Source organism: Streptomyces sp. WAC00040, from assembly GCF_056835925.1.
The window spans coordinates 171,372-286,714 of the sequence record NZ_JAKQZE010000006.1; the positions used below are offsets into that span (position 1 = coordinate 171,372).

At 71.3% G+C, this 115,343-nt stretch carries 101 protein-coding genes and 1 riboswitch (2 of these 102 cut by a window edge); of the genes, 35 read left to right on the plus strand and 66 right to left on the minus strand.

Translation table 11 applies throughout. The annotated features are described in order from the left end of the window. The 12 genes from MDN94_RS38205 to hisD form a co-directional block, all read right to left on the minus strand. On the minus strand, positions 1–702 hold the beginning of the coding sequence (locus MDN94_RS38205) for a sodium/solute symporter (protein ID WP_482730362.1). Its footprint begins 948 nt before the window's first position; 702 of the gene's 1,650 nt are visible here — the first part of the coding sequence; the start codon lies at positions 700–702; the stop codon falls past the left edge of the window. A gap of 105 nt (positions 703–807) precedes the next feature. Then, positions 808–2,148: a PucR family transcriptional regulator gene (locus tag MDN94_RS38210; protein WP_482730363.1), complete on the minus strand. Its 1,341-nt coding sequence runs from the start codon at positions 2,146–2,148 to the stop codon at positions 808–810. Positions 2,149–2,306: 158 nt separating this feature from the next. Continuing rightward, on the minus strand, positions 2,307–5,159 hold the full coding sequence (locus tag MDN94_RS38215) for a helix-turn-helix transcriptional regulator (protein WP_482730364.1): 2,853 nt from the start codon (positions 5,157–5,159) through the stop codon (positions 2,307–2,309). Positions 5,160–5,366: 207 nt separating this feature from the next. Continuing rightward, positions 5,367–6,266 (minus strand): bis(hydroxyethyl) terephthalate hydrolase, encoded by a 900-nt coding sequence (gene bdeA, locus MDN94_RS38220; protein ID WP_482730365.1) that lies wholly within the window; start codon positions 6,264–6,266, stop codon positions 5,367–5,369. A gap of 248 nt (positions 6,267–6,514) precedes the next feature. Continuing rightward, complete coding sequence (gene hisF, locus MDN94_RS38225) at positions 6,515–7,270, minus strand: imidazole glycerol phosphate synthase subunit HisF (protein WP_482730366.1); 756 nt, start codon at positions 7,268–7,270, stop codon at positions 6,515–6,517. Next, a complete protein-coding gene (locus MDN94_RS38230) occupies positions 7,267–7,701 on the minus strand; it encodes a RidA family protein (protein ID WP_441264329.1) in 435 nt (144 codons plus the stop codon). The genes hisF and MDN94_RS38230 overlap by 4 nt, the downstream gene beginning before the upstream one ends. Further along, positions 7,698–8,423, minus strand: coding sequence for a bifunctional 1-(5-phosphoribosyl)-5-((5-phosphoribosylamino)methylideneamino)imidazole-4-carboxamide isomerase/phosphoribosylanthranilate isomerase PriA (priA, locus tag MDN94_RS38235; protein ID WP_482730367.1), 726 nt, complete (start codon positions 8,421–8,423; stop codon positions 7,698–7,700). Before priA ends, MDN94_RS38230 begins: the two co-directional genes overlap by 4 nt. After that, complete coding sequence (gene hisH, locus MDN94_RS38240; RefSeq protein ID WP_482730368.1) at positions 8,423–9,073, minus strand: imidazole glycerol phosphate synthase subunit HisH; 651 nt, start codon at positions 9,071–9,073, stop codon at positions 8,423–8,425. Before hisH ends, priA begins: the two co-directional genes overlap by 1 nt. Continuing rightward, entirely contained in the window at positions 9,070–9,237 is a 168-nt protein-coding gene (locus MDN94_RS38245) for a hypothetical protein (RefSeq protein ID WP_167306871.1), read from the minus strand. The genes hisH and MDN94_RS38245 overlap by 4 nt, the downstream gene beginning before the upstream one ends. Next, complete coding sequence (hisB, locus tag MDN94_RS38250) at positions 9,234–9,830, minus strand: imidazoleglycerol-phosphate dehydratase HisB (protein ID WP_482730369.1); 597 nt, start codon at positions 9,828–9,830, stop codon at positions 9,234–9,236. Before hisB ends, MDN94_RS38245 begins: the two co-directional genes overlap by 4 nt. Continuing rightward, positions 9,830–10,966, minus strand: coding sequence for a histidinol-phosphate transaminase (locus MDN94_RS38255; RefSeq protein WP_482730370.1), 1,137 nt, complete (start codon positions 10,964–10,966; stop codon positions 9,830–9,832). Before MDN94_RS38255 ends, hisB begins: the two co-directional genes overlap by 1 nt. Next, complete coding sequence (gene hisD / locus MDN94_RS38260) at positions 10,963–12,285, minus strand: histidinol dehydrogenase (RefSeq protein WP_482730371.1); 1,323 nt, start codon at positions 12,283–12,285, stop codon at positions 10,963–10,965. Before hisD ends, MDN94_RS38255 begins: the two co-directional genes overlap by 4 nt. 148 nt (positions 12,286–12,433) lie before the next feature. Here hisD and MDN94_RS38265 point away from each other — a divergent pair, with 148 nt between their 5' ends. From MDN94_RS38265 to ybaK, 4 genes are all read left to right on the plus strand, one after another. Further along, positions 12,434–14,035 (plus strand): oxidoreductase, encoded by a 1,602-nt coding sequence (locus MDN94_RS38265; protein WP_482730372.1) that lies wholly within the window; start codon positions 12,434–12,436, stop codon positions 14,033–14,035. Positions 14,036–14,138: 103 nt separating this feature from the next. Then, on the plus strand, positions 14,139–15,167 hold the full coding sequence (locus tag MDN94_RS38270; protein ID WP_482730373.1) for a hypothetical protein: 1,029 nt from the start codon (positions 14,139–14,141) through the stop codon (positions 15,165–15,167). Positions 15,168–15,210: 43 nt separating this feature from the next. Continuing rightward, positions 15,211–15,951, plus strand: a complete 741-nt coding sequence (locus MDN94_RS38275; RefSeq protein WP_482730374.1) for an LON peptidase substrate-binding domain-containing protein — start codon at positions 15,211–15,213, stop codon at positions 15,949–15,951. A 16-nt stretch (positions 15,952–15,967) separates the two neighbouring features. Further along, positions 15,968–16,477, plus strand: coding sequence for a Cys-tRNA(Pro) deacylase (ybaK, locus tag MDN94_RS38280; RefSeq protein ID WP_482730375.1), 510 nt, complete (start codon positions 15,968–15,970; stop codon positions 16,475–16,477). A gap of 226 nt (positions 16,478–16,703) precedes the next feature. Here the strand turns inward: ybaK and MDN94_RS38285 are convergent, their stop codons facing one another. Genes MDN94_RS38285 through MDN94_RS38300 form a run of 4 tightly spaced genes read right to left on the minus strand, consistent with a single transcriptional unit; the run spans position 16,704 to position 20,527 of the window. Beyond that, positions 16,704–17,381, minus strand: coding sequence for an ABC transporter permease (locus MDN94_RS38285; protein ID WP_482730376.1), 678 nt, complete (start codon positions 17,379–17,381; stop codon positions 16,704–16,706). 34 nt (positions 17,382–17,415) lie between these two features. Then, a complete protein-coding gene (locus tag MDN94_RS38290; RefSeq protein ID WP_482730491.1) occupies positions 17,416–18,231 on the minus strand; it encodes an ABC transporter permease in 816 nt (271 codons plus the stop codon). 5 nt (positions 18,232–18,236) lie between these two features. After that, on the minus strand, positions 18,237–19,202 hold the full coding sequence (locus MDN94_RS38295; protein ID WP_364600119.1) for an ABC transporter ATP-binding protein: 966 nt from the start codon (positions 19,200–19,202) through the stop codon (positions 18,237–18,239). Positions 19,203–19,231: 29 nt separating this feature from the next. Continuing rightward, positions 19,232–20,527: an NYN domain-containing protein gene (locus MDN94_RS38300; protein WP_482730492.1), complete on the minus strand. Its 1,296-nt coding sequence runs from the start codon at positions 20,525–20,527 to the stop codon at positions 19,232–19,234. Between the two features lie 236 nt (positions 20,528–20,763). Here MDN94_RS38300 and MDN94_RS38305 point away from each other — a divergent pair, with 236 nt between their 5' ends. Continuing rightward, positions 20,764–20,937, plus strand: a complete 174-nt coding sequence (locus tag MDN94_RS38305) for a hypothetical protein (RefSeq protein ID WP_482730377.1) — start codon at positions 20,764–20,766, stop codon at positions 20,935–20,937. An 81-nt stretch (positions 20,938–21,018) separates the two neighbouring features. On the opposite strand, the gene dnaE is transcribed toward MDN94_RS38305, so the two are convergent. Further along, complete coding sequence (dnaE, locus tag MDN94_RS38310) at positions 21,019–24,558, minus strand: DNA polymerase III subunit alpha (protein ID WP_482730378.1); 3,540 nt, start codon at positions 24,556–24,558, stop codon at positions 21,019–21,021. 234 nt (positions 24,559–24,792) lie between these two features. On the opposite strand from dnaE, the gene MDN94_RS38315 reads away from it, so the two are divergent. The 5 genes from MDN94_RS38315 (at position 24,793) to MDN94_RS38335 (ending at position 30,813) form a co-directional block, all read left to right on the plus strand. After that, complete coding sequence (locus MDN94_RS38315; protein WP_482730379.1) at positions 24,793–26,118, plus strand: DUF2252 domain-containing protein; 1,326 nt, start codon at positions 24,793–24,795, stop codon at positions 26,116–26,118. A gap of 79 nt (positions 26,119–26,197) precedes the next feature. Next, positions 26,198–26,887 carry a hypothetical protein gene (locus tag MDN94_RS38320; protein ID WP_482730493.1) on the plus strand — a complete coding sequence of 230 codons (690 nt, stop codon included), beginning with the start codon at positions 26,198–26,200 and terminating at the stop codon, positions 26,885–26,887. A 53-nt stretch (positions 26,888–26,940) separates the two neighbouring features. Continuing rightward, positions 26,941–27,756, plus strand: a complete 816-nt coding sequence (locus tag MDN94_RS38325; protein WP_482730380.1) for a DsbA family protein — start codon at positions 26,941–26,943, stop codon at positions 27,754–27,756. 126 nt (positions 27,757–27,882) lie between these two features. Then, positions 27,883–29,529, plus strand: coding sequence for an alkaline phosphatase D family protein (locus MDN94_RS38330; RefSeq protein WP_482730381.1), 1,647 nt, complete (start codon positions 27,883–27,885; stop codon positions 29,527–29,529). A gap of 285 nt (positions 29,530–29,814) precedes the next feature. Continuing rightward, positions 29,815–30,813: a zinc metalloprotease gene (locus MDN94_RS38335; protein ID WP_482730382.1), complete on the plus strand. Its 999-nt coding sequence runs from the start codon at positions 29,815–29,817 to the stop codon at positions 30,811–30,813. Between the two features lie 104 nt (positions 30,814–30,917). On the opposite strand, the gene MDN94_RS38340 is transcribed toward MDN94_RS38335, so the two are convergent. After that, the gene (locus tag MDN94_RS38340) at positions 30,918–31,487 is read right to left on the minus strand and encodes a dienelactone hydrolase family protein (RefSeq protein ID WP_482730383.1); all 570 of its coding nucleotides are present in this window, start codon (positions 31,485–31,487) and stop codon (positions 30,918–30,920) included. Positions 31,488–31,533: 46 nt separating this feature from the next. Between MDN94_RS38340 and MDN94_RS38345 the strand changes: the two genes are divergently transcribed. After that, positions 31,534–32,688, plus strand: a complete 1,155-nt coding sequence (locus tag MDN94_RS38345; protein WP_482730384.1) for a mechanosensitive ion channel family protein — start codon at positions 31,534–31,536, stop codon at positions 32,686–32,688. Positions 32,689–32,766: 78 nt separating this feature from the next. On the opposite strand, the gene MDN94_RS38350 is transcribed toward MDN94_RS38345, so the two are convergent. Genes MDN94_RS38350 through MDN94_RS38365 form a run of 4 tightly spaced genes read right to left on the minus strand, consistent with a single transcriptional unit; the run spans position 32,767 to position 36,385 of the window. Beyond that, positions 32,767–33,240 (minus strand): GNAT family N-acetyltransferase, encoded by a 474-nt coding sequence (locus MDN94_RS38350; protein WP_482730385.1) that lies wholly within the window; start codon positions 33,238–33,240, stop codon positions 32,767–32,769. Next, on the minus strand, positions 33,237–34,178 hold the full coding sequence (locus MDN94_RS38355) for an RluA family pseudouridine synthase (RefSeq protein WP_482730386.1): 942 nt from the start codon (positions 34,176–34,178) through the stop codon (positions 33,237–33,239). The genes MDN94_RS38350 and MDN94_RS38355 overlap by 4 nt, the downstream gene beginning before the upstream one ends. A 17-nt stretch (positions 34,179–34,195) precedes the next feature. Continuing rightward, positions 34,196–34,756, minus strand: a complete 561-nt coding sequence (gene lspA / locus MDN94_RS38360) for a signal peptidase II (RefSeq protein ID WP_482730387.1) — start codon at positions 34,754–34,756, stop codon at positions 34,196–34,198. 60 nt (positions 34,757–34,816) lie between these two features. Next, positions 34,817–36,385, minus strand: a complete 1,569-nt coding sequence (locus MDN94_RS38365; protein WP_482730388.1) for a TraR/DksA family transcriptional regulator — start codon at positions 36,383–36,385, stop codon at positions 34,817–34,819. Between the two features lie 562 nt (positions 36,386–36,947). On the opposite strand from MDN94_RS38365, the gene ileS reads away from it, so the two are divergent. Continuing rightward, positions 36,948–40,088, plus strand: a complete 3,141-nt coding sequence (gene ileS, locus MDN94_RS38370) for an isoleucine--tRNA ligase (protein WP_482730389.1) — start codon at positions 36,948–36,950, stop codon at positions 40,086–40,088. Positions 40,089–41,075: 987 nt separating this feature from the next. Here the strand turns inward: ileS and MDN94_RS38375 are convergent. From MDN94_RS38375 to rsmH, 16 genes are all read right to left on the minus strand, one after another. After that, entirely contained in the window at positions 41,076–42,173 is a 1,098-nt protein-coding gene (locus MDN94_RS38375; protein ID WP_482730390.1) for a DivIVA domain-containing protein, read from the minus strand. Positions 42,174–42,222: 49 nt separating this feature from the next. Further along, positions 42,223–42,519, minus strand: a complete 297-nt coding sequence (locus tag MDN94_RS38380) for a YggT family protein (protein WP_005318710.1) — start codon at positions 42,517–42,519, stop codon at positions 42,223–42,225. 70 nt (positions 42,520–42,589) lie between these two features. After that, positions 42,590–43,195 carry a cell division protein SepF gene (locus MDN94_RS38385; RefSeq protein ID WP_482730391.1) on the minus strand — a complete coding sequence of 202 codons (606 nt, stop codon included), beginning with the start codon at positions 43,193–43,195 and terminating at the stop codon, positions 42,590–42,592. A 124-nt stretch (positions 43,196–43,319) separates the two neighbouring features. Next, positions 43,320–44,039: a YggS family pyridoxal phosphate-dependent enzyme gene (locus tag MDN94_RS38390; RefSeq protein WP_482730392.1), complete on the minus strand. Its 720-nt coding sequence runs from the start codon at positions 44,037–44,039 to the stop codon at positions 43,320–43,322. Beyond that, positions 44,036–44,785 carry a peptidoglycan editing factor PgeF gene (gene pgeF, locus MDN94_RS38395; RefSeq protein ID WP_482730393.1) on the minus strand — a complete coding sequence of 250 codons (750 nt, stop codon included), beginning with the start codon at positions 44,783–44,785 and terminating at the stop codon, positions 44,036–44,038. The genes MDN94_RS38390 and pgeF overlap by 4 nt, the downstream gene beginning before the upstream one ends. Next, positions 44,782–45,990 carry a cell division protein FtsZ gene (ftsZ, locus tag MDN94_RS38400; protein WP_482730394.1) on the minus strand — a complete coding sequence of 403 codons (1,209 nt, stop codon included), beginning with the start codon at positions 45,988–45,990 and terminating at the stop codon, positions 44,782–44,784. The genes pgeF and ftsZ overlap by 4 nt, the downstream gene beginning before the upstream one ends. Before the next feature lie 284 nt (positions 45,991–46,274). Continuing rightward, complete coding sequence (locus tag MDN94_RS38405; protein ID WP_482730395.1) at positions 46,275–47,090, minus strand: cell division protein FtsQ/DivIB; 816 nt, start codon at positions 47,088–47,090, stop codon at positions 46,275–46,277. A 13-nt stretch (positions 47,091–47,103) separates the two neighbouring features. Next, positions 47,104–48,198: an undecaprenyldiphospho-muramoylpentapeptide beta-N-acetylglucosaminyltransferase gene (gene murG / locus MDN94_RS38410; RefSeq protein ID WP_189475473.1), complete on the minus strand. Its 1,095-nt coding sequence runs from the start codon at positions 48,196–48,198 to the stop codon at positions 47,104–47,106. A 6-nt stretch (positions 48,199–48,204) separates the two neighbouring features. Further along, a complete protein-coding gene (ftsW, locus tag MDN94_RS38415; RefSeq protein ID WP_482730494.1) occupies positions 48,205–49,533 on the minus strand; it encodes a putative lipid II flippase FtsW in 1,329 nt (442 codons plus the stop codon). Between the two features lie 509 nt (positions 49,534–50,042). After that, on the minus strand, positions 50,043–51,470 hold the full coding sequence (gene murD / locus MDN94_RS38420) for a UDP-N-acetylmuramoyl-L-alanine--D-glutamate ligase (RefSeq protein ID WP_482730396.1): 1,428 nt from the start codon (positions 51,468–51,470) through the stop codon (positions 50,043–50,045). Further along, positions 51,452–52,522 carry a phospho-N-acetylmuramoyl-pentapeptide-transferase gene (mraY, locus tag MDN94_RS38425; protein WP_159692889.1) on the minus strand — a complete coding sequence of 357 codons (1,071 nt, stop codon included), beginning with the start codon at positions 52,520–52,522 and terminating at the stop codon, positions 51,452–51,454. Before mraY ends, murD begins: the two co-directional genes overlap by 19 nt. Then, positions 52,519–53,931 (minus strand): UDP-N-acetylmuramoyl-tripeptide--D-alanyl-D-alanine ligase, encoded by a 1,413-nt coding sequence (locus MDN94_RS38430; protein WP_482730397.1) that lies wholly within the window; start codon positions 53,929–53,931, stop codon positions 52,519–52,521. Before MDN94_RS38430 ends, mraY begins: the two co-directional genes overlap by 4 nt. Before the next feature lie 4 nt (positions 53,932–53,935). After that, positions 53,936–55,615 (minus strand): UDP-N-acetylmuramoyl-L-alanyl-D-glutamate--2,6-diaminopimelate ligase, encoded by a 1,680-nt coding sequence (locus tag MDN94_RS38435; RefSeq protein ID WP_482730398.1) that lies wholly within the window; start codon positions 55,613–55,615, stop codon positions 53,936–53,938. Between the two features lie 13 nt (positions 55,616–55,628). After that, positions 55,629–57,608, minus strand: coding sequence for a peptidoglycan D,D-transpeptidase FtsI family protein (locus tag MDN94_RS38440; RefSeq protein ID WP_482730399.1), 1,980 nt, complete (start codon positions 57,606–57,608; stop codon positions 55,629–55,631). 4 nt (positions 57,609–57,612) lie between these two features. Continuing rightward, entirely contained in the window at positions 57,613–58,194 is a 582-nt protein-coding gene (gene ftsL / locus MDN94_RS38445; RefSeq protein ID WP_482730400.1) for a cell division protein FtsL, read from the minus strand. A 55-nt stretch (positions 58,195–58,249) separates the two neighbouring features. Next, entirely contained in the window at positions 58,250–59,206 is a 957-nt protein-coding gene (gene rsmH / locus MDN94_RS38450) for a 16S rRNA (cytosine(1402)-N(4))-methyltransferase RsmH (protein WP_482730401.1), read from the minus strand. 272 nt (positions 59,207–59,478) lie between these two features. Between rsmH and MDN94_RS38455 the strand changes: the two genes are divergently transcribed. From MDN94_RS38455 to MDN94_RS38470, 4 genes are all read left to right on the plus strand, one after another. After that, positions 59,479–60,024, plus strand: a complete 546-nt coding sequence (locus tag MDN94_RS38455) for a beta-class carbonic anhydrase (protein WP_482730402.1) — start codon at positions 59,479–59,481, stop codon at positions 60,022–60,024. A 200-nt stretch (positions 60,025–60,224) separates the two neighbouring features. After that, a complete protein-coding gene (locus MDN94_RS38460; protein WP_482730403.1) occupies positions 60,225–61,271 on the plus strand; it encodes an AAA family ATPase in 1,047 nt (348 codons plus the stop codon). Further along, on the plus strand, positions 61,271–62,629 hold the full coding sequence (locus MDN94_RS38465) for a DUF58 domain-containing protein (protein ID WP_482730404.1): 1,359 nt from the start codon (positions 61,271–61,273) through the stop codon (positions 62,627–62,629). The genes MDN94_RS38460 and MDN94_RS38465 overlap by 1 nt, the downstream gene beginning before the upstream one ends. Further along, positions 62,626–65,166 (plus strand): transglutaminase TgpA family protein, encoded by a 2,541-nt coding sequence (locus MDN94_RS38470; protein WP_482730405.1) that lies wholly within the window; start codon positions 62,626–62,628, stop codon positions 65,164–65,166. The genes MDN94_RS38465 and MDN94_RS38470 overlap by 4 nt, the downstream gene beginning before the upstream one ends. 398 nt (positions 65,167–65,564) lie before the next feature. Here MDN94_RS38470 and MDN94_RS38475 read toward each other — a convergent pair whose 3' ends face one another. The 3 genes from MDN94_RS38475 to MDN94_RS38485 form a co-directional block, all read right to left on the minus strand. Then, positions 65,565–65,960: a DUF3040 domain-containing protein gene (locus MDN94_RS38475; RefSeq protein WP_482730406.1), complete on the minus strand. Its 396-nt coding sequence runs from the start codon at positions 65,958–65,960 to the stop codon at positions 65,565–65,567. Positions 65,961–66,207: 247 nt separating this feature from the next. Further along, on the minus strand, positions 66,208–66,924 hold the full coding sequence (locus tag MDN94_RS38480; protein WP_441264461.1) for a class I SAM-dependent methyltransferase: 717 nt from the start codon (positions 66,922–66,924) through the stop codon (positions 66,208–66,210). Between the two features lie 582 nt (positions 66,925–67,506). After that, complete coding sequence (locus MDN94_RS38485; RefSeq protein ID WP_482730407.1) at positions 67,507–68,079, minus strand: SAV_6107 family HEPN domain-containing protein; 573 nt, start codon at positions 68,077–68,079, stop codon at positions 67,507–67,509. A gap of 185 nt (positions 68,080–68,264) precedes the next feature. On the opposite strand from MDN94_RS38485, the gene MDN94_RS38490 reads away from it, so the two are divergent. From MDN94_RS38490 to MDN94_RS38510, 5 genes are all read left to right on the plus strand, one after another. Continuing rightward, a complete protein-coding gene (locus tag MDN94_RS38490) occupies positions 68,265–69,209 on the plus strand; it encodes an ATP-binding cassette domain-containing protein (RefSeq protein WP_482730495.1) in 945 nt (314 codons plus the stop codon). Next, the gene (locus tag MDN94_RS38495; protein ID WP_482730408.1) at positions 69,181–71,268 is read left to right on the plus strand and encodes a YhgE/Pip family protein; all 2,088 of its coding nucleotides are present in this window, start codon (positions 69,181–69,183) and stop codon (positions 71,266–71,268) included. Before MDN94_RS38490 ends, MDN94_RS38495 begins: the two co-directional genes overlap by 29 nt. A 29-nt stretch (positions 71,269–71,297) precedes the next feature. Beyond that, positions 71,298–71,909, plus strand: coding sequence for a TetR/AcrR family transcriptional regulator (locus MDN94_RS38500; protein WP_159692869.1), 612 nt, complete (start codon positions 71,298–71,300; stop codon positions 71,907–71,909). Between the two features lie 443 nt (positions 71,910–72,352). After that, entirely contained in the window at positions 72,353–72,973 is a 621-nt protein-coding gene (locus MDN94_RS38505; protein WP_482730409.1) for a DUF4126 domain-containing protein, read from the plus strand. 69 nt (positions 72,974–73,042) lie between these two features. Further along, positions 73,043–74,539 carry a phytoene desaturase family protein gene (locus MDN94_RS38510; protein WP_482730410.1) on the plus strand — a complete coding sequence of 499 codons (1,497 nt, stop codon included), beginning with the start codon at positions 73,043–73,045 and terminating at the stop codon, positions 74,537–74,539. Between the two features lie 26 nt (positions 74,540–74,565). Here MDN94_RS38510 and MDN94_RS38515 read toward each other — a convergent pair whose 3' ends face one another. The 6 genes from MDN94_RS38515 to MDN94_RS38540 all read right to left on the minus strand — a co-directional run bounded on the left by MDN94_RS38515 (position 74,566) and on the right by MDN94_RS38540 (position 79,309). Next, positions 74,566–75,435 (minus strand): hypothetical protein, encoded by an 870-nt coding sequence (locus MDN94_RS38515; protein ID WP_482730411.1) that lies wholly within the window; start codon positions 75,433–75,435, stop codon positions 74,566–74,568. A 51-nt stretch (positions 75,436–75,486) separates the two neighbouring features. Then, positions 75,487–76,404, minus strand: a complete 918-nt coding sequence (metF, locus tag MDN94_RS38520) for a methylenetetrahydrofolate reductase [NAD(P)H] (RefSeq protein ID WP_482730412.1) — start codon at positions 76,402–76,404, stop codon at positions 75,487–75,489. 110 nt (positions 76,405–76,514) lie between these two features. Further along, a complete protein-coding gene (gene thiE / locus MDN94_RS38525) occupies positions 76,515–77,165 on the minus strand; it encodes a thiamine phosphate synthase (protein ID WP_482730413.1) in 651 nt (216 codons plus the stop codon). A gap of 84 nt (positions 77,166–77,249) precedes the next feature. After that, a complete protein-coding gene (locus MDN94_RS38530; RefSeq protein ID WP_053557401.1) occupies positions 77,250–77,615 on the minus strand; it encodes an Rv2175c family DNA-binding protein in 366 nt (121 codons plus the stop codon). A gap of 44 nt (positions 77,616–77,659) precedes the next feature. After that, positions 77,660–78,841 (minus strand): NAD(P)/FAD-dependent oxidoreductase, encoded by a 1,182-nt coding sequence (locus MDN94_RS38535; protein WP_482730496.1) that lies wholly within the window; start codon positions 78,839–78,841, stop codon positions 77,660–77,662. Between the two features lie 126 nt (positions 78,842–78,967). Further along, positions 78,968–79,309 (minus strand): avidin-fold protein, encoded by a 342-nt coding sequence (locus MDN94_RS38540; protein WP_482730414.1) that lies wholly within the window; start codon positions 79,307–79,309, stop codon positions 78,968–78,970. Positions 79,310–79,360: 51 nt separating this feature from the next. Further along, a riboswitch (TPP riboswitch) is annotated at positions 79,361–79,473 on the plus strand. On the opposite strand from MDN94_RS38540, the gene thiO reads away from it, so the two are divergent. The 6 genes from thiO (at position 79,471) to MDN94_RS38570 (ending at position 85,492) form a co-directional block, all read left to right on the plus strand. Beyond that, complete coding sequence (gene thiO / locus MDN94_RS38545) at positions 79,471–80,634, plus strand: glycine oxidase ThiO (protein WP_482730415.1); 1,164 nt, start codon at positions 79,471–79,473, stop codon at positions 80,632–80,634. It overlaps the preceding riboswitch by 3 nt. Positions 80,635–80,642: 8 nt before the next feature. Further along, positions 80,643–80,945, plus strand: coding sequence for a sulfur carrier protein ThiS (gene thiS, locus MDN94_RS38550; protein ID WP_482730497.1), 303 nt, complete (start codon positions 80,643–80,645; stop codon positions 80,943–80,945). A 6-nt stretch (positions 80,946–80,951) separates the two neighbouring features. Next, positions 80,952–81,746: a thiazole synthase gene (locus MDN94_RS38555; RefSeq protein WP_482730416.1), complete on the plus strand. Its 795-nt coding sequence runs from the start codon at positions 80,952–80,954 to the stop codon at positions 81,744–81,746. 327 nt (positions 81,747–82,073) lie between these two features. Next, a complete protein-coding gene (pknB, locus tag MDN94_RS38560; protein WP_482730417.1) occupies positions 82,074–84,023 on the plus strand; it encodes a Stk1 family PASTA domain-containing Ser/Thr kinase in 1,950 nt (649 codons plus the stop codon). 5 nt (positions 84,024–84,028) lie between these two features. Further along, positions 84,029–84,877: a deoxyribonuclease IV gene (locus MDN94_RS38565; protein ID WP_482730418.1), complete on the plus strand. Its 849-nt coding sequence runs from the start codon at positions 84,029–84,031 to the stop codon at positions 84,875–84,877. A 78-nt stretch (positions 84,878–84,955) separates the two neighbouring features. Then, complete coding sequence (locus tag MDN94_RS38570) at positions 84,956–85,492, plus strand: DUF4396 domain-containing protein (RefSeq protein ID WP_482730419.1); 537 nt, start codon at positions 84,956–84,958, stop codon at positions 85,490–85,492. Positions 85,493–85,524: 32 nt separating this feature from the next. On the opposite strand, the gene MDN94_RS38575 is transcribed toward MDN94_RS38570, so the two are convergent. Beyond that, positions 85,525–86,157 carry a sulfite oxidase-like oxidoreductase gene (locus tag MDN94_RS38575; protein ID WP_482730420.1) on the minus strand — a complete coding sequence of 211 codons (633 nt, stop codon included), beginning with the start codon at positions 86,155–86,157 and terminating at the stop codon, positions 85,525–85,527. Between the two features lie 154 nt (positions 86,158–86,311). Here MDN94_RS38575 and bfr point away from each other — a divergent pair, with 154 nt between their 5' ends. Then, positions 86,312–86,791: a bacterioferritin gene (gene bfr / locus MDN94_RS38580; protein ID WP_482730421.1), complete on the plus strand. Its 480-nt coding sequence runs from the start codon at positions 86,312–86,314 to the stop codon at positions 86,789–86,791. A 36-nt stretch (positions 86,792–86,827) separates the two neighbouring features. On the opposite strand, the gene MDN94_RS38585 is transcribed toward bfr, so the two are convergent. Both MDN94_RS38585 and MDN94_RS38590 read right to left on the minus strand, forming a co-directional pair. Beyond that, on the minus strand, positions 86,828–87,094 hold the full coding sequence (locus MDN94_RS38585) for a (2Fe-2S)-binding protein (protein WP_482730422.1): 267 nt from the start codon (positions 87,092–87,094) through the stop codon (positions 86,828–86,830). A 145-nt stretch (positions 87,095–87,239) separates the two neighbouring features. Then, positions 87,240–88,586 (minus strand): class II 3-deoxy-7-phosphoheptulonate synthase, encoded by a 1,347-nt coding sequence (locus MDN94_RS38590; RefSeq protein ID WP_078535526.1) that lies wholly within the window; start codon positions 88,584–88,586, stop codon positions 87,240–87,242. A gap of 166 nt (positions 88,587–88,752) precedes the next feature. On the opposite strand from MDN94_RS38590, the gene MDN94_RS38595 reads away from it, so the two are divergent. The 3 genes from MDN94_RS38595 (at position 88,753) to MDN94_RS38605 (ending at position 93,657) form a co-directional block, all read left to right on the plus strand. After that, entirely contained in the window at positions 88,753–91,539 is a 2,787-nt protein-coding gene (locus MDN94_RS38595; RefSeq protein ID WP_482730423.1) for an N-acetylmuramoyl-L-alanine amidase, read from the plus strand. Between the two features lie 95 nt (positions 91,540–91,634). Continuing rightward, complete coding sequence (locus MDN94_RS38600) at positions 91,635–91,697, plus strand: trp operon leader peptide (protein WP_159695253.1); 63 nt, start codon at positions 91,635–91,637, stop codon at positions 91,695–91,697. A 94-nt stretch (positions 91,698–91,791) separates the two neighbouring features. Beyond that, positions 91,792–93,657 (plus strand): anthranilate synthase family protein, encoded by a 1,866-nt coding sequence (locus MDN94_RS38605; RefSeq protein WP_482730424.1) that lies wholly within the window; start codon positions 91,792–91,794, stop codon positions 93,655–93,657. A 12-nt stretch (positions 93,658–93,669) separates the two neighbouring features. Here the strand turns inward: MDN94_RS38605 and MDN94_RS38610 are convergent, their stop codons facing one another. The 5 genes from MDN94_RS38610 to MDN94_RS38630 all read right to left on the minus strand — a co-directional run bounded on the left by MDN94_RS38610 (position 93,670) and on the right by MDN94_RS38630 (position 98,600). Further along, on the minus strand, positions 93,670–94,677 hold the full coding sequence (locus MDN94_RS38610; RefSeq protein ID WP_482730425.1) for a 2-hydroxyacid dehydrogenase: 1,008 nt from the start codon (positions 94,675–94,677) through the stop codon (positions 93,670–93,672). Positions 94,678–94,754: 77 nt separating this feature from the next. Continuing rightward, positions 94,755–95,783 (minus strand): 6-phosphofructokinase, encoded by a 1,029-nt coding sequence (locus MDN94_RS38615; protein ID WP_482730426.1) that lies wholly within the window; start codon positions 95,781–95,783, stop codon positions 94,755–94,757. Between the two features lie 159 nt (positions 95,784–95,942). Beyond that, entirely contained in the window at positions 95,943–96,617 is a 675-nt protein-coding gene (locus MDN94_RS38620; RefSeq protein WP_482730427.1) for a response regulator, read from the minus strand. Continuing rightward, positions 96,614–97,822: a MacS family sensor histidine kinase gene (gene macS, locus MDN94_RS38625; RefSeq protein WP_482730428.1), complete on the minus strand. Its 1,209-nt coding sequence runs from the start codon at positions 97,820–97,822 to the stop codon at positions 96,614–96,616. The genes MDN94_RS38620 and macS overlap by 4 nt, the downstream gene beginning before the upstream one ends. A gap of 31 nt (positions 97,823–97,853) precedes the next feature. Further along, positions 97,854–98,600: a lysophospholipid acyltransferase family protein gene (locus MDN94_RS38630; protein WP_482730498.1), complete on the minus strand. Its 747-nt coding sequence runs from the start codon at positions 98,598–98,600 to the stop codon at positions 97,854–97,856. Between the two features lie 203 nt (positions 98,601–98,803). On the opposite strand from MDN94_RS38630, the gene MDN94_RS38635 reads away from it, so the two are divergent. Beyond that, the gene (locus tag MDN94_RS38635; RefSeq protein ID WP_482730429.1) at positions 98,804–99,610 is read left to right on the plus strand and encodes an alpha/beta hydrolase; all 807 of its coding nucleotides are present in this window, start codon (positions 98,804–98,806) and stop codon (positions 99,608–99,610) included. Next, on the plus strand, positions 99,495–100,157 hold the full coding sequence (locus MDN94_RS38640) for a hypothetical protein (protein ID WP_482730430.1): 663 nt from the start codon (positions 99,495–99,497) through the stop codon (positions 100,155–100,157). Before MDN94_RS38635 ends, MDN94_RS38640 begins: the two co-directional genes overlap by 116 nt. Before the next feature lie 310 nt (positions 100,158–100,467). Here the strand turns inward: MDN94_RS38640 and MDN94_RS38645 are convergent, their stop codons facing one another. From MDN94_RS38645 to MDN94_RS38670, 6 genes are all read right to left on the minus strand, one after another. After that, a complete protein-coding gene (locus MDN94_RS38645) occupies positions 100,468–101,211 on the minus strand; it encodes an endonuclease/exonuclease/phosphatase family protein (RefSeq protein ID WP_482730431.1) in 744 nt (247 codons plus the stop codon). Between the two features lie 107 nt (positions 101,212–101,318). After that, positions 101,319–102,260, minus strand: a complete 942-nt coding sequence (locus MDN94_RS38650) for an ROK family glucokinase (RefSeq protein ID WP_441264265.1) — start codon at positions 102,258–102,260, stop codon at positions 101,319–101,321. Positions 102,261–102,325: 65 nt separating this feature from the next. Beyond that, on the minus strand, positions 102,326–102,769 hold the full coding sequence (locus tag MDN94_RS38655) for a DUF5304 domain-containing protein (protein ID WP_482730432.1): 444 nt from the start codon (positions 102,767–102,769) through the stop codon (positions 102,326–102,328). A gap of 68 nt (positions 102,770–102,837) precedes the next feature. After that, complete coding sequence (locus MDN94_RS38660) at positions 102,838–104,097, minus strand: ArsA family ATPase (protein WP_482730433.1); 1,260 nt, start codon at positions 104,095–104,097, stop codon at positions 102,838–102,840. Continuing rightward, the gene (locus tag MDN94_RS38665; RefSeq protein ID WP_482730434.1) at positions 104,097–104,546 is read right to left on the minus strand and encodes an SRPBCC family protein; all 450 of its coding nucleotides are present in this window, start codon (positions 104,544–104,546) and stop codon (positions 104,097–104,099) included. Before MDN94_RS38665 ends, MDN94_RS38660 begins: the two co-directional genes overlap by 1 nt. Before the next feature lie 91 nt (positions 104,547–104,637). Beyond that, positions 104,638–105,405 (minus strand): metallophosphoesterase family protein, encoded by a 768-nt coding sequence (locus MDN94_RS38670; RefSeq protein WP_482730499.1) that lies wholly within the window; start codon positions 105,403–105,405, stop codon positions 104,638–104,640. Between the two features lie 292 nt (positions 105,406–105,697). Here MDN94_RS38670 and MDN94_RS38675 point away from each other — a divergent pair, with 292 nt between their 5' ends. Next, positions 105,698–107,494, plus strand: coding sequence for an AMP-dependent synthetase/ligase (locus MDN94_RS38675; protein WP_482730435.1), 1,797 nt, complete (start codon positions 105,698–105,700; stop codon positions 107,492–107,494). Positions 107,495–107,679: 185 nt separating this feature from the next. Here the strand turns inward: MDN94_RS38675 and MDN94_RS38680 are convergent, their stop codons facing one another. Then, positions 107,680–108,822 (minus strand): glycosyltransferase family 4 protein, encoded by a 1,143-nt coding sequence (locus tag MDN94_RS38680; protein ID WP_482730436.1) that lies wholly within the window; start codon positions 108,820–108,822, stop codon positions 107,680–107,682. A gap of 113 nt (positions 108,823–108,935) precedes the next feature. Between MDN94_RS38680 and MDN94_RS38685 the strand changes: the two genes are divergently transcribed. Continuing rightward, the gene (locus MDN94_RS38685; RefSeq protein WP_482730500.1) at positions 108,936–110,177 is read left to right on the plus strand and encodes a glycosyltransferase 87 family protein; all 1,242 of its coding nucleotides are present in this window, start codon (positions 108,936–108,938) and stop codon (positions 110,175–110,177) included. Here MDN94_RS38685 and MDN94_RS38690 read toward each other — a convergent pair. The 4 genes from MDN94_RS38690 to MDN94_RS38705 form a co-directional block, all read right to left on the minus strand. Then, a complete protein-coding gene (locus tag MDN94_RS38690) occupies positions 110,134–111,357 on the minus strand; it encodes a hypothetical protein (RefSeq protein WP_482730437.1) in 1,224 nt (407 codons plus the stop codon). The two genes, MDN94_RS38685 and MDN94_RS38690, sit on opposite strands and share 44 nt — an antisense overlap. 479 nt (positions 111,358–111,836) lie before the next feature. After that, the gene (locus MDN94_RS38695; protein ID WP_482730438.1) at positions 111,837–112,880 is read right to left on the minus strand and encodes a C40 family peptidase; all 1,044 of its coding nucleotides are present in this window, start codon (positions 112,878–112,880) and stop codon (positions 111,837–111,839) included. Between the two features lie 268 nt (positions 112,881–113,148). Further along, positions 113,149–114,174 (minus strand): C40 family peptidase, encoded by a 1,026-nt coding sequence (locus MDN94_RS38700; RefSeq protein WP_482730439.1) that lies wholly within the window; start codon positions 114,172–114,174, stop codon positions 113,149–113,151. Between the two features lie 322 nt (positions 114,175–114,496). Continuing rightward, on the minus strand, positions 114,497–115,343 hold the 3' portion of the coding sequence (locus MDN94_RS38705) for an NYN domain-containing protein (protein ID WP_482730440.1). 518 nt of this gene lie beyond the right edge of the window; the window shows 847 of its 1,365 coding nt (coding positions 519–1,365); its start codon lies beyond the right edge, outside the window; it ends in the stop codon at positions 114,497–114,499.

Here is a 115,343-nt window from a genome sequence, read left to right on the forward strand (position 1 = left end):
CTGCCGGGCGGCGTCGAAGAGCGAAAGGGGCGACCAGCCGAAGCGGCCCAGAACGATGCCGGCGAGCATTACGACCACGGCGACGACGACAACCGTCTTGAGGATCTGGATGTAGCCGGTGCCGCGCATCCCGCCGAAGGCCGAGTAACAGATCATCAGGGCGCCGCTGGCGACGGTGCATCCGGTGAGGGCACCGGACGGGAGGCCGAACATGGACGTCATGATCTTGCCCGCGACGGCGAGCTGGACCACGAGCAGCGGGAACAGGACGACGATCGCCGCGATCCCGAGGGGCACGCGAACGGAGCGGTCGGCGAGCCGCTCGGTGAGGAAGTCGCCGAGCGTGTAGATTCCGCCGCCGCGCAGCGGCTTCGCCAGCACCAGCATCACCAGGACCAGCGAGGCGACGGTCGCCATGGCGAAGAGGATGCCGTCCGCCCCGACGAGGGCGACGGAGCCGGTGGTACTGAGCAGGGTCGCGGCGGAGACGTAGTCCCCTGCGACGGCGAGCCCTCCGCCGACCGGGCCGAGCGTGGCACCGCCGGCGTAGAAGTGCTCCGGGTCGTCCTGGTCGGCGGCGGCCAGGCCGCACAGCAGGAGCGAGACCGTGACGAACGCGAGGAAGACGACGAGGGCGAGAGAACGGCCCTCGAACCCGGCACCCGACGCGGCGGGCCCGACCAGGTGGATATCAGATGACATGCCGGATACATCAACAGGCATCCATTACCGCGTACAGCGGCCGGTCCGGCATCGGTGCCCGCGCACAGGCACGGGCACCCCGGGGTGTGCGGCGTCACACCACGGCTACCCCTGGCTCTCCAGCAGCCGGCGGGCGGTGAGGGCGAGGGAGACCTCGACGACGTCGGACGGCCGGGACAGCGAGCGGCCGGTGAGCTGTTCGAAGCGGCGGAGCCGGTTGAGGACCGTGTTGCGGTGGCAGTACAAGCGCGTCGCCGCCCGCTGCGCGGAGCCCTCGGCGTCGAGCCAGGCGGTGAGCGTGTCGACGAGCAGGTCGCGGTCGGCAGGCTCGATCGCGTACAGCGGCCCCAGTACGCGCTCCGCGAGCGCCCTGCCGAGGTCCGGGGAGGAGACGACGACCGCGGCCGGCAGGTGGTCGTCGAGGAGGACGACACCGCCGGTGCGGGGGCAGGCCCGCAGTGCGGTTCCGGCGAGTCTTCGCCCCTTGCCGAGGGCGGCGAGACCGGTGACGGCGGAACCGATCCCCACCCGGACTCCGGGGGCGGCGCTCAGCCCTGCGGCGAGGGCGGCCGGGTCGGTCGGCCCTTGGTGGGCGGTGCCGTCGCCGGGGCCGTCTTCGTGGCCGCCGTCCTCGTCGCAGCGGCGGGGATGGGACGCGGCGCCGTCCACCAGGTGCACGATCCCCAGTTCGGCCTCCGGGGTGGAATGCCACACCACGGGAGTGCCGGACGGCAGGGTGACCAGCGGGCCGGGCGCGTGCGGATGGGCGGAGGCGGCCGCGATCACGACGAAGCGGCCGTCCTCCGGCAGTTCGAGCATCGCCGACGCGTCGGGCAGGTCGGTGATCCGGGCAGTGCCGTCGAGCAGCGCCGCCGTCATCAGCCGCAGACGGTTCTCGCGCCGCCATGCCATCCGGCGTTCGGTCTGGCGGTAGGCCTCCGTGACGAGGGCGCAGTGCTCGTCGACGAAGTTCCAGACGTCCGCTGCGACATGGACGAGCAGCCGGATGTCCTCCGGGTGGCGGCGCGCGGTCTCGTCCACCAGTCCCTGCCACACCATCGCCCCGCCGAGCCGGAACGCGTGCAGCACGGCGTCGAGCGGCACGTTCTGTTCGGCGCGTGCGGCGCCGATGGAGCGCGAGGTGCGCCTGGCGATGTCGCGGCTCTCGCGGGGGCGAATCAGGGAGGCGATGTTGTGGCGCAGTGACTGGTACACCTCCTGCCACACCTCTGTCGTGTCGGCTTCGATCGCCGCCCGGTAGGCGGGTTCCTGCTCGCGCAGCTCGCTGACGAGGGTGGTGGTCAGGCCGGCCACGTCGTCCAGAAGTACCTGGGCGGCACGGTGCAGTACGGCGATCGCCTCGGCGTCCAGCAGGGAGCGGGAGCGGGGCAGAACAGCGTGGGGCGCGGGAACCGCCCTGACGCGCGAACGTACGAGATTCGACATGGGCGGCCTCCACCAGGAGTCGGCTCGCTCCGGCGCGCGGCGTGGGACACGACCGCACCGGATCTACCTGACGCTCGCAGAATGGCATACCGCCCAGTCGGTACCCAGGGGTTTGCGGCATAGTTCTCATCACGGTCCAGCAACGCGGGCGGTCGGCGTCAGGCGCCGGAGCGCTCCAGCAGACGTGCCAGTTCGGTCCTCGAACGCACTCCGAGCAGCGCGAACACGTTCCGCAGATGGTGATCGACGGTCCTGGTGCTGACCGACAGCCGCAGGGCCACCTCCCGGTTCGTCGCACCTTCCGCGACATGGTGGGCGATGCGCCGCTGCTGCGGCGTGAGCCGGTCCAGCGGGCCGCTCCCGGAGTCACCGGCCACCGCCTCACCGGCCGCCCGCAGCTCACCGCCGGCACGTTCGGCCCAGCCCCGCGCCCCGCAGCGCTCGAACGCGACGAGGGCGTCCCGAAGCGGGCCGCGCGCCTCCCGTGTCCTGCGCCGGCGGCGCAGCCACTGCCCGTACAGCAGCAGGGTGCGGGCCCGCTCGAAGTCTCCGCCGGCCCGCTCGTGGTGGGCGAGCGCCTCCTCGTAGCGGGCGGCGGCCTCCTCCGGCGGGGCGACGAGGGCCCGGCAGCGGGCGAGCTGGGCGGGTGCGAGCGGGTCGGCGGTGCTCGCCGCCCACGCCCCGAACTCCTCCACGGCGACGGCCGTCCCGTCCGTGCGGCCCGCGAGGACGGCCGCCTCCACGAAGCACGGCACGGCGAGCATCATGACCGCGAAGTGGCCGCGTCGGGGGCCGGGTACGACGAGGGGACGCAGCCGAGCGGCGGCCTCCGCGCACCGGCCCGCCGCGAGGTCCGTCCGGGCCACCGCCCACACCGCGAGGCTCGCGGCCTGGGCCAGCCCGTGCGCGGCGGCGGTGGAACCGGCGGCCGCGGCGTGCTCGGCGGAGGCCTCGGCGTCGCCCTCCAGGGACGCGGTCAGGGCGAGGACGGCGTGCAGATGGGCGGCGCTGTTGCGGCGGCCGAGCTCACGGGCGGCGCGCAGGCCCTCGAGGGCGTGGACCTTGGCCCGCGCGTGCCGGCCGGCGCGCAGTTCGCCGTAGGCGAGGTGCTCCAGTGCCGGGGGCAGCAGCACCCGGGGCCCGTGGACCCGTACGGCGGCCAGCGCCCTGGCGCCCGCCCGGCAGGCGGCGTCCACGTCCCCGACGACGAGCGCGGCGGCGGCCGACCTGAGCAGTACGGCCGGGTCCTCGGCGCGCACTGACGCCTCGACGCATTCCCGCAGCAGCGTGTGGCCGGCACCGGTCCGCCCCGCGAACACGGCCAGCATGCCCGCGACATACCTGCCGAGCGCCTCCCTGCCGTCCGGGCCGCCTCGCCCGGCGCACGGGGAACCGGCCACGTCCGGCGCGTCCGCGGAGCGCGGCCGACCGCCCCGCTCCGTGCCCGGGGCCGCAGCGGAACGCGGGAAACCGGCGGGGGCGGGCGCTTCCGCCACCACCGCCCGGACCCGGGCAAGCGCGTCCGCGTAGCCGTGGGGGTCGCCCATGGCCCAGGCGGCGTCGGCGGCGGCGAGCAGGGCGGCGGTCGAGCGGTCGGCGTCGTCGGCGGCGAGGAGTGCGGCAGCGGCGAGCAAAGACTCGCGGGCGTCGGCCACCGGGCCGTCGCACAGGGCGATCAGCCCGCGTACATGGTGGGCCCGGCCGGAAGCGGGTACGGCACGGACCCGGGCCAGCAGCCCGCGGGCGCGGCCGGGCTCGCCGTCCAGCCAGGCGTGCTCGGCCGCCGCCGAGAACCGCGTGCCCCGCAGGGTCTCGTCGGCCGTGAGTTCCGCGGCCCGCGCGAGGGCCGTGGCCCGGTCGGTGTGCGGCCGGGGAGCGGTGGCCGCTCCCGCCAGCGCGTCGGCGAGGAACGGGTCGTATCCGCCTGCCGCGCAGGCCCGTTGGACCAGGCGCGGCAGGGTGAGGTGCGGCCCCTCGAGGGCGGCGGCCAGCAGCCGGTGCGCGGCCCTCCGGCGCGGCAGCGGCGCGCGGCGCAGTACGGCGGTGCGCAGCAGCGGATGCGTGAAGCGGACCCGTGTGCCGTCGCTGTGGAGTGCGCCCGCGCGCTCGGCGGGCAGCAGGCGGTCGGGGTCGACTCCCGCCAGCCGGGCCGCCCGCAGCAGCAGGGCGGCGTCGGCGCCGGCGCCTTCCGGTTCGTGCTCCTCCGCCGCCGCGGCAAGGAGCAGCAGGAGCCGGGTGTCCGCAGGCAGTGCCTCGGCTCGGGCGGCGTACGCATCCAGGACGCGCTCCGCGCCGGGGAGGGGGTGCGGCAGCGGGGCATGGCCGGCGAGCTGGTCGGGCGTGAGCCGCGCGGTGAGCGCCGTCAGCAGCCCCGGGTTGCCCGCTGCCTCCCGACGCAGCTCGTCCCGTACGAGCGCGTCGGCCCGGCCTTCCGTCAGCCGGTCGATCAGCGCGCCGACGGCCGTGTCGTCGAGCGGTCCGAGCCGCAGCCGGGGCAGTCCGGTGAAGGCGTCCCCGCCGCCCGGATCGTCGGTCGCGGTGAGCAGGACGGCGGCGCGGTCGCCCGGGGCGAGGCGGCGGGCGGCGAAGCCGAGCGCGATGCGCGAGTCACGGTCCCAGGCGTGGGCGTCGTCGACGCAGAGCAGCAGCGGGCCACGGGAGCCGAGGGTCCTGAGCAGCTCCAGCAGCGCGGTGGGCGCTGTGCCGGCGCGGGTCACGTCGTCGACCGGTCCGGGCAGGGGTGCGGGCGCCGAGCAGAGCAGGGCGTGGAGTCCGCTGTACGGCAACAGGGCTTCGGCGGGGGCGGCCCGTGTGTGGAGCACCGTCTCCTCGTGCCGGCTGCCGACGGCGTGCCGCGCGAGGGCGCTGCGGCCGAGGCCGGGCGGCCCGGTGATCACGAGGGTGCTGCCGCGGCCGTCGCGCAGGCGGGCCGACTGTTCGTCGAGGAGGGCGAGTTCACCGCTTCGGCCGTACAGCCGACGGGGACTGTGCACGGTCGTCGATGGATTCACGCCCGGCAACTTACTCCCGCGTAACTACCCTCCGGAAGGGTTCGGTCCGCGCTTCGTCGCCGTGGCCCGCCGCACTGGGCGCTGTCCCATCGTGAGCCGCTCCGGGCTGTGCGCCCGTACAGCACGTTGCCGGTGGCCGGGTCCGCCACCGGCAGCGTCATGTCGTCCGGGTGGAGCCGGCTCCGGACGGGAGCCGGCTCCCGATGGTCAGGAGGTGTGCGGGCAGTTGCCCCGGTACTCCTCGATGGTCAGGCCGGGCCGCGGCAGCGGGCAGAGGAACTGCTCGTACCGGGTGTCGTTGTCGATGAACCGCTTCAACCACGAAATGCTGTACTTGGCGATCGTGGTGTTGCTGCTGTTCGGGGTGAAGTGGTTGGCGTTGTTGAGCTCCAGGTACGCCTTGTCGAGCGACGCCGGCAGCGACTGGTAGAACGGCTCCGAGTGCGAGGAGACGGAGGCGACGGTGTCACCGTCGGCGCCGATCACCATGGTGGGGGTGCGCAGTTCGGGCCAGGTCTTGTCCGTGTTCCAGCCGGTCAGCGGGATCGCCGCCTGCAGCGAGGGACGGGTCTTGGCGGCCTCGAGCGTGCCGCCGCCGCCCATGGAGTGGCCCATGACCCCGAGCCGGGTGCCGTCGATCCGGCCACGGACCGAACTGCGCTGGGTCAGGTAGTCGAGCGCGGCGAGGAGTTGGTCGCCCCGGCTGTCGGGCTGGTCGTAGATGGTGTTGGTGTCGATGGTGAAGACCACGAAGCCCTGGGAGGCGAGCCGCGGGCCGAGCCACGCGATGGACGACTCGTAGGCGGTGAAGCCGGGCGAGATGGCGACGGCCCCGAACGTGCCGTCCGCGGTGGACGTCGGGTAGTAGATCGTGCCGCCGCCGAAGCCCGTGACGGCCAGCGAGGAGACGGACGTCTCGGAGACCGGGTACGGGCCGCGCGAGGCCTCGATGGAGGCGACGGTCGGAGCGGGACCGCGCTCGTACGGGTTGTCGGCGGCCTGGGCCTGCGTGCCGGGCAGGAGGGTGGCGCACAGGGCTGCCGCCGCTGCGGCCGCCGCTCCCGGCAGGGAACGGCGGCGGGTGCGGCTCGTGGGGGTGAGGTGCACGAGGAGGGTCCTCTCGGGTCGAGGCGGTTACGCGCCGCAGGACCTGACCCGTCGTCACCAGGAGTCCGCCGTGCCGGTCGCGTACCGCCGTGTTGATGGCGGTACCACCGTCGGGGCCCGGACCCCGGTAGGGCATCGGCAAGTTCACCGGTCTCCTCGCGGACCGGGGCCGCCGCGGCGGGCCCGGCACACAGACGAAGGGGCCGGCAGGACGTGATGTCCTGCCGGCCCCTTCGGGCCGCAGCGTCTCAGCGGACCGGGTGGCCCGCCTCGCGCAGCGAGTCCTTCACCTGAGAGATCCGCAGATCGCCGAAGTGGAACACGGACGCGGCGAGCACCGCGTCCGCGCCCGCGTCGATCGCCGGCGGGAAGTCGGCGAGCCGGCCAGCTCCGCCGGAGGCGATCACCGGGACCGTGACGTGCCTGCGCACTGCGGCGATCATCTCGGTGTCGTAGCCGTCCTTTGTGCCGTCGGCGTCCATGGAGTTGAGCAGGATCTCCCCGGCACCCAACTCGGCTGCCTGGTGCGCCCATTCGACGGCGTCGATGCCGGTGCCCTTGCGGCCACCGTGCGTCGTCACCTCGAACGTGCCGTCCGCGGTGCGCCGGGCGTCGACGGAGAGCACCAGCACCTGGCGGCCGAACCGCTCGGCGATCTCGCGGATCAGCTCCGGCCGCGCGATCGCCGCCGTGTTGACGCCGACCTTGTCGGCGCCTGCCCGCAGCAGCTTGTCGACGTCCTCCGCACTGCGCACGCCGCCGCCGACGGTGAGCGGGATGAACACCTGCTCCGCGGTGCGGCGCACCACGTCGTAGGTGGTCTCCCGGTTACCGGAAGAGGCGGTGATGTCGAGGAAGGTCAACTCGTCGGCGCCCTCGGCGTCGTACAGCTTCGCCATCTCGACGGGGTCGCCCGCGTCACGCAGGTTCTGGAAGTTGACGCCCTTGACCACCCGGCCGTTGTCGACGTCCAGGCAGGGGATCACCCGTACCGCGAGGGTCATGCGGCTCCTCCATCGGTTCCGGTCGGCCGGTACGCCTCGACCTCGACCTCGACGACCAGCGAGGGGTCGACGAAGCCGGAGACCACGAGCATCGACGCGGCCGGCCGGACCTCGCCGAAGATCTCCTTGTGGGCGCGCCCGATGTCTTCGACATCGCGGGCGTGCGTGATGTACATGCGGGTGCGTACGACGTCACCCGCGCCGAGCCCGAGTTGCTTCAGCGCGTCGATCGCCACGCCGAACGCGGTGACCGTCTGCTCGTACGGGCTGCCCGCGGCTATCTCGCCGTCGCGGACCGACGTGCAGCCGGAGACCAGGACGAGGCCGTTCGGCAGTTCGACGGCACGGGAGTAGCCGAAGGCCTCTTCCCAGGGGCCGCCGGAGCCGACCCGGCGCACCGGCCCGGAGCCGGAAGGAGGACCTGCGGTCATGCGGACACCGCCGCGAGGGCCTCTTCCAGGGTGAAGGCCTTGGCGTACAGCGCCTTGCCGACGATGGCGCCCTCGACGCCGTCGGGGACCAGGGAGGCGATGGCCCGCAGGTCGTCGAGCGAGGAGACGCCGCCGGAGGCGACGACCGGCTTGTCGGTCGCCGCGCAGACGTTCTTCAGCAGCTCCAGGTTGGGGCCCTGGAGGGTGCCGTCCTTGGCGATGTCGGTGACGACGTAACGGGCGCAGCCCTCGGAGTCCAGGCGGGCGAGGGTCTCGTAGAGGTCGCCTCCGTCGCGGGTCCAGCCACGGCCGCGCAGCGTCGTGCCGCGGACGTCCAGACCGACGGCGATCTTGTCGCCGTGCTCGGCGATGACCTTGGCGACCCACTCGGGGGTCTCCAGCGCCGCGGTGCCCAGGTTCACGCGGCGGCAGCCGGTGGCGAGGGCGGCCTCGAGGGAGGCGTCGTCGCGGATGCCGCCGGACAGCTCGACCTTGATGTCCATGGCTCCGGCGACCTCGGCGATCAGCGCCCGGTTGTCGCCGGTGCCGAAGGCGGCGTCGAGGTCGACGAGGTGGAGCCACTCGGCGCCGGCGCGCTGCCAGGTGAGGGCCGCCTCGAGGGGGGAGCCGTACGACGTCTCGGTGCCGGACTCGCCATGGACGAGACGGACGGCCTGGCCGTCGCGGACGTCGACTGCGGGAAGGAGTTCAAGCTTCGGCATCAGAGGGTCTCGATCCAGTTGGTCAGCAGCTGGGCGCCGGCGTCGCCGGACTTCTCGGGGTGGAACTGGGTGGCCCACAGGGCGCCGTTCTCGACGGCGGCGACGAAGGGCTCACCGTGCGTGGCCCAGGTGACCTGGGGCGCGCGGATGGCCGGGTTGGTGACTTCGAGCTCCCACTCGCGCACCGCGTAGGAGTGCACGAAGTAGAACCGGGCGTCGTCGTCCACGCCGGCGAAGAGCTTGCTGTCGGCGGGCGCCTCGACGGTGTTCCAGCCCATGTGGGGCACGATCGGCGCCTTCAGCGGGCCGACGGTGCCGGGCCACTCGTCGAGACCCTCGCTCTCCACGCCGTGCTCGATCCCGCGGGCGAACAGGATCTGCATACCGACGCAGATGCCCATGACGGGGCGTCCGCCGGAGAGCCTGCGATCGATGATCCATTCGCCGCGGGCCTGCTTGAGGCCGTCCATGCAGGCGGAGAAGGCGCCGACGCCGGGGACGAGCAGTCCGTCGGCGTTCATCGCCTTGTCGTAGTCGCGGGTGATTTCGACGTCGGCCCCGACCCGGGCGAGCGCGCGCTCCGCGGAGCGGACGTTGCCGAACCCGTAGTCGAAGACGACGACCTTCTTCTGTGGCGTCGCTGTGGTCATTCCCAGATCCCCTGAATCCGCATGACACCCGCGATCAGGCACATCGCGGACGCTCCGGCGAGCAGCACGACGGTGCCCTTGGGCATCTTCTGCTTGGAGAACGAGTACGCACCGCCGGCGAGGAACAGCCCGACGACGATGAGAATGGTCGAAAGGCCGGTCACAGGGCGCCCTTCGTCGACGGGAGGATGCCGGCCGCGCGAGGGTCGCGCTCCGAGGCGTACCGCAGGGCGCGGGCGAGCGCCTTGAACTGGCACTCCACGATGTGGTGGGCGTTGCGCCCGTAAGGGACGTGGATGTGCAGCGCGATCTGCGCCTGCGCCACGAAGGACTCGAAGATGTGCCGGGTCATCGTCGTGTCGTACGTGCCGATCATCGGCGCCGTGTTCTCGGGCTCGGTGTGCACCAGGTACGGGCGGCCCGACAGGTCCACGGTGACCTGGGCGAGCGACTCGTCCAGCGGCACGGTGCAGTTGCCGAAGCGGTAGATGCCGACCTTGTCGCCGAGGGCCTGCTTGAAGGCGGCGCCCAGGGCGAGGGCGGTGTCCTCGATGGTGTGGTGCGTGTCGATGTGCAGGTCGCCGTCGGTCTTGACGGTGAGGTCGAACAGACCGTGCCGGCCGAGCTGGTCGAGCATGTGGTCGTAGAAGCCGACGCCGGTGGCGACGTCGACCTTGCCGGTGCCGTCGAGGTTGATCTCGACGACGACCGAGGTCTCCTTGGTGGTGCGCTCGACCCGTCCTACGCGGCCGCTCATCAGTGCTGCTCCTTCTTCAGTGCGCGAACCGCATCGAGGAACGCGTCGTTCTCTTCGGGCGTGCCCGCGGTGACCCGCAGCCGTCCCGGTACGCCGTTGTCGCGGACCAGTACGCCCCGGTCGAGGATCCGCTGCCACGCCTTGTGCGCGCCGTCCTCGCCGTCGAACCGGCCGAACTGCACGAAGTTGGCGTCGGAGTCGGTGACCTCGTAGCCGATGGCCCGCAACTCCGTGACCAGGCGGTCCCGCTCGGTCTTCAGCTGCTCGACGTACCCGAGCAGCGTATCGGTGTGCTCCAGCGCGGCCAGGGCTGTGGCCTGGGTGACGGCGGACAGGTGGTACGGCAGGCGCACCAGCTGGACGGCGTCGACCACGGCCGGGTGGGCGGCCAGGTATCCGAGGCGCAGTCCGGCGGCGCCGAAGGCCTTGGACATGGTGCGGGAGATCACCAGGTTGGGGCGGCCCTCGATGAGGGGCAACAGCGACGGCCGGTGGCTGAATTCCACGTACGCCTCGTCGACGACGACCATCGAAGGCTTTGCCGCCTGTGCCGCCTCGTACAGCTCCAGGACCGTCGCGGCGTCGACCGCGGTGCCCGTGGGGTTGTTGGGCGAGGTGATGAACACGACGTCCGGGCGGTGTTCGGCGACGGCCGCGGTGGCGGCAGCGGGGTCGATGGTGAAGTCGTCGCCGCGCGGGCCGGAGATCCAGCCGGTGCCGGTGCCGCGGGAGATCAGTCCGTGCATCGAGTACGACGGCTCGAAGCCCATGGCGATCCGGCCGGGGCCCGCGAAGGCCTGCAGCAGCTGCTGGATGACCTCGTTGGAGCCGTTGGCCGCCCAGACGTTCTCCCGGGCGACCTCGTGGCCGGTCGTACGGGTGAGGTAGCGGGCCAGCTCGGTGCGCAGTTCGACCGCGTCCCTTTCGGGGTAGCGGTTGAGCTCCCTGGCCGCGTCGCGCACCCGCTCGGCGATGCGCTCGACGAGCGGCTCGGGCAGCGGGTACGGGTTCTCGTTCGTGTTCAGCCGGACGGGGACGTCAAGCTGGGGAGCGCCGTAGGGGGACTTGCCGCGCAGCTCGTCCCGGACGGGGAGTTCGTCCCAGGGGGACACGGGGGTGCTGCCGATGTCGGTCACTGACCCGGCACCTTCCAGTCGAAGCGGGCCTTGAGGGCGGCTCCGTGTGCCGGCAGGTCCTCGGCCTCGGCGAGCGTCACCACGTGGTGGGTGATCTCCGCGAGCGCGTCCCGGGTGTAGTCCACGATGTGGATCCCGCGCAGGAAGGACTGCACGGACAGGCCGGAGGAGTGGCAGGCGCAGCCGCCGGTCGGCAGGACGTGGTTGGACCCCGCCGCGTAGTCGCCCAGGGACACCGGGGCCCAGGGACCGACGAAGACGGCGCCCGCGTTGCGGACCCGGGCGGCGAGGGCGGCGGCGTCGGCGGTCTGGATCTCCAGGTGCTCCGCACCGTAGGCGTTGACGACCTCGAGGCCGTCCTTGATGTCGGAGACGAGCACGATCGCGGACTGCCGGCCGCTGAGCGCCGGAACGATCCGGTCCTCGACGTGCTTGGTCGCGGCGATCTGCGGCTCCAGCTCGCGCTCGACCGCTGCCGCCAGCTCCTCGGAGTCCGTGACCAGCACGGCGGCGGCCAGCGGGTCGTGCTCGGCCTGGCTGATCAGGTCGGCCGCGACGTGGACGGGGTCGGCGGTCGCGTCGGCGAGGACGGCGATCTCGGTCGGGCCGGCCTCGGCGTCGATGCCGATCCTGCCGGTGAAGTAGCGCTTGGCGGCGGCGACCCAGATGTTGCCGGGGCCGGTGACCATGTTCGCGGGCGGGCAGGACTCGGTGCCGTACGCGAACATCGCTACGGCCGTGGCACCTCCCGCGGCGTACACCTCGTCGACGCCCAGCAGCGCGCACGCGGCAAGGATCGTCGGGTGCGGCAGACCGTTGAACTCGGCCTGGGCGGGCGAGGCGAGCGCGATGGACTCGACGCCCGCCTCCTGTGCGGGCACGACGTTCATGATCACGGAGGACGGGTAGACCGACCGGCCGCCGGGGGCGTACAGCCCCACGCGGTCCACCGGTACCCACTTCTCGGTCACCGAGCCGCCGGGCACGACCTGCGTGGTGCGGGACGTGCGGCGCTGGGCCCGGTGGACGAGGCGGGCGCGGCGGACGGACTCCTCCAGGGCCGCGCGCACGGCCGGGTCGAGTTCCTCCAGGGCACGCGTAAGCGCCGCGGCCGGGACCCGCACCTGGTCGAGCTTCACGCCGTCGAATTTCTCGGCGAAGTCGATCAGCGCCGCGTCGCCGCGATGATGCACGGCCTCGCAGATCGGCCGCACCTTGTCCAGGGCGGCCGCGACGTCGAAGTCGGCACGGGGCAGCAGGTCGCGCAGAGCGCCACCCTCGGGGAGGGCGTCGCCGCGCAGATCGATTCGAGAGATCACGGAACCAATTCTCTCAGACCGGATCCCACGCTTGTTTCCCGTATCAGTGGCTGATACAGGCCCCACAAGTTGACCATCACCACTAGCGTTCAGGCCGTCACTCAGCGGGAAGAACAGCTGTACGAGCCAACGAAGCGGAGGAGCGGCAGTGACCGAGCCGCTGGACGACGGGCCCCCGGACGGGCTGAGCCCGACCGAGCTCCACATGTGGAACGCCTTCAGAAACGGAAGCACGTACGACCTCAGCGACACCGATCCCCTCCTGAACGATCCCTTCTCCCCCCTGCCCTGGGGTCCCGAGCGCAGCGTCCGGGCGTCGATCGTGGCACGGCTGCTGCTGAGCGGACCCGCCGCGAGGCCGGGCCGGGTCTGCGCGCTGAAACTGCGCGGCGTCCTGATCACCGGCACGCTCAAGCTGGCCGGCGGCAGCATCTCCCCGTACGTGGAACTGCACGGCTGCCGCTTCGAGAACGAGCTTCTGATGCCGGAGGCGCACTTCACGACCGTGCGCATGGTCGGCTGCGCGATCCCGCGCATCGAAGCGGCCAGGCTGCGCACGGAGGGCGATCTGCATCTGCCCCGCTGCCGCGTCGAGCACGGTGTCCGGCTCACGGACGCCCAGATCGGCACGGACCTGCTGATCAACCAGATCCATGTGCGGCCGGACCGCCGGGGCCGGGCGATCACCGCGGACGGCATGTCGGTGGCCCAGGACTTACAGGCCGAACTGATAGAGACCTACGGCGAGTTCAGCCTGCGCGGCGCGAAGGTGGGCGTCTCGCTCAGTCTGCGCGGCAGCCGCCTGCGGGCGGCGGCGGAGCGCCGCGCGCTCAACGCCCCCCAGCTCAGCGTGGAACGCACGCTGTACATGACGGGCGCCTGGGTGAGCGTCACCACGGGCAACCAGGGCGCCACTCCCCCGTTCGGTATCGCCGCCTACGGCACATCGGCGCGCGCCTCCCGGCTTCAGCCCTTCGAGTGCCACGGCGGCGTCCGGCTCGACGACGGGCGGTTCGGCGACGCGGTCGACCTCCAGCGGGCTCGGTTCGTGCTGAGCCCGCGCGAGGAGCTGTCGCTGCGCAGGATCGCCACCCCCGAGCTGCGGTTCAACGCGGAGCGCCCCGAGGAGGGGCGGGTCGTGCTGAACGGCGCGAAGGTCGTGACGCTGATCGACCTGGCGGCGAGCTGGCCGGGCCCGGGCGGGCTCGCGATGGGCGGCTTCGTCTACGAGAACCTGGTGCCGTACGAGGAGTTCCCGCTCTCCCGGCGGCTGGAGTGGGTGGCGTCGGCGACCCCTGAGTACTCACCGGAGCCGTACGAGCGGCTGGCGACCGTCCTGCGCAACAGCGGCGAGGACGCGGACGCCCGCGAGGTGCTGCTGGCCAAGAACCGCCGCCGCCGGGAGACGCTGCCGCTGGCGGGGAAGCTGTGGGGTTACCTCCAGGACCTCACGGTGGCGTACGGCTACCGGCCCGGCCGGGCGGCCCTGTGGATGGCGGTGCTCTGGGCGGCCGGCGCGATCGCCTTCGCCCAGGTCGCCCCACCGCCCATCAAACCGGACGAGCATCCCGAGTGGAACCCGGCGCTGTACGCCCTCGATCTGCTCATCCCGGTGATCAATCTCGGCCAGGACGGCCACTGGCGGCTCCAGGGCGGATGGCAATGGGCGGCCGCCGTTCTGGTGCTGCTGGGCTGGATCCTCGCGACCACGGTCGCGGCGGGCGCCACCCGTCTCCTACGTCGCGGTTGAGTCACTTTCTTTACCGTCTCTTGACTTCGGCCGGGACAACCATTCCGTTGCCACCAAAGCTTCACAGCTGCCCTCTGGCGCGGTGTTCACCTGCGCGTTTTCAATGGTCCGCACCATGTCACTGATCCGCGCCCTGATCCGTACCGCGCGCATGATCCGTCATACGCCACGGCTCACCGACTGCCTCGCCCCTGACGAGGCGGTACTGCTCGACGCCCCCGACGACCGGCTCGGTCCGGCGCTGGTCGCGGCCGCTGTCGGGGAGTACGAACCGGCCGCCAAGCTGCTGGCGACCACACGGGAATCAGCCGAATGGGAGAACCGCGACCGGTACGTCGTCAGGCTCGCGGCATTCGCCAGGAACCGGGACGAATGGCTCGGCGACTGGTTGGGCGCGGCCCCGCGCGACGCCGACGCCCTCGTGGTCAAGGCCGAGCTCGCGGTCCGCAGGGCCTGGGAGTCGCCCGCCCGCAAGGAACAGCTGCGCGAGGTGGGACCGCTGATCGACGCCGCGGCACAGGCCGGTCCCGGCGATCCCGTGCCCTGGCGGATCGCGCTCGACCACGCGCGCGGCACGCACGCCACGCACACGGCCTTCGAAGCGCTGTGGGAACAGGCCGTCCGCCGCTCCTCGCACCACTACGGCTGCCATGTCGCGGCGCTCAAGTATCTGTCCGCCCAGTGGTACGGCTCGCACCGCGAGTGCTTCGACTTCGCGGAGCAGGCCGCCGTCGACGCGCTCCCCGGCTCGCTGGTGCAGGCCCTCCCGGTACGAGCGGCGTTCGCCCAGCTGCTCGGCGGTGAGGCCAGGACATCGGTGCAGGACGACCGGATCGACGCGGCCGCGGACCTCGCCATCACGCTGTCCCGCGGATACGGGCCCGGCGACCCCTGGCCGGCCGAGGTCCGCAACCTCCTGGCCTACGTGCTGGTGGCCCGGGGGCGCTGGGAGGAGGCGCTGAACCAGTTCCGGCTGATCGGCCCGCACGCGACCTCCTTCCCGTGGTCGTCGGTGACCGAGGACCCGCTCGGACGGTTCCTCCAGGCCAGGGACCACGTACGGATCGAGGTCGCGTCGGCGACGCCGCTGCGTGGACGCCGGTGGGCGCCTCCCGCGGCCGCCAGGCTGTAGGGGGAGGACCGGCCCGCCTGCTCGACCATTACTCTTGACCGCTGTGACCACCGCTCGTCTGCCGCTCTTCCCGCTGAACTCGGTTCTGTTCCCGGGCCTTGTGCTGCCACTGAACATTTTCGAGGAGCGTTATCGCGCCATGATGCGCGAACTGCTGAAGACGGACGAGGAGGAGCCCCGGCGTTTCGCCGTGGTCGCCATCCGCGACGGCCGCGAGGTCGCACCCGCCTCACCCGGCATGCCGGACCCGACCACGGTCGTGGAACGCGGACCCGCCGCCGGCTTCGGCCCAGACCCGATCCAGGCCTTCCACCGGGTGGGCTGCATCGCCGACGCGGCGACCGTCCGCGAACGCGGTGACGGCAGCTTCGAAGTGCTCGCCACCGGCACGACCCGCGTCAAGCTGCTGTCGGTCGACGCGAGCGGGCCCTTCCTCACCGCGGAGCTCGAAGAGATCCCGGAGGAGCCGGGCGACGGCGCCGCCGCCCTCGCGGAAGGCGTGCTGCGGGCGTTCCGCAGCTACCAGAAGCGGCTTGCCGGCGCGCGTGAGCGCTCGCTGTCGACGGGAGCGGAACTGCCGGACGAGCCGTCTGTCGTCTCCTATCTCGTCGCCGCGGCGGCGGTGCTGGACACGCCCGCGAAGCAGCGGCTGCTCCAGGCTCCGGACACCGCGACACGGCTGCGCGAGGAACTGACACTGCTGCGCGCGGAGACGGCGATGCTGCGACACCTGCCGTCGCTGCCCGCCGTCGATCTGACGTGGCGGCCCACCAGCCCCAACTGACGCGAGGACACCTGCCTTGGCGAAGAACGCGACGAAGAAGACGAAGAAGCAGTCGGGCGGTACGCCGGCGACGGTCGCGCTCACGGCGGCGGGCACCTCGTTCACCCTGCACGCCTACGACCACGACCCGTCGTCGCCCTCGTACGGCGAGGAGGCCGCGGAAGCCCTGGGTGTCTCCCCCGAGCGGGTCTTCAAGACACTCGTAGCGGACGTGGACGGCGCGCTGACGGTGGCGGTCGTCCCCGTCGCGGGCCAGCTCGATCTGAAGGCTCTGGCGTCGGCCGTCGGCGGCAAGCGGGCGGCGATGGCGGACCCGGCGGCGGCGGAACGCACCACAGGCTACGTCCGCGGCGGCATCTCGCCCCTCGGCCAGCGCAAGCGGCTGCCGACGGTCCTGGACGCGTCGGCGTCGGCGCACGAGACGATCTGCGTGTCGGCGGGGCGTCGCGGCCTGGAGGTCGAACTGTCCCCGACGGACCTGACGTCCCTGACCTCGGCGACCCTGGCCCCGATCGCCCGCGCGTAGCACCTGCGGGGTGCTGTTTCCCTTCCCCTACGGCCTGGCGGCCGTGGGAGGTGCCCCCGGCGGGCTCGAGCTGCCGGGAACTTGAGCCCCTCCGGCGATCGAGGCGCGGGTTCCCGTGGGGTCCCCCCACGCCGCAGGCGTCAGGGCGAGGAGCCCCCGGTTCGGGAAGGGGCGGGGGAGGGGAGAGCTCCGCGGAGCCGCCACCGCCGCCGCCTGGAAGGAAACGTCACTGCCGGGGCGCGGGCGCCCCCGTCGGCCCCGTCGGCCAGTCCGGCTCCGGGTCCCGCGGCCCGAACAGCGCCGTCAGCCCCAGGTGCACCAGCATCGCCGTCACCGGCCACGCCAGCAGCGCCCCCTTCGCCCGCAGGTCCAGGTACGCGTCGAAGGTGACCCCCTCGCCGACCTGGCGCGCTTGCTCCACCACGTCCCGCGAGGGGCCGAACCATACGCCGATGCCCCAGCCCAGCAGGGAGCCGAGCAGCGCACCGACCGCCAGGGCGACCACCAGGGCGATGCCGCCGCGCCTGCGGTAGAGGAAGACGGCCACCGCGGTCAGCACACCGAGTCCGACGCCCAGCAGCAGGAACGTGCCGTCCGCGCCGATCGCCTCCTCGCCTTCGGTGTCCTTGAGGAAGACCGCCTCGTCGTTGGAGACCAGCGGTACCCGCGGCGCGAGCCACAGCCAGAGGAAGCCCAGGGCGATGCCCAGGAGCGTGACGGCCACCAGGACCAGCGCGGAGTCCCGCAGGTCCTTCCGCAGTTCCGCCGCCGACTCGGCCTCGTCCTTCGCCGTGTCGTACGCGTACATCGAGGACGGCCCCGGTCCGGTGGGCGGCGACTGCCGGGCGTCGTCGTCCCGGGAGGGCTCGTGCGGCTGGTGCGGCGGCGTCAGAGGTGCGGTCACACCGCCATCGTGCCAGGCCCGCCCGGGTGACGCCTCACCGGACCGCTGCCCGCCGGTAGGCCCACGTCGCGACCGCCAGTGAGACGACGCCGACCGCGGCGCAGACCGCGAGGTCGAGGGCGACGGCGGGCCAGTCGGGGTGGGCGTCGAAGGTCCGGGCCATGGCCTCGACCCCGTACGTGGACGGCAGCAGGTCGCGCGCGTAGGAGATCGGTTCCGGCAGCCGGTCGGCCGGCAGGACGCCGAGCAGCAGGGCCGCCGACATGCCGAGCTGTCCGAGCAGCGTGGCCATTTCCTGGCGGGGTGCCAGCAGACCGAGGGCCGCGCCGAGTCCGGCGAGTGCCGCGCCCGACAGCGGGATGACGGCGGCGAGCACCCACAGGTGAGTCAGCGGCAGCTCGAACAGCACACTTCCCGCGACGGCCGTCACCACCGTCCCAGGCACGGTGAAGGAGGCGTACGCGCCCGCCGCGCCGAGCACCACGGCCGCGGGCGGCACCGGCAGCGTGGCGTAGTGGTCGAGGCCGCCTCCGGCGCGTAGCTGGCCGAAGTACTGGGCGAGCAGATTGAGCGCCACGAAGGCGACGACGAGCACGCTCGCGCCCGCGACGACGGCGCGGGCCTCCGTACCGCCGTCGACGACGCCCCGCATCAGGACCATGATCCCGACGGACTGGAACGTGGCCACGAACAGCAGAGGGATGCGGGCGACCCGCGCCCGGGACAGTTGCGCCCGGTACACGGCCGCCAGCGCCGGCAGCAGCCGCGCCCTCGGCGCGAGCGGCGCGGCGGTCGTCTCCTGCGCCGGCGTCCGGCGCACCGACACCGCCGCATCGGATTTGGCGGACACGATGCTCACGCCTTGACCAGCCCCTTCGTCGCGTTCCCCCCGAGTGCCAAGTACACGTCCTCCAGGCTCGGGGTGGCGAGGGTGAAGTCGTCGAGCGCCGCGAAGGCCGCACCTCCGGTCACCGCGGCGACGGCCGCCCGTGCCTCTTCCGGGGCCAGCCGGAGGACCCAGCGCCGCCCCGATTCCTGCGCGGAGCCGCGCAGCGCGGCGACCTCGGGAACGTCGAGCGGGGCCCGCTCGCGCCACACCAGCTCGACCCGTACCTCGCCGGCGACGTGTTCCTTCAGCCCGGACGGGCTGTCGCAGGCGATGACCCGGCCGCGGTCGAGGACGGCGACCCGGTCGAGCACGGTCTCCGCCTCGATGACGTTGTGGGTGACCAGGAGCACCGTCGCGCCGTGCTCCGCGCGGCGCCGGTCGACCGCGGCCCATACGGCGCGCCGTGCGACGGGATCCATCCCGGTGGTGGGTTCGTCCAGTACCAGGACCGGCCGCTCGCCCACCAGGGTGGCCGCGAAACAGGCGAGTCTGCGCTGTCCGCCGGAGAGTTTCTTGAGGGGACGGCCGGCGAGGCCGGTGAGGCCCAGTTCCTCGAGGACGGCGTCCCGTTCCGCGCGCGCTTCGCGTGCGGACAGTCCGCGCAACCGCCCGGTGGTCTCCGCGGCGAGCGCGACGGTCAGTTCGTCGAGCGCGGTGGACTCCTGGCCGAGGTAGCCGATGAGGCGGGCGGCCCGCTCGGGGTGGCGTACGAGGTCGTGACCGAGGACGTGGACCGTGCCGGCGTCGGGGCGCATCAGGCCGGTGAGCTGTCGCACCAGGGTCGACTTGCCCGCGCCGTTGGGTCCGAGCAGCCCGAAGATCTCGCCGCGCCGCACCTCAAGGCTGATGCCGTCGCTGGCACGCACCTCGGGTGTCCCGGGCGTTCCCCGTCTGCCGCGCGCGGCGGGGTACGTCTTGACCAGATCCCGCACCACGCACACCGTACTCACGAGGTACGAGACTACGGGGTCCGTCCGCCCCGGATGCCCTCGGGCCCCGGCTGCTCACCCGCCGGGCCGTGATCGGCGGCCGTCCGTACATCGATCTCCCGCCAGAATCCGGCCCGGATCGCGTAGCGGTCGTGCTCGTCGATCTGGTCGTCCTTGTGCGCGAGAAGTCCGAAACGTGCTGCGTAGCGCAGCAGTTCGCCGTCGATGCGGTGCGGGATGCGGGGGTAGAGCGTGGACAGCTTCTGTACGTGGCCGTTCTCCGGCAGCCGTTCCATCCAGCGCCGCGCGAAGACCTGGCCGACCTCGAAGGGGTCGCCGCCTACGGTGGTGATGTCCTCCTCGCGGTCGGCCCAGCGCTGTTCGGCGCTGGTGAGCTGGGCGAGGGTGGGCAGTGAGGCGCTCTCCGGGGGTTCGCCCAGTGTTCCGCCGCCGGGCCGTTCGATCCAACCCCTGTCGGAGGACCAGCGCAGTGTGGCGTTCGGGGGGTGGGGCGCCTGGTTCGAGGCGGCGGGCTGGCCGGGGGCGCGCAGCCCGGCGAGGTCCTTGGGGGTGGGCACGCCGCCCTTGGGGCCGGCCTGGGCGGGTGCGGGCTGCGCGTCGTCCTCGGCCGGCGCGGTGCTGGTGCCGTTGCGTACGGCGTCCTCCGCACGCTCCGAGGCTGCGGCGAGTGCCGACTCGGGCAGCGGTGCGGAGAGGATCGCCGCGATCTCGGGCCGGGGAACCGGCGGCGGGGCGCAGATGCCGGTCAGTTCCTTGGCGCGTACGGCCCGGGTGATCCAGGCCCGGTCGAGGACCCGGCGCTCGTCGGCCTCCGCGACGAGGTCCTCGGACTGGTTGTAGTCGCCGTCCGCGGCCTGCACGGCCCAGAGGTGGACGGCGACCCCGTGTTCCTTGGCGGACATCAGGCCGGGCAGCAGGTCGCCGTCGCCGGTCACGAGGACCACGTCGGAGCAGGCCCGGTTCCTGGCGAGCTCGGTGAGCTCCGCGTGCATCGCCGCGTCGACGCCCTTCTGTGCCCAGCGTCCGTCGCTGCGGGTCAGGGCGCCCAGCCGGACGGTGACCCGGGGCATCACCCGCAGCCGCCGGTGCTCGGGTTGCGGGACACGGTCGGGAGCGCCGTCGAACCAGTAGATCCGCAACAGGGGTTGCCGGGTGTCGGCCTCCGCGAGTTCGCGCAGGCCCTGGATGAGGGACGCGTGGTCGACGGTGATCCGCGATCGTGCGGGCTCTCCGGCGAGAAGGCTGGCAGCGGCGCCCAGCAGATAGCCGGCGTCCACCAGGACGACGCAGCGGTCCACGCGTTCCACCCTCTTTCGGGAGCTCAACGGTGCTTCGAGATCCGGGATTGTTGCGGGTTTCTGTCGAGTCTGCCCGACCACGGGAGGGTTGACGTCCGGAACTCGATCATCGGCGTGGCGGATCGCGCCCGGGCACCCGCCCACCGGGGCCGACTACGGTCCGCAATGATCCAAAATGCGCCGGTTTTACGGGTATGTGAGTCTGGTCGCGGCCCTGGCCCCTAAACCCCCACAGGAGGCATCCCATGGCCAAGAACAAGAAGCAGGAACGCACTCAGAGCAAGGCTTCTCCCGCGGAGCGCGGCGCCGAGCAGGCGCGCAGCTCCTCGATGGAGGCCCAGGCCGAGCAGCGGGCGCAGGCGGTCACACCTTCCGACGTGGCTCACAAGGGCCGGCAGAAGCGCTTCGGTCACAACTGACCGATCGGAAGCCGATCGCAGACAACGCCAGAAGGGGCGCTCCCGTGACGACGGGAGCGCCCCTTCTGCGAGCGGGACCTGTCAGCCGGCCAGACAGGACGGGCCGAGCAGCACCTTGAGGTCGCCGAAGAGAGCGGGATCGGGCTGGACACGGTGCCGGTCGAGCCGCAGGACCGTGGTCTTGCGGGGGCCCTGGAGCTTGATACGTACCTCGGTGTTGCCCTTGTGGTGGCTGAGGATCTCACCGAGGCGGCTGACCATGGGCGGAGTGACCTTGACCGTCGGAATCGTCACCACCACCGGCGCGTTGGTGCCCGCCGACGACAGGTCGGGGACCATCAGCTCCATCGCGACCAGGCGCGGGATGTCCTCGCGCTTGTCGAGGCGGCCCTTGACGAACACGACGGTGTCCTCGACGAGCTGGGTGGAGACGAGCTGGTAGGTCGCCGGGAAGAACATGCACTCGATGGAGCCGGCCAGGTCCTCCACCGTCGCGATCGCCCATGCGTTGCCCTGCTTGGTCATCTTGCGCTGGAGGCCGGAGATGATGCCGCCGATGGTGACGACCGCGCCGTCCGCGTGCTCCCCGCCGGTGAGCTGGGAGATGGCGGCGTCCGTCTTGTCGGACAGGACGTGCTCGATACCGAAGAGCGGGTGGTCGGAGACGTAGAGGCCGAGCATCTCGCGCTCCTGCGCGAGGAGGTAGGACTTCTCCCATTCGACATCGGAGAACTCGACGTCCAGCCCGAAGCCGGGCTCGTCGCTCGCTTCCTCGCCCATGCCGCCGAAGAGGTCGAACTGCCCCTCGGCCTCCTTGCGCTTGACCGCGACCACGTTGTCGATCATCGGCTCGTGGTGGGCGACCAGGCCCTTGCGGGTGTGGCCCATCTCGTCGAACGCGCCGGCCTTGATCAGGGACTCGACGGTGCGCTTGTTGCAGACGACGGCCTCGACCTTGTCGAGGAAGTCCGGGAAGGAGCTGTACTTCCCCTTCGCCTTGCGGGTCTTGATGATCGACTCGACGACGTTCTGGCCGACGTTGCGCACGGCGGTGAGGCCGAAGAGGATCACGTCGTCGCCCTGCGCGGCGAAGTTGGACATCGACTCGTTGACGTTGGGCGGCAGCACCTTGATGCCCATGCGGCGGCACTCGTTCAGATAGACGGCCGACTTGTCCTTGTCGTCCTTGACCGAGGTGAGCAGCGCCGCCATGTACTCGGCGGGGTGGTTGGCCTTGAGGTACGCCGTCCAGTAGGAGACCAGGCCGTACGCGGCGGAGTGCGCCTTGTTGAACGCGTATCCGGCGAAGGGGACCAGCACGTCCCACAGTGCCTGGATGGCCTCGTCGCTGTAGCCCTTCTCGCGGGCGCCCTTCTGGAAGAGGACGAAGTTCTTGGCCAGCTCGTCGGGCTTCTTCTTGCCCATCACGCGGCGGAGGATGTCGGCCTCGCCGAGCGAGTACCCGGCGATGATCTGGGCGGCCTTCTGCACCTGCTCCTGATAGACGATCAGGCCGTACGTGACGTCCAGGACCTCCCGGAGGGGCTCCTCCAGCTCCGGGTGGATCGGTGTGATCTCCTGCTGCTTGTTCTTGCGCAGGGCGTAGTTGGTGTGCGAATTCATGCCCATCGGGCCCGGGCGGTAGAGCGCGGACACGGCGGAGATGTCTTCGAAGTTGTCGGGCTTCATCAGCCGCAGCAGGGAGCGCATGGGCCCGCCGTCGAACTGGAAGACGCCGAGGGTGTCACCGCGCTGGAGCAGCTCGAAGGTCTTGGGGTCGTCGAGCGGCAGGGCGAGCATCTCCAGGTCGATGCCCTTGTTGGACTTCACCATCTTGATGGCGTCGTCCATGATCGTGAGGTTGCGCAGGCCGAGGAAGTCCATCTTCAGCAGGCCGAGCGACTCGCACTGCGGGTAGTCCCACTGCGTGATGGTCACGCCGTCGGTGTGCCTGACCCACACGGGGACATGCTCGGTGATGGTCTCGCTCGACATGATCACGCCGGCGGCGTGCACGCCCATCTGCCGGACCAGGCCCTCGACGCCCTTGGCGGTGTCGATGACCTTCTTCACGTCCGGCTCGTTCTCGTACATCGCGCGGATCTCGCCGGCCTCGCTGTACCGCGGGTGCGAGGGGTCCGTGATGCCGTTGAGATCGATGCCCTTGCCGAGGACGTCGGCGGGCATGGCCTTGGTGAGCCGGTCGCCCATCGCGTACGGGTAGCCCAGCACGCGGGCGGAGTCCTTGATGGCGTTCTTGGCCTTGATCTTGCCGTACGTGCCGATCATCGCGACCTTGTCGGCGCCGTACTTCTCCGTGACGTACCTGATCACTTCGACGCGCCTGCGCTCGTCGAAGTCGATGTCGACGTCGGGCATGGAGACGCGCTCGGGGTTGAGGAACCGCTCGAAGATCAGACCGTGCGGGATCGGGTCGAGGTCGGTGATGCCCATCGCGTACGCGACGATCGAGCCCGCCGCGGAACCACGTCCGGGGCCCACCGCGATGCCCTGGTTCTTGGCCCACATGATGAAGTCGGCGACGACGAGGAAGTACCCCGGGAACCCCATCTGGATGATGACGTCCATCTCGTACTCGACCTGCTTCTGGCGGTCCTCCGGGATGCCGCCGGGGAAGCGGCGCTCCATGCCGCGCATGACCTCCTCCTTGAACCACGTCACCTCGGTGTGGCCCTCGGGAATGTCGAACTTGGGCATGAGGTTCTTGGCCTCGAACATGCCCGCCGTGTCGACCTGCTGAGCGACCAGGAGGGTGTTGCGGCAGCCCTCCTGCCAGGCGTCGGAGGAGTCGATCGCGTACATCTCGTCGGTCGACTTCAGGTAGTAGCCGGTGCCGTCGAAGCGGAAGCGGTCGGGGTCGGAGAGGTTCTTGCCGGTCTGGATGCAAAGCAGCGCGTCGTGGGCGGTGGCCTCGTGCGCGTACGTGTAGTGGGAGTCGTTCGTGACCAGGGGCGGGATGCCGAGCTTCTTGCCGATCTCCAGCAGCCCGTCGCGGACGCGGCGCTCGATCTCGATGCCGTGGTCCATCAGCTCCAGGAAGTACCGGTCCTTGCCGAAGATGTCCTGGTACTCGGAGGCAGACTTCAGGGCCTCGTCGAACTGGCCGAGGCGCAGCCGGGTCTGCAGCTCTCCGGAGGGGCAGCCGGTGGAGGCGATCAGCCCCTCCGACCACTGGGCGATGGTCTCCTTGTCCATACGCGGCCACTTCTGCAGCCAGCCCTCCGCGTAGGCGTCGGAGGAGAGCCGGAACAGGTTGTGCAGGCCGGTGGCGTTCGCCGCCCAGATCGTCTTGTGGGTGTAACCGCCGGAGCCGGAGACGTCGTCGCGCTTCTGGTGCGGCTGGCCCCACTGGATCTTGCGCTTGTTGCGCCGGGACTCGGGGGCGACGTACGCCTCGATGCCGATGATCGGCGTGACGCCGGCCTTCTTGGCCGAGTGGAAGAAGTCGTACGCCCCGTGGAGGTTGCCGTGGTCGGACATGGCGATATGGGTCATGCCCATCTCGTTGCAGGCCTCGAACATGTCCTTGAGCCGCGCAGCACCGTCCAGCAGCGAGTACTGGGTGTGGACGTGAAGGTGCGTGAAGGGCGGCTTGGTCACGGCGGCGGGCCTCCGGGCTGCAATCTCCTGGGGGTGCGACCCCCAGACCCCCGCTTTGGGGGACAGCGTGGAAGTCTACGTCGCCGCACTGACACCGCGACGGGATCGCCGCGGGGCGCGGCACCTCGATGAGGGGACGCGGCCGGGCCACCGGCGGGCACTCCTGCGTACCGTCATGCGTTGGACGGGGCGGAAATGCTGTCCCATTTGTCATGTACCAGGAGGCACTCAGAGATGCCGGTCCCGCAGCCCACCGCCGAACAGCGCGGCGAGGAGATCCTCGCCGTCTTCGACGTCGCCTTCGGCGAGCTCCTGGCCGCCGACCCGGCCGCCTTCCGGGTCAAGTTCCGCAAGATGGCGGCCTCGGCGTTCGCGTTCTACCGGGGCACGGCCTGTCTTTTCTACAACGACATGGAGCGGGAACAGCATGCCGGTCCCTATCTGGACGAGCGGACGAGCCGGGTGTGGATCCACGGCGATCTCCACGCGGAGAACTTCGGCACGTACATGGACGCCAACGGCCGGCTGATCTTCAACGTCAACGACTTCGACGAGGCGTACGTCGGCCCCTTCACCTGGGACCTGAAGCGGCTGGCCGCCTCGCTGGCCCTGATCGGCTACACCAAGGCGCTGAGCGACGAGCGGATCACGGAACTGGTGCGGATCTGCGCGGCCGCCTACCGCGAGCGCATCCACGCCCTGGCGACCGGCGCCAAGGACGACGACGTGCCGCCCTTCACGCTGGACACGGCGGACGGGCCGCTGCTGGGCGCCCTGCGGATGGCGCGCTCGCTGACCCGGTTCTCGCTGCTGGACTCGATGACCGAGATCCGTGACTTCGAGCGCCGGTTCGCGTCCGGCGGCGGCTCCATCGAGCTGGACGCGGCCACCCGGTACAAGGTCCTGGCCGCCTTCGACGGCTATCTGGAGACGCTGCCCGAGTCCAGCCTGACCCGCCCCGACTCCTACCGCGTCAAGGACGTCGTGGGCCGGCGCGGCATCGGTATCGGCTCGGCCGGCCTGCCCTCGTACAACATCCTGCTGGAGGGCAACAGCGACGCCCTTGAGAACGACGTCGTGATCTACATGAAGCAGGCCCAGACTCCGGCGGTCTCCCGGCACATCACCGACACGCAGGTCCGTGAGTACTTCCAGCACGAGGGGCACCGCACGGTCATCTCGCAGCGCGCCCTCCAGGACCACGCCGACCCGTGGCTGGGATGGACGGAGCTGGACGGCTCCGGCCAGCTGGTGGCGGAGGTCTCGCCGTACGCGGTGGATCTGGACTGGTCCGACATCGACGACCTGGAGGAGATCGCCGCCGTCGTCGCCGACCTCGGCCGCGCGACGGCGACCATGCACGCCGCCGCCGACGACGAGAGTGGCCACTCCCTGGTGCCGTTCTCCACCGAGCGGGCCATCGACGCGGCGATCGCCGCGGACGAGGAGGGCTTCGGCGAGCTGCTCGTGGACTTCGCGCACCGCTACGGCGCGAGGGCGCGTGCCGACCACCAGATCTTCGTCGACCTGTTCCGCAACGACCGGATCCCGGGCCTGTAGGCGCGGGCGCCCGGCCGGAGGTCTTCACGCGCTCCTCTCTTAAGAGGCTCTTAAGAAACACATGGCACACTCGGCGGCGATGGACATGTCCGGGACGCGGCTCAGGGGGCTGCGGGCAGCGATCTTCACGGCACTGGTCGTGACGCTGTCCGCCGCCTCCCATGTGCTGCTCTCCCGCGCCCCGCTGCCGCTGTCCACCGTCGCCGCCCTCGCCGCAGCCGTGTTCGCCGCGGCCTTCGCACTGTCGGGCCGTGAGCGCGGGTTCTGGCGCATAGCCGGGCTGCTGATCCCCCTGGAGCTGGCCGCGGACACGGTCTTCACCACCGGCCAGCATGTCTGTTACGGCCCAGCGGGCGGACCCGTCGCCGGTTCGCTGCGCGCCGTCGGGTTCGACGTGCTGTGCGGCGGCGAGGTCGGCTCGGCTCTGCCGGGCACGGCGCTCCCCGGGGACGAGCAGAGCCTCGCGGCACTGCTGAGCAGTGCCGACCCGGCGCAGCCGTGGCTGCTGCTGGCCGCCCACGTATGCGTCGGCCTGCTGGCCTCGGCCTGGCTGCGGCGCGGTGAGGCCTCGCTGGCCGCTCTGGTGCGGGCGGTCGGCGCCGTCGCCTTCCGGCCGCTGCTTCTGGCGGTGGCGGCGGTGCACGCCCCCGGCCCCGCGCGACCGGAGTCACTTCCTGGCCGGTACCTGCCGCGCTCTTCCCGCACCCGTCTGCTGGTGCACTCCGTGGGACGGAGGGGACCACCCGTTCCAGTCGCGCTCTGCGCCTGAACCGGAGATCCCCCTTTTACGTCCCCGCACGACCCCACACGGAGTGAATCATCATGAGCAAGCGCAACACCCAGGCCAACAAGGCGGCGGCCCGCGAGCGGCTGCGCCAGGAGCGCGAGCGGCAGGCCAAGAAGGACAAGGTCCGCCGGCAGCTCGTCGTCATGGGCTCGGGCATCGGGGTGCTCGCCGTCGCCGGCGGTATCGGCTTCGGCATCATGCAGGCGAACAAGCCCGGCCACTGGGAGTCGGTGGCCAAGGAGTCGAACGTCACCGCGCCGAAGAACACCTCCGGCGAGAACGGGACGACCGTCGTCATCGGCAAGGGCGGCGCGAAGAAGACGCTGGAGCTTTACGAGGACTCGCGCTGCCCTGTCTGCGCGACCTTCGAGCAGGCTGTCGGCGAGACGGTGGACAAGGACGTCGAGGCCGGCAAGTACAAGGTCAAGTACATCGGTGCCACCTTCATCGACGACGCCACCAACGGCGAGGGCTCCAAGAACGCGCTGAGCGCGCTCGGCGCCGCGCTGAACGTGAGCCCCGACGCCTTCCTCGCCTACAAGTCGGCGCTGTACTCGGCCGAGTTCCACCCCGAGGAGAGCGACGACAAGTTCGCCAAGGACTCCTACCTCCTCGAGGTCGCCGACTCGGTGCCCGCGCTCAAGAGCAACGCGGAGTTCAAGAAGAACGTCGAGGACGGGACGTTCGACGCTTGGGCGATGAAGATGTCGGAGACGTTCGACAAGAGCGGCGTCAACGGCACGCCGACGCTGAAGATGGACGGCAAGAAGGTCACCGCGGAGGGCAGCGACAACGCGCCCATGACGGTGGAGGAGTTCAGCACGGCGATCGACAAGGCACTGGCGGGCTGATCCCCGCCCTCCCGGAAGCCGTCGGCGGTCGGGAGGGCGACAGACCGGTTTACCGCTCCGGATGGGCGGGCGAACTTTTTCCGTTCGCCCGCCCATTCGACGTACTGATCAGTAGTCTGATCGGCCGTGACCAGTCGATCTTCCTCAACTCCCAGTCGCCGCACGGTCGTCAAGGCCGCTGCCGCCACCGCCGTCGCCGCACCCGTTCTCGCGGCCACCGCCTCCCCCGCCGTCGCGGCGGACCAGGCTCCCGTATTCCTCCACGGCGTCGCCTCCGGCGACCCGCTGCCCGACGGCGTGCTGCTGTGGACCCGCGTGACTCCGAGCGCGGACGCCCTGCCCGGTTCCGGCAGGGGCGCCGACACCGAGGTGGCCTGGGAGGTCGCCGAGGACCGGGGCTTCACGCAGGTCACCGCGCGCGGCACCACCGTCTCCAGGGCGGCCTTCGACCACACCGTCAAGGTGGATGTGCGCGGTCTGCGTCCGGGTACCTCCTACTGGTACCGCTTCACCGCCGGCGGCGCCGTCTCCCCCGCGGGCCGCACCCGTACCGCTCCCGCCACGGACGCGGCCACGCCGGGTGTGCGTTTCGGCGTGGTGTCGTGCGCCAACTGGGAGGCCGGCTGGTTCTCGGCGTACCGGCACCTGGCGGCCCGCGGCGACCTCGACGCGGTCCTGCATCTCGGCGACTACATCTACGAGTACGCCGCCGGCGGCTACCCGGCCGAGGAGTACGGCGTACGCAAGCACGCGCCGCTGCACGAGATCGTGACGCTCGCCGACTACCGGCTGCGCCACGCCACCTACAAGACGGACGCCGACCTCCAAGCGCTGCACGCCGCGCACCCGCTGATAGCCATATGGGACGACCACGAGCTGGCCAACGACGCCTGGTCGGGCGGCGCGGAGAACCACACGCCCGGCGTCGAGGGCGAGTGGGCGGCCCGCGTCGCGGCCGCCAAGCAGGCGTACTTCGAGTGGATGCCGGTGCGCACGTCCACCGAGGGCACCGTCTACCGGCGACTGCGCTTCGGCAAGCTGGCGGATCTGCATCTGCTGGACCTGCGTTCGTTCCGCTCGCAGCAGTCGGGCATCGGCAACGGCGATGTGGACGACCCCGACCGTACGCTCACGGGCCGGGCGCAGCTGGACTGGCTGAAGTCCGGCCTCACCGCCTCCGACGCCTCGTGGCAGCTGGTAGGCACGTCGGTGATGATCTCGCCGGTCGCCTTCGGTTCGCTTCCCGCGCATCTGCTCGAGCCGATAGCCGAGTTGATGGGCCTGCCCAAGGAGGGGCTGGCCGTCAACGTGGACCAGTGGGACGGTTACACGGACGACCGCAAGGAGCTGCTCGCCCACCTGACGCGGCACGGCATCGAGAACACCGTCTTCCTCACCGGCGACATCCACATGGCGTGGGCGAACGACGTCCCGGTCAGGGCGGCGACGTATCCGCTCTCGGCGTCCGCGGCGACCGAGTTCGTCGTGACGTCGGTGAGTTCGGACAACCTGGACGACCTCCTCCATGTCGCGCCGGGGACCGTCTCGCTGGTCGCGTCGGCGGCAGTGCGCGCCGCCAACCGCCACGTGAAGTGGGTCGACATGGACGCCCACGGTTACGGCGTGCTCGACGTGACCGCCGAGCGCTCGCAGATGGACTACTACACGATCTCCGACCGGACGAAGCAGGACGCATCGTCCTCGTGGTCCCGCTCCTACCGGACGCTCAGTGGAACGCAGAAGGTCGAGCGGGTGAACCAGCCCGTGCGCTAGGGGCGATTTCCAGCCACACGGCGATACGTTAACGGGAGATCACATCATCACGACGGGTGGCGTGATCCGCACCATCAATGCGGACACACCACCCGTCGTCGTCACTGCATTCGTTACGTGCAGATCTCAAACCCCGGACACGGCCGAAACGTTTCTCCCCGATGTCCGTAATCACCCTTGGATTGATTGGGCTTGAAGGGTCCTCATCAAGATCTGACATGCACCCGTAATCTCCCCGCGGTGGCCAGGAAAGGCCCCCTTCACAACCCCCCGCGAGGAGACGTAATGCGCGCTCTTGCCCGTATATCCCCCCGACTGCGCCACCGCGCAGTCGGTACGGCGATCATGGCCGGAACCCTGGCCATCGCCCCGCTCTCCGCCCCGGGCAGCGTCGCCGCGCCGAAGGCGGCCGTATCGGCCGCGGCCACCGCCGAGGACTGCGCGGAGGACGCGCACGCCGGCGCCACCGCCCGTGAGACCCGTCCCGGCGCCGGCCACGCGCACGAGCCCAACGAGATCTCCGAGGCCAAGGCGAAGGCCATGGACGCGGACCTCAAGAAGCGTCTCGACGCCGCCCGCACCACCGGCCGTGACCTCTCGGCCGCCGCCGCGACGACGATCCCGGTGTACTTCCACGTCATCCACGACGGCGAGACGGGCAAGCTCACCGCCGCCCAGATCAGCAGCCAGCTCGCGGTCCTGAACGCGGCCTACGCCGGCCAGGGCACCGGCAACGTCGACGCGGGCTTCCAGTTCACCCTGGCCGGCACCGACTACACGAACAACGCCTCCTGGTACAACCTGACTTCGGGCTCCACCGCGGAGAAGCAGATGAAGTCCACCCTCCGCCAGGGCGGCGCAGGCGCGCTGAACTTCTACACCGCCAAGCTCGGCGGCGGCCTGCTCGGCTGGGCGACCTTCCCGTCCTCCTACAACTCCAACCCGTCCATGGACGGCGTGGTCGTGCTCGACGCCTCACTGCCCGGCGGCTCCGCCGCCAACTACGACGAGGGCGACACCGCCACCCACGAGGTCGGCCACTGGATGGGGCTTTACCACACCTTCCAGGGCGGCTGCAACGGCAACGGCGACTACGTCACCGACACCCCCGCCGAGAAGAGCCCGGCGTACGCCTGCCCGACGGGCCGTGACAGCTGCGCCAGCAAGACCGGTGTGGACCCGATCCACAACTTCATGGACTACACGTACGACGCCTGCATGACCCAGTTCACCTCGGGCCAGGTGCAGCGGATGAAGGACCACTGGACGGCGTACCGCGCCTGACAGACCGCTCCGACCGGTCCGCCCGGCGCGCGCCCTGCGCGCCGGGCGGACCGCCGTGTGCGACGTCACATACGAGGTGGACCCCCGTGTCCGCCTTCCGCTCCTCAGAGCGTCTCGAGGAATCCCAGGGCCGTCCGCCAGGTCTGCTCCGCCGAAGTCTCGTCGTAGTCGGGCAGATCGGGGTCGGTGAACAGATGCCCGGCCCCCGGATAACGGTGCACCTCCACGTCCGCCCCGGCCCGCTGCATCTGGAGGTACCAGGTGTTCAGCCAGTCGTGCGGCTCGAACGGATCCGGGTCCGCGACGTGCAGTTGCACCGGCAGGCCGTCCACACTCGCGCCCTCCGCGATGTCGGACGTGCCATGCAGAAGCAGCAGCCCGCGCGCCTTCTCGTCACCGAGCGCCAGATTCTGTGCGAGCGCCCCGCCGAGCGAGAAACCGGCGTAGACCAGCCCCTTTTCGGAATGGGGTGCGGCTGCGTGGATCGCCCGCCGCAGCAGCTCGTCCGTGCCGATCTTCTCCCTGAGATCTCTGCCTTCCTCGACGGTCCCGGCGGTTTGCCCCTCGAACAGGTCGGGCACGCGCACCTCGTGCCCTGCGGCACGCAGCCGGTCCGCGGCCGCGTGCACCGCGGGGCGCAGACCGAAGGTCGAATGGAAAAGGATGACGTTCATCCGGCCATCCTGCCAGCCGCCTTCACCGGCACGGAGTTACGGAGACATGGAGAACATATTGCGCCCGTCGGCCGTCATCGGCGGAGCGGTCCTGCTCACCCTCGCGCTCGGCTGGGCCGTCGACCGCGTGCTGCGCCGGATCGACGACCGCCATCCCGAGACCCCCCTGTGGGACATGCTGCGCCGCTGTCGGCTGCCGCTCCAGGTGGTGGTCCTCGGGGCCCTGTTGAGGGGTGCTTACCGGGAGACCCGCTGGTCGCTCGTCGAGCGCCACGAGGCCGTCATCGGTCATGTGCTCTCACTGGTCATGATCGGCGCGAGCGCCTGGCTGGTGACCCGCATCGTCTCCGCCGCCGTGGAGTCCTCGTACACCCGTTACGCGTCCTCCACCCGCGACCCTGCCCGGGTCCGCCGGGTGCGGACGCAGATCACGCTGATCATGCGGATCGTCACGGCAGTGGTCGCCGTGGTCGCCGTTGCCGCGATGCTGCTGACGTTCCCGGGCATGGAGAAGTTCGGCGCCTCGATGCTGGCGTCCGCGGGCATCATCGGCATCGTCGCCGGTGTCGCGGCCCAGTCCACCCTGGGCAATCTTTTCGCCGGCTTCCAGATCGCCTTCGGCGACATGGTCCGCATCGGCGACACGGTGGTGGTGGACGGCGAATGGGGCGTCGTGGAGGAGGTCACCCTCACGTTCCTCGCCGTACGGACGTGGGACGAGCGCCGCATCACCATGCCGGTGTCGTACTTCACGAGCAAGCCGTTCGAGAACTGGTCGCGCGGCGGGGCCCAGATGACCGGGACGGTCTACTTCCAGCTGGACCACTCGGCACCGGTCGCTTTGATGCGTGAGAAGCTCCAGGAGATCCTCGCCGGCTGCAAGGCCTGGGACGGAAGGGACTGGAGCCTGGCCGTGACGGACACCACACCCAGCACGATCGAGGTCCGTGCGGTCCTGACAGCGAAGGACGCCGACGACATCTGGACGGCCCGCTGCACGGTCCGGGAGCAGATGATCGCCTGGCTGGGCGAGAAGCATCCGTACGCCCTGCCCCGGATCGCCACGGCCGCGGCCTCCCTGCCCCCGCGCGGCCAGTGGCCGCGGCAGGCCGCTCCCCCACGGGAGGAAGAGATCCACAGCAACAACGCGGGGGACTACACGCCCACGGACGAAGAGGTCCCCCGCACGGGCCGCGGCTGACGGCTCCGGGGCGTCGGAGCGCCGGTGGGGCACGCCCGGCGCACCGCGGGGCCCGTCCGGTCGTGAGCCGGCCAGGCCCTAAATGGCCCGCCGCATCGCCAGGTGCGGAATGCCGGCGTCCAGGAACTCGGAGCCGTAGGCCTCGTACCCGAGCCGCTCGTAGAAACCGAGCGCATGGGTCTGCGCGTGCAGGTCCACGGCCGCGAGTCCACGCGTCCGGGCCGCCTCCTCCATGGCGCGCACGAGGGCCACGCCCACGCCGAGGCCGCGCGCCGCCTTGCTGACGGCGAGCCTACCGAGCGATCCGACCGTGAGATCGCCGCCGGTCTTCTTGAGCGCGGAGGCGCCGTGCAGCAGCCGGCCGGTACCGAGCGGGCGGCCGTCCTCGGCCACCGCCAGGACATGGATGGTGTCCGCGTCCTCGGCGTCGTACGCGTCGTACTCGATCTCCTCCGGCACCTGCTGCTCGGCGACGAAGACCTCCTTGCGGACGGCGAAGCACGCCTCGCGGTCGGCCGGGCCCACCGCCACCCGCACGCTGTACACCGTCACGCGCTCTCCGCCTCGATCCGGTCCAGCGCCATCTGGAGATCGGCCGGGTAGGTGCTCTCGTACTCCACCCACTGCCCGTCCGACGGGTGCTCGAAGCCGAGTCGCACGGCGTGCAGCCACTGCCGGGTCAGACCGAGCCGCTTCGCCATCGTGGGGTCGGCGCCGTAGGTCATGTCGCCCACGCAGGGATGGCGGTGCGCGGCCATGTGCACCCGGATCTGGTGGGTACGGCCGGTCTCCAGCTTGATGTCCAGCAGCGAGGCCGCGCGGAAGGCCTCGATCAGGTCGTAGTGCGTCACCGAGGGCTTGCCCTCCGCCGTGACCGCCCACTTGTAGTCAAGGGTGGGGTGCCGGCCGATGGGGGCGTCGATGGTGCCGCTCAGCGGGTCCGGGTGGCCCTGCACCAGCGCGTGGTAGCGCTTGTCGACGACCCGCTCCCGGAACTGCTGCTTCAGCAGCGTGTACGCGCGCTCCGACTTGGCGACGACCATCAGGCCGGACGTGCCGACATCGAGACGGTGCACGATGCCCTGCCGCTCGGAGGCCCCCGACGTGGAGATGCGGTAACCGGCGGCGGCGAGACCGCCGATGACAGTGGTGCCGCTCCAGCCGGGGCTGGGATGAGCGGCCACACCGACCGGCTTGACGATCACGACGATGTCGTCGTCGTCGTGCACGATCTCCATGCCCTCGACGGGCTCCGCGACGATCTGTACGGGTGCGGGGGCCTGCGGCATCTCCACCTCGAGCCAGGCGCCGCCGTGCACGCGCTCGGACTTGCCGACGACCGAGCCGTCGACCTGCACCTTCCCGGCAGCGGCCAGCTCAGCGGCCTTCGTACGGGAGAACCCGAACATCCGGGAGATGGCGGCGTCCACACGCTCACCCTCCAGGCCGTCGGGTACGGGCAGGGTGCGGATCTCGGGAATCGTACTCACCCGTCGAGTATGCCTTGTCAGTCCTTGTGGACTGTCCCGTCGGGGTCCAGGCCCTTGAACGACAGCAGCACGATGAGAACACCGCCGCACACGATCGCGGAGTCCGCGAGGTTGAAGACGGCGAAGTGCGCGGGCGCGATGAAGTCCACGACCGCGCCCTCGAAGACGCCGGGCGAACGGAAGATCCGGTCCGTCAGATTGCCGAGCGCCCCGCCCAGCAGCAGACCGAGGGCGACCGCCCAAGGGCCGCTGTAGAGCTTGCGCGCCAGCCGAACGATCACGACGATCACTGCCGCCGCGATGCAGGTGAAGATGATGGTGAAGGCCTCGCCCATGCCGAAGGCGGCGCCCGGGTTCCGTACCGCCTCGAACTTCAGCCAGTCGCCGATGATCTCGATCGGCTCGTGGTGCTCCAGCTTGGCCACCACGAGCAGCTTGCTGCCGAGGTCGAGCAGATAGGCGACGAGCGCCACCGCGAACAGCGCGGCGATCTTGCGCTTGCCCTTCGGCGGCTCGGCGGGCGCCGCAGCCTCGTCGTCAACATCTGGCGTACCGATGATGCGCTCCGCCTCTGCCACGTAAGTCCCTCAACCCTAGGTTCCTGACTGAGGACGAGGGTACGGCACACCTCCGCGCGGTCAGCCTCTGCGTTCCTGCTTCTGCTTGCACTCGACGCACAGGGTCGCCCGCGGGAAGGCCTGCATTCGGGCCTTGCCGATCGGCTGCCCGCAGCTCTCGCACAGACCGTACGTCCCGGTGTCGAGCCGCTGCAGGGCGCGCTCCGTCTGCTCGAGCATCTCGCGTCCGTTGGCGGCGAGCGCCATCTCGTGCTCGCGTGTGATGTTCTTCGCGCCGGTGTCGGCCTCGTCGTCGCCGGCGCCGTCGCCGGAGTCCCGCATCAGCCCCGCGAGAGCCGCCTCCGAGGACGTGATCTCCGCGTTCAGCCGCGCCGCCTCGCCCTCGAGCTCGGCCCGCGCCTCGTCCACCTCCTCCTGGGTCCACGGATCCTCTCCGGGCCGCACCGCCAGCTCGCCCGGCGGTGTCGCGGCCGCCGGCGGGGCCGTGGGAACCGCCACCGCGCTCCCGCCTGCGCCTGATGCCCTACCCGCGGTCTTCTTCGCTGCCACCGTCCTGGCTCCTGTCTGCTTCGCGGCCTCGGCCGCCCCCTCGGCCGCGGGCGCGGCCTGTTTCGCGGCGGTCGCCCGGTCGGCGACCTCCGTGGTCACCGGTACGGGCGCCGGATCGGCGTCCGTACCGGCCTTCTTCCCGGCCCTGCGGGCCGTGGTCCTCTTCGCCGGCGGCGTCTCCTCGACGCCGTCAGCCGCGGCGGCGTCCTCGGCGTCCGCCTTGCCGGCCGGGGTGGTCTTCTTGGGTTCGGCGGCCGCCTTGCCGGTGGTGGCCTCCTCCTCGGTCCCGGCCTCCGCCTTGTCCGCGGGCGCCGCTTGGACCGCCTGCGCCGCTTCGGCTGCCGGCTCCTCGTCTGTCGCCGGCACTTCGGCCGCTGTCTTTTTGGCGCCGGCCTTACCGGCGGTGGGTGCCTTCTTGGTGGCCGACTTCCTGGCAGCCTTCTTCGTGGCGGCCTTCTTGGCCGCCGCGGGCGCCTTGCCTGCCGGGGTCGCTCCGGCCGCCGGCTTACCGGCGTCGGCCGCTGCCTCTTTGTCGGTGGTGGCCGCCTTTCCGGTCCCGGCCGCCGCACTGCCGGACGGGGGCTCGGCTGCCGCCTCGTCGGCCGCTGCATTCCTGGCGGCGGCCCCGGTCCGGGCGGTGCTCGTCCTGGTCGTGGTCCTCCTCGCCGAGGTCCCCTTGGCTGTCGTGCCGCCGGCTGCCGGTCCGGTCGTCTTCTCCGCCGCCGTCGTGGCCTTCCCCGCCGCGCCTCCGCTCCCTACCGCTTCCTCGGCCACCGCCTTCTTCGCCGGGGGCCCCCCGGCTGTCGACCCGCTCGCCGTCGTCTTCCTCGCCGGAGTCCCGCCGCCGGGCTCCTTGCGCGACGCGGACCTGCCGGTGCTGCGGGCCGCCGTGCCCGGCGCTCCCGTGGCGGCCGTCTTGCGGGCCGCCGGCTCCGCGGCGGTGCCGGCCGTACGGGACGTGGACTTCCGGGGCGCGGCCTTCTTCCCGGAGGGCTCCCGGGAGGCCGGCCTCCCGGAGGTCGCCCCCGCGGCGGCGGAACGCGGGGACGCCGTCTTCCCGGCAGTCTTCTTCGCCACCATGGCCGCGGCCCCTTCACATATTGTGATCTTGCTCGCGAATCGTGCTGGGACGATAAATCGACCCCAGCCCCGCGGCAACGGGGCACGCCGCCGGTTCGGCCCGCCCCGCGCTGCGAGAAGCCGGGACTGCATCGGTTGTGCCCAGCTCTCCGCCCGGTAATCCGCCGTGCGGGCCGCACCGCACACGAGGAGGACGTCCACGTGCGCCGTGTGGCCATTCGGGTCAACCGCCCGGCGGTCGAAAAAGCGGTCGGACGCTCGCCGTGGGGGCCCGTACACTGGGCCCAGCGAAAGGCGTGGATGGGGACGAGTAGCGTCGTACGCAGCCATGAGCGACCCGGGGACGGTGAGAGCCCGGGGGCGAGCGCGACGTGAAGCATCACCCCGGAGCCGCCGGAAGAAAGCCGCGGGCATCCCGTGGCCGGTAGAACCGGCGTCGCGACCCCAATGAGGGGGCGGTGACCTGTGCACCGCCAAGGAGGGTGGTACCGCGGGAGCCGCGCAGCATCGGCGCTCTCGTCCCTCCGACGGAAGAGAAACTGTCCGCCGGAGGAGTTCGTAGATGACACCCCCCCAGTACCGTCAGGTGCCGGCCCAGGTCGACCTGCCCGCGCTCGAGCACGCCGTGCTCGACTTCTGGCGCGAGAGCAAGATCTTCACCAAGAGCCTCGAACAGTCCGAGGGCCGCCCCGAGTGGGTGTTCTACGAGGGCCCGCCGACGGCGAACGGCATGCCCGGCGCGCACCACATCGAGGCACGCGTCTTCAAGGACGTCTTCCCCCGCTTCCGCACCATGCGGGGCTACCACGTGGGCCGCAAGGCCGGCTGGGACTGCCACGGCCTGCCCGTCGAGCTCGCCGTCGAGAAGGAACTCGGCTTCTCCGGCAAGAAGGACATCGAGGCGTACGGCATCGCCGAGTTCAACGCCAAGTGCCGTGAATCGGTGACCCGGCACACGGACGCCTTCGCCGAGCTGACGACCCGCATGGGCTACTGGGTCGACCTCGATGACGCCTACCGCACCATGGACCCGGACTACGTCCAGTCGGTGTGGTGGTCGTTGAAGGAGATCTTCAACAAGGGCCTGCTGGTCCAGGACCACCGCGTCGCGCCCTGGTGCCCGCGTTGCGGCACCGGCCTGTCCGATCACGAGCTGGCGCAGGGCTACGAGACGGTCGTCGATCCTTCCGTCTTCGTGCGCTTCCCGCTGACGAGCGGCCCGCTCGCGGGCGAGGCCGCGCTCCTGGTGTGGACGACGACCCCGTGGACCCTGGTGTCCAACACGGCGGTCGCCGCGCACCCCGACGTCACGTACGTCGTGGCGACGAACGGCGAGGACAAGCTCGTCGTCGCCGAGCCGCTGCTGGAGAAGGCGCTCGGGGAGGGCTGGGAAGCCACCGGGCAGACGTTCGCCGGCGCGGAGATGGAGCGCTGGACGTACCGGCGCCCGTTCGAGCTGGTCGAGTTCCCGGCGGAGGCCCACTTCGTCGTCAACGCCGACTACGTGACCACCGAGGACGGTACGGGTCTGGTCCACCAGTCCCCCGCGTTCGGTGAGGACGACCTCAAGGTCTGCCGCGCCTACGGTCTGCCGGTCGTGAACCCGGTCCGCCCCGACGGCACCTTCGAGGAGGACGTGCCGCTGGTCGGCGGCGTCTTCTTCAAGAAGGCGGACGAGGCGCTGACCGCCGACCTCGAGGCCCGCGGTCTACTCTTCAAGCACATCCCGTACGAGCACAGCTACCCGCACTGCTGGCGCTGCCACACCGCGCTGCTCTACTACGCCCAGCCGTCCTGGTACATCCGCACCACCGCCATCAAGGACCGGCTGCTCGCGGAGAACGAGGCCACGAACTGGTTCCCCGACTCGGTCAAGCAGGGCCGCTACGGGGACTGGCTCAACAACAACATCGACTGGGCGCTCTCCCGTAACCGCTACTGGGGCACGCCGCTGCCGATCTGGCGCTGCGAGGACGACCACCTCACCTGCGTCGGCTCGCTCTCGGAGCTGTCCGAGCTGACGGGGACCGACCAGTCGGACCTGGACCCGCACCGCCCGTACATCGACGCGGTCACCTTCGACTGCCCGCAGTGCTCCGCCACCGCGACGCGCGTGCCCGAGGTGATCGACGCCTGGTACGACTCGGGTTCGATGCCGTTCGCGCAGTGGGGCTACCCGTACAAGAACAAGGAGATCTTCGAGAAGCGCTATCCGGCGCAGTTCATCTCGGAGGCGATCGACCAGACGCGCGGCTGGTTCTACACGCTGATGGCCGTCGGCACGCTGGTCTTCGACAAGTCGTCGTACGAGAACGTGGTCTGCCTCGGCCACATCCTCGCCGAGGACGGCCGCAAGATGTCCAAGCACCTCGGCAACATCCTCCAGCCGATCCCGCTGATGGACCAGCACGGCGCGGACGCCGTCCGCTGGTTCATGGCGGCCGGCGGCTCGCCGTGGGCAGCACGGCGCGTGGGCCACGGCACGATCCAGGAGGTCGTGCGCAAGACCCTGCTGACGTACTGGAACACGGTGGCCTTCCAGGCCCTTTACGCCCGCACCTCGGGCTGGGCCCCCTCGGCCGCCGACCCGACCCCGGCCGAGCGCACGGTCCTCGACCGGTGGCTGCTCTCCGAGCTGCACGCCCTGGTGGACCAGGTCACGCAGGCGATGGAGTCCTACGACACCCAGCGCGCCGGCAAGCTGCTCTCCGCGTTCGTCGACGACCTGTCGAACTGGTACGTGCGCCGCTCGCGCCGCCGCTTCTGGCAGGGCGACGCGGCGGCGCTGCGGACGCTGCACGACGTGGTGGAGACCGTCACGCGGCTGATGGCGCCGCTGACGCCGTTCATCACCGAGCGGGTGTGGCAGGACCTGATCGTCCCGGTGACGCCGGACGCTCCCGAGTCCGTCCACCTGTCCTCCTGGCCGGAGGCCGACCTCGACGCCATCGACCCGACCCTGTCGACCCGGATGGCACTCGTGCGCCGGCTGGTCGAGCTGGGCCGTGCGACGCGTGCCGAGTCGGGCGTGAAGACCCGCCAGCCCCTGTCGCGGGCCCTGGTGGCCGCGGCAGGCTTCTCGGCGCTCTCCGAGGAGCTCCAGGCCCAGATCACGGAGGAGCTGAACGTCTCCTCGCTGGCGTCCCTGTCCGAGGTCGGCGGCTCGCTCGTGGACACCACGGCCAAGGCCAACTTCCGTGCACTGGGCAAGCGCTTCGGCAAGGGCGTCCAGGACGTGGCCAAGGCGGTCGCCGCCGCGGACGCCGCCGCGCTCTCCCTGGCGCTGCGGTCCGGCGAGGCCACGCTCGACGTCAACGGCGAGACGATCACGCTCTCCCCGGAGGAGGTCATCATCACGGAGACCCCGCGGGAGGGCTGGTCGGTCGCGTCCGACTCCGGCGCGACGGTCGCGCTCGACCTCGAGATCACGCCCGAGCTGCGCCGGGCCGGTCTGGCCCGTGACGCGATCCGCCTCATCCAGGAGGCCCGCAAGAACAGCGGCCTGGACGTCGCAGACCGTATCGCGCTCCGCTGGACCTCCGAGGACCCCGAGGTCACGTCGGCGCTGGCGGACCACGCGTCGCTGATCGCGGACGAGGTGCTGGCGACGGACTTCGCAAAGGGCGAGGCGCCGGACGACACGTACGGCGCTCCGTTCACGGACGAGGGCCTGTCGCTGACGTTCCGCCTCCGCAAGGCGTAACGCACACGAGCACTGCGGGCCCGGCCACGTTCTGTGACCGGGCCCGCCGTCTTTTCCCGGCGCCTCCGCCCCGGCTGCCTGCGCCGGTTCCGGGCTGGTGGTGCCCGCCAAGGCCAGGGCTCGCTCCTGGCCGCGGGCATCCCCTGGGCATGGTCCGGCCGAGGCCCCGGCGCATGACGAGCCGGCTCGGGTCCGCCGGCCCCCGCCCCGAGCGTGCCCTGGGTGGGCGGCCCGAGGCCCCAGCCGGGAGCCCGGGCGGGCCCGGCCCCCAGGCGCGGGCGCGTGGCCGCTGCGCCGGCCCTGTCCCCTCCCCCTTCCCGTAACCGGGGCAAGCCCGGACCCCCTACCGCGCTCGCGCGGTGGCCTCAAACGCCGGACGGGCCGAGAACCCGCTGCGCGGGCATCAGCCCGTCGGCGCGGAGCCACTCCGGCCGTGCCGGGCACCTCGTCGGCGGCTCCCGACCGGCGGGGGTTCCGCCGGGCCTTCGGCTTCCGCCCCGCCAACGGCTCCAGCCACGCCGGCAGCTTCCCCCGCGCCGCGGTCTCCGTCCGGCCGGCCGCTCCGGCACCGTGTGGCGGCCGCTCCAGCCGTCTTGGGGCGGCCGCACCGGTCACCGCCGGCGCGGCGGCTCAGGTCTCCCCTTGGCGGAGGCTTCTCAAGCCCCGCCGACGAATGAGGCGCGGGATCCGGTGGGCCCACGCCCCCGTGCGGGGCCCGGTGAAGCACACGCCGCCGCACGGGGACCCGGTAGGGCCCGCCGCCGGGCATAGAGGGACCGGGGGATCGGAAACGCTGCGCGGAGCGCGGCGGCAGGCCCGGCGAGACCCACGCCGCGGAGCCGCACAGCGGGCAGAGGACGGGAACAGCCCGCCGCAGGCGCTCCCGCACCTGCCACGCGCAAAAGGCCGGGCCCGGGACGTGTGATCACGTCCCGGGCCCGGCCCCGCAGTCTGCCGACGGCTACGCGCGCAGCGCGCGCAGGCCCGTCAGTTGTCGTCCTCGTCGATCAGGAAACCGCGCATCGGCGAGGGCGCCTGCTGCATCGGCTGCGGCGCCTGCGGCCGAACCGGTGCCATCGGCTGGGTCATCGCCGGCGACATCTGCTGCTGGCCGCCGTACGACGGACCGGACGGCGACGGCCCGTGGCCGCCCATCGTCTGGTTGCCGTAGGACGGGGCGCTCGCGCCGGCCGGTGCCATGGAAGGCGCCGGGGACGGCGGCAGCGACGCGGCCGCGGGCTGGCGCGGCGGGGCCAGGGAGTCGTCCGCCTGGGTCTCCAGCTGACGCAGCTGGCTCTCCAGGTAGGACTTCAGCCGGGTCCGGTACTCGCGCTCGAAGCCCCGCAGGTCCTCGACCTTGCGCTCCAGCGTGGCGCGCGCGGACTCGAGGGAGCCCATGGCGACGCGGTGCTTCTCCTGCGCGTCCCGCTCCAGGGCGTCGGCCTTGGCGCGGGCGTCCCGCTCCAGGCCCTCGGCGCGCGAACGCGCCTCGCCGACGATCTTGTTGGCCTCGGAACGGGCCTCCGCGATCGCCTGGTCAGCGGTCTGCTGGGCCAGCGAGAGCACGCGCGCGGCGCTGTCTCCGCCGGGCCCCTGACCCATCGGACCGGGGCCCTGCGGGCCGCCGTGTCCGCCCATGGGGCCACCCATCGGGCCACCCATGGGTCCGCCCTGCATCGGGCCGGGACCCATCGGGCCGCCAGGACCCTGAGGGCCGCCGTGGCTGGGACCGGCCGGCAACTGCGGTGCTCCGCCCGGCAGCTGGGGCGGACCCATCTGCGGGGGCTGCTGCTGGACCGGCGGTCCCGATATGGCGGCGGGCACGGGGGAACCGGGACCGCCCGGGCCGCGGCCGTCCTGGGGCTCCGGCGGTTTACGCATGCCCTGTTGCTGCTGCTGGTTCTGCGCGGCGGCACGCGTCGCCGCGGCCAGCTTCGCGCGCAGGTCCTCGTTCTCGCGGAGCAGACGGGTCAGCTCGGACTCGACCTCGTCGAGGAAGGCATCGACCTCGTCCTCGTCATAGCCTTCTCGGAGGCGGACGGTCGTGAACTGCTTGTTCCGCACGTCCTCGGGAGTCAGCGGCATCTCTTCTTCACCTCTACGTAGTCGTCGGCAGTCGGCAGGACCGTATCGCTCACATCGAGTTCCCCAAGCCGCGCACGATGGAGATCAGGATGTAGACGATGATCATCAGAACGAAGAAGGACAGGTCGAGTGCCACGCCCCCGAGACGCAACGGCGGGATGAACCGCCGCAGAAGCTTGAGCGGTGGATCGGTGACAGTGTAGGTGGCCTCCAGAACGACCACCATCGCCTTGCCGGGTTGCCATGAACGCGCGAACTGGAAGACGTAGTCCATGACGAGCCGGAAGATCAGCACGACAAGGAAGCACATCAGCGCGATGTAGACCACATCCAGTGCGACGCCCATCCCGCGCTTCCCTCTCCCCTGACTCTCGTCTTCCCCGGCCGTTCGGCCGGGTCGTTCCCGGTGTCTTTTCTCAGCTCTGGTTGAAGAACCCGCCCTCTGCGATGCGGGCCTTGTCTTCCGCCGTGACATCGACGTTAGCAGGCGACAACAGGAACACCTTCTGCGTCACCCGCTCAATGCTGCCATGCAGACCGAAGACGAGTCCCGCGGCAAAGTCGACAAGTCGCTTCGCGTCCGTGTCATCCATCTCCGTGAGATTCATGATCACGGGGGTGCCCTCGCGGAAATGTTCCCCGATGGTACGGGCCTCGTTGTAGGTCCGCGGATGCAGCGTGGTGATGCGGTAGGGCTCCCGCTCGGACACGACCTTGGGCATGATCACCGGTGCACTCTTCTCCATGCTCGGGCGTTCAGGTGTGATGGATGCCACGGGGGCGATCCGTGCCGGGCGTCCGCCGTCGACCGGGAGGGAAACCGGCTCGCGCGGTGCGGGTGGCGCCGGGACCCGCACCGGCTCCTCACGCTCGATCTGGCGGGGAGGCTGGTGCCGCCGGTGCTCCCGCTCGGGCTCCGGCTCGGGTTCGAAGTCGTCATCGGGGTCGAAACCCCGGCCGTCGTACCCATCGTCCTCCACGAGGCCGAGGTAGACCGCCATCTTGCGCATCGCGCCGGCCATTCTCTGAGTCCTCCGCTCTGTGGTGGATCGGCATTCGTCACCAAGTGCCCGCGATCCACTCGGTCTGCCCGCTTTGTGCGGGAATGACCATATTTTCTACTGTGGTCCGACTTGCTTCGCGACGTTACCCGAGCCGGGGTCGGACTCCGAGCACCGCCGTACCGACGCGCACATGTGTCGCTCCGGCCGCAACGGCCTGCTCGAGGTCCGCACTCATCCCTGCTGACACCATGTTCGCAGCCGGATGGGCTGCGCGCAGGCTTGATGAGAATTCCATCAGCTGCTCGAACGCCGCCTGTTGCCGTCCCGCGTACGGGCCGGCCAGCGGCGCGACGGTCATCAGCCCTTCGAGCCGCAGTCCCGGCGAGCCGTCCACCGCCGCCGCCAACTCCTCGATCCCGTCCGGCGCGACGCCGCCGCGCTCCCCCTGCCGGCCCGACTCGGCGTCCAGCGCGACCTGGATCAGGCAGCCGAGTTCGCGTTCCGCCCGCACCGCGGCGACGGAGAGGGCGGAAACGAGCTTCGGACGGTCGACAGACTGCACCACATCGACATAACTCGCGACAGAACGGGCCTTGTTGGTCTGCAACTGACCGACGAAGTGCCAGCGAAGGTTCAGATCCGCGCAGGCGGCGGCCTTGGGGGCCGCGTCCTGATCACGGTTCTCCGCCACATGACGCACACCGAGTTCGTGGAGGAGTCGCACATCGCTCGCCGGATAGGTCTTGGTGACCACGATCAGGGTCACCTCGTCCCGCTCGCGGCCCGCTGCCGCGCAGGCGGAGGCGATACGTTCCTCCACCGCCGCCAGATTCCTGGCGAGTTCGGTTCTGCGGTCGGTCATGGGATCTTCCGGTCCTCCAGCCAGACGTATCCGGCGAGCCGTCCGGTCGTGCGGTCACGCCGGTAGGAATAGTGGTCGCTCGATTCCAGTGTGCAGACCCCGGACTGCCGGCGGTCGCGCACCCCGAGCGCCTCGAGCTGCGCGTGCACCCCGGCCGTGACGTCGACGGCCGGTGTCCCCCAGCTCGTCTCCGACCAGGCGGCCGGCTCGACGGCGACCACTTCCGACCGCATCTGCTCGGGTACCTCGTAGCAGCGACCGCAGACGGCCGGTCCGGTTCGAGCGATCATGCGCTCCGGTTCCGCGCCGAGCTTCCGCATCTCCTCGACGGCGGCGGGCACGACGCCCGCGATCATCCCGGGACGTCCCGCGTGCGCCGCTCCGACCACACCAGCGACCGGGTCCGCGAGCAGCACCGGTGTGCAGTCAGCGGTGAGCACGGCGAGGGCGAGGCCGCGTCGTGCGGTGACCAGCGCGTCGACCGCCGGCACGTCCGGGGTCGGCCACGGCCCGTCCACCTGGGCGACATCGTTGCCGTGCACCTGGTTCATCCAGACCACCGACTCCGGGGCGAGCCCCAGGGACCTGGCCGCGATCTTCCGGTTGGCCAGCACGGCTGCGGGGTCGTCGCCGACGGCGCCGCCGAGGTTCAGCTCCTCGTACGGAACGGCGCTCACCCCGCCCCACCGGTCGGTGAAGGCGAAGTGCGCGCCGCTCTCGTGTATCGCGTCGTGCTGCACAATCACTTCAGGAAGTCCGGAACATCCAGCTCTTCCGCCTGGCTGTCCGGGTACGGACGGGCCGTCGGAACCTGCGCCGGGCCGACCGGCGATCCCAGGTCGCTCGCGACCGGAGCCGGCTCCGCGGGCGTGGGCTCCTCGCGCACGGGCACGGTGCCGAGCCCGGTGGAGCGGGGGCCGTCGGTACCGCGGGGCGGGGTGGGGGCCTGCTCGTCACGCTTGCTGGAGGCGGAGCCGATCACGTTCTCCCGGCGGGTCGGCGGCTGACCGCCGTCGAAGCCGGCCGCGATGACCGTGACCCGCACCTCGTCGCCGAGCGCGTCGTCGATGACGGCGCCGAAGATGATGTTGGCCTCGGGATGGGCCGCCTCGCTGACGAGCTGGGCCGCCTCGTTGATCTCGAACAGGCCGAGGTCGGAGCCGCCGGAGATCGAGAGCAGTACACCGCGTGCGCCGTCGATGGACGCCTCGAGGAGCGGCGAGGAGATCGCCATCTCCGCCGCGGCCACGGCACGGTCGTCGCCGCGGGCCGAACCGATGCCCATGAGGGCCGAGCCGGCCTCGGACATCACGGACTTGACGTCGGCGAAGTCGAGGTTGATCAGACCCGGGGTGGTGATGAGGTCGGTGATGCCCTGAACACCGGACAGCAGGACCTGGTCCGCCGACTTGAAGGCGTCCAGCACGCTGACCTGGCGGTCCGAAATGGACAGCAGCCGGTCGTTCGGGATGACGATGAGGGTGTCGACCTCTTCGCGGAGTTCGGCGATGCCGTCCTCCGCCTGGTTCGCACGCCGCCGGCCCTCGAAGGTGAACGGGCGGGTGACCACGCCGATCGTGAGAGCGCCCAGCGAGCGGGCGATGTTGGCGACGACGGGTGCGCCGCCGGTGCCGGTGCCGCCGCCTTCGCCGGCGGTGACGAAGACCATGTCGGCCCCCTTGAGGACCTCCTCGATCTCCTCGCGGTGATCCTCTGCCGCCTTGCGACCGACTGCCGGATTCGCTCCGGCGCCGAGGCCTCGCGTGAGTTCGCGGCCGACGTCGAGTTTGACGTCGGCGTCGCTCATCAACAGCGCCTGAGCGTCCGTGTTGATAGCGATGAACTCGACGCCCTTGAGACCGACCTCGATCATTCGGTTGATGGCATTGACACCACCGCCGCCGACACCGATGACCTTGATGACTGCGAGGTAGTTCTGCGGTGCTGCCACGTCGAAGGCCTCTCGCCTCGAGTTACGTGTCGCCGCATCGCGGGGCCGCGCTGCGACGACTGATGTCGAATTGGGACGGCCCGACCAGCCGGCTGCCGACCCGAACCCTAACGCTGAAGTTTAGGGTTACCAGTGTGTCTGTTCCCTGGACTCTTCCGAACAGGACACTAAGTCGACAAGTGGCGCCCGTTCAACGAACACGCCGAACCTCCCGTTTTTCTTTTCACCCTATGTGATCACGCACAGCAATGACCAACCAGGGTGCTGGCCAGCACAGATGCGCGTCAACTCCCCGATGAGGCAGGGGCGCTGGGCGCGCTCACATCGAAGCGCCCGGCCTTGGGGGCTGCTTTCATGAGGGCTTCGAGCGCCCGCGCCTTCGCCCCGCCCTCCTCCGAGCTGCCCCACACCACGGTGCGATTGCCGCTCAACTCCAGGGAGAAGTAGTCGTATGAGACTACTTTCACGCTCTGTAGATCGGCTGCGACTTTCGCGGGAAGTTCACCTCTGACCCGGACCGCTTCCGCGACGAGCCGGTCCGCTCCGAATCGGTTCAGACTTGGCGAGTCGTCAACTTGCAGCTGGACCAGGGGAACACCCGCGGGCGCCGTGCCGACCGTGGCGAACCGCACTCCGGTTGCGTCCACTTCGACAAACTTTGTTCCCTTTTCGAGCAGCAGGACCGGCTTTCGCTCGGTCACGACCAGTTCGATACCGTCCGGCCACGACCGTTCGACCGCCACGGACTCGATTCGCGGCAGTTCCTGCCGCAGCCTGGCCTCGATGGCTTCGGTGTCGACCGAGATGAGCGGAGAGCCGATCGGCACCGCCGCCACGGCCCGGACCTCACCGGGCGTGAGGACGCGGGTGCCCCGGGTGGCCACATGCTCGGCGCGCAGCCAGGAGGAGCCGTACAGCAGCCAGAGCGCACCCGCGACAAGGACGATCGCGCCGAGGGCGATCAGCAGGGAGCGGGGGGTGGGCCGCCGGAAACGGCCGGCGGGAGTGTCCTCGCGATGCGGGCGGGCCTTGCCGCCGGGTCCTTCCGGCCCGTCCGGGGGCTTGCGCGCACCGCGTTCCGCGGTGGTCGGTCCGGCCACGCTCCCTGCCTTCTCACGCCTGCCGGCGTGCAGCAATCGCCTCGTACACCATGCCGACGAGCAGATCGTCGGCGTCCCTGCGGCCGAACTCGGCGGCCGCACGCGACATCTCGTACAGCCGGTGCGGATCGGCCAGCACCGGAAGGACGTTGCCCTGGACCCACTCCGGGGTCAGTTCGGCGTCGTCCACCAGCAGTCCGCCACCCGCCTTCACCACCGGCTGGGCGTTGAGCCGCTGTTCGCCGTTGCCGATCGGCAGCGGTACGTAAGCAGCGGGCAGGCCCACGGCGGAGAGTTCGGCGACGGTCATCGCGCCCGCGCGGCACAGCATCATGTCGGCAGCGGCGTACGCGAGGTCCATCCGGTCCACGTACGGTACCGGCACATAGGGCGGCATTCCGGGCATGTTGTCCACGCGCGGCAGTTCGTTCTTCGGGCCGACCGCGTGCAGGATCTGGATGCCGGAGCGCTGGAGCACCGGAGCGATCTGCTGGATCACCTCGTTGAGGCGGCGGGCGCCCTGCGAGCCGCCGGAGACCAGCAGCGTCGGCAGGTTGGGGTCGAGGCCGAAGGCGGCGCGGGCCTCGGGGCGGACCCTCGCTCGGTCGAGCGTCGCGATGGTGTGGCGCAGCGGGATGCCGATGTACCGGGAGTTGCGGAGCTTGCTGTCGGGCGTGGCGACGGCCACGCCGGCGGCGTACCGCGAACCGATCTTGTTGGCGAGGCCGGGACGGGCGTTGGCCTCGTGGATGACGATCGGCACCCCGAGGCGCTTGGCGGCGAGGTAGCCGGGCAGCGCGACGTAACCGCCGAAGCCGACGACGCAGTCGGCCTTGGTCCGCTCGAGGATCTGCTCCGCCGCCTTGATGGTGCCCCGGAGCCGCCCCGGGACGGTGATCAGCTCCGGTGTGGGTTTGCGCGGCAGCGGAACGGCGGGGATGAGCGCCAGCTCGTAGCCGCGCTCAGGCACAAGCCTGGTCTCGAGACCGCGCTCCGTGCCGAGGGCTGTGATGCCCACGCTCGGGTCCTGCCTGCGCAGGGCGTCCGCGAGGGCGAGCGCGGGCTCGATGTGGCCGGCGGTCCCCCCACCGGCGAGTACGACATGCACCGAAATTCACCGCTCTCCGGACGGACGCTTCTTGACGCGCCGTCTCATCGTCTTCCATCTCACCCCGGGCCTCCGCACGGCCAGGGCCGCCTTTGCCGCGGGATCCTCTCGCGCGAAGGCGATCAGCAGCCCGACGGCGAACATCGTCGGCAGCAGCGCGGACCCTCCGTAGGAGAAGAGCGGCAGCGGGACGCCGGCGATCGGCAGCAGACCGAGCACCGCACCGATGTTGACCACGGCCTGGGCCGTGATCCACGTGGTGACGCCTCCCGCCGCGTACCTCACGAAGGGGTCCTCCGTGCGTCCGGCGACGCGGATACCCGCATAGCCTAGAGCCGCGAACAGGGCGAGCACCGACAGCGTCCCCGCCAGGCCCAGTTCCTCCCCGGCGATGGCGAAGATGAAGTCGGTGTGCGGTTCGGGTAGTTGGCCCCATTTTTCCACACTTGCACCGAGACCGGAACCGAACCATCCGCCAGACGCAAGAGCATAGATGCCGTGGACGGCCTGCCAGCACTCGCCTTCCGGTCCGAGGTCGATCGCACCGATGCAGGACAGCCGGGACATCCGGTTCGCGTTGGTCCTGATCAGCAGCAGACCGACGAGACCGGCGATGCCGAGCACCCCCGCGAAGAGCCGGGTCGGGGCCCCCGCGAGCCACAGCAGACCGAACAGGATCGCTGTGAGGATGATCGCCGTGCCCATGTCCCCGCCGAGCATGATCAGGCCGAGGAGCAGGAAGGCGACCGGTACCAGCGGCACCAGCAGGTGCTTCCACTGGGTCAGCAGCCGTCGGTCCTGCTTGCGTGCCAGAAGGTCCGCGCCCCACAGGATCAGCGCCAGCTTGCCGAACTCACTGGGCTGAAGCTGGAAGGGGCCGCCGAGGTAGATCCAGTTCTGGTTGCCGTTGACCGCATGCCCTATCCCGGGCACCTGCACCAGCACCATCAGGAAGACGGTGATCACCAGGAGGGGATAGGACAGCGCCCGGTGCAGTTTGACGGGCATCCGGGAAGCGACCAGCAGCAGGACGGTACCGATGACCGCGGCGACGAACTGCTTCTGGAAGAAGTACGAGGCGGGCAGCGAGTACTCCAGCGCCTGGATCATCGACGCGGAGTAGACCATCACCAGCCCGAGAACGGTGATCAGCAGGCTGCTGCCCAGGATCAGGTAGTAGGCGGTGAGCGGCCGGTCCCAGGCCCTGCGTGCCTGCTCGTACAGCCGCCGGGGCCCGCGGGGGCCGCTTTCGGAGGTTCGCGGGGCACGTGGCCCACCGCCCCGCACACGGGGCGCGCGCCGGACGTCCCCGCCGGTGCGGCTCCGCAGCGCGATGCCGGCTCCGCCGGCGAAGGCGGGTACGCGCCCCACGGGCACGGTGCCGGCCCCGGCGAGGGCGGGCACCGGCCCTGCGGGCACGAGCCCGGCGATCCACGCCCCTGCGGCGCGTACCGCGCCTCCTGCGGCTGCTGCCCGGCCCGGCGCACCCCGGCGGGCCGGGCGGGCCACGCAGCGGGCAGGAGTGCCCCTCTCGGGGGTATCGGGGGCCGACGGGACGGCAGGCACATCCGCCGGGGGCGCCGGCCACCCGGCGCCGGCCGCGTCCGCATACGCACGGTCCGGCGGCAGGGGAGAATCGTCCGCGGTCGTCCTCGCCGCGGCGTCGGTGGCGTGCGGGGCCGCCGTGGCGGGCCCTTCCCGGGTGCCGCGGGCCGGCCGTCGTGGCGGGGTGGTCCCGGCGGCGGGGACGGAGAGGGCGTCTCCCGGGCCCAAGGGCCCCTCGGTGGCCGGCATGGTCGCTGTCCCCTCCAGTCGTGCCCGGCGGCAGCCGGACCTCGCGGCTGTCAGGCGTGCTCGTCGGCGAGGGCCCGGACCGCTTCCGCGAAGGCCTCGCCCCGCTCGTTGTAGTTGGTGAACATGTCCATCGAGGCGCAGGCCGGTGCCAGCAGGACCGTGTCTCCGGGCCGGGCGAGCGAGGCCGCCTCCCGTACCGCCGCGGACATCGCCCCAGTGTCTGTCCGCTCGAGGTCGACGACCGGGACCTCGGGCGCGTGTCGCGCCAGGGCTTCGCGGATCAGCGCGCGGTCGGCGCCGATCAGGACGACGCCCCGCAACCGCTTCGCCGACGCGGTGACCAGTTCGTCGAAGGTGGCGCCCTTGGCAAGTCCCCCGGCGACCCACACGATCGGTTCGTAGGCGGCCAAAGAGGCCTCCGCCGCATGGGTGTTGGTCGCCTTGGAGTCGTCGACGTAGGCGACGCCCGCCACTTCGGCGACGTGCTCGATGCGGTGCGCGTCGGGCCGGAAGGCGCGCAGTCCGTCCCGTACGGCCGCCGGCTCGACGCCGAACGCGCGGGCCAGCGCCGCCGCCGCGAGGGCGTTGGCGATGTTGTGCGGCGCCGGCGGGTTCACGTCGGCGACCTCGGCCAGCTCCTGCGCCTGCTTGTGGCGGTCGGCGACGAACGCTCGGTCCACCAGGATGCCTTCCACGACACCCAGTTGCGACGGTCCCGGCGTCCCGAGGGTGAAGCCGATGGCCCGGCAGCCCTCTTCGACGTCCGCGGCGCGCACGAGTTCCTCCGTGGCGGGGTCGGCGGCGTTGTAGACGCAGGCGACCGTGTTGCCCTCGTAGATGCGGCCCTTGTCGGCGGCGTACGCCTCCATGGAGCCGTGCCAGTCGAGGTGATCGGGCGCGAGGTTGAGCACAGCGGCGGAGTGCGCGCGCAGCGAGGGGGCCCAGTGGAGCTGGTAGCTGGACAGCTCGACGGCGAGCACGTCGTATTGCTCGTCGCCGAGGACGACATCGATGATCGGTGTGCCGATGTTGCCGATCGCGGCCGTCCGCAGACCGGCGGCCGTCAGGATCGAGGCGAGCATCCGGGTCGTGGTCGTCTTGCCGTTGGTGCCGGTGATCGCCAACCACGGCGCAGCGTCCGGGCCGCGCAGCCGCCACGCGATCTCCACGTCGCCGACGACGTCGACTCCGGCGGCCGCCGCGGCGGCGAACAGCGGGCTGGACGGCTTCCAGCCGGGCGAGGTGACCACCAGGTCGGTGCCCTCCGGCAGGGTCCGGGCGTCACCGAGCCGTACGACGACGCCCGCTTCGGCCAGTTCGGCCGCACGCGCCTCGTGCGTCTCGCCGGATCCGCCGTCCACGACGGTGACCCGCGCGCCGAGCCCGGCCAGGGCGCGTGCGGCGCTGACGCCGCTCACGCCGAGGCCGGCGACGGTGACGTTCATGCCCTGCCAGTCGCTCACTTGTCGGCTGCCCATCCCGCGTAGAAGAGACCGAGGCCCACGATGACGCACATGCCCTGGATGATCCAGAACCGGACCACCACAAGGACTTCGGACCACCCCTTCAGTTCGAAGTGGTGCTGGAGCGGCGCCATCCTGAAGACCCGCTTGCCCGTCATCTTGAACGAACCCACCTGGATCACCACGGACATCGTGATGAGAACGAACAGGCCGCCGAGGAGGGCGAGCAGGAATTCGGTACGGGAGCAGATCGCCAGGCCCGCGAGTGCGCCGCCGAGTGCGAGCGAGCCGGTGTCGCCCATGAAGATCTTGGCGGGAGAGGTGTTCCACCACAGGAAGCCGAAGCAGGAACCCATCAGCGCGGAGGCGACGACCGCGAGGTCGAGCGGATCTCGCACTTCGAAACAGGCGTTGGGGTTGGTGAGGGTCACGGCGTTGGCGCAGGACTCCTGGAACTGCCACAGCCCGATGAACGTGTACGCGCCGAAGACCATTACCGAGGCGCCGGTGGCGAGGCCGTCCAGGCCGTCCGTCAGGTTCACGCCGTTCGACATCGCGAGGATCATGAACAGCGCCCAGACGACGAACAGCACCGGGCCGATGGACCAGCCGAAGTCGGTGATGAACGACAGCTTGGTCGAGGCCGGGGTGTTGCCGCGCTGGTCGGCGAACTGCAGTGACAGCACGGCGAAGGCGATGCCGACGATCAGCTGGCCGGCCATCTTCGCCTTGGCCCGCAGACCCAGCGAACGCTGCTTGACGATCTTGATGTAGTCGTCGAGGAAGCCGACCAGGCCCATTCCGGCCATGAGGAAGAGCACCAGGACACCCGAGAAGGTCGGGTCCTCACCGGTGATCACCTTGGCGAGCGCGTACGCGATGAGCGTCGCCAGGATGAAGGAGATGCCGCCCATGGTGGGCGTGCCCTTCTTCCCGGCGTGGCCGCGCGGGCCGTCGTCGCGGATGAACTGCCCGTATCCCTTGCGGGCCAGGAGCTTGATCAGCAGTGGGGTACCGATCAGGGTCAGGAAGAGACCGATCGCTCCCGCGAAGAGGATCTGCCTCATCGGACGGCACCCTCACCCTCGGGACCCTCGAGCAGCGCTTGTGCGATCCGCTCCAGACCGACCGACCTGGAAGCCTTCACCAGCACGACGTCTCCCGGGCGCAGCTCTCTGCGCAACAGGTCGACCGCCGCCTGCGCGTCGGACACGTGCACCGACTCCTCACCCCACGAACCCTCGTTGTATGCGCCCAGCTGCAACCAGGACGCTTCCCTGCCCCCGACCGCGACGAGCTTGCCGACGTTGAGCCGGACGGCAAGCCGCCCGACCGCGTCGTGCTCGACGAGTGCTTCGTCACCGAGCTCGGCCATCTGCCCGAGCACCGCCCACGTACGACGTCCCTTGCCCATGGCGGCCAGCGCTCGCAGCGCGGCGCGCATGGACTCGGGGTTCGCGTTGTAGGCGTCGTTGACGACCGTCACGCCGTCCGGACGCTCGGTGACCTCCATACGCCATCGGGAGAGGGTGCCCGCCTCCGAGAGCGCGAGGGCGATCTCACTGGCGGACATGTCCAGCTCATGGGCGACGGCGGCCGCGGCGAGCGCGTTCGACACGTGGTGCTCACCGTACAGCCGCATGGTCACATCGCTGCACCCGGTGGGTGTGTGGAGCGTGAAAGTGGGTTGTCCGAGTTCGGTGAGACGGACATTCTCGGCGCGTACGGCAGCGTCGTCGGCCTCACCGAACAGCAGCACGCGGGCTTTTGTACGGGAGGCCATGGCACGGACCAAGGGGTCGTCGGCGTTGAGGACGGCGACTCCGCCTTCCTCTCCCGGAGGAAGCGACTCGACCATCTCCCCCTTGGCCTGCGCGATCTGCTCGCGGCCGCCGAACTCGCCGATGTGGGCGGTGCCGACGTTCAGCACGAGACCGATCCGGGGCGGGGTCAGCTCGGTGAGGTAGCGGATGTGGCCGATTCCGCGCGCTCCCATTTCGAGCACCAGGTGCTCGGTCTCCTCGGTGGCGCGCAGCGCGGTGAGGGGCAGTCCGATCTCGTTGTTGAGGGATCCGGGTGTCCAGACGGTGGGTGCCTTGCGCTGGAGCACCTGCGCGATCAGGTCCTTGGTGCTGGTCTTTCCGGCCGAGCCGGTCAGCGCGACGACCTTGGTACCGAGGCGCTCGACGACGCGACGGGCCAGGCGCCCCAAGGCGCTCTGCACGTCGTCGACGACGATCGCGGGCACCCCGAGGGGGCGGGTGGCCAGCACGGCTGCCGCGCCGGCCGCCACCGCCTGCTCCGCGTAGTCGTGCCCGTCGACCTTCTCGCCCTGGAAGGCGGCGAAGAGGCTGCCGGGCTCGACCGCCCGGGAGTCGATGACGACGGGGCCGGTGACCAGTGTGGCCGGATCCGGTATGTCGTGCGACTGCCCGCCGACGATTTCGGCGATCTCGGCGAGGGAGAGGGCGATCACTGGGTCATCCCTGATTCTTATTGGCGGCGGTGCCGACAGCGCGTTCGATAGCGGCGCGCAGTACCTGACGGTCGTCGAACGCGCGGACCACACCGGCGATGTCCTGGCCCTGCTCGTGGCCCTTGCCCGCGACGAGCACGGTGTCGCCGGCCTCGGCACGGGCGACCGCGGCGGCGATCGCCTCCGCACGGTCCTCGTAGACCATCACGTCGCCGCGCTCGTGGACCGGCACCTCCGCGGCACCCGCCAGCATCGTGGCGAGGATCGCGAGCGGGTCCTCGCCGCGCGGGTTGTCGGAGGTCAGCACGGCGGTGTCGGCCAGCCGCGCGGCGGCCGCGCCCATGGGGCCGCGCTTGGTCTTGTCACGGTCGCCGCCGCAGCCGAGCACGATGTGGACCTTGCCCTTGGTGACCTTGCGCAGGGAGCGCAACACGGACTCCACGGCATCGGTCTTGTGGGCGTAGTCCACGACCGCCAGGTACGGCTGGCCCGCGTCGACGCGCTCGAGCCGGCCGGGCACACCGGGCACTGCGGCGATGCCGTCGGCCGAGGTCTGCGGGTCGAGCCCGGCGACGGCGAGCGTGACGACGGCGGCCAGTGCGTTGGCCACGTTGAAGGGCCCGGGCAGCGGCGCCTGGGCGCGTACCCGCTCGCCAGCCGGGCCCACCGCGGTGAAGGTGGAGCCGACTGCGGTGACTTCGACGTCCTCGGCCCGCCAGTCGGCGTCCGGGTGGCCCTCCGCGGAGAAGGTGGTCACGGGCACGGTGGCCTCGTCGACGAGCCTGCGGCCGTACTCGTCGTCGAAGTTGACGACCGCTTTCCGGCTGCGCAGCGGCGTGAACAGCTGCGCCTTCGCCTGGAAGTAGTCCTCCATGTCGGAGTGGAATTCCATGTGCTCGGGGCTGAGGTTGTTGAAGACGGCGATGTCGAAGACACAGCCGTCGACCCTGCCGAGCACCAGGGCGTGGCTGGAGACCTCCATGGCGACCGCGTCGGCGCCGCGCTCACGCATGACCGCGAACAGCGCCTGAAGGTCGGTGGCCTCGGGGGTGGTGCGCTCCGACTTGATGCGCTCGTCGCCGATCCGCATCTCGACCGTGCCGATGAGGCCCGTGGAACGGCCGGCCGCCTTGAGGCCGCCCTCGACGAGATAGGCGGTCGTGGTCTTGCCCGAGGTGCCGGTGATGCCGATCTGGAGCAGGTCGTCGCCGGGGTGCCCGTAGATCTCGGTGGCGAGTTCGCCCATCCGGCCGCGCGGATTCTCCGTGACGAGAACCGGGAGGCCGGTCGCGGCGGCGCGTTCTGCACCGCTCTCGTCGGTGAGGATGGCGGCCGCGCCGAGGTCGGCGGCCTGGGCGGCGAAGTCGGCCCCGTGGAAGCGGGCGCCGGGCAGGGCGGCGTAGACGTCACCCGGGCGTACCGCCCGGGAGTCATGGGTGATGCCGGTGATCTCCGCGGCACCCGGCGACTGCACCCCCAGCCGTGCCGCGAGCTCCGCGAGCTTCGTCGGGCGGGGCCGTTCCGGACGGGGCGCTCCCGTCTGTTTCGCGGGGGCGTCCTGCGGGGCGGTTCGGTACTGATCAGCTTGTGGCACGGCGGTGAGCGTACCGGGCGCACCGGGCCCGGGCGAAAATGAGGGGCGCTCCCCTGGCCGGTTCCCGGGATCGGGGGTGATCGTCGTCACTGGGTACCTCCGGTCACTCGCCGGGTTCGAAGGTCACGGGCAGCCTGGCAGGGCCCTTGCCGGTCGGAGCGACCTGCAGGGTCTTCAGCGCGAACTCCATGACTTTTTGGTAGATGGGACCGCAGATCTGGCCGCCGAAGTAGCTCCCCTTGGTGGGGTTCTGGATGGCGCAGTAGACGGTGATCTGGGGGTCGTCGGCCGGTGCGAAGCCGGCGAACGAGGCGGTGTAGCCCTTGTAGACGCCGAGTTCGGGGTCGACCCGGTTCGCCGTTCCGGTCTTGCCTGCGACGCGGTAGCCGGGGATGCGGGCCTTGGTTCCGGTGCCCTCCTCGTCGTCGACGACGGACTCGAGCATGGTCGCGAGGGTGTCGGCGGTCTTCTCGCTGACGACCCTGGTCCTCTCCGGCTCCTCGGCGGGGGTGAAGCGGCCGTTGGGGCCCCTGGTGCCGCGCACGAGGGTTGGTTCGATGCGCACGCCGCCGTTGGCGACGGTGGAGTACACGGAGGCCGCCTGTACGGCGTTGACGGACAGCCCCTGTCCGAAGGGGATCGTGTACTGCTGCGAGGTGGACCAGTCCTTCGGCGGGGCGAGGATGCCCGGGGTCTCGCCCGGATAACCGAGTCCGGTGGGGCTGCCGAGGCCGAACTTGCGCAGGTAGGAGTGGAGCACCTTGTTGGCCTCCGGCTGCGACGTGCCGAGCTGCCCGGTGGCGAGGATCGTGCCGATGTTGCTGGACTTGGCGAGGACGCCGTTGAGCGTCAGGTACCAGGTGGGGTGGTCGATGTCGTCCTTGAAGAGCCGGTCGCCGCGGTGGAGCCGGTTGGGGACGACGACGTGCGTCGCGGGGGTGGCCTTCTTCTCCTCGAGCACGGCGGCCATGGACACCACCTTGGCGGTGGAGCCCGGTTCGAACGCGTCCTGAAGGGCCGCGTTGCCGAGGGTGGCGGAGGTGGCCTGGCCGAGGTCGTTGGGGTCGTAGCCAGGGGCGTTGGCCATGGCGAGGATCTCGCCGGTGCGGGTGTTCTGCACGATCACGTAGCCGCGGTCGGCCTTCGACTTGCCGACCTGGTCCTCGATGGCCTTCTGGGCTGCCCACTGGATGTCGCGGTCGATGGTCAGTTCCACATCGGACCCGGGGACCGCGGGGACCTCGCGCGAGGTGGCGGTGGGGACACGGCGACCGCCGGACTGGGTGTAGGTGACGGTGCCGTCCTTGCCCGCGAGCGTCTCGTCGAGCATGGACTCGATGCCCCCGCCGCCCCGGTTCGAGGCGTTCACGAATCCCAGTATTCCGGCGGCGAGATCGCCGTTGGGATAGACGCGTTTGCTGCTGGGCTCCTGGAAGACGCCGGCCAGCACGTTGGCCCCGGGACCGCCCTTGCTCTTGTCGGCGGAGGCCTTCTGCGCATAGACGCTCTTGAGGTCCTTGATCTGGTTCCACACCTGCGGCGTCTGGCGGCGTGCCAGCACGGCGTATCGGGAGCCGGGCTTCTTGAGCTTCGCGGCGAGCTCGGCCGGTTCCTTGCCGAGGATGGGCGCGAGCAGTTGGGCCGCCTGTTCCGGCGCGTCGGGGGCCTTGCTGTCCTCGGGCGTGAACATCTTCGGGTCGGCCGTGATGTCGTAGGCATCCACGCTGGTGGCGAGCGCGACTCCGGCCCGGTCGGTGATCTCGCCCCGCTCGGCCGCGAGTTTGCGGCTGAGGTAGCGGTTCTTCTCGGCCTTGGCCGCGTAGGCGCTCGCGTCGACGGCCTGCACCTGGAGCAGCCGCACCACGAAAGCGAGCATCACCAGCGTCAGGCCGAGGCTGACCAGTCTCAGCCGGGGGCGCGGATTGCCGAGCCGTACGCGCCGGGGCGCCGGGCGTCGGCCGGGCTGCGGCCTGCGGGCGGCGGGCCGCTGACCGGGCCGCTGACCGGAGCGCTGGGGGGCCTGCGCGGAGGGCCGCCGGGCGGGGCCCGGTACCCGGCGCCGCGGTGGTTCCTTGGGGGGCACTGCGTCACCTGCCGGGGATCGTCGGGTTCGGCTGCGGGGACGTACGGACGGAGGGGGTGGAGCCGGGAGCGGCGGGCGGTCCCGAGAGCCCCGGCGTCCCGGTGGAGGCCGACGGCGCCTGCCCGGAGGCGCTCGGCGCGGCAGCCGGGGGCCCGGACGGCGACGGCGCTGCGGCGGAGGGCTCGGTGGAGGGCTGCGCCGGTGGCGGCAGGGGCTCCGCGGTGGCCTTGCGCGGTACGCCGAGCACCTTTCCGTCCGGACCGAGGAAGGCAGGGCCGCCGCCGGGGACCATGCCGAGCTCACGGGCGCGCCGCTCGAGGGCGTCGGGGGCCGAGTGACGGTCCACGTCCCGCTGGAGCGCCTGCTGCTCGTCGGTGAGTTCGGTGGTCTTCTTCTTCAGTTCGCTCAGCTCGAAGGAGCCCTGGCTGAGCGAGGAGTTCAGCAGCAGGAGTGTGATCAGCCCACCGGACAGCAGGAGCACGACCAGCAGGACGAAGGGGGTACGGGCCGCGGTGCTCGGCCCCGACGGCATCAGCCGCGTGAGCCGTACGGCCCTTCCCTTCAGTTGCTTGGCCGCTGTGCTCAAGGTGTCCTCCGGTTCTCTTCCCCGCCGGCCGTGCGCAGTCGCCCGCGCGCTGTGCTCACGCCACGTCCTCCCGGATGCGCTCCGCCCCCCTCAGACGGGCCGGGGCCGCTCGGCGGTTCTCGGCGATCTCTTCGTCGCTGGGCAGCTCCGCCCCACGGGTCAGAAGCTTCAGCCGCGGCTGGTACTGCTCCGGCACCACGGGCAGGCCGGGCGGGGCGGTGTTCGCGGCGCCTGCCGCGAACACCTGCTTGACCAGCCGGTCCTCGAGAGAGTGGTACGACAGCACAGCGATCCGCCCGCCGACGGCGAGCGCGGACACCGCGGCGGGAACGGCCCGCTCGAGCACCGCCAGTTCTCCGTTCACCTCGATGCGCAGAGCCTGGAAGGTGCGCTTGGCCGGGTTGCCGCCGGTGCGCTTCGCGGCCTGCGGCAGCGCGTCGCGGATGAGCTCGACGAGCCGGGCGCTGTTGGTGAACGGTTCCTTCTCCCGCTCCCGCACGATGGCGGACACGATCCGCTTGGCCTGCTTCTCCTCGCCGTAGGCGCGCAGGATCCGCACCAGTTCGCCGGGGGGATAGGTGTTGAGGACCTCGGCGGCGCTCATGCCCGTCGTCTGGTCCATCCGCATGTCGAGCGGGGCGTCCTGGGCGTAGGCGAAGCCGCGGTCGGCCTCGTCGAGCTGCATGGAGGAGACGCCGAGGTCGAACAGCACACCCTGGACGCGGGGAATCCCGAGGCGGGCGAGCACGTCGGGAAGCTCGTCGTAGACGGCGTGCACCAGGGTCGCCCGCTCACCGAACCGGGCCAGCCGCTCGCCGGAAAGACGGAGGGCCTCCGTGTCCCGGTCGAGTGCGACGAGGCGGGTCTGCGGGAACTGCTCGAGCAGGGCCTCGCTGTGGCCGCCGAGGCCGAGGGTGCAGTCGACGACGACTCCGCCGGGCGCCTGGAGGGCGGGGGCCAGCATGTCCAGGCACCGCTGGAGCATCACCGGGACGTGTCGGGTCTGGCTCATGCGCCCTCTCAGATCCGGCGCGGGCGGGTCATGGCCGGGCCGTGCGTACGCCGCGCACGCGGGGAATGTGCGGGGGGCCGTCGGGTGTGTGGGCGGCCTCCGTGAACTTCGCGTCACTTTAGTCCACTGCTCCGGCCGGTCAATCAACCGGCCAGCGCGTCGCGCGGCCCGCCGTGTCAGGCTTGTGGGTTACCTCACAGCAAGGGTCGTTGACGTTCTTTTGTCCGCTCTCACACCGAGCCTGTGCGGCCGGTGACCGCTACCTTCGAGACATGTCGACTTCTGCGTACCAGCCCGCCGCCGCTCCCGCACGCACCGGCGGCACTGTCACTGATCGACTCGTCGAAGCGAACCAGCGCTACGCCGCGGAGTTCCAGGACCCGGGGATGGACGCCCGCCCGGTCCTCAAGGTGGCCGTGGTCGCCTGCATGGACGCCCGTCTCGACCTGCACGCGGCGCTCGGACTCGAACTCGGCGACTGCCACACGATCCGCAACGCCGGCGGAGTGGTCACCGATGACGTGATCCGCTCCCTCACCATCAGCCAGCGCGCGCTCGGCACCCGCAGCGTGATCCTCGTGCACCACACCGGCTGCGGTCTGGAGACGATCACGGAGGACTTCCGCATCGAGCTGGAGGAGGAGGTCGGGCAGCGGCCGGCGTGGGCCGTCGAAGCGTTCCGCGACGTCGACCAGGACGTCCGGCAGTCGATGCAGCGGGTGCGCACCTCGCCGTTCCTGCTGCACGCCGACGATGTACGCGGCTTCGTCTTCGATGTCACCACGGGCCTGCTCCGCGAGATCGACCCCGCTGAGTGAGTAGCTGAGCACGCGATATAGCACCCCAACCCCGACATATCCCGCCCACTTATCCACAGGCGAGTGACACAACGCGGCAACGCCAACAAGAATGCGGGTGTGACCCCCTTCCGGACCTTCCGGAGGCGGCGTCCATGTTTCGGGGTTGGGCCGTGCCGTCTGAAGTGCGCCGGCCCTTTGAACGGGCCGAGGAGGGCCGGGTGACGACCTATGACGATCGAGCGAGCCTCACGGATCTGACCACCACAGCGGATCATGTCCGCAGGTCGGTCGAGAGCGTGATCGAGGGCAAGCCGGAGGTCGTACGGCTTTCGCTGACTGTGTTGCTCGCGGAGGGACATCTCCTTATCGAGGACGTTCCCGGCGTGGGCAAGACGATGCTGGCCAAGGCGCTGGCGAGATCCATCGACTGCTCCGTGCGGCGCATCCAGTTCACGCCGGACCTGCTGCCGTCGGACATCACCGGTGTGTCGATCTTCGATCAGCAGCGGCGCGAGTTCGAGTTCAAGCCGGGCGCGATCTTCGCCCAGATCGTGATCGGCGACGAGATCAACCGCGCGTCGCCCAAGACGCAGTCGGCGCTGCTGGAGTCGATGGAGGAGCGCCAGGTCACCATCGACGGGCACAGCTACGAACTGCCCAACCCCTTCATGGTGGTGGCCACCCAGAACCCGGTGGAGATGGAGGGCACCTACCCGCTGCCGGAGGCGCAGCGCGACCGCTTCATGGCACGCGTCTCCATCGGTTACCCCAGCGCGGCCGCCGAACTCCAGATGCTCGACGTCCACGGCGGTGTGTCACCGCTCGACGATCTGCAGCCGGTGGCGCACGCCCACGACATCGTGAAGCTGATAGAGGCCGTGCGCGCGGTGCACGTCGCCGAGTCCGTGCGGCGTTACGCGGTGGAGCTGGTGTCGGCGACCCGCAGCCACCCCGATCTGCGCCTGGGCGCCTCCCCGCGCGCCACGCTGCACCTGCTGCGCGCCGCGAAGGCGTCCGCCGCGCTCAGCGGCCGCGATTACGCCCTGCCGGACGACGTGCAGGCACTGGCCGTGCAGGTGCTCGCGCACCGCCTGCTGCCCACGGCGCAGGCCCAGCTGAACCGCCGCACCGCCGAGCAGGTCGTCCTGGACATCGTCCAACGCACAGCGGTCCCGACGAGCGGCACCCCCGACGGTTCGTACACGGCCGGCCGGACGGCCCAGCCGCCGCTCTACGGCCATCAGCCCGGCGCCCGGCGGCTGTGATGTCGGCCGGAGCCGCCTCGACGGACCCGGCCGCGAAGGGCGCCGGCGGAGTGCGCGCGGCACTCGGCGGACTCACCACACGCGGCCGCTCCTTCCTCGCGGCCGGCGTGGCGGCGGCCGTCTGCGCCTATGCGCTCGGCCAGAGCGACCTGCTGCGCGTCGGACTGCTGCTCGCCGGGCTGCCGCTGATCTGTGTGGCCGTCCTCTACCGCACCCGCTACCGGGTGGCCGCGAGCCGCAGACTGTCGCCCGCCAGGGTGCCCGCCGGTTCCGAGGCGCGCGTCCATCTGCGGATGGACAACGTCTCGCGGATGCCGACGGGCCTGCTGATGCTCCAGGACCACGTGCCGTACGTGCTGGGGCCTCGGCCCCGCTTCGTGCTGGACCGGGTCGAGGCGGGCGGCCGCCGCGAGGTCTCGTACCGGGTCCGCTCGGACCTGCGGGGCCGTTACCCGCTGGGGCCGCTCCAGCTGCGGCTGACGGACCCGTTCGGCATGTGCGAGCTCACCCGTTCGTTCAGCGCCTTCGACACCCTCACGGTCATTCCGCGCACCGAGTCGCTGCCCGCGGTGCGTCTGGCCGGCGAGGCCTCCGGCTACGGCGACGGCCGCCAGCGATCACTCGCCCTCGCCGGCGACGACGACATCATTCCCCGTGCCTACCGCTACGGGGACGACCTGCGCCGGGTCCACTGGCGCTCCACCGCCCGCTACGGCGAGCTGATGGTCCGGCGCGAGGAGCAGCCCCAGCGGCCCCGTTGCACCGTGCTGCTGGACACCAGGCGCGTGGCCTATCAGGGGGCGGGCCCCGACTCGGCGTTCGAGTGGGCTGTGTCCGGCGCCGCCTCGGCGCTGATGCACCTGCTGGAACGCGGCTTCGCCGTGCGGCTGTTGACCGACACCGGCACCTCGGTGCCCGGCGAGGGCGCGGACGGGTTCGCCGGTTCCTCCCAGGAGTCCGCCGACTCCGCGGGTCTGATGATGGACACGCTCGCCGTCGTCGACCACTCCGACGGTGCGGGCCTTTCCCGTTCGTTCGACGTGCTCCGCGGCGGGAGCGAGGGTCTGCTGATCGCTTTCCTCGGCGACCTGGACGACGAACAGGCCGCACTGGCGGCCCGGATGCGTCAGCGCAGCGGCTCGGCGGTCGCGTTCGTGCTCGACAGCGGCACATGGGTGAGCGGCGGCGCCGCACCGGGACCGCTCGAGAAGCGGGTCCGGCAGCTGCGTGAGTCGGGCTGGACGGCCCTCCCGGTGACGCCCGGCGCACGGCTCACGGATCTCTGGCAGCAGGCGGCACGGGAACGCGTCGAGGCGTCCGGCGCAGGCACGTACGGTTCGCCGGGAGGTTGGTCATGAGCGGTCGCGCACGGCTCGCGGTGTGTGCCTTCGCCGCCACGCTGATGGCGGCGGGAGCCCTGCTGCCGCTGGTCGATCCGCCCAACTGGCTGTTCCAGGCCGGATTCCTGCTGGCGATTCAGACCGTGGTGGGCGCGCTCGCCCGCCGGGTCCCGCTGCCCCGGCCGCTGACCGTGGCGCTGCAGACTCTGGTCACCCTGCTGCTGCTCACCGTGGTCTTCGTCCGGGGCCAGGCGTTCCTCGGGGTGCTGCCGGGACCGGACGCGTTCGTCCACTTCGGCGAGCTGCTGCGCGCCGGTGCGGACGACGTCGGCAAGTACGCGATTCCCGCCCCGGCCACCGACGGCATCAGGCTGATGGTGATCGGCGGCGTGCTGGTGATCGGCCTCGCGGTGGACGCGCTCGCGGTGACGTTCCGCAGCGCCGCCCCCGCCGGTCTTCCGCTGCTGGCGCTCTACTCCGTGGCCGCGGGGCTCTCCGGCGGCGAGGCGAGCTGGCTGTGGTTCCTGCTGGCCGCGTCCGGCTACCTGCTGATGCTGCTCGCCGAGGGCCGTGACCGGCTGTCCCAGTGGGGCCGCGTCTTCGGCGGCGGCGCGGGCACCCGCAACCGCTCCAAGGGTGGCTTCGACCCGACGGAGGGCCGCCCGCAGGCACCGGTCAGGGCCGGCCGCAGGATCGGCGTCCTCGCGCTGGGTGTCGCCCTCGTCGTGCCGGCGGCACTGCCCGCCCTGGACGGCGGACTGATCGGCGGGGTGGGTAACGGCCCCGGTGGCGGCCCCGGTGGCGGCGGAGGCACGATCTCGGCCGTCAATCCGCTGGTCTCCCTGCAGGACAACCTGAACCAGCCCCAGAACCGCGAGGTGCTGCGCTACCGCAGCAACGCGCCGGACAACCAGGACATGTATCTGCGGATCCTGTCCTTGGACCGGTTCGACGGCACATCATGGCGCTCGTCGCAGCGCAAGGTCACGGGTGTGCCGGAGCGGCTGCCGGAGCCGGTCGGGCTGAGCCCCTCCGTCCAGGTCACCGAGGTCAGGACGAACCTGTCGGCGGCCGGGTCGTACAAGCAGGACTGGCTGCCGATGCCCTATCCGGCGACGGCGGTCGCCATCGACGGCCGCTGGCGCTACGAGCCCGCGGGCCGGACGCTGGTCGGCGACCGGGGGCAGACGACGGCGGGCACCCAGTACTCGGTCAACAGCCTGATCGTGAAGCCGACGCAGGAGCAACTGGCGGACGCTCCCGCTCCCCCCGCCGCGCTCCTTCAGGAGTACACCCGTGTCCCCGACGCGCTGCCCGGCGACGTCCGGCAGACCGCGGCCACGGTGACCAGGGGCGCGGCGAACGACTACGAGCGTGCGGAGAAACTCGAGGAGTGGTTCGCGGACACCGGCGGCTTCACGTACAACACCGACGTCCGGTCGGGTACGGGCGTCACCGCGATCAGCCGCTTTCTGAAGCAGAAGGAGGGCTTCTGCGTCCACTTCTCCTTCTCGATGGCGGCGATGGCCCGCACCCTCGGCATCCCGGCCCGCGTCGCGGTGGGCTTCCAGCCCGGCACCACGCAGTCGGACGGCACGGTGTCGGTCGGCCTGCGGGACGCCCACGCCTGGCCCGAGCTGTATTTCGAGGGTGTGGGGTGGACCCGCTTCGAGCCGACGCCGAGCCGCGGCTTCCGGCCCGAGTACACCCAGGAGCAGACGCCTTCGGGCGGCGCCTCCGACCCGGCTCGGCCGGAGGAGGGCAGCTCCGCGGCCCCCGAGCAGTCGAACCGGCCCGAGGACGACGCCTGCCCCCGTCAGGAGCGGCAGCTCGGCGAGTGCGGCGCGGCCGACCCACGTGACGTCCAGCCGCCGACGGCCGACGACTCGTCGCTGGGCACGGTGCTGCTGGTGACCGGCGGAATCGTGGGCGGTCTGTTGCTGCTGGCCGTGCCGTTGCTGTGGCGGCTCGTGACCAGGTCCCGGCGGCTGGGTGTGACTGTGCGTCGGCCGGCCGAGGGCGATGGGCGTTCGACGGGTGGGGGTCCGGCTCCGGGCTCACCGGGAGCCTCCGCCGCGTCCCTGGACGCGGACGGCGGGGGCGCCGGCCGCACGGCCGTGGACGATCCGGGCCGGACGCTGGCCGCCTGGCAGGAGGTAACCGACTCCGCGTGGGACGTCGGCATCCTCCCCGACGAGTCGCTGACACCTCGCAAGGCGGCGGCGCGCATCGTCAGGCTGGGCAAGTTGGAGGACGAGCCGGCGGCGGCCGTGCACCGGGTGGCCCGCTCCGTGGAGCAGGTCCTGTACGCGCCGGTCCCGAGGGCCGGCACGGGCCTCGCGGACGACGCGCGGCAGATCCAGGCCGGTCTGATCCGCGCGGTGGGGTTCCGGACCCGGATGCGGGCGCTGCTGCTGCCCCGCTCCTCCGTCCGGGTCGTCTGGGCCCTGTCGGAACGCTGGTCGGCCTTCACGGACCGGTGGAACGTGCGGCGGCTGCGGCTCGACCGGTGGACGGCGTTCCTGCGCCGCCGCCCGACCCGCCAGCGCGGCTGACTCCCCGCCTGACCGTCACCGCCCCTGCCGGGCCCGTTCGCCACGGGCCCGGCAGGGGCGGTGGTGCGCCGGGCGGGGCGGTGGGGCGCCAGGCGAGCTCTCGCCGGCGCGCGCACAGGCACCGGCCCGCCTACCTCAAAGCAGACGCGGAGGCGGCCGGGCACCGCCGGCGCTCGGCCACGCCACGCCACCCCACGCCACGGACCGGACCGGCGCTCGGGCGCGCTGAGCACGCCGCGTCGACCGCGAGCCTTCACTCGGCTCTGAGCCAGAGGCATGTTCCCGGGCCACGAGGCGGGAACATGAGTGAGGGGCGACGCTCGAAAGCGTCGCCCCTCACTCGTACTCCGAACTTATGGGCCGGAGGTCCGCTCGTCGTCCGATCGGGACCGGACGGCTCAGTGACCGCCCTGCTCGTCGCGGCGGCGCTGCCACCGCTGTTCGATCCGGTCCATCACGGATCTGCGCTGGTGCGAGTGCCGGCGACCGTGTCCGCCGGCTGTCTGCTGCTGTTCACCTGGCTTCGGCGCCTTGCGCCAGCCCGTGACCGCGAGAACCGCACAGCCGAGCATCACCAGGAAGCCCACCACACTGATCCAGATCTGCTGGGCGACCATTCCGGCCATGAGGAGCGCGATACCCACCAGGAAGCCTGCGACTGCTTGGTAGACCCGTCGCCGGGTGTACGTACGCAGCCCGCTTCCCTCGAGCGCTGTCGCGAACTTGGGATCTTCGGCGTACAGCGCTCGCTCCATCTGCTCGAGCATTCGCTGCTCGTGCTCCGAGAGCGGCACGGAGTCCTCCTCGTCGTCGGTCGCGGGGGCGACCGGTATGCGGCCCTTCCAGGATAGGCAGGGATTCGCCCCCGTGAAACCCGCCCTCTCGCAAAACGCCCTCCGGGCCGCCATGCCCGATCGGGGTGCTGAGGCGTAGATTCCCCAACCTCCGATCCGTCATGCCGGATGGTGTCCCCCGATCATACGGTGCGAAGCCCGACGACGGAGGGTCTGTGGCGTACTCCATCTGCGGCTGCGCCGCTGATCAGCCGCGCTTCTCGCCCAGGACGTGCAGCTGGGTCGCGACGGAATGGAAGGCCGGTAGTTCCGCGGCGGCGGCTTCCAGCTTCAGAAGCGCGTCCAGCGCACCCGGTTCGGTGTCCACGAGAACGCCGGGTACGAGGTCGGCGAAGACCCGCACTCCGTGCACCGCACCGACTTCGACACCGGCCTGTGCGACGAGCTCGGTGAGCTGCTCGGCCGTGAAGCGGCGGGGCACCGGGTCACCCGTGCCCCAGCGGCCGTCGGGGTCGCTCAGCGCCTGGCGGGCCTCGCTGAAGTGCCCTGCGAGGGCGCGTGCGAGGACGGCGCCGCCCAGCCCGGCGGCGAGCAGGCTGAGCGCTCCGGCGGGCCTGAGCGCCTCCACCGCGTTGCGCACGCCCTCGGCCGGGTCGTCGACGTATTCGAGCACGCCGTGGCAGAGGACGGCGTCGTAGCCGCCGCGCTCGACCACGTCGAAGAGGCCGTGGATGTCGCCCTGGACGCCGCGCACCCGCTCGGCGACCCCGGCCTCCGCCGCCCGGCGCTCGAGCGCGAAGAGGGCGTTGGGGCTGGGGTCCACGACGGTGACCCGGTGGCCGAGCTGGGCGGCGGGCACGGCGAAGTTCCCGGTGCCGCCGCCGGTGTCGAGGATGTCCAGCGAGTCCGTCCCGGTCGCCTTGACCCGGCGGTCCAGGGCGTCCCTCAGGACGTCCCAGACCACGGCGGTACGGAGAGAGGCGCGAGAGGGGCGCGGTGGGGTCTCCCCACCGGTGGGGGACGGTTCCGACACGGCAGTTGGCTCCTCGGGCGATGTGCTGGTTGGCCTGCTCCCACCCTATTGCCTCCGCGGCCCGGGCCGACGTTCCGTCTCGTCCCGCCTCCCCTGGACGGCACCCCGCCCGTCTCCGGCGGACCATGCCCGCCCTCCGGCCTGGTTCCGACTGCCCGCTGAACCCACCCGTCCGCGTCCCGGACGTGGCCCGCCTGCGGGACCCGCACCGAATGCCCGCTGAGCAACCGGACCGTGGCCGCCCGGTGCCTGCGGGACCGGTGCCCGCGCCGCCGAGCCCGCCCGTCCGCGCCCCGCACCGTAGCCGGTCCCGGCGGGCCCGCACCGACTACCGAGCCGGCCCGTCCACGCCCCGTAGGCCGTGCCTGCGGCCCGCGGCACCGACTGCCCGCCGAGTCCTCGCGTCTCCGCCCGGCACCGTGGCGGTTGCGGCGGCCCCGGACGGTCTCCCGGCGGAGCTACGTCCGCCTGCCGACCGGTCCCCCGGTCAGACCGCTCCCCCGCTCGCATCCGTCATCCAGCGACATCCCCTCGCCGCGTCGCCGTCCCGCCCTTCGGCATTTCCTGGTCCGGCTGGGACACCCTGGGCCGGGGCAGGGCCGGCTGGAGCACGAGCAGGCGCTCCACGAGGCGCAGGAACATGGCCGCGTCCCTGAGAAGGTCGTCGGCGTCGCGATGGCTGGCCGCGCCCCGTATGCCGGCCTCTGCGCGGGCCCGGCGCTCGGCGCCCGAGGCGAAGAGCAGGCTCCATTCGGACAGCTCCGGCGCTATCTCGGGCAGCACCTCCCAGGCGCTGCGGATGCGCTGCCTGCGCCGCGTGCCGGTCTCGGGGCGGCCGCGGGCGGCGAGCACCGCGGCGGCCGTGCGCAGGGCGGCCAGATGTGCCGTGGCGTACCGCTCGTTCGGCTGGTCCAGGGTCGCGGCCTCCTCGAGTCCGCTGCGGGCCTGGGCGAGCAGATCGAGGGCGGCGGGTGGCGCGGAGGACCGGCGCAGGACGGGATGCACGTCGTGTGCCGGGCCGGTCGATGAGGGGGCAGGGCCGGTGGCGCGGCGCCGGTGAGTGGCGGCTGCTGAGTAGCTGGCCATGACGAGCCTCCTGTCGTCGTGTGACGGCGCTGTGGCCGTATGTGTCCATCGTGGAGGCACCCACTGACAATCGGCCCTGACCTGGCCTTTTGCATCGATCAAGGGTTCGGAGGTAGTTTTTGAACTGACTGGTCAGTGCAAAACTGCGCGGCGGAGGGACCGGGATGGGGATCGGGGTGGGGCAGATGGACGGCCCTCAGGGCGCGGCCATGAGCGCCAAAGACTTCGGGCTGAGAGGCCCGCGCGGGTGGGCCTTCCGCTCGGTGGACATCGAGGCGGAGCCCGGCACCCTCGTCGCGATCGAGGGGCCGTCGGGCACCGGACGCACCTGCCTGCTCCTCGCGCTGACCGGACGGATGCGCCCCACGGAAGGCCATGCGGAGGTCGCCGGCCTGCAACTGCCGCGCAGGATGGCCGCGGTGCGCCGGATCAGCGCGCTCGGTCCGGTGCCGGGTGTCAGCGATCTCGATCCGGCGCTCACCGTCGCGGAACATTTGCGCGAACGCGCGCTGCTGCAGAGGCGCTTCGACGGTTCGGTCCGGGCCCTGTTCCGGCCGCGGGCCGAGCGGACGGCCGCCGCGGCGGAGCGGGTCGAGGAGGCACTGGCAGCCGCCGGACTCGATCTCACGACGCTGCCGAAGCGGGAACGCACGGCCGTACGCGATCTCGAGCGGCTCGAGGAGCTGCGGCTCTCCGTGGCCCTGGCGCTGATCGGCGGCCCCCGACTGCTCGCGGTCGACGACGTGGGCCTCAAGCTCTCCGACACCGAACGGGCCGCTGCGTGGGACCTGTTGCGCTCGGTCGCTGACAGCGGCACGACCGTGGTCGCGGTGTGCGGCGAGGCGCCGGAGGGCGCCGTCGTCGTACGCACCCGGCCCACCGGGACCGGCTCGGACGACAACGAGGACGAGGCCGACGTCGGCATCGAGACCGGCAAGATCCCCACCGAGAGCACCGGCAGGAGCCCGGCCGAAGAGACCGGCAAGGACACCGGCCACGACGTCGGCACCGAGACGGGCACCGGCATGGGCCCCGCCACGAGCACTGAAGAAGACACCGACAAAAGCACCGCCGTGGACACCGACGAGGAGGGGGCGTCCGATGCGATCGCCGAAACTGGCCGCGCTTGAGCTGAAGCGCTTCGGGCGGGGCAAGCTCCCGGCCGCCGCGATCGTCGCGGTCATGCTGCTGCCGCTGCTCTACGGCGCCCTCTACCTGTGGTCCTTCTGGGACCCGTACGGCAGGCTCGACAGGATTCCCGCCGCTCTCGTCAACGACGACAAGGGCGCCACCGCGTCCGGCAAGAGGATCGCCGCCGGTGACGAAATCACCAAGGGCCTGCTCGACAGCGACGTCTTCGAGTGGCACGAGGTCGACGACGCCGAGGCCCGCCGGGGTGTCGAGGACGGCACGTACTACCTCTCGCTGACCATGCCGGAGGACTTCAGCCGGCGCATCGCCTCCAGTTCGGGCGACTCCCCCGAGACCGGCGCCCTCCAGGTCCGCACGAACGACGCGAACAACTACATCGTCGGGCAGATCTCGCGGACGGTCTTCTCCGAGGTGCGCACAGCCGCCTCGACCAATGCCTCACGGTCGTTCCTCGACCGCATCTTCATCTCCTTCTCCGACATCCATGAGGCGACGGAGAAGGCGGCGAAGGGCGCCGACAAGCTCAAGAACGGTGTCGGGAAGGCAAAGAAGGGCTCGGAGGACCTCGCGGACGGCCTGAAGGACGCGAAGGACGGCAGCGGCAAGCTCGCGGGGGGCATCACGAAGCTCCACAAGGGCTCCGGCGAGCTGGAGAACGGCTCCCGTCAGGTCGCCGACGGCACGCAGGTACTCGCCGACAAGGTCAACGGCTACGCCGCCAAGGCGCGTCCGTACCTGAAGGACAACGGGAAGTCGATCGGTGACACGGCCCGGCTTGTGGCCGACTCCTCGCGGGCCGTCCAGCGCAATCTCGGCCTCCTGACCGAACGGGCCCCCGGCGCCGCGCTCCGCGCGCACAAGGCCGCCGACGCGCTGAGCGAGATCCACCGGACGCAGTGCGAACAGGCCCTGCTGCCCGATGCGAAGGCGTGCCCCGAGCTGAAGCACGCCAAGGACACGGCGGCGGACGTCGCCAAGATCGCCGACGACGTCAACGTGCTGATCGGCAACAGCAACGGCGACCTCAAGACACTGAAGAAGAACCTCACCGATCTCGAGAAGAAGGCAGACGACCTGGCCCGGCGCGCTCCGAAGCTGGACGAGGACCTGGAGTACGCCGTCGGCAAGATCAACGAGCTCAACACGGCCGCCCACAAGGTCGCCAAGGGCGCGAACCGGCTGCACACCGGCCTCACCACCGCCAAGAAGGGATCCACCGACCTCGACGCCGGGGTCGGCAAGCTCAAGAAGGGCGCGGGCGAGCTGGACGGGGGGCTGTTCCGGCTCGCCGACGGGTCGTCAGAGCTGGCGGTCGGGCTCAGCGACGGCGTCCACAAGATCCCGGACTACGACAAGAAGGACCGCGACCGCCGCACCGAGGTGATGGCCGACCCGGTCCGGCTGGCCGGCAAGTCCTTGCACCCGGCGCCCAATTACGGCACCGGATTCGCCCCGTACTTCATCCCGCTCTCCCTCTGGGTCGGCGCGATGGTCGCCTACATGATCATTCAGCCGCTCAACCGCCGGGCCCTGTCCACCGGGGCGTCGGCCTGGCGGATCGCCCTGGCCGGGCTGCTTCCGGTGGCGGCGATCGGTCTGCTCCAGGTCGCGGCGCTGATGTCCGTCCTGCACTGGGGTCTCGGGCTGAAGACGGCCCACGCCGCGGGCACCGTCGCCTTCCTGGCCCTCGTCACCTGCTGCTTCGCCGCGATCATCCAGTGGCTCAACGCCCGCTTCGGCGCGGCCGGCCGGATCCTGGTGCTCGCGGTCCTGATGCTCCAGCTGACATCGGCGGGCGGCACCTACCCGGTCCAGACGAGTCCCGGCTTCTTCAACGCCATCCACCCGTTCCTGCCGATGACCTATGTCGTCGAGGCGCTGCGCAGGCTCATCACGGGCGGCGGACTCGGTCCGGTGTGGCAGGCGTGTGCGGTGCTGCTGGCCTTTTCGGCCGGTGCGCTGGCCCTGACGGCCCTCTCCGCCCGCCGCAAGCAGGTGTGGACGCTGGACCGGCTTCACCCGGAGCTGAGTCTGTGACCGCGCCCGGACCTGTGAGAATCGGTGTCATGGACAGCAGCAGCAGACGCCGGGCGACGCGCGCGAAACTCTACGAGGCCGCCGTGACGCTCATCGCGGAGCAGGGCTTCTCGGCCACCACGGTCGACGAGATCGCCGAGCGCGCCGGGGTCGCCAAAGGCACGGTCTACTACAACTTCAAGAGCAAGACCGAACTCTTCGAGGAACTGCTGCGCTTCGGCGTCGGCCTCCTCACGGCTTCGCTCCAGGAGGCCGCCGACCGTACGGCAGAGCGCGGCGGCTCCAAGGTCGAGGCGCTGGACGCCATGATCAGGGCCGGTCTGGTGTTCATCGACCGCTATCCGGCCTTCACCCAGCTGTACGTGGCCGAGCTGTGGCGCACCAACCGCGCCTGGCAGTCCACGCTCCTGGTGGTGCGGCAGCAGGCGGTGGCCGTTGTGGAGACCGTGCTGCGCGAAGGTGTGGAAGCCGGCGAGCTGAGCGAGGAGGTCGACATTCCGCTCACGGCCGCAGCGCTGGTCGGCATGGTGCTGGTGGCGGCACTGGACTGGCAGGCGTTCCAGCGGGAGCGGTCGCTCGACGACGTCCACGGGGCGCTGTCGCTGCTGCTCCACGGCCGGGTGAGCGGCCGCCGGGACTGAGCCAGCACGACGGACGGGGGACGACGGGCGTTACGGGACACGTTCCGGGGAACGCGGCGCGCGACGTCGCCCGATCCCCGGCAGCTCCCCCGCCAGATCGGGAGCGCGGACACGAAACGCCGGGCGGCTGGTCGTCCAGCCGCCCGGCGTCTGCGTTCCCCGTGCCCCCGCCACCCCCGTGGTCCGGAGAGCCCGACCCCCGTTGTCCCCCGTGGTCGTGGGCCCTCCGTCCTGCAACCCCCGTTCCGTCAGGGGAGCCGCACCGTTCCGCCGCCCCGTGTCGTCGGTGCCGGTGCCGCGCCCCTTCCGTGGTCCCCACTCTTCCGTCCGGGCAGGCCCGGCCCCATCCGCGCGGATACTCATCTCGGCGCGTAGGTACGGATACTCAGCGCTCCGCACTCAACCCCACCCGCGGCCGCCGCCGGGTGGTTACGATCGCGTCCGTGTCCGTACTCCCCCTCGTCTTCACCAGCGGCTGGGCCAGCGGGATCAACGCCTATGCGGTGGTCCTCATGTTCGGCGTGCTCGGCGCGACCGGCGTCTCCGACCAGGTGCCGCAGGCCCTCCAGCGCCCCGACGTCCTGATCGCCGCCGGGGTGCTGTTCCTGTGCGAGGCGGTGGCGGACAAGGTTCCGTACGTCGACTCGATATGGGACTCGGTCCACACCGTGATCCGGCCCGTCGCCGGCGCCGTGGTCGCCGCGCTGCTGGCGGGTGAGAGCGGTTCGCTGCCGGAGCTCGCCGCGGGAGCCGTGGGCGGCTCGACCGCGCTGATCAGCCATCTGGTCAAGGCAGGCACCCGGATGGCGATCAACACCTCGCCGGAACCGTTCAGCAACATCGCCGTGAGCGTCGCGGAGGACCTCGGGGTCGCCGGGATCATCTCCTTCGCGGTCTTCAACCCGGTGGCCGCCGCCGTCATCGCCGGGACGCTCCTCGTACTGGGCATCGTCACGGTGCTCTTCCTCGCCTCGAGGATCCGCCGGTTCCTGCTGCGCCGGGCGCAGCGCCGGGAGGAGAGACGCGTGGGCGCGGTGGCCGTCCAGCAGCCACCGGACTGGTGAGCGAAGGTGGGCGGGCCGGGCGCGTACCCGGCCACGAAACCGGTGGTCGCGGGTAATAAAGTCGCGGTCATGGCACGGATTGCGGTGATCGGCGCCGGGATGGGCGCGATGGCGGCTGCCGCCCGGCTGGCTGTGGCAGGCCACCGGGTGACGGTGTACGAGCGTCTGGAGACCCACGGCGGCTCGGTGGGCCGCTTCGAGCGGGACGGCTTCACCTTCGACACCGGACCCGGTCTGCTGCATCTTCCGGCGGTCTGGCGGGACCTGTTCGTCAAGACCGGCAAGGAACCGCTGGAGAAGTGCGTCGAGCTGACGCAGGTGGACCCGGCGAGCCGGCACGTGTTCACCGACGGCACGGACGTCAGCCTCCCCAACGCGTCGAGGGCCGGCACCCTCGCCGCGCTCGAAGCGGCGCTCGGACCGGGTTCGGGCGAACGCTGGGGCGAGTTCCTCAATCGCGCGCGGGACGCCTGGGAGCGCTCACGCCGTCCGCTGCTGGAGGAGCCGCTGCCCGCGGACACCGCCTTCCTGTCGAAGGACCCCTACCCGGCATTGCGGCAGGGCCTGTTGCGGCGGCCGGCCCGCACGCTCGCGGAGATCGGCACGCGCGAGCTCCGCGACCCGCGCCTCGCCGCACTTCTCGACAGCCACGCCGTGGCGTACGGCCTCGACCCCCACGGCGCGCCCCCGTCCGCCGCAGTGCTGCCGTACATGGAGCAGACCTTCGGCTCCTGGTACGTGAAGGGCGGCCTGCGCGCCCTCGCGGACGCGGTGTACGAGCGCTGCGTGGCAAGGAAGGTGGAGTTCGTCTTCGGTGCCGCGGTGACGGGCGTGCTGGAGAAGGAGGGCCGTGCCGTCGGCCTGGAGCTGGACCAAGGCGGGCCGGTGGAGGCGGACATGGTGGTCTCCGGGGCACCGGTGCCGTCGCTGTTCGAGAACCGCATCGTGACGTGGGCCCGTCCCGACGAACGGCCGCATGCGCCCCCGCGGACGGGCACCGGCCGGCTGACCGTCCATCTCGCGCTGCGCGGCGGCCGGCCGGCCGGCACCGTGCACCGCACCCTGGTGCACGCCCCGGCCCCGGCGGCGGAGTGGGACGAGATCCGCGCCGGTCGGACGGGCTCGCGGCCCACCGTGGTCGTGATGCGGCCCGACGACCCGCTGCTGCGGCCGGACGACGATCACGAGACGGTCACGCTGACGTCCACGGTGCCGGCCGAGCCGGCCGGCGGGCAGAGTTGGGCGGAGATCGCGGAAGGGGCCGCCGACAGGATGGTGGCGGCGGCGGAGGCCGCTGTCCCCGGGCTGCGTGAGCGGATCCTTTGGCGCGTGGTGCGCACTCCGGAGGACACCCGCCACGACACGGCTTCTGCCGCGGTCCCGGCCCCGGCGCTGGCCGGGACGTCGGGCGCGTTCCTGCCGGCGATGAACACGTGTCCTGTGGACGGTCTGTATCTCGCCGGGGGCTGGGCACATCCCGGGGGCGGGCTGGCGCATTCGGGCATGTCCGGTGCGCTGGTGGCCGGGCTGATCGTGGAGGGCGCGGACTTCCGCGGCTCCCGCTGAGCGGCGGCGGCCGCCGCTGCCGAAGGTCAGTAGCGGTACTGCTGCTGCTCGTTGTACCCGTTGTCGTAGTAGGCGGGCGGCTGCTCCTGCTGATCGCCCTCACGCTGCTGCGGCACCCACACACCGCCCGGCGGGGTGTCGCTGTAGCCCTCCTGCTGCCCGTAGCCGGCGTACTGCTGCTGGCCGTCGTAGCCGCCGCCGTACGTGTCGTAGGTGCTGTACTGCTGGCCGCCCACATAGGGGTCGGAGTACGCGGCGTACTGCTGGCCGCCGGTCCCGTAGTCGTACTGGCCGGCGTACGTCGCCGCTTCCGCCGGCTGCTGCTGCGCGTAACCGTGGTCGTCGTACGCGTTGTAGGCGCCGTAGCCCGAGCCCTGTGCGGCGTAGCTCTCGTCGCGCGTCCCCGCCTGCTCCGCGTCGGGCCGGGCGGCGTAGGCCTCTTCGGTGTAGACGCCGTACTGGCCGGTGTCGTCGGGCAGCGGCTGCGGCTCGTAGACGGCGGGGCCAGTGGCGCCGGGCGCCTGGCCGACCACGTCGTAGGCCTGCTCGGCCGAGTCGTAGGAGAGGTCGGTGACCTCGAGCGTGGGTTCCCTCGTAGCTCCCTGGTCCGCGCCGGACCGGCGCCGCCTGCTCGCGCCGGGGCTGCCGCCGAGGGCCCAGCCGGTGGAGAAACCGCGCCGGAAGGAGAGGGTCACATAGGTCTGGCCGACCGCGAACGCCATGGCTCCGAGAGCGATCACCACCACGGACGGGAGCAGCACGCCTATCACGACGCCCAGGAAGCCGCCGAACGCGAGCAACCGCCAGCGCAGCCGTGCCTTGTACTGCAGCAGCACCTCACCGAGCAGCCACAGCGCCACGATGCCGAACGCGATATAGAGGACCGTCCAGCCCATGTCCGCCCCTCTCCTGCGGCCGCCGCCCCGGCGCGGGGCGGGTACGACCGGTCACGACTGCTCGTGCAGTCCGAGATTCTCGTAGATTTCGAGCGTCGCGGTGGAGTTGTTGAGCGTAATGAAGTGCAGCCCCGGGACACCCTCGGCGAGCAGCCTCGCGCAGAACTCCGTCGCGAACTCGATGCCAATGGAGCGTACAGCGGCCGGATCGTCCTTGACCGCGAGGATGCGCTCTTTCAGGTCCGCCGGGAAGTGCGCGTTGCTGAGCGTGGCGAAGCGTTCGATCTGCTTGACGCTGGTGACGGGCATGATCTCGGGAATGATCGGGGTTTCGCAACCCGCCGCGCGAACCCGGTCACGAAGCCGCAGATAGTCCTCCGGCACGAAGAACATCTGGGTGATCGCGTAGTCGGCGCCGGCCCGGCACTTGTCGACGAAGTGCCGGGTGTCCTCGCCCCAGTCCTTCGAGCGGGGGTGCATCTCGGGAAAGGCCGCGACGCCCACGCAGAAGTCGCCTGACTCCTTGATGAGCCGGACCAGGTCGGCCGCGTAGCGTACGCCCTCCGGATGCTCGACCCACTCGCCCATCGGGTCGCCGGGCGGGTCGCCGCGGACGGCGAGGATGTTGCGGATTCCGGCGTCGGCGTACTGGCCGATCATGTTGCGCAGTTCGGCGATCGAGTGGTTGACCGCGGTGAGGTGCGCGACCGGCGTGAGGGTGGTGTCGGCAGCGATCTCCTGCGTGGCCTTGACCGTGCCGGCGCGGGTGGAGCCGCCGGCCCCGTAGGTCACGGAGACGAAGTTCGGGGCGACCGCCTCGACCCTGCGCAGCGCGTTCCACAGGTTCCGCTCGCCCTTTTCCGTCTTGGGCGCCCAGAACTCGAACGAGTACGACGTCTTGCCCGTCGCAAGCATGTCGCGCACCGTGCGTGCGCGATCCGTTCTGGTGGAAGCAGTACCGAGGGCCATACGGGCAGGTTAGCCAGACCGAGGGGATCCTCGAACCGAATCAGGGAAATATGTCTGTTTTGTCGGTGTCTTGTCCATCCCTTGGACAGAGATGGACGATCACCGTCACGTCAGGCGGTCCGCTCCCTGACCCGCTTCGCCAGGTCGGCGGCGGCCGCGGCCGGATCGGCGGCCTCCGTGATCGCCCGCACGACGACGACCCTGCGCGCCCCTGCGTCCAGCACCTCGTCCAGATTGGCGGCGTCGATACCGCCGATCGCGAACCAAGGCCGGTCACCGGCCAGGCCCGCCGTGTACCGCACCAGGCCGAGGCCGGGAGCGTGCCGTCCGGGCTTGGTGGGAGTGGGCCAGCAGGGCCCGGTGCAGAAGTAGTCCACCCCCGGCTCGGCGGCGGCGGCCGCCGCCTCGGACTCGCTGTGCGTCGAGCGGCCGATCAGCACGCCGTCCCCGAGGATCGCGCGGGCGGCCGGCACCGGCAGGTCGCCCTGGCCCAGGTGCAGCACGTCGGTGCCGATGGCGTGAGCCACGTCGGCGCGGTCGTTCACCGCGAGGAGCTTGCCGTGCCGGCGGCAGGCGTCGGCGAAGACCTGGAGGTGCTCCAGCTCCTCCGCGGCCTCCATGCCCTTGTCACGCAGTTGCACGATGTCCACGCCGGACGCCAGCACGGAGTCGAGGAACTCGGGCAGGTCCCCCTGCCGCTTACGGGCGTCCGTGCACAGATAGAGCCGGGCGTCGGACAGCAGCGTGCGAGCCGTGGACATGAGGCGATCCCCCCGTTGGGCGGCGGACGCACGGGCCGGGAGGCCCGGGACGTGCGTCCGCCGGCGATGATGGTTTCCGTCGGTTCAGACGGCGAGCGCCTGGGCCCGGCGCTTCACCTCCGTGCCGCGATTCTCGCTGAGCGCCTGGGCAGGCGTGCCCGGCAGGGTCGGGTCGGGGGTGAAGAGCCACTCGAGCATCTCTTCGTCGGTGAAGCCGTCGTCCCTCAGCAGGGTCAGGGTCCCGGACAGGCCCTTGACCACCTTGTTGCCGTCGATGAAGGCGGCAGGCACCTGGAGCGCCCTGTTCTCACCGCGGCGCACGGCGATCAGCTGGCCGTCCTTGACCAACTGCCGCACGCGCGTCACCTCGACATCGAGCATTTCCGCGATGTCCGGCAGGTAGAGCCAGGCGGGGACGAGGGCATCGATCTTTGCGTCAATCTCGGTCACGGGGACAAGCCTGCCATCCAGGACCGACAGTCGGTAGCCAGGACCTACCGTGCCGCCGCCTTCAGAGGGACGGAAGGGTCGGCCGCCCGCGCCGGATCCAGCTCGGTCCCGGACACGATCAGCTTGCGGCCCTGTGCCAGATCGCGGGGCCTGCCCACCGTCAGCAGGGCCACGAGGACGCCGTCGCGCAGCCAGAGCACGGACCAGGTGTCCTCCGCCGGACTGCCGCGCCACAGCAGCGTGTCTGCGGCGCCGTGGTGGCCCGCGTACTGGACGAAACGGCCGAACTGCTCGGACCAGAAGTACGGCACCGGGTCGTACGCCTCGGGGGCCCGCGGCTTCGGCTCCTGGGCGCCGACGATGTTCGCCGCGACCGTGCGCGGACCCTGGAGGGCGTTGTCCCAGTGGTGGACGAGCAGCCGCTCGCCGTACCGGCCGGACGGGTAGGAGGCGCAGTCCCCGACGGCGTACACGTCGGGAGCGGAGGCGCGCAGATACTGGTCGGCGACCACCGCGCCGTCCGGGCCGAGCTCGATGCCGGAGCCCGCCAGCAGGGCGGTGGCGGGGCGCGCGCCGATACCGACGACCACGGCGCCGGCCGGGATCCTGCGCCCTCCGGCCAGGACGACGGCCCCCGGCTCGACGGCTTCCACCTTGGCGCCGGTGATCAGCTCGGCCCCGTGCTGCTCGTACCAGGCGGCCATCGGGGCGGCGACCTCGGCGGGCATGGTCCCGGCGAGCGGGCGGCCCGCGGCCTCCACGACGGTGACGCGGCACCCGGCCTCGCGGGCGGCGGTCGCGAACTCGGCGCCGATCCAGCCGGCGCCGACCACGACGATGTCGTGCTGCTCGACGAGCAGCGGCCGCAGCCGGGCGGCGTCGTCGAGCGTGCGCAGCAGATGCACACCGGGGACGCCGACGGTGCCCGGCAGGGTGACCGGCTCGGCGCCGGTGGCGAGGACCAGCACGTCGTAGGGGACCGGGCCGGACACGGTGTCGACCTCGTGCGCGTCGGTCCGCACCCGGGTCACCTCGAGACCCAGGCGCAGCTCGACGCCGAGTGCCTCGAAGTCGATGTCGAAGGCGGAGTCCTCCGCCTTGCCGAGCAGGATCGCCTTGGACAGCGGCGGTCTGTCGTACGGCTGGTGCGGCTCCGCGCCGACCAGTGTGACCGTGCCGGTGAATCCCTGCTCGCGAAGGGCGACCGCGGTCTGCACGCCGGCCATGCCTGCGCCGACGATCACCACGCGCCGCCGCGGCTCGGTCCGCCGCCCCTCGTCCGCCCGCGTCTGATGCTGCCGTTCGTCCACCCGCACACCATACGTACCTGACTGGGGGTCAGGAGGGGCGGATCAGGAAGCCTGCTCCTCCACGACGCTCGTCCCGCTGCCCTTCTGGGACTCCCACCGCCAGCTCTCCTCCAGCCGCACCCGGCCGTCCGGCAGGTCCACGACCGTGGAGAGGCAGTGGCCGGAGGAGGTACCGCCGTCCGTCTTGAGCTGCACATAGCGGAAGTCCAGCCGGTCGCCGTCCCTGGTGCCCACCAGATGACCGCGGACCACGTCGCCGCCCTCGTACTCGGCCCAGATCCGGCCCCGCTCCTCGTGGTACGTGAACCGGGTCCGGGTGCCGACCTGGCCCGGGGCCTGGTCGGCGACCGGGGAGAGGACAAGTCCGTCGAGCGACTTCGCCACTGCTGCGGCTCCCTTACGACGCGTCGGGGCGTGCGGTTAGGGTGGCCACCGTAAGGCACTCGCGGGAGCCGGGACGTACCGGGCTGAGAGGGAGGCTGGCCGGCCTCCGACCGTACGAACCTGATCCGGGTCATGCCGGCGAAGGGAGGGGCTGGACGCCCATGTCTCGTACACCGAGCCCAGACGTCCTCGTCATCGGGGGCGGAATCATCGGACTGGTCACGGCCTGGCGCACCGCGCAACGGGGCCTGCGGGTCGCCGTGGCCGACCCGGAACCGGGCGGCGGGGCCGCGCAGGTCGCCGCCGGGATGCTGGCCGCCGTCACCGAACTGCATTACGGCGAGCAGACGTTGCTCGGCCTCAACCTCGAATCCGCGCACCGCTATCCGGCCTTCGTCGCCGAGCTGGAGGAGACGTCCGGCCGGCACGTCGGCTACCGATCCTGCGGCACGCTCGCCGTCGCCCTCGACGCCGACGACCGGGCGCATCTGCGTGAACTGCACGCCCTCCAGCACCGGTCGGGACTGACGTCCGAGTGGCTCACCGGCCGTGAGTGCCGCCGCCTCGAGCCGATGCTGGCCCCCGGCGTCCGCGGCGGGCTGCGGGTCGACGGCGACCACCAGGTCGATCCCCGCCGGCTGGCCGCGGCCCTGATCGCCGCCTGCGGGCGCGCCGGGGTCGACTTCCGCCGCAGCTGGGCGGAGCGGCTGCTCGTGACGGGCGGCCGGGCGGCCGGGGCGGTACTCGCCGACGGCACGGAGATCTCCGCGGGACAGGTCGTCCTGGCCGGCGGCAGCATGAGCGGACGGCTGGCGGGCGTGCCGAAGGACGTGCTCCCGCCCGTACGCCCGGTGAAGGGCCAGGTCCTGCGACTGACCGTGCCGCGCCCCTACGCGCCGTTCCTGTCGCGCACGGTGCGCGCCGTGGTCCGCGGCAGCCATGTCTACCTCGTGCCGCGCGAGGACGGCGAGCTGGTGGTGGGCGCGACCAGCGAGGAGCTCGGCTGGGACACGACGGTCACCGCGGGCGGGGTGTACGAGCTGCTGCGCGACGCGCACGAGCTGGTGCCCGGGATCACCGAACTGCCGCTCGTGGAGACCCGGGCGGGACTGCGCCCCGGCTCCCCCGACAACGCGCCGCTGCTGGGCCTCACCGAACTGCCCGGACTGCTGCTGGCCACCGGGCACTACCGCAACGGCGTGCTGCTGACGCCCGTCACCGGCGATGTGCTGGCCGACGCGCTGACGACCGGTGAACTCCCGGAAGTGGCAAGGCCGTTCTCGCCACGCCGCTTCTCGTCCGTCCTTCAGGAGCAGCCCGCATGAACACCTCCGTGAACGACAGCGCCGACACCGGCGTCGCCGCCTCTGCCGCTGCCCCCGTCGGTGCCTCGGCCACCGACGCGGTCGCCGCTTCGGCCGCGGCCGGCGATCCGGTCCGCGTCCTCGTCAACGGCGAGTCCCGGGACGTCGCGGCCGGCACCACGCTGGAGCTGGTCGTCACATCGCTCTCCGCCGCGACCTCCGGCGTCGCCGCCGCCGTCAACGAGGCGGTCGTCCCGCGCGGCGAATGGGGCGCCACCCGGCTCGGCGACGGGGACCGCGTCGAGATTCTCACCGCAGTGCAGGGGGGCTGAACGGCCATGGCCGACGACCGTTTCACCCTCGGAGGGACCACCTTCGACTCCCGTCTGATCATGGGCACGGGCGGTGCGCCCAGCCTCGACGTGCTCGAGAGGTCCCTCGTCGCGAGCGGCACGGAACTGACGACCGTCGCGATGCGGCGCCTGGACCCGACGGTCCAGGGGTCCGTGCTGTCCGTCCTTGACCGGCTCGGCATCCGGGTCCTGCCGAACACCGCGGGCTGTTTCACGGCCGGCGAGGCGGTGCTCACCGCCCGCCTGGCCCGGGAGGCCCTCGGTACCGACTGGATCAAGCTCGAGGTCGTCGCTGACGAGCGGACGCTGCTGCCGGACGGCGTGGAGCTGCTCGACGCGGCGGAGACGCTCGTCGACGACGGCTTCACCGTGCTGCCGTACACGAACGACGACCCCGTGCTCGCGCGCAAGCTCCAGGACGTGGGCTGCGCGGCGATCATGCCGCTCGGCTCGCCCATCGGCTCCGGGCTCGGGATCCGCAACCCGCACAACTTCCGGCTGATCGTCGAGCAGGCGGACGTCCCCGTCATCCTGGACGCGGGCGCCGGCACGGCGTCGGACGCCGCACTGGCGATGGAGCTCGGGTGCGCGGCGGTGATGCTGGCGTCGGCGGTGACGCGCGCGCAGGAGCCGGTCCTGATGGCGGAGGCGATGCGGCACGCGGTGGAGGCGGGCCGGCTGGCGTTCCGCGCGGGCCGGATCCCGCGACGCCACTTCGCGGTGGCGTCGTCGCCGCACGAGGGGCGGGGGGCGCTGGACCCGGAGCGGCCGGCGTTCTGAGGGGGGCTGCGGGTGCGTGGGCGCATGCGGCGGGCTCGTCCTCACCGCCCTTTCAGAAACCGGAGCAGGCCCCGGACCTCGTACGGCTTTCGGCCGGGCCCTCGATCGCCGGGCCGGCTCAAGTCGCCCGGCAACCTGAGCCTCGCCGGCGACTGAGGCGCGGCGGTCCGGGGGCGGAGCCTCCGGTTTCGGGAAGGGGCGGGGACGGGAAACGGCCACGTCGCAGCGGCCACCGCCCGCCCCCACCGCGTCACAGCTCGGCTGCAGTCCCGCCCCGTCCCCGTCCGACTCGTCGGACCCGGTCTTCCCGGCTCGTAGAATCGGCGCGTGGATACGACCCTCCAGGACCCCCTCGTCGGGCAGGTGCTCGACGGCCGCTACCGCGTCGATGCGCGCATCGCAGTCGGCGGCATGGCCACGGTCTACCGGGCCGTCGACACCCGGCTCGACCGGGTGCTCGCTCTCAAAGTGATGCATCCGGATCTCGCCACGGACGTCACGTTCGTGGAGCGGTTCATCCGTGAGGCGAAGTCCGTCGCACGGCTGGCGCACCCGAACGTGGTGGGGGTCTTCGACCAGGGCGCGCAGGGCGCGTACGTGTATCTGGCGATGGAGTACGTGGAGGGCTGCACCCTCCGTGACGTCCTGCGCGAGCGCGGCGCGCTCCAGCCTCGGGCGGCGCTCGACATCCTGGAGCCCGTTCTGGCCGCGCTCGGCGCCGCGCACCGGGCCGGGTTCGTGCACCGGGACATGAAGCCGGAGAACGTGCTGATCGGGGACGACGGCCGGGTCAAGGTCGCCGACTTCGGTCTGGTGCGCACGGTCGGTTCCGTGACCAACACCTCGGGCACGGTCCTCGGGACGGTCTCCTATCTCGCGCCGGAACAGATCGAGTACGGCACGGCCGACACCCGTGCCGATGTGTACGCGTGCGGGGTCGTCCTCTACGAGATGCTGACGGGCGCGAAGCCGCACGCCGGTGACACTCCGGCCCAGGTGCTGTTCCAGCACCTGAACGCGGATGTCCCGGCGCCGTCCGCGCTCTTCCCGGGGCTCGCCGTCGAGCTGGACGAGCTGGTGGCGAGCGCGACGGCCCGTAATCCCGAGGTCCGCCCGCACGACGCTGTGGCCCTGCTGGCCCAGGCGCGTGAGGCGCGTGCGGCGCTCGGCGCCGAGGAGCTGGACGCGGTCCCGCCGCGGGCCCGCACCGGGGAACCGAAGGAGGGCGGACCGGACGGCGCCGCGTCCGACGAGGACCGTACGGATTTCATTCCACGCAAGCCGGCCGACGCGGCAGCCGAGGTGCACCACACGGCCCGGCTGATCCTGCCGCCCTCGGAGCGGCCGGAGCCGGAACCGGTGCGTCCGGCCGGTCGGGGCCTGCCGCTGTCGCGTCGCGGTCTGGTTGCCCTGCTGCTCGCGGTGATCACCGTGATCGGTGTGGGTGCGGGTGTCTGGTACATCAACTCGGGCCAGTTCACCCGTGTCCCGCCGCTGATCGGCAAGAGCGAGCAGCAGGCCCGGGAGGCGCTCGACAAGGCGGGCCTGGAGCTGAAGACCGTCCGCCACGACTTCAGCGAGACCGTGGCCCGCGGCACCGTCATCGACAGCGATCCGGGCACGAACGAGCGGATACGGGGCAACGGCTCCGTGACGATCACCGTCTCCCGCGGTCCGGAGATCGTGAAGGTTCCCGAGGTGTCCGGCAGGCCGTTGGCGCAGGCGGAGCGCGAGCTGCGCAAGGTGGGGCTGGCGCCGGGCGTGGTGACCAGGGAGTTCGACGAGAGCGTCGCTCAAGGCTCGGTGATCCGCACGGATCCGGCCGCCGGCAGCGGCCGTAGCCCCGACACCGCCGTGTCGATCGTCGTCAGCAAGGGCGCGCCGATCGACATGCCCGATGTCACGGGTGACTCCGTCGAGGACGCGACGGCCGAACTCGAGGAAGCCGGTCTGAGGGTGAAGGTCGCCGAGGAGCGGATCCACTCCGAGCAGGAGGCAGGCAGCGTGGCCCGGCAGTCGGCCGCCGAGGGGGCCAGCGTGGCCCGCGGCGACACGGTCACGTTGACCGTCTCCAAGGGACCGCGGATGGTGGACGTGCCTGACGTGGTCGGCGACAAGGTGGACGACGCCACCGCCGAGCTGGAGGAGGCGGGCTTCGTGGTGAAGGTCGAGAAGAACTTCCCGTTCCTCGGTGACGAGGTCGAGAGCCAGTCCGTCGAGGGCGGCGGCCAGGCGCCGGAAGGCAGCACGATCACGATCAAGACCAAGGGGCTCTAGTTCTCATGCGCAACCCTGTCGGCGGCCATGTTCCCGTGGCCGGCGGCCTCGCCACGACCGGGCTCGTCTACGCGAGGGAGCTGGAGGCGGAGACCGTGCAGGTCTTCGTGGCCAATCCCCGGGGCTGGGCGACGCCGAAGGGGAATCCGGCCCAGGACGAGAAGTTCCGGGCCGAGTGCGCGGCCGAGGGCATCTCGGCCTGGGTGCACGCCCCCTATCTGATCAATTTCGGCTCCCACACCGAAGCCACCGTCGAGCAGTCGGTCCTCTCGTTGAGGCACTCGCTGCGCCGGGCCCGGGAGATCGGCGCCCGGGGCGTGGTGGTGCACACCGGTTCGGCGACGGGAGGCCGCGCCCGTGAGGTGGCGCTGGCCCAGGTGCGGGAGCGGATGCTGCCGCTGCTGGACGAGCTGACGCATGACGACGATCCGTCTCTGCTTCTGGAGTCGACGGCCGGCCAGGGCTCCTCGCTCTGCTCCCGCACCTGGGACTTCGGTCCCTACTTCGAGGCGCTCGAAGCGCACCCGAAGCTGGGCGTGTGCCTGGACACCTGCCACATCTTCGCGGCCGGGCACGACCTGGCGGCTCCCGACGGGATGGCGCGGACCCTGGATCTGCTGGTGGAGACGGTGGGTCAGGGCCGGCTGAAGCTGATCCACGCGAATGACTCGAAGGACGTCGCCGGGGCACACAAGGACCGTCACGAGAACATCGGCTCGGGCCACATCGGCGAGGAACCCTTCCGTGCGTTGATGGCGCATCCCGCCACCGAGGGCGTGCCCCTGATCATCGAGACGCCCGGCGGCAAGGAAGGACATGCCGCGGACGTGGCCCGGCTGAAAAAACTTCGCTGAGACCCTGCGGAATACCCCTGGGGGGTATACGGTTCCTACCTGTCGGCAGGAACCGCTACCGCGCATTGGGGGCACGCCATGCAGCACGAGACGCACGTGGACCACTCGGAGCACTCGGAGCACTCGGAGCACTCGGAGCAGGGGCACCACGACCACCACGCCCACGCACAGGGCCCGGGGAAGGCGAGCTGGGCCATGGCAGCCAAGGCCACCCTGCACTGCCTCACCGGCTGCGCCATCGGTGAGGTTCTCGGCATGATCATCGGTACCGCGCTGGGCTGGGGCAACGCCCCCACGATGATCCTCGCCATCGCGCTGGCCTTCTTCTTCGGCTACTCGCTGACACTGTGGGCGGTCCTGCGGGCCGGCCTGAGCCTGAAGGCGGCGATCGGCGTGGCCCTCGCCGCGGACACCATCTCCATCACGGTCATGGAGATCGTCGACAACGGCGTGCTGCTCCTCGTCCCGGGCGCGATGGACGCCCACCTGGCCGACTTCCTCTTCTGGGGCGCGCTCGCGTTCGCGTTCCTCGTCGCGTTCGTGGTCACCACTCCGGTCAACAAGTGGATGATCGGCCGCGGCAAGGGTCACGCGGTGGTCCACCAGTACCACTGACTTCCCGCACGGCGGACCTCACGGCCCGGGGCTCAAAGCTCCGGGCCGTCCCCCGGTTCCTCCTGATAGGAGTACCGCTGCTCCCGCCAGGGATCGCCGAGGTTGTGATAGCCCCGCTCCTCCCAGAAGCCACGGCGGTCGACCGTCATGTACTCCACGCCCCGGACCCACTTGGGCCCCTTCCAGGCGTACAGATGGGGGACCACCAGACGCAGCGGGAAGCCGTGCTCCGCCGTCAGCAGCTCGCCGTCCTTGTGAGTGGCGAAGATCGTGCGTTCCGCGACGAAGTCGGAGAGGCGGAGATTGGCACTGAAGCCGTACTCCGCCCAGACCATCACATGACTGACGGAGGGCGCCGGCGGGGCGAGTTCCACGATCGTACGAGCGGGCACGCCGCCCCATTCGGCCCCCAGCATGCTGAACTTCGTCACGCAGTGCAGATCGCCGACCACGCTCGAGTAGGGCAGCGCCGAGAACTCCTCGTGGTTCCAGCAGTGCTTCTCACCGTCGGCGGTGGCGCCGAAGACCCTGAATTCCCAGCGGTCCGGCTTGAACTTGGGTACAGGTCCGTAGTGGGTGACGGGCCAGCCTCGCTGGAGTCGCTGCCCCGGCGGAAGCTCGGACTCCTCTGGTGCGCGGTATTCCCGGCTCTCCGGCTGACCCATGCCTTCAATGGTGACAGACCGGGAGGGGTGGTCATGACCAGGTCTGGGCCGATTCGGGCAACTCCTACTAAGCGTGCACTTACTGGACGCTCCCGTGCCGCGGTGCGAGGATGCGCGAACCTGCCCAGACATACGCGCGGAAGGAGCCTCTGCGATGCAGGGCGACCCCGAGGTCCTCGAGTTCCTCAACGAGCAGCTGACTGCCGAGCTGACCGCGATCAACCAGTACTTCCTGCACGCGAAGATGCAGGAGAACTTCGGCTGGACGAAGCTCGCCAAATACACCCGTGCCGAGTCCTTCGACGAGATGAAGCACGCGGAGGTGCTCACCGACCGGATCCTCTTCCTCGACGGCCTGCCGAACTACCAGCGGCTGTTCCATGTGCGCGTCGGGCAGACGGTCACCGAGATGTTCCAGGCGGACCGGCAGGTCGAGGTGGAGGCGATCGACCGCCTCAAGCGCGGTATCGACGTCATGCGCGCGAAGGGTGACATCACCTCGGCGAACATCTTCGAGTCGATCCTCGCCGACGAGGAGCACCACATCGACTACCTCGACACCCAGCTCGAGCTCGTCGACAAACTCGGTGAGGCGCTGTACATCGCCCAGCTGATCGAGCAGCCGGAGTCCTAGGCGACGGACGGGGCGGGCCGGGCGGTTCGCCGGACGCTACGCGGCTTCGCCGAGCGCGGGCGCCGTGCCTGCGTCCGGCTCCGCGGCCAGGACGGAAGCGCCGTCGCCCTGCTCCTGCAGCTCGCGGCGGGGGCAGGCGCCACGACCCAGGATCCCCTGGATGCGCCGCACGCACGAACCGCAGTCGGTGCCGGCCTTGGAGACGGACGCTATCTGCCGGGGGGTGCAGGCACCGGCATCCGCATGCTCCTTGACCTGCTTCTCCGTGATGCCGAAGCACGAGCAGACGTACACGCCGTTCACCTCCCGGGATCGAATGGTTGTCGCCGTCCCGTTGATCGGTGAGGCTAACCTAACCTTACCCGCAGCCCCCGGCGGGTAAAAGCCCCGAATATGCCGGTGGGGCGTGGATCACATCGATCCACGCCCCACCGGCACATCTCCTCGGCTACTGGTCGCGGTACATCTCCGCGACAAGGAACGCCAGGTCCAGGGACTGGCTGCGGTTCAGCCGGGGGTCGCAGGCCGTCTCGTAGCGCTGGTGCAGGTCGTCGACGAAGATCTCGTCGCCGCCGCCCACGCACTCGGTGACGTCGTCACCCGTGAGCTCGACGTGAATGCCGCCGGGGTGGGTGCCGAGCGCCTTGTGGACCTCGAAGAAGCCCTTGACCTCGTCGAGCACGTCGTCGAAGCGCCGGGTCTTGTGGCCGGACGCCGCCTCGAAGGTGTTGCCGTGCATCGGGTCGGTCACCCAGGCCACGGTCGCGCCGGAGGCGGTGACCTTCTCGACCAGCTCGGGGAGCTTGTCGCGGACCTTGTCGGCGCCCATACGGACGATGAAGGTCAGCCGGCCCGGCTCACGGTCGGGGTCGAGACGGTCGATGTAGGTCAGCGCCTCGTCCACCGTGGTCGTCGGCCCCAGCTTGATGCCGATGGGGTTGCGGATCCTGGAGGCGAACTCGATGTGCGCCCCGTCCAGCTGGCGGGTGCGCTCACCGATCCAGACCATGTGGCCCGAGGTGTTGTACAGCCGGCCGGTGCGGGAGTCGGTCCGGGTCAGGGCCGACTCGTAGTCCAGCAGCAGAGCCTCGTGGGACGAGAAGAACTCGACCGTGCGGAACTCGGCCGGGTCGGTGCCGCAGGCCTTCATGAAGTTCAGCGCGTTGTCGATCTCGCGGGCGAGCTGCTCGTAGCGCTGGCCGGAGGGGGACGACTTCACGAAGTCCTGGTTCCAGGCGTGCACCTGGCGCAGGTCCGCATAACCGCCGGTGGTGAAGGCGCGCACGAGGTTGAGCGTCGAGGCGGAGGCGTTGTACATCCGCTTGAGGCGCTCGGGGTCCGGGATGCGGGCCTCTTCGGTGAAGTCGAAGCCGTTGACGGAGTCGCCGCGGTAGGTCGGCAGGGTCACGCCGTCGCGGGTCTCTGTCGGCTTGGAGCGCGGCTTCGAGTACTGGCCGGCGATACGGCCGACCTTCACCACGGGCACGGACGCTGCGTAGGTGAGGACCGCGCCCATCTGGAGCAGGGTCTTCAGCTTGTTCCGGATGTGGTCGGCGGAGACGGCGTCGAAGGCCTCGGCGCAGTCGCCGCCCTGGAGCAGGAACGCCTCGCCCTTGGCGACGGCTCCCATCCGGGCGCGCAGCTGGTCGCACTCGCCCGCGAAAACGAGCGGCGGATACGACTCGAGGTCCGCGATCACATCGCGCAGAGCCTCGGCATCGGGGTACTCGGGCTGCTGCGCCGCGGGCAGGTTTCGCCAGGTGTTGCCACCGGTAGCGGTGGTCTTAGCGTTCACGGTCACAGGCACAACCCTACGGCTTCCCGCCACCTGTCCGGCCGGGTGACCAGCGACTGAGACGCGCGCCCGAAATGTCCCTCGGGAACGTCCACCCTGTCGCGGAGTGTTACCCTGCGGCGCGTTTTCGAAACGGATCACAACACAAGACGGACCAGGGGTGGGCGTGAGCCAGGGGCACCGCAGAGATCGAACGAAGAAACGGCTCTTCTACGGGGTGGCGGCAGCAGTCGTCGCCACCGCCACGATAGGGACGGTCGCGGTGGCATCACCCGACCTCGTCGGTCTCGGCAGCGACGACGGCAGCCGGAACGAGTCGCTCCAGAGCCAGTTCGCCGAGGCGGCGCGCGAGTTCGACGTACCCCAGAGCGTACTGATGGCGGTCTCGTACCGGCAGACGCGCTGGGAGTCGCACGACGGCGAGCCGAGCGTCACCGGCGCGTACAACGTGATGGGCCTGACGGACGTCGACCCGGAGGACATCGAGACGGAGGAAGCCGGCGAGGAGGCCATCGCCCACTTCAACGGCAGCGGCAAGCGGGAGATCGAGAAGTCCTTCGATCCTGCCAAGGTCCGTCAGATCCTGGCCGAGGCGACCGTCGACACCGACGATCCCCGCCTCCACACCGTGGACAAGGCCGCCGAGCTGATCGACAGCTCCCCCGAGGCGGTCCAGAACGACACCTTCGAGTCCATCCGGGCCGGCGCGGCTCTGCTCGCGGAGTACCAGAAGGAGGCCGGTGCGGAGCTGTCCGACAACCCTGGCGCCTGGTACCCGGCCGTGGCGCGCTACAGCCAGTCGCCGGAGAAGAAGGGCGCCGACCTCTTCGCCAAGCGGGTCTTCGAGTCGATCAAGACGGGTGAGCAGGAGCTCACCCTGGACGGCGAGCAGGTCTCCCTGCCGGCCGACCCGTCGGTCCGGCCGGTCAAGCCGGCGAACGTCCCGCTGGCGGTGAGCTACGCCTCCACCACGGCGGTGCCGACGCCCGAATGCCCCACCGGCCTGAACTGCAACTTCGTGCCGTCGCGCACGTCGAGCACGGGCAAGCGCAACTACACGCTCGCCGACCGCCCGAACCAGGGCGTGGACATCCGCCAGATCGTCATCCACGACACCGAGGGCGGCTACGACGGCTCGCTCGCGGCGCTCACGAACCCGGACGTCCCGGGCAGCGCGCACTATCTGATCCGCGCCTCGGACGGTCTGGTCACCCAGATGATCGAGAACAAGCACCTGGCGTGGCACGCGGGCAACTGGACCCACAACATGCATTCGATCGGCGTGGAGCACGAGGGCTACGCGATCAAGGAAGGCAAGTGGTACACCGAGTCCCAGTACCAGTCCTCCGCCGACCTGGTGAAGTTCCTGGCCACCAAGTACAACGTGCCGCTGGACCGCGAGCACATCATCGGCCATGACGAGGTGGCGCTCCAGACGGACGCCGGCATGGCCAGGCTCCACTGGGACGCGGGCCCGTACTGGGACTGGAACCACTACATGGGCCTGATGGGCGCCCCGCAGGGCGACCAGGGCGCGGGCGGTCCGCTCGCGGCCGGCCAGGTGGTCCGTGTCGTTCCCCCGTTCACCACGGCGAACCAGCCGAAGCTCACCGTCGGTGGCAACGCCGTCACCCCCCGCCCGTCCAACTTCGGCTACCTCTACACGTCGCCCTCGACGAGCGCGTCGACGCTGACCGACCCGTATTTCACGTCCCTCTGGTCCGAGGGCTCGAACTACGGGAACAAGGTCCGTGCCGGTGGCAGCTACGTCGTCGCCGAGGCCAGGACCGACTGGACGGCAATCTGGTACGCGGGCAAGAAGGCCTGGTTCCACAACCCGGGCGGCCAGTACACCGTCCCGGTGGCCAACGCCACGAGCGTCAAGGTGAAGGCCGGTGCGACCTCGGCCAAGGTCTACGGGCGCTCCTTCCCGGAGACCGCCGCCTACACCGCCGCGGGCCTGGAGGCGCCCGGCGACGAGAACGCCCACCTGACGAAGTTCACCTTCGCCTCCGGCCAGGCCTACACGAAGGCCGGACCCGCGGTGAAGGGGGACGACTGGTTCGGCTCCGCGCAGAAGAACGTCATAGGCGACACGCTCTACGTGCCGATCCGCTTCCACCACAAGATCACCTGGGTGAAGGCGGACGATGTCGTGGAGGCCACTCCCACCGCGCCGGACGCCGGCACCACCCGGTTCAACGTGCTCGCGCGTGACGCCGGCGGCTCGCTGTACCAGTACCAGGGCACCGGCACCGCCACGACGCCGTTCTACAGCCGCTACCGCATCGGCGGCGGCTGGCAGGGCTACAACCTGCTCACCGACCTGGGTCCGCTGCGTGCGGACGCTCAGGTGGGCGACATGGTGGCCCGTGACGGCTCCGGCGTGCTGTGGCACTACGTGGCGAGCGGCAACAAGGACCAGCCGTTCAAGCCCCGTCTGAAGGTGGGTGCGGGCTGGAACATGTACAACATGATCTTCAGCACCGGCGACATGGACGGCGACGGCAAGGGCGACGCCATCGGCCGGGAGGCTTCCGGCGTCATCTGGTTCTACCGCGGCACCGGCGTCCCCGGCGCGCCCTTCGCCCCCCGGGTGAAGGTCGGCTTCGGATGGCAGATCTACAACACCATCCTCGGCCCGGGCGACCTGGACGCGGACGGCAAGGCCGACCTGGTGGGCCGTGACGGCTCCGGCGTGCTGTGGTTCTACAAGGGCACGGGCAGCGCCACCGCGCCGTATGCCCCGCGTGTCAAGGTCGGCGCCGGCTGGAACATGTTCAACGCCCTCGTCACCACCGGCGACCTCGACCGAGACGGCACCGCGGACATGGTCGCCCGCGAGCCCTCCGGCGCGCTGTGGTTCTACAAGGGCACGGGCAGCGCCACCGCACCGTTCGCGTCCCGTACGTCCATCGGTCCCGGCTGGCAGATCTACAACACGCTGATCTGATCGCACCGAACCGGCACTCCGCCCGCGGCGCCTCGGCCCGTCCTCATCGTGGGACGGGCCCCGGCACCGCGGGCGGATGCGTTATCGTCGGCGTCATGTTCGCGCAGCAGATCCAGAACTGGTGGTGGACCGCACTCCGGCGGCCCACTGCTTCCTGATCGCGCGCAGCACCGATCGCGAAGGCCGCCCGAGGGGCGGCCTTCACTGTTTCCCGACAGCGGCCGTTCCTCCCTCCTGGAAGGAACACCCCGCATGCTCATCGGACGACTGCTCGACGACGACTGCCCCCCGTTCGCCCTGCTGCACCGCCGTACGCCGGGCCGCGACCACGACACCGTCGAGGTGCTGATCGGTGACGTCCACGAGGCCGCGCGTCTGGCCGACATCCCGGTGGGCGGGCAGCCCGCCCTGGCGCTCGTGCCCTTCCGCCAGATCGCGGAACGCGGCTTCGACGTGACCGACGACGGCACGCCCCTCGCGGTCCTCGTCGCCCGCGAGAGCCATGAACTCGCCCTCGGGCAGGTCCTGGAGGAGCTGCCCCGGCACGACGTGCGCGTCGAGGGGGGCACGTTCGACGTCGGCGACGAGGAGTACGCGGACATCGTGCGGCGGGTCGTCGAGGAAGAGATCGGGCAGGGCGAAGGCGCCAACTTCGTGATCCGGCGCACATTCACCGGTCGGATCGACGGTTTCGGCCGGGCCGACGCGCTCGCCCTCTTCCGACGCCTGCTGACCGGCGAACGCGGCGCGTACTGGACCTTCGTGGTCCACACCCGCGACCGCACGCTGGTCGGGGCGAGCCCCGAGGTGCACGTGCGGATGACCGGCGGCACGGTGGTGATGAACCCGATCAGCGGGACCTTCCGGTACCCGCCCGGGGGGCCGACCTCCGAGGCGCTGCTCGCCTTCCTGGACGACCGCAAGGAGCGCGAGGAGCTCTCCATGGTGGTCGACGAGGAGCTGAAGATGATGTGCACGGTCGGCGACATGGGCGGGGTGGTGGTGGGGCCCCGGCTGAAGGAGATGGCTCATCTCGCGCACACCGAGTACGAATTGCGGGGACGCTCGTCCCTCGACGTGCGCGAGGTGCTGAAGGAGACGATGTTCGCCGCCACGGTCACGGGGTCACCCCTGCAGAACGCCTGCCGGGTCATCTCTCGCCACGAGGTGGGCGGCCGCGGCTACTACGCGGGCGCGCTGGCACTGATCGGCGTGGACGCCTTCGGCGGGCAGACGCTCGACTCGCCCATCCTGATCCGTACCGCCGACATCGACGCCACGGGCACCTTGCGGGTGCCGGTCGGGGCGACGCTCGTGCGGCACTCCGACCCGGCCGGCGAGGTCGCGGAGACACACGCCAAGGCGGCGGGTGTGCTCGCCGCGCTGGGAGTGCGGCCGGGGCGGTCCGGCGCCGGGGGCCCGGCGCCGCGGCTGGCGGACGATCCGCGCGTGCGGGCGGCGCTGGACTCCCGCCGTGCCGACCTGGCCCCCTTCTGGCTCCGGATGCAGGAGCAGTCCGCGAGACTCTCCGGGCACGCCCTCGTCATCGACGGGGAGGACACCTTCACCGCCATGCTGGCGCATCTGCTGCGCTCGACCGGGCTGGCGGTGACCGTGGTGCGCTACGATGCGCCGGGCCTGCGGGAACGTGCCCTCACCCACCCGGGGCCCGTGGTGCTGGGACCGGGCCCCGGCGATCCGGCCGACGCGTCCGATCCGAAGATGCGCTTCCTGCGGGCCCTCGCCGCCGACCTGCTGAAGTTGCACCGCCACGGTCTGCTGGGCGTGTGCCTCGGCCACGAGGTGCTGGCCGCGGAGCTGGGTCTGGAGATCGTCCGCAAGGAAGAGCCGTACCAGGGGGCGCAGGAGCGGATCGACTTCTTCGGCCGCCCGGAGACTGTCGGCTTCTACAACAGCTTCACCGCGCGCTGCGACGAGGTCACCGCGGCCGAGCTCGCCATGCACCGGATCGAGCTCAGCCGGGACGAGGTGACGGGAGACGTGCACGCGCTGCGCGGCGGCGGCTTCGCGTCCGTGCAGTTCCATCCGGAGTCGGTGCTGACCATGAACGGCGCGGCACTGACGGCGTCACTGCTGGCGGGCGTGCTGGTCGGCTGAGGGGCACGGCGCTCAGGAGGCGGGCGCGGCGGGGACGAGCACGTTCTCGCTGCGCCGGCCCTCGAGGTGGTCCCTGATGTTCGACGCGGTGGTGTCCACGATCTGGGCGACCGCGTCCGCGGTGTAGTACGCCTGGTGGGAGGTGACCAGGACGTTGGGGAACGTCATCAGGCGGGCGAGGGTGTCGTCGTCGACCGCCTCCATGGACCTGTCGAGGAAGAACAGCCCGGCCTCCGCCTCGTACACATCGAGGCCGACCCCCGAGAAGCGGCCCTTGCGCAGTTCCCCGACGAGGGCTTCGCTGTCGATCAGGCCGCCGCGGCTGGAGTTCACCAGGATCGCGTCGTCCTTCATGGCGCGCAGTTCCTGGGCGCCGATCAGATGCCGGGTGGCGGGCAGCAGCGGTACGTGGAGGGTGACCAGGTCCGCGGCGGCGAGCAGTTCGTCCTTGTCCACGTACTCCATGCCCAGGTCGACGCAGACGGGGTTGGGCGCGACATCGAGGCCGAGCAGCCGCATGCCGAAGCCGTTGGCGATCCGGGTGAACGCCTCTCCGATCTTGCCGGTGCCGATCACGCCGGCGGTGCGGCCGCACATGTCCCGGCCCATCAGGCCGTCGAGGCGGAAGTCGAAGTCGCGGGTGCGGTTGGCGGCGCGGACGATACGCCGGTTGACCGCCATGGCCAGTGTCCAGGCGAACTCGGCGACGGAGTACGGCGAGTAGTACGCAACCCTGGCGACGGTGAGCCCGAGCTGTCCCGCCACATCGAGGTCGATGTTGTTGAAGCCGGTGGAACGCTGGGCGATCATCCTCGTGCCGCCGTCGGCGAGGGTCCGCAGCACCTCGGCATCCAACTGGGCGTTGACGCTGGTGGAGATGACCTCGTGACCGGCGGCGATGGCGGCGGTGTCCGCGTCGAGGAACAGGTCCAGGCACCGGACGCCCTCGTGGAGATCCGCGAAGGCCTTCTCGATGAGCGGCTTCTCGTCGGCCTGGACACCATAGGCGAGGATTTTCACGTTCTCTCCCGGTTCACGAACTGTGGGCCGGATACCCGCGAATATTCGTATGCGCGAATATACGGCCCACCGCCACGTCAGCCGAAGAAGACGCCGACCTCCTCGTAGAGCTTCGGGTCGACCGTCTTGAGCTTGGCGGTCGCCTCCGCGATCGGCACCCGCACGATGTCGGTGCCCTGGAGTGCGACCATCTTGCCGAAGTCCCCGTCGCGCACGGCGTCGACGGCGTGCAGTCCGAAGCGTGTGGCGAGCCAGCGGTCGAAGGCGCTCGGGGTGCCGCCGCGCTGGACGTGCCCGAGGACCGTGGTGCGGGCCTCCTTGGCCGTACGGCTCTCGATCTCCTTGGCCAGCCACTCGCCGACACCGGAGAGGCGGACATGGCCGAAGGAGTCGAGCGTGCCGTCCTTGAGGACCGCCTCGCCGTCCTTGGGCATCGCGCCCTCGGCGATCACCACGATCGGCGCGTAGCTGGCCTTGAAGCGGGAGGCGACCCAGGCGCAGACCTGGTCGACGTCGAAACGCTGCTCGGGGATGAGGATGACGTTGGCGCCGCCCGCGAGACCGGAGTGGAGGGCGATCCAGCCCGCGTGACGCCCCATCACCTCGACGACAAGCACTCGCATATGGGATTCGGCGGTGGTGTGCAGCCGGTCGATCGCCTCTGTGGCGATACCGACGGCCGTGTCGAAGCCGAAGGTGTAGTCGGTGGCGGACAGGTCGTTGTCGATGGTCTTGGGTACGCCGACACAGCTGATGCCGTACTCGTCGCAGAGCCGCGCCGCGACGCCGAGGGTGTCCTCGCCGCCGATGGTGACGAGGGCGTCCACCTCCTGCTTGGCGAGGTTCTCCTTGATCCGGCGGATGCCGTTCGCTTCCTTCAGCGGATTGGTACGGGAAGAGCCGAGGATCGTGCCGCCGCGGGGGAGGATGCCGCGGACGGCCGGGATGTCGAGCGGGACGGTGTCGCCTTCCAGCGGTCCGCGCCAGCCGTCGCGGTAACCGACGAACTCGTAGCCGTACTCCTGCACACCCTTGCGGACGAGGCCGCGGATGACCGCGTTGAGGCCGGGGCAGTCGCCGCCCCCGGTCAGTACTCCGACGCGCATGGAAACTTCCCTTCGCCAGATGAGCCCTGTGACCGTCACGCTAATGGTGACGTAGGTCACTCAGGGATGAGGCGAATGGTCGATTCCTGTGCGTGGCGCGGTCGTTGACCGTCCGCCATTCACTCGTACGGGTACAACTCGAACCGGCCGGCCGCGCGGTCAGACGTCGTCCAGGCCGCGCTCGATCGCGTACCGCACCAGCTCGACGCGGTTGTGCAACTGAAGCTTGCCCAGGGTGTTCTGCACATGGTTCTGGACGGTGCGATGGGAGATGACCAGCCGCTCCGCGATCTGTTTGTACGACAAGCCCTTGGCGACCAGCCGCAGTACCTCGGTCTCCCGGTCCGTCAGCTGCGGGGCCTTCGGCTCGTCCGCGCCGGCCGGCGGAACGGGCTCCGAGGCGAGCCGGCGGTACTCGCCGAGCACCAGGCCCGCGAGACCCGGTGTGAAGACGGGATCGCCCACAGCGGTGCGGCGCACCGCGTCCGTCAGCTCCTGCGTGCTGGCCGACTTCAGCAGATAGCCGGTGGCGCCCGACTTCACCGCCTCCAGGACGTCCGCGTGCTCGCCGCTGGCCGACAGCACCAGGACACGCAGGCCCGGCAGCGCCGCGACCAACTCCTTGCACACCTGCACGCCCGGCATCTCGGGCAGATTGAGGTCGAGCACGAGAACGTCGGGCGCGGCGGCCTTGGCCCGGCGCACGGCCTGCGCACCGTCGCCCGCCGTGGCGACCACGTCGAACCCGGCCTCGGTGAGGTCTCGTGCCACCGCGTCCCGCCACATCGGGTGGTCGTCGACCACCATCACCTTGAGCGTCCGCTGATCCGTCATTTCGCTGCCTTCCCCCGTGGGATCCTGAGCTCTACTTCCGTGCCCTGGCCGGGCACCGACAGCAGCTCGGCCGTACCGCCGAGATCCCGCAGCCGCCCGCGGATGGACTGGGCGACTCCGAGCCGCCCCTCCCCCTCCGCCTGCGCGAGCCGGCCCTCCGCGATGCCCGGGCCGTCGTCCCTGACCGTCACGATCACCTCGTCGGGCCAGTCCTCGACCAGGATCCATGCCTGGGCGTCCTGGCCCGCGTGCCTGTTCACATTGTCCAGTGCGGCCCCGACCGCCGCGGCCAGCTCACGGGCCGCCGGAGCGTCCATGAGGACGGGGGCGCCCGGCTCCGACAGCGTCACCTTCGCACCGGCGTGCGGGGCGAGCAGCGTCCGCAGGTCGCACGGCCGCGCGGGCCCGTCGTCGTCCGGTACCTCCACGATCCGTACGACCGCGCCCTCGGACTCGTCCTCCGACACCCGGGTCGCCGGGACCAGACCCCCGGCGACCAGGCTGCGCAGCGCGACCTCCTGCTCGCCGGCCATCCTGCCCAGCTCCGCCGCCTCGCCGCCCAGCGCCGTGCCCTGCCGCTGCACCATCGCCAGCACCTGAAGAACGCTGTCGTGGATGTCACGTGCCAGGCGCTCCCGCTCACGGGTCGCCGCCTCGATCTCCAGCGCCCGGGCGAGGGTGCGCTCGGAGGCGCGGGCCACCTCGACGACGTAGCCGATCGCTATGGAGGCCACCCACACCAGCAGGACGTTGTGGAAGGTGTCCCGGCTGGGCTCGCCCCGCTCGACGATGTTGGCGACGGCGACGAACGACGAGGCGAAACCGGCCCAGCGCCAGCCGCCCTTGATGGCGAAGGCGAGGACGGAGCCCGCCGTCCAGATCGAGGGCAGCGTGGGGCCGTCATGGGTCTGGGCGTGCACGTCGGCGAGCGGGGTGAGGAGTATGCCGGTCAGGGCGATGGTCAGGTCCGCGGCCAGAAAGCCCCTGGTGCAGCGCGCCGCGTTCGCGACCTTGGGGAGGGTGGCAAGCGTCCAGACGGCCAGGACCGCGAGGAAACCGGCCGCCACCAGCGGGCGCTCGAAGTTCTGCCGGGTGAAGACGAAGAGCAGCACCGCGTAGACCATGGTCAGCACGCGGTAGGCGGTCAGGGCACGCCACAGCGGCAGCTCGACCGACATCCGCACGACACGCTCGCGCTTGGCCATCTCCCCCACCCCCGTAGCTGTGCCGCGCCGCTCAGGCGGCGGGCCGCTGCGCCTTCTTGGCCCTCTCGGCCTTCTCCGCCTCGGCCCGGGCCGCCTTCTCCGCCTTCTCCGCGTCGGCGATCCGGCGCTTCGCGGCCGTCGCGTAGATGTCGACGTACTCCTGGCCGGACAGCTTCATGATCTCGTACATGACCTCGTCGGTCACCGAACGCAGGATGAAGCGGTCGCCCTCCATGCCGTGGTAGCGGCTGAAGTCCAGCGGCTTCCCGATCCGGATACCCGGGCGCATCAGCTTCGGGACCACCTTGCCGGGCGGCTGGATCTTCTCGGTGTCGATCATTGCGACGGGGATCACCGGCGCGCCGGTGGCCAGCGCCACACGGGCGAGGCCGCCCGGCTTGCCGCGGTAGAGGCGGCCGTCCGGGGAGCGGGTGCCCTCCGGATAGATGCCGAACAGACCGCCGGACTCGATCACGTCGATGCCGGCCTTGATCGCGGCCTCGCCCGCTCCGCGGGCACCCGAACGGTCCACCGGCAGCTGCCCGACGCCCTTGAAGAAGGCGGCCGTCAGCCTGCCCTTCACGCCCGGCGAGGTGAAGTACTCCGCCTTGGCGATGAAGGTGACCTTGCGGTCGAGCACCGCGGGGAGGAAGAACGAGTCGGAGAACGACAGATGGTTGCTGGCGAGGATCGCGGGGCCCTCGGCCGGAACGTTCTCCAGACCCTCCACCCAGGGCCTGAACGCAAGCTTCAGCGAACCCCCGATGGAGAACTTCATGGCGCCGTAGATCAACTCGAATGCCTCCTGTTGCTTTCGAACAGACCTTAACCCGAGGGTCGGCCCCCGTCCGCCGCACCCGGTCCACCGCCGCCGTGCTCAGGTGTCGGAACGGCCCTGGTCGGTGTCGGTCCGGTCGCGTACCGTGAAGTACACCCTCGACCCTCCCGTACGCCCGCGTACCTCACGAACAGGAGACCCCGGTGCCGGTCTTTCCTGGAGCCGAGCCCTACCGCCACGACGGCGGCGAGGTCGGCGTCCTTCTCTGTCACGGATTCACCGGCTCTCCGCAGTCGCTGCGGCCCTGGGCCGAGTATCTGGCGGAGCGGGGCCTCACGGTGTCCCTGCCGCTGCTGCCCGGTCACGGCACACGCTGGCAGGACATGCAGGTCACCGGCTGGCAGGACTGGTACGCGGAGGTGGACAGGGAACTGCGCTCGCTGCTCGAGCGCTGTCGGCACGTGTTCGTCTTCGGCCTCTCCATGGGCGGTGCCCTGACGCTGCGGCTCGCCGCCAAGCACGGGGACGCCGTCCGGGGCGTCGTCGTCGTCAACCCGGCGAACAAGGTCCACGGCGCGATGGCGTCGCTGCTGCCCGTGGTGCGTCATCTGGTGCCGTCCACGAAGGGGCTGACCAGCGACATCGCCAAGCAGGGCGTGGAGGAGCTTGGGTACGACCGGGTGCCGCTGCACGCCGCGCATTCGGTGCGGCAGTTCTTCCGTATCGTCGACGGGGAGCTTCCGCAGGTCACGCAGCCGATGCTGCTGCTGCACAGCCCCGAGGACCATGTGGTGCCGGCCGCCGACTCGGCCCGGATCCTCAGCCGTGTCTCCTCCACGGACGTCACGGAGATCCTGCTGGAACAGAGCTACCACGTCGCGACGTTGGACCACGATGCGGAGCGGATCTTCGAGGAGAGTTACGAGTTCATCGGCCGGCTCGCTCCGAGCGCGGGGACCACGGCGTCTCCCGCGCCGGAAGCCTTGGGAGGGAGCACAACCGGTGGCTGACCAGCACGACGCGGACCGTGAGCCGCAGCCGATCGACGAGGACGCGGCCTGGGCGGCCATCGTCGCCGGATACGGCGAGGAGCCCGCCGACCCGCCGGGCGCGAAGCCGTTCAAGTCGGTGGAGGACCTGGCGCTCCGGGAGAGCGACATGAACGACACGCCGGATCCCGAGCCCGCGGGCCGTGCCGACGACGACAAGCCTGCGCTGGGCAGCTCGGTCACCTTCGCGCCGGGCGTCGGCGGGCCGCGCGACTACCAGGTCTCTGAGCCGTCCGACGGCGATTTCGACGACAGCGACGAGGGCCACTTCGTCCCGCCCGAGCCCCCGCCGCTGCCGGAGGCCGACGCGACGTCGAAGTTCGCGTGGCTGGCGGTGATCGGCGGACCGGTGCTGATGCTGGTCGCGGTGGTCCTGCGGTGGGACATGACGTGGTGGCTGACGACGCTGTGCGTCGGCGGCTTCCTGGGCGGCTTCGCGACGCTGGTCGCGCGGATGTCGCACGACGACGACGAGAACGACGACCCGGGGCGGGGAGCGGTGGTCTGACCACGGCCCGGCCGCTTCGCGGGGCGTGTTCCCCGCCCCTTCCCGAACCGGGCTCCGCCCGGACCCGGCACGGCGCTAAGCGCGGCGTTTCGGGTGCTCTTCCCCAGGACCCGGCGCCTCGAACGCCGGCGAGGCTGAAGTCGCCCTGCGAGTCCGTAGTGCCTCCACCTGGGGCACCCCCGCGGCCACCAGGCCGTAGGGGGACTTGTGGGCACCGTGCGAAGCGCGTACGGGCCCGGGGCCTGCCTGCCACGAGGTGGAGCCGCGCATCGGTGCAGCGGGAAGAGGCGGCGTGGGGAAACCGCGGGCGTCAGCCCGTCGCGGGGACGCGGAGGGCCGCAAGGACCGGGAGGTGGTCGGACGCCGCCCGCAGGTCCGCGGTGGGAAGATCCGGCACCCCGCACCCCAGCACCTCCACCCCCTCCGTCGCGAAGACCGCGTCGATCCGCTGGTGCGGCCCGGCCGCCGTGGACGTGAACTCACCGCCCCACGGGGCCACCGCCCAGCAGTCCTGGAGCTCCCCCGCCAGCCGGCAGAAGGCCCGGCCCCCGGGCCGTTCGTTGATGTCGCCCGCGACGATCGCGTGCGGCACGTCCATCGCCTTCAGCCGCTCCAGCAGCAGGCCCGCCTGGGCGAGGCGCTCGTCGGCCGCGAGGCTCAGATGGCAGCTGATCAGGCCCACCCGCGCGCCCGCGAAGCGGACGACTGCCGTGGCGAAGCCGCGCCGGTGGAGGCCGGGGGTGCGCGGCAGCAGGACATCCTCGGTGCGTTCCACCGTGGCCCGCAGCGAGCACAGCAGCAGAGGGCCCGCCGCCGTCGCACCGCCGGAGAGCATCACCAGGTCGGTCTTCGCGGCGAGCCGCGCCGCGTGCTTGCGCCAGCGGAAGAAGCGCGGGGCCTCCTGGACGAACACCAGGTCGGGTTCGCAGGCCCGGATCACCCGGGCCAGCGCCTCCTCGTCGTCGCGCATGGAGCGGATGTTGTAGCCGAGGACCCGGACCACGGCCGAACCGTCCGGCTCGGTGCGGGACTTGGGCAGTGCGGTGATCGCCATGGGAGCAACATACGACGGTGCCCGCCGCGCTTCCCGAAGGACGCGGCCCACAGGGCCGCGCCCTTCGGCGGGCGCGGCGGGCACCTGCCGGAGACGGATACGGCGGGTCAGCCCTGGCGTGCCAGGTCCGCCGCGCCCACGAGCCCAGCCTTGCCGCCCAGTTGCGCGGCGAGCACCTGGGCGTGCGGACGCCACTGGCCGCCGATCAGCCAGCGGCGGAAGGACTTGCGGATGGGGTCGAGCACGAGGTCACCCTCGTCGGACACACCGCCGCCGACGATGAACGCCGACGGGTCGAAGAGGGAGGCCAGGTCGGCGAGACCGGCTCCCGCCCAGCGCGCCAGCTCACGGAAGGAGTCGACAGCGACCGGGCAGCCCTGCCGTGCGGCTTCGCTGATGTGCTTGCCCTGGATGCCCGCGGCGGTGCCGTCGCCGAGGCCGAGCAGGATCGTCGCGTTCTCCGGGGTGGCGTTGGCGCGCTGCTTGGCGTAGCGGACGAGGGCCCGGCCGGAGGCGTACTGCTCCCAGCAGCCCTGGCTGCCGCAGCCGCAGAGGAGGCCGTCGGGCACGACCCGGATGTGCCCGAACTCGGCGGCGACGCCGAACCGTCCGCGGCGCAGCTTGTTGCCGATGATGATGCCGCCGCCGAGGCCGGTGCCGAGTGTGATGCAGATGACGTCCTCGTGGCCCTGGCCGGCGCCGAAGCGGTATTCGCCCCATGCGGCCGCGTTGGCGTCGTTCTCGACCACGACGGGAAGGCCGACGCGCTGTTCGACCTTGTCCTTGAGCGGCTCGTGACGCCAGTCGATGTTCGGCGCGAAGAGGACCGTGGCGCGCTTGTCGTCGACGTAACCGGCGGCTCCGATACCGACGGCCTCGATCTCGTGGCCCTGGCCGGCTCCTGCGACGGCAGCACAAATCGCGTCGACGATGCCTTCGGGAGTCGACGGGGTGGGCACGGTGTGCGTCTCGAGAATGGTGCCCTCTTCGTCGACCACGCCCGCCGCGATCTTCGTGCCGCCGATGTCGACGCCGATGGTGAGTCCCATGTGTCCCTCAGTATTCGGTCGAGCCCCGCTAAGGCCAACCGTACCCGAGGGCGGGCACGCCCTGGTCAGTCCAGGTCGATGTGCTCGCTGCTGCCGGGGCCTTCGTCGCGGGGGTCGTCGGCGTCCTTGGCGCTCCCGGAGCCCGCGGGACGCTGCGTCCAGCGGCTTTCCTGGCCCTCGACGGCGGACCGGTAGGCGGCGAGCAGTTCGCCGCCGGCGGCCGCGAGATGGTCGAAGACCTGCGGGTTTCGTTCGATGACCGGCTCGACGGCGGCCTTCGCCTGGGTCACGAACTGCTGGACGGCGCTCTGCGCGGCCATGCCGGGCAGGGACGACTGGAAGGAGGTGACCTTCTCCGCCACGACGTCGAAGAGCTTGCGCAGTTCTTCCGCGGCGGAACCGGGCTGCTGTCCGTACTCCGCCCGGCGCCGGGCACGCTCCCGCTGGAGGTCCTCCTCGCAGGCGGTGGCCCAGGCGTCGGCGTCGGGGCGCTCGGTCGCTTCGCTCATGACGTTCTCCTGGGGGCCGTTTCGAGGGGTTGTCTGCTCTCGACGGTACCCGAACGGTGGTACGGCGTTCAGCGTGTCCGCGGCCACAGTCCGGGGTCCGGCGTGAAGCGGACCGTGAGCATGCCGTCCGCGAGACCCGCGCCGGCGACGGTGCAGCGGCGCAGCGCCGAGGGCAGTGGGAGGATCCTGCGGAACGGCCCCGCCCCGATCAGGAGTTCATCCCCACGGCGGACGAGGGAGAGTTGCTCCTTGACGATGCCGGGCAGTTCCAGTTCCCACACGTAGAGGGCGTCCTGGCCGCCGGTGCCGGTCGCGGACGGCTCGGACCGGCCGATCCGGCCGACGCCCCCTCGGGGGCCTTCCCGGTCCGGCTCGCCGTCGACGGCGAGCCCCTCGCCCCGGTGTCCGTCGCCGCCGGCGGCGGTGCGGACGGCGCGGATGTCGAGCAGGGCGAGGTCCTCGAGGCCCTGCGGGTCGCGACCGATGTGGGGGACCTCGCATATGGCGGCGCCGGGCAGCCAGGCGCCGTACCACTCGTGCAGGCACTTCTCCTGCTGCGCGACGAGGGGGGCGAACCACGGGTCCGCCGATTCCCTCGGCAGGTTCCGGTTCGCCACGAGGGCGTCCACGGCCAGCCCGTGCAGGGCGAGTCCGGCGCGGGCCTCGAGCAGCACCGCGGCGGCGCGGGGACCCGGCTCCGCGACGACCCGCACGGTGGTGTTCACGGACTCGATCAGCGCCTGCACGCCCGCCAGCTCGGTGTCCCAGCGTTCGGCGGTCCCGTACAGCCATTGGGCAGGCATCGGCACTCCCGCGAGCTGGGCGAGCACGGGGCGCAGCGCGCGGGCGGCCTGGCGTTCCTGCGGGAGGAGGCGGCGCAGGTAGCGGCGCAGTTCCTCCGGCAGCGCGAGCAGCGCGATCGTCTCGTGCAGCGGCGGCATGTCGACGACGACCACGTCCCAGCCGCCGCGGGAGGCGACGGCGAGCGCACGCAGCAGGGCGAACTGCTCGCTGCCGGGCAGCCGGGTCAGCTCCTCGTCCTCGAGCCTGGCCGCGCCCAGCAGGTCCAGCGCGGCGGAGGCACGCTCCTGGAGGTGGAGGAACTCGGCGCGGAAGTCGGAGCCGGCGTCGATACGAGCGGCCCACAGGCCGTCGCGGACGCGCACCGGCTCTTCGGGGCGGGCGGTGACCTGTGCGCCGAGCACGTCGCCCGGCCCGGCGGACAGGAACAGCGCCCGCCTGCCGCGTGCGGCCTCGGCGAGCGCCGTGGCGGCGGCGACGGTGGTGCGGCCCGCGCCGCCGAGGCCGGTGACGAGGACCTTGCGCATCAGGCGCCGGCGCCGCTCTCGACGCGCTTCTTCAGACCGGCGAGGGCGCGGTCGATGATGACCTTCTCCGCCTTGCGCTTGATCATGCCGAGCATGGGGATCTTGACGTCGACGGTGAGCTGGTACGTGACCTCGGTACGGTCGCCGCCGCCGACCGGCGAGAGACGGTAGGAGCCGTCGATCGCGCGCAGCATCTGGGACTTCACCAGGGTCCAGCTGACCTCGTCGGCCCCGTGCCAGGTGTAGGCGAGGGTGTGGTCGTCCTTGATCGCGCCGGCGTCCAGCACCAGGCGGACCTGCTCGGCCCGTCCGTCGGCGTCGGTGGCGAGCACCTCCGCCTCCTTGACCTCGCCGGTCCACTCCGGATAGCGGGTGAAGTCGGCGATGACGCCCATGACCTCGGCCGGTGCCGCATCGATCGTGATGCTCGAGCTGGTGTGTTCCGCCATCTCTGCGGCTCCTCACAGTGCGGTACGGACCGGGCAGGTGTGTGGGGTGCAGGCTATCGCGACCGCACGGCCCTCCGGTGCGTGCCCCGGCTCACCAGGACAGGGACCAGGGACGGCCGCCGGCCGCGAAGTGACCGACGTTGACGCACTCGGTCGCGCCCACCCGCATGCGGCGGACGAGCGGCTGATGCACATGGCCGAAGAGCGCGTAACGGGGCCGGGTGCGTCGGAGGGCGTCCAGCAGGGCGCGGCTGCCGCGTTCGAAGCGGCGGGCGACGGTGTCGTACGTCAGCTCGGGGACGTCGGGCGGGATGTGCGAGCAGAGCACGTCGACCTCGCCGATCGCCTCCACCTTGGCGGCGTACTCCTCGTCGGAGATCTCGTACGGCGTGCGCATCGGGGTGCGCAGTCCGCCGCCGACGAAGCCGAACACCCGGCCGCCGATCTCGACCCGCTCGCCGTCGAGGACGGTCGTGCCGGGGCGGGCGTACTCGTGCCACAGGGCCGGGATGTCGACGTTGCCGTAGGTGGCGTACGTCGGGGTGGGAAAGGCGGCGAACAGCTCGGCGTACTGGCGCCGTACGGCCGCCTCGATGGCGGTCTCCCTGTCGACGCCGAGTTCCGCCCAGAGCCTGCGGCCGAGGTCCCGCGCCTCCTCGAAGCGCCGGGCGGTGCGCAGTTCCACGATCAGGTCGGCGTTCTCCACACCGAACAGTTCGGGAAAGATGCCGCGTGAATGGTCGGCGTAATCGAGGAAAAGCACCAGGTCACCGAGGCATACCAGGGCATCGGCACCGTCGCCCGCAATGGCGAGATCTTTGGCATTGCCGTGCACATCACTGACCACGTTGACTCGCATGCCTCGCATGGCGGTCACCCTAGAACCCGTCGAGAGCCCCTGGGTAGAGGGGGGCCTACCTGCGGTTACTTGGGTCCGGCACGCAGAGTGGAATACTCTGCGCGAAGTCCAGCCATCGATGTGTGACGCACAGAACATTGGCCGGGAACCCCTATCGGGAACCGTGTACTCGTGGGTAACGTCCGGGCAGTCCAGTCGTGCTCACCCCCACCGAGCACCCTGCCCGATCTTGGACCGCAGCCGGTGCATCACACAGAGCCGTGGCGCCGGCGCCCGATGAGGAGCAGCAGTCTTGCGCGAGTTCAGCCTTCCGGCCCTGTACGAGGTCCCTACGGACGGCAACCTGACGGATCTCATCCGCCGCAATGCCGCGCAGCACCCGGATGTGGCGGTGATGGGCCGCAAGGTCGGCGGCAGATGGACGGACGTCACCGCGACGCAGTTCCTCGCCGAGGTGCGGGCCGCCGCCAAAGGCCTGATCGCCGCCGGCATCCGGCCCGGCGACCGGGTCGGCCTGATTTCACGCACCCGCTACGAGTGGGTCCAGCTGGACTTCGCGATCTGGAGCGCCGGCGCGGTCACCGTGCCTGTCTACGAGACCAGTTCGGCGGAGCAGGTGCAGTGGATCCTCGGTGACTCCGGCGCCGCGGCCGTGATCGTCGAGGGTGACACGCACGCCGCCGCCGTGGAGTCCGTGCGCGAGTCGCTGCCGGACCTGCGGAACGTCTGGCAGATCGAGAAGGGCGCGGTCGACGAACTGACCGCCGCCGGCGCGGAGATCTCCGAGGCGACCGTCGACGAGCGCAGCGCCTCCGCCAAGGCCGACGACCCGGCGACCATCGTCTACACCTCCGGCACCACCGGACGCCCCAAGGGCTGCGTGCTCACCCACCGCGCCTTCTTCGCGGAGTGCGGCAACCTGGTCGAGCGCCTGAAGCCGCTGTTCCGTACGGGCGAGAGCTCCGTGCTGCTGTTCCTCCCCGCCGCGCACGTCTTCGGCCGCATGGTCGAGATCGCGGCCGTGATGGCGCCGATCAGGCTCGGCTGCGTCCCGGACATCAAGAACCTGACCGACGAACTGGCCTCCTTCCGGCCGACGCTGATCCTCGGTGTGCCCCGTGTCTTCGAGAAGGTCTACAACTCCGCGCGGGCCAAGGCCCAGGCGGACGGCAAGGGCAAGATCTTCGACAAGGCCGCGAACACGGCCATCGCCTACAGCCGCGCGCTGGGCGGGTCCGGCGGCGTGCCGGTCGGCCTGAAGCTCAAGCACAAGGTCTTCGACAAGCTCGTCTACAGCAAGCTCCGCGCCGTCCTCGGCGGCCGCGGCGAGTTCGCGGTCTCCGGCGGCGCGCCGCTGGGCGAGCGGCTCGGCCACTTCTTCCGCGGCATCGGCTTCACCGTGCTGGAGGGCTACGGCCTCACGGAGTCGTGCGCGGCGACAGCGTTCAACCCGTGGGACCGCCAGAAGATCGGCACGGTCGGCCAGCCGCTGCCCGGCTCCGTGGTGCGGATCGCGGACGACGGCGAGGTGCTGCTCCACGGCGAGCACGTCTTCTCCGGCTACTGGAACAACGAGACCGCGACGGCCGAGGCACTGGCCGACGGCTGGTTCCACACGGGCGACATCGGCACCCTCGACGAGGACGGCTACCTCGCGATCACGGGCCGCAAGAAGGAGATCCTGGTCACCGCCGGCGGCAAGAACGTCGCCCCCGCGGTGATCGAGGACCGCATCCGCGGGCACGCCCTCGTGGCCGAGTGCATGGTCGTCGGCGACGGCCGCCCGTTCGTCGGCGCGCTCGTCACCATCGACGAGGAGTTCCTCGGCCGCTGGTGCGCGGAACACGGCAAGCCGGCCGGCTCGACGGCGGCGTCCCTCCGCGACGACGAGGACCTGCGGGCGGAGATCCAGAAGGCCGTCGACGACGGCAACGCGGCTGTCTCCAAGGCGGAGTCGGTACGCAAGTTCCGAATCCTGCCGGCGCAGTTCACGGAGGAGGCGGGCCACATCACGCCGTCGCTCAAGCTGAAGCGGAACGTCGTGGCGAAGGACTTCGCGGACGAGATCGAATCGATCTACCGCGCCTGACGGTCGGTCGCGGGGGCTCCGCCCCCGCGCCTCGAACGCCGGACGGGCCGACTTGGTCGGCCCGTCCGGCGTTCGAGCACACCGGGCGAAGCGCGGTACCGGGTCCGGAGCCTGCCCCGGTTTCGGGAAGGGGCGGGGGAGGGCAGCAGGCCCGCCGCAGGCGCCCCGCACGACGAGCCGCCCCCTCAGAGCAGCGCCTTCAGCCGCTCCGCCAGCAGGTCCCAGCGCCACTTCTCCTCGACCCAGGCCCGCCCCCGCTCCCCCATCCGCTTCCGCAGCTCCGGGTCCTCAAGGAGGTGGACGATGCGCTCGGCCGACTCCTCCGCCGAGCCGCCGCGGACGACCCAGCCGGTCTCGCCGTCGAGCACGGCGTCCGGCGCGCCGCCCGAGTCGCCCGCCACGACGGGGAGACCGGTCGCCGACGCCTCCAGGTAGACGATCCCGAGTCCCTCGACGTCCAGACCTCCCCTGCGGGTCCGGCAGGGCATGGCGAAGACGTCGCCGGCGCCGTAGTGCGCGGGGAGTTCGGACCACGGCACGGCGCCGGTGAAGCGCACCGACCCCTCGACCCCGGTCTTTGCCGCGAGGCCCCGGAGTTCGTTCTCGTACGGGCCGCCGCCGACGATCAGCAGCACCGCGTCCGGCACCTTCGCGAGGATCGCGGGCATGGCACGGATCAGCGTGTCCTGCCCCTTGCGCGGCACGAGGCGTGAGACGCACACCACCACGGGCCGGTCGCTCAGGCCGAGCCGTTGCCGGACCAGGTCGCCGCCGGAGCCAGGGTGGAAGGTCTTCTCGTCGACGCCGGGCGGCAGCTGGACCATGCGGTCCGCGGCCTCGGGCGTCAGCGCCGCGGCGATGCGTGAGCGGGTGTACTCGCCGAGGTACGTGATCGTGTCCGTGCCCTCGCCGATGCGGCGCAGCAGCTGCCGGGACGCGGGCAGTTGCGCCCATCCCGCCTCGTGGCCGTGCGTGGTGGCCACCAGCCGGCGCGCGCCCGCGCGCCGGAGAGCCGGGGCCATCAGTCCGAGCGGGGCGGCAGCGCCGAACCACACGGACTCGCAGCCGTGTTCGCGCAGAAGCCGCGCGGCCGTGCGGGTGACCCGAGGGGTCGGCAGGAGCATCGTCGTACGGTCGCGTACGACCGTGAAGGGCTGCTCGGCGTCGAACGCCGCGGTCGCCTCTGCCCCTTCCCGGCCGCGCTTCCATGTGGAGGCGTAGACGACGAGTTGTCCGGGGTCCAGCCGTAGCGCCATGTTGTGCAGGAACGCCTGGATGCCGCCGGGCCTGGGCGGGAAGTCGTTGGTCACGATCAGGGTCTTGTGCATCGTCGCAGACAGTACCGAACGGCCCGGTCGCCCCGTTCGGGTACCGCCACGGCATGATGGCAGTCTCAGCTCCCGAGTCGTCCCCCGGCTCCTCCACCGACGAAAGAGACACGATGCCGACGGCGCTCGCGCGAGGCACGATCCTCCCCTTCACGGTGTGGTTGCTCACCAGGACCGCGCTGCTGCTGTTCGTCTTCAAGGTCGTCGTCTTCCCCGGGCCCGACGTCACCAGCGACGTCTCGGCGATCTACCGGGGCTGGTACGAGGTGCTGAGCAGCGGCACGTACCCCCTCGACGACGTGACGTGGCAGTACCCGCCCGCCGGCGCGCTCGCGATCCTCTCCCCCGGGCTCCTGCCGGGCCTCGACTACACCTCCGCCTTCTTCGTCGTCGTCCTCGTGTGCGACCTGCTGGTCCTGCTCCTGCTGCGGTACGCGGAGCGACACGGCACCGCGCGGCGGGGCACCTGGGTGTGGGTCGTGGGCGTTCCGCTGCTCGGCCCGACGGTGTACGCCCGCTACGACCTGATGGTCACGGCCGTCGCCGTCGCCGCGCTCCTCGCGGGCGTGCGCCGGCCGGGGACCCTGGGGGCGCTGGCGGGCTTCGGCGCGGTGCTGAAGGTGTGGCCGGTGCTGCTCCTGCTGGGTGTGCCGCGGGGGCGCACCACGGTCAGGTCCTGGGGCGCGGCGGCGGCCACGGGCGGGGCGGTCACCGTGCTGCTGTGCACGCTGATGCCGGGCGGGCTGGCCTTCCTCACCTTCCAGCGCGACCGGGGTACGGAGGTCGAGTCGCTGGGCGCCCTGGTCTTCCACTTCGCCCGGCACTTCGGCTGGGAGGGGCAGGTGCTGCTGAACTACGGGTCCGTCGAGTTCCTCGGCCCGTACGTCCCGATGGTCAGCACGGCCGCCCTCGGACTGTCCGTCCTCGCGCTCTGCTGGCTGGTGCTGTGGCGGCTGCGTGCGAGGGAGTTCGGGCCGTCCACGCCGTGCGACGCCGCCTTCGCGGCGGTGCTGCTGTTCACGACCACGAGCCGGGTGATCAGCCCGCAGTACATGGTGTGGCTGGTCGGCCTTGCCGCCGTGTGCCTGGTGTTCCGTGGCAGCCGGATGACGCTCCCCGCCTGGCTGGTGCTGGCGGCCACCGCCGTGACGGTGCTGGAGTTCCCCATCTGGTTCGCGGAAGTCGTGGCGAGCGATCCGTCCGGCATCGCCCTGCTCGTCCTTCGCAACGGGCTTCTGGTGGCCGCGACGGTCACCGCCTGCCGTCGGCTGTGGCGGCAGACGGTTCCCGTGCCGCGGCCGCCGGCCCGGATCAGCCCAGCTGCTCGCGAAGGAAGTCCCGCCACATCGCGGTGAACTCCTCCGGCGTGGTGCCGAGCTCCTCGCCCAGTGCCCGCTCGATCGCGCCCTCCCGCCGCGGCCCCTCACCGACGGACCGGTAGAACGCGGTGAGCTTCGCCTCGCCCCAGCGGCCGGCGATCATCTCGCACGCGAGCCGGCCGCCCTCATATGCCCGCGCGAGGGCGTCCGCGTCGCCGCCGAAGGAGAAGTCCCGGTCGGTCGGCAGCGCGGCGGGCACGTCCCCGGCCCGGACCGCTTCCTGCACCTCGGGGGCGGCCTCCGCGGCGGTACGTCCCGTGCCGCGGTACGCGACCCAGTCCGCGAAGCCCTCCGACAGCCACATCGGTGTCGCCGCGGAGGTGTGCGCCCGGGTCGCCACATGGGTGGTCTCATGGGTGAGCACGATCCGCTGCCCGAACTCGCCGAGCAGCCCGTACGCCTCCGGGTTCACGACGACCCGGTCCGCGGGCGAGCCGCCCTTCGGGCCGCCCGTCTCGCCGGTGGTCACGGCCGCGATGCCCCGGTAACCGGCCGCCGGCGTGCCCAGCATCCTGCCCATGGCTTCCACCGAGTCCGGTACGAGCACCACGACCCTGCCGGCCCATTTCGACGGCCAGGCGCCCGATACGGCCGGCACGGCACGGTCGGTGGCGGCGGCGAGTTCACGCAGCCGCTTCTCGTCCTGCCCGACGCCGAGGACGAGGCTGTGGCTGCCCCGTGCGGCGTCCACATCGCCCTGCTGCCACAGCTGCTGCGGGGCGCCGACGCCGGCGCGGTCGGCGGTCACGTACCAGCGGCCGTCGCGCTCGGTCAGCTCGAGGGTGCGGGAGACGGTCATCGGCGCGCTGTCGTAGCCGGCTATCCGGTACCGCAGCTCGGTCTCGACGACGGCGTTCCCGCTCCGGTGCCGAACGCCCTTGATCCGATACCCCCACGAGTGCAGCGGCACATCGGCGAGGTTGTCGAACTCCTCGCCCTGCGCCACCCGCAGAGCGGCCGCGCCCGGCTCGAGCGACGCGAGGTAGCCGGCGCGGTCGTGGCCGAGCAGGGCGGCGGCCCGGACGTCCAGGGCCTGCTGTATCTCCTCGACGGCCGGGTCCACGGGCGCCGGCCCGATGCCACCGCACCCGCCGACGAGCACGAGCACGGCGAGCGCCGTCCCTGCTGTGCGATGCGCGCGCCCGTGCGATGCCATCCTGCGATGGTACGTAACGCCCCGCCGGGGCCGCCCCATCGCCACCGCCACCGGGCTCCGCGCGGTGTTCCGGGGGCCCGCCCCCGAGCCCCGAATCGCCGGCGAGGCTGAAGTTGCCCGGCAACCTGAGCCCTGCCCGGCACCCCGCGCCTCCGACGCCGGCGGGGCTGACTCCTCAGGCCCGTCCGGCACCCCGCCCCGGACGCCGGCTGCGCCGCCGGCGCTGGATGCCTTGCAGCGGCATTCCCGACCCCCACGGCAGGGCCTCGGCCGTCGCAGGCCGGGTCGCAGCCGTAGGTGAGACCGAATGCGCCCGTGGGGCCGGGTGCCTCGCAGCGGCATGTCGGCCCGCCCGGCGCTCGAGGGCACCGCGCGGATCGCGGTGCGGGGTCCGGGGCCCACCCCACGCGGCGGAGCCGCACATCGGTACAGCGGGAAGGGGCGGAGTGGGAACGGCCCTCGCAGCGACCGCCCGCCGGCTACACCCGCGTCACCGCGTACACCGGCATCATCCCCACCGGGTCGTACCGCACCGCCGCGCCGGGATAGGGCGCATGGACCACCTGCCCGTTCCCCACGTACATGCCGACATGGCTCGCGTCGCTCCGGTACGTGACGATGTCGCCCGGCCGGGCCGCCGACAGGGGCACGCGGGTGCCCGCGTGCGCCTGGGCCTGGGAGGTGCGCGGGAGGCCCACTCCCGCCTGGGCGTAGGACCACTGCACAAGGCCCGAGCAGTCGAAGCCGGAGGGCCCGGTGGCGCCCCACACATAAGGGCGGCCGACCGCGCTGCGCGCCGCCGTCATGGCCGCCGCCGCATGAGGGGAGGCGGCCGGGAGTCCGGGCAGGGCGGCCATCCCCGCCAGGTCGTCGCGCCCGGAGCGCGAGGACCTGTCGTACGCCTCCCGTTCCCCGGTCGGCAGCGCGTTCAGCAGCCGCCTGGCCTCGCCGAGCTTGCGTTCCACCGTGCGCTTGTGGCGCGCCACCGCGCTTCTGCTGCGCTCCAGTTCGGCGAGGTCGCGGGCGGCCTCCGTGCGTTCCTGGCCGAGGCCGCGCTGCTCGCGGCGGAGTTCGGTCAGCGCCGTGGAGTGGCGTTCGGAGACGCGGTCCAGCGTCGCCGCCGCCTCGAGGTAGCCGTCCGGGTCCTGGGAGAGCAGCAGTGCCAGCGCCGGATCGATGCCGCCGGAGCGGTACTGGGCGCCTGCCACGGAGCCGAGCGCCTCGCGCATCCGGTTGATCCGCTCCTGGCTGCGGGCCACCCTGTCCTGCGCGTGCCCGACCTGCTCGTGGAGCTTCTCGACCCGCTCGCCCGCGGCATTGAAGCGCTCCGTGGCCCGTTCGGCCTCCTCGTAGAGCCGGTCCACCCTGGCCCGGGTCGGCTCCGTGCCGGTTCCCGGCTCGGCACCGGCCGGTGCGGCACCGGCGCCGAGAGCGGCGGCGGCTGTGGCCGCCGCCGCGGAAAGGACGGTGCCCCGGGCACTCCGTGTGAGGCCGGGCTGTGAGGGTCGGCGGTGGGACACCACGTGCCGCGCTCCCTTCCGCAGGACTTTCGCAGCGGTTCCACCGGGACTTCCGGGAACCGGGTTCGATGCGCGGCAGAGAGTAACCGGGTGAACACGAGGTGACCAAAGACCCCGGCGGGCACAAAGAGTGACGCCCCGCCGGAGACCACAGGTCACCGGCGGGGCGTCGCGTCTGCACGAAGGGGACGAATTCCCCCGTTCGGGCGGGTGTGGGGACCCGCCGAACGATCCGTCCGACTGCCTGGGCGGCAGTCCGTCCGACCGTGGGTCAGATACGCACGCCGAACTGGAACGGCATGTTGTTGATCGACTCGTAGCGCACGTTGGTGCCGCTCCGCGGGGCGTGCAGCACCTGGCCGTTGCCCGCGTAGAAGCCGACGTGGTGCAGGTCGCCGTAGAAGATGACCAGGTCGCCCTGCTTGAGCTGGCTCTGCGAGTAGATGCGGGTGCCGGCGTTGGCCTGCGCCTGCGAGGTGCGCGGGATGGAGACGCCGGCCTGCGCGAACGCCCAGGAGGTGAGCCCCGAGCAGTCGAAGGAGTTCGGGCCGGACGCGCCGTAGACGTACGGCTTGCCTATCTGGGACTGCGCGGCGGCGAACGCGGCGGACGCGCGTTGCGAGGCGGGCACGGACGGACCGAGGTCGACACGCGCGCTGGCGCGGTTCGCGCGGCTCTCGTCGGCGGCGAGTGCGGCGCGCTCGGCGGCGGTGAGGGAGTTCAGCAGCCGCTGCGCTTCCGCGAGCTTGCCCTGAACCTCCTTCTTCTTCTCGCCGAGCGTCTTGCGGGTCTCGGCCAGGTCGCCGAGCTTGCTCTGGGCCTCCTGGCGCTGCTGCGCGAGGGTGCGCTGCTTGGCCTGGATCTCCTGGATCGCCTCGGTCTGCTTGGCGCCGAGCTGGTCCAGCGCGGAGGCCTTGTCGAGGTAGGTGTCCGGGTCACCGGAGAGGAAGAGCTGCACGGAGGGGTCGATGCCACCGGTGCGGTACTGGGCACTCGCCACCGAACCCAGGCTGTCCCTCAGGGTGTTGAGCTCGTCCTGACCGCGGGCGACCTTGTCCTGCAGCGCGTCGATCTGCTCGTCGAGCTTCTCCTGCTGCTCCTTGGCCCCGTTGTACTTCTCGGTGGCCTTCTCCGCCTCTTCGTAGAGCTTGTCGACCTTTTCCTTGACCTCGCTCTTGCTCGGCGTCGGGTCGGCCTGGGCGGTCTGGGCGGTCAGGGCGACGGCCGCCGCGGCGGTCGCGGTGAGCACGGTCACGCGGGTGCGGCTCGGCTGCTTGGGACGACGGTGGGACGCCACGAAGGCGAGCTCCTTCTTCCTCGAGCCGCCTACCGGGCAGTGGGGGGACGCGAATCCCCGGCGTCCGCGCATCGGGTCCCTGGGGGAAATGGGGTCGAACTGCACGAACTCGGCGGTTCCTTCGCTGTCACCCCGGATGGGCGATCAACCGCGCGAAGGTTCGAGCCCCGACCTTAGTGACCTTCTTGTGATCACTTCAAATCCTCACGGGAAAAATCTTACCCAGGGAGCCCATTCTTTACTCTCATCACACGTGTAGTAATGGAGACTTGACGCAGCGTCCCACCTGCGGATATCCGAAATCGGGCATATGCCGCCGGAGTTACGAGACGCGCGAAAGCCGCTTCAGCAACAAGGCGGACGCGACCGGCCTGGCACCCGCCTTCGCGACGCCGTCGGCCACCTCCCGGTCGGTGGAGACCACCACCACGGGCCGGCCGGGCGGCTCCGCCCTCACGAGCTGGCGGATCAGTTCGTCTGCCGTCACACCCGCCTTGGAGAACAGCACGCGCACCCCGCGCGGCGGCGCCAGCAGCACCGGAGCGGCGAGCTCCGCCCCGTCGAACACGCACGTGATCTCGGCGCCCGTCCGGGCGGCGAGCATCGACAGGCCACCCAGCAGCCGCAGCCGCTGCTTCTCCAGCGGCATCGTCGGATAGCCGGTCTTCGTGACGTTGTAGCCGTCGACGACGAGATGCGCCTGCGGCAGCGCGAGCAGTTGATCGAGGAGGGCGGGATCCGTCTCGGAGAGCGCCCGTGCCGCGATGTCCTTGGGCGACATCCGCCCAGGTTCCACGGCGTCCACCGTGTCGGCCGGGTGCATGCCCGCGGGCGGCAGGGCCAGCTCGCGGCGCAGCCCCTGGGCCGCGTCGAGCACCGTGTCCAGGAGCAGCCGCAGCCGCATGTCCTCGACCGAACGGCCCTCGCGGGCGGCCCGGCGGCCCGCCTCGACCGCCGATTCGGCCTCCGCCAGGCGTGCCTTGAGCCGCCGGGTCTCGCTCTCGGCGACCGACACCTGGGCCGCGGCTTGGGCCCGGACACCGTCGATCTCGGCGTCCCGGTGGCGCAGGGCGGCCTCGCCGCGTTTGAGATCGGCCTGGGCGCTGCGCAGCTTGCGGTGCAGCGACTCGTTCTCCTTGCGGGCGCTGTCGAGTTCGGCGCGCAGCCGC

Bases quoted from the DNA above. Each gene is read 5' to 3' on its own strand.
- MDN94_RS38210 (WP_482730363.1), bottom strand. From the start codon at position 2,148: ATGTCGAATCTCGTACGTTCGCGCGTCAGGGCGGTTCCCGCGCCCCAC.
- hisF (WP_482730366.1), bottom strand. From the start codon at position 7,270: ATGACCCTCGCGGTACGGGTGATCCCCTGCCTGGACGTCGACAACGGC.
- MDN94_RS38230 (WP_441264329.1), bottom strand. From the start codon at position 7,701: ATGACCGCAGGTCCTCCTTCCGGCTCCGGGCCGGTGCGCCGGGTCGGC.
- priA (WP_482730367.1), bottom strand. From the start codon at position 8,423: ATGCCGAAGCTTGAACTCCTTCCCGCAGTCGACGTCCGCGACGGCCAG.
- hisH (WP_482730368.1), bottom strand. From the start codon at position 9,073: ATGACCACAGCGACGCCACAGAAGAAGGTCGTCGTCTTCGACTACGGG.
- hisB (WP_482730369.1), bottom strand. From the start codon at position 9,830: ATGAGCGGCCGCGTAGGACGGGTCGAGCGCACCACCAAGGAGACCTCG.
- MDN94_RS38270 (WP_482730373.1), top strand. From the start codon at position 14,139: ATGGTCCGCACCATGTCACTGATCCGCGCCCTGATCCGTACCGCGCGC.
- MDN94_RS38305 (WP_482730377.1), top strand. From the start codon at position 20,764: ATGGCCAAGAACAAGAAGCAGGAACGCACTCAGAGCAAGGCTTCTCCC.
- MDN94_RS38315 (WP_482730379.1), top strand. From the start codon at position 24,793: ATGCCGGTCCCGCAGCCCACCGCCGAACAGCGCGGCGAGGAGATCCTC.
- MDN94_RS38320 (WP_482730493.1), top strand. From the start codon at position 26,198: ATGGACATGTCCGGGACGCGGCTCAGGGGGCTGCGGGCAGCGATCTTC.
- MDN94_RS38325 (WP_482730380.1), top strand. From the start codon at position 26,941: ATGAGCAAGCGCAACACCCAGGCCAACAAGGCGGCGGCCCGCGAGCGG.
- MDN94_RS38335 (WP_482730382.1), top strand. From the start codon at position 29,815: ATGCGCGCTCTTGCCCGTATATCCCCCCGACTGCGCCACCGCGCAGTC.
- MDN94_RS38340 (WP_482730383.1), bottom strand. From the start codon at position 31,487: ATGAACGTCATCCTTTTCCATTCGACCTTCGGTCTGCGCCCCGCGGTG.
- MDN94_RS38345 (WP_482730384.1), top strand. From the start codon at position 31,534: ATGGAGAACATATTGCGCCCGTCGGCCGTCATCGGCGGAGCGGTCCTG.
- MDN94_RS38365 (WP_482730388.1), bottom strand. From the start codon at position 36,385: ATGGTGGCGAAGAAGACTGCCGGGAAGACGGCGTCCCCGCGTTCCGCC.
- ileS (WP_482730389.1), top strand. From the start codon at position 36,948: ATGACACCCCCCCAGTACCGTCAGGTGCCGGCCCAGGTCGACCTGCCC.
- MDN94_RS38375 (WP_482730390.1), bottom strand. From the start codon at position 42,173: ATGCCGCTGACTCCCGAGGACGTGCGGAACAAGCAGTTCACGACCGTC.
- MDN94_RS38380 (WP_005318710.1), bottom strand. From the start codon at position 42,519: ATGGGCGTCGCACTGGATGTGGTCTACATCGCGCTGATGTGCTTCCTT.
- MDN94_RS38385 (WP_482730391.1), bottom strand. From the start codon at position 43,195: ATGGCCGGCGCGATGCGCAAGATGGCGGTCTACCTCGGCCTCGTGGAG.
- MDN94_RS38390 (WP_482730392.1), bottom strand. From the start codon at position 44,039: ATGACCGACCGCAGAACCGAACTCGCCAGGAATCTGGCGGCGGTGGAG.
- murD (WP_482730396.1), bottom strand. From the start codon at position 51,470: ATGGGCAGCCGACAAGTGAGCGACTGGCAGGGCATGAACGTCACCGTC.
- mraY (WP_159692889.1), bottom strand. From the start codon at position 52,522: ATGAGGCAGATCCTCTTCGCGGGAGCGATCGGTCTCTTCCTGACCCTG.
- rsmH (WP_482730401.1), bottom strand. From the start codon at position 59,206: ATGAGCCAGACCCGACACGTCCCGGTGATGCTCCAGCGGTGCCTGGAC.
- MDN94_RS38455 (WP_482730402.1), top strand. From the start codon at position 59,479: ATGTCGACTTCTGCGTACCAGCCCGCCGCCGCTCCCGCACGCACCGGC.
- MDN94_RS38465 (WP_482730404.1), top strand. From the start codon at position 61,271: ATGTCGGCCGGAGCCGCCTCGACGGACCCGGCCGCGAAGGGCGCCGGC.
- MDN94_RS38470 (WP_482730405.1), top strand. From the start codon at position 62,626: ATGAGCGGTCGCGCACGGCTCGCGGTGTGTGCCTTCGCCGCCACGCTG.
- MDN94_RS38485 (WP_482730407.1), bottom strand. From the start codon at position 68,079: ATGGCCAGCTACTCAGCAGCCGCCACTCACCGGCGCCGCGCCACCGGC.
- MDN94_RS38490 (WP_482730495.1), top strand. From the start codon at position 68,265: ATGGACGGCCCTCAGGGCGCGGCCATGAGCGCCAAAGACTTCGGGCTG.
- MDN94_RS38495 (WP_482730408.1), top strand. From the start codon at position 69,181: ATGCGATCGCCGAAACTGGCCGCGCTTGAGCTGAAGCGCTTCGGGCGG.
- MDN94_RS38500 (WP_159692869.1), top strand. From the start codon at position 71,298: ATGGACAGCAGCAGCAGACGCCGGGCGACGCGCGCGAAACTCTACGAG.
- MDN94_RS38510 (WP_482730410.1), top strand. From the start codon at position 73,043: ATGGCACGGATTGCGGTGATCGGCGCCGGGATGGGCGCGATGGCGGCT.
- MDN94_RS38515 (WP_482730411.1), bottom strand. From the start codon at position 75,435: ATGGGCTGGACGGTCCTCTATATCGCGTTCGGCATCGTGGCGCTGTGG.
- metF (WP_482730412.1), bottom strand. From the start codon at position 76,404: ATGGCCCTCGGTACTGCTTCCACCAGAACGGATCGCGCACGCACGGTG.
- thiE (WP_482730413.1), bottom strand. From the start codon at position 77,165: ATGTCCACGGCTCGCACGCTGCTGTCCGACGCCCGGCTCTATCTGTGC.
- MDN94_RS38535 (WP_482730496.1), bottom strand. From the start codon at position 78,841: ATGGCCGGCGTGCAGACCGCGGTCGCCCTTCGCGAGCAGGGATTCACC.
- thiO (WP_482730415.1), top strand. From the start codon at position 79,471: ATGTCTCGTACACCGAGCCCAGACGTCCTCGTCATCGGGGGCGGAATC.
- MDN94_RS38555 (WP_482730416.1), top strand. From the start codon at position 80,952: ATGGCCGACGACCGTTTCACCCTCGGAGGGACCACCTTCGACTCCCGT.
- MDN94_RS38565 (WP_482730418.1), top strand. From the start codon at position 84,029: ATGCGCAACCCTGTCGGCGGCCATGTTCCCGTGGCCGGCGGCCTCGCC.
- MDN94_RS38570 (WP_482730419.1), top strand. From the start codon at position 84,956: ATGCAGCACGAGACGCACGTGGACCACTCGGAGCACTCGGAGCACTCG.
- MDN94_RS38575 (WP_482730420.1), bottom strand. From the start codon at position 86,157: ATGGGTCAGCCGGAGAGCCGGGAATACCGCGCACCAGAGGAGTCCGAG.
- bfr (WP_482730421.1), top strand. From the start codon at position 86,312: ATGCAGGGCGACCCCGAGGTCCTCGAGTTCCTCAACGAGCAGCTGACT.
- MDN94_RS38605 (WP_482730424.1), top strand. From the start codon at position 91,792: ATGCTCATCGGACGACTGCTCGACGACGACTGCCCCCCGTTCGCCCTG.
- MDN94_RS38615 (WP_482730426.1), bottom strand. From the start codon at position 95,783: ATGCGCGTCGGAGTACTGACCGGGGGCGGCGACTGCCCCGGCCTCAAC.
- MDN94_RS38620 (WP_482730427.1), bottom strand. From the start codon at position 96,617: ATGACGGATCAGCGGACGCTCAAGGTGATGGTGGTCGACGACCACCCG.
- macS (WP_482730428.1), bottom strand. From the start codon at position 97,822: ATGGCCAAGCGCGAGCGTGTCGTGCGGATGTCGGTCGAGCTGCCGCTG.
- MDN94_RS38630 (WP_482730498.1), bottom strand. From the start codon at position 98,600: ATGAAGTTCTCCATCGGGGGTTCGCTGAAGCTTGCGTTCAGGCCCTGG.
- MDN94_RS38640 (WP_482730430.1), top strand. From the start codon at position 99,495: ATGCGGAGCGGATCTTCGAGGAGAGTTACGAGTTCATCGGCCGGCTCG.
- MDN94_RS38645 (WP_482730431.1), bottom strand. From the start codon at position 101,211: ATGGCGATCACCGCACTGCCCAAGTCCCGCACCGAGCCGGACGGTTCG.
- MDN94_RS38650 (WP_441264265.1), bottom strand. From the start codon at position 102,260: ATGGGACTCACCATCGGCGTCGACATCGGCGGCACGAAGATCGCGGCG.
- MDN94_RS38655 (WP_482730432.1), bottom strand. From the start codon at position 102,769: ATGAGCGAAGCGACCGAGCGCCCCGACGCCGACGCCTGGGCCACCGCC.
- MDN94_RS38660 (WP_482730433.1), bottom strand. From the start codon at position 104,097: ATGCGCAAGGTCCTCGTCACCGGCCTCGGCGGCGCGGGCCGCACCACC.
- MDN94_RS38665 (WP_482730434.1), bottom strand. From the start codon at position 104,546: ATGGCGGAACACACCAGCTCGAGCATCACGATCGATGCGGCACCGGCC.
- MDN94_RS38670 (WP_482730499.1), bottom strand. From the start codon at position 105,405: ATGCGAGTCAACGTGGTCAGTGATGTGCACGGCAATGCCAAAGATCTC.
- MDN94_RS38680 (WP_482730436.1), bottom strand. From the start codon at position 108,822: ATGCACAAGACCCTGATCGTGACCAACGACTTCCCGCCCAGGCCCGGC.
- MDN94_RS38685 (WP_482730500.1), top strand. From the start codon at position 108,936: ATGCCGACGGCGCTCGCGCGAGGCACGATCCTCCCCTTCACGGTGTGG.
- MDN94_RS38690 (WP_482730437.1), bottom strand. From the start codon at position 111,357: ATGGCATCGCACGGGCGCGCGCATCGCACAGCAGGGACGGCGCTCGCC.